The 112,092-nt window shown below is 70.7% G+C and carries 110 protein-coding genes and 3 tRNA genes (2 of these 113 cut by a window edge); 37 read left to right on the top strand and 76 right to left on the bottom strand.

Translation table 11 applies throughout. The features are described 5' to 3' along the window. Positions 1–671, top strand: partial view of a UDP-glucose 4-epimerase GalE gene (galE, locus tag ACFSDF_RS11785; RefSeq protein ID WP_377157614.1) — the 3' portion only. 313 nt of this gene lie to the left of the window's left edge; 671 of the gene's 984 nt are visible here — the last part of the coding sequence; the start codon falls outside the window, past its left edge; it ends in the stop codon at positions 669–671. Positions 672–678: 7 nt separating this feature from the next. Here galE and ACFSDF_RS11780 read toward each other — a convergent pair whose 3' ends face one another. From ACFSDF_RS11780 to ACFSDF_RS11765, 4 genes are all read right to left on the bottom strand, one after another. Further along, positions 679–1,350: a potassium channel family protein gene (locus ACFSDF_RS11780; protein WP_243843097.1), complete on the bottom strand. Its 672-nt coding sequence runs from the start codon at positions 1,348–1,350 to the stop codon at positions 679–681. Positions 1,351–1,412: 62 nt separating this feature from the next. Then, positions 1,413–2,783, bottom strand: a complete 1,371-nt coding sequence (locus ACFSDF_RS11775) for a TrkH family potassium uptake protein (RefSeq protein WP_243843096.1) — start codon at positions 2,781–2,783, stop codon at positions 1,413–1,415. 10 nt (positions 2,784–2,793) lie between these two features. Further along, a complete protein-coding gene (locus ACFSDF_RS11770) occupies positions 2,794–3,834 on the bottom strand; it encodes a LacI family DNA-binding transcriptional regulator (protein ID WP_208322500.1) in 1,041 nt (346 codons plus the stop codon). Positions 3,835–3,838: 4 nt separating this feature from the next. Next, a complete protein-coding gene (locus ACFSDF_RS11765; RefSeq protein ID WP_167007856.1) occupies positions 3,839–5,563 on the bottom strand; it encodes a glycoside hydrolase family 13 protein in 1,725 nt (574 codons plus the stop codon). A 364-nt stretch (positions 5,564–5,927) separates the two neighbouring features. On the opposite strand from ACFSDF_RS11765, the gene ACFSDF_RS11760 reads away from it, so the two are divergent. The 3 genes from ACFSDF_RS11760 (at position 5,928) to ACFSDF_RS11750 (ending at position 9,648) form a co-directional block, all read left to right on the top strand. After that, the gene (locus tag ACFSDF_RS11760; RefSeq protein ID WP_208322536.1) at positions 5,928–7,046 is read left to right on the top strand and encodes a sugar ABC transporter substrate-binding protein; all 1,119 of its coding nucleotides are present in this window, start codon (positions 5,928–5,930) and stop codon (positions 7,044–7,046) included. Between the two features lie 86 nt (positions 7,047–7,132). Beyond that, entirely contained in the window at positions 7,133–8,767 is a 1,635-nt protein-coding gene (locus ACFSDF_RS11755; RefSeq protein WP_167251958.1) for an ABC transporter permease subunit, read from the top strand. Beyond that, positions 8,767–9,648, top strand: coding sequence for a sugar ABC transporter permease (locus tag ACFSDF_RS11750; protein ID WP_167251959.1), 882 nt, complete (start codon positions 8,767–8,769; stop codon positions 9,646–9,648). The genes ACFSDF_RS11755 and ACFSDF_RS11750 overlap by 1 nt, the downstream gene beginning before the upstream one ends. On the opposite strand, the gene ACFSDF_RS11745 is transcribed toward ACFSDF_RS11750, so the two are convergent. Continuing rightward, the gene (locus tag ACFSDF_RS11745) at positions 9,617–10,825 is read right to left on the bottom strand and encodes a benzoate/H(+) symporter BenE family transporter (protein ID WP_377157610.1); all 1,209 of its coding nucleotides are present in this window, start codon (positions 10,823–10,825) and stop codon (positions 9,617–9,619) included. The genes ACFSDF_RS11750 and ACFSDF_RS11745 overlap by 32 nt on opposite strands. A gap of 70 nt (positions 10,826–10,895) precedes the next feature. Here ACFSDF_RS11745 and ACFSDF_RS11740 point away from each other — a divergent pair, with 70 nt between their 5' ends. The 7 genes from ACFSDF_RS11740 (at position 10,896) to ACFSDF_RS11710 (ending at position 18,534) form a co-directional block, all read left to right on the top strand. Next, a complete protein-coding gene (locus ACFSDF_RS11740; protein WP_167007844.1) occupies positions 10,896–11,459 on the top strand; it encodes a helix-turn-helix domain-containing protein in 564 nt (187 codons plus the stop codon). A 9-nt stretch (positions 11,460–11,468) separates the two neighbouring features. Further along, positions 11,469–13,439 (top strand): M13 family metallopeptidase, encoded by a 1,971-nt coding sequence (locus ACFSDF_RS11735; protein ID WP_377157608.1) that lies wholly within the window; start codon positions 11,469–11,471, stop codon positions 13,437–13,439. Beyond that, positions 13,436–14,707 carry an MFS transporter gene (locus tag ACFSDF_RS11730; RefSeq protein WP_377157606.1) on the top strand — a complete coding sequence of 424 codons (1,272 nt, stop codon included), beginning with the start codon at positions 13,436–13,438 and terminating at the stop codon, positions 14,705–14,707. Before ACFSDF_RS11735 ends, ACFSDF_RS11730 begins: the two co-directional genes overlap by 4 nt. 71 nt (positions 14,708–14,778) lie before the next feature. After that, positions 14,779–15,726 (top strand): glutathione S-transferase family protein, encoded by a 948-nt coding sequence (locus ACFSDF_RS11725; protein ID WP_208322534.1) that lies wholly within the window; start codon positions 14,779–14,781, stop codon positions 15,724–15,726. Positions 15,727–15,839: 113 nt separating this feature from the next. Then, positions 15,840–16,427: a hypothetical protein gene (locus ACFSDF_RS11720; protein WP_167007837.1), complete on the top strand. Its 588-nt coding sequence runs from the start codon at positions 15,840–15,842 to the stop codon at positions 16,425–16,427. Between the two features lie 5 nt (positions 16,428–16,432). After that, a complete protein-coding gene (locus ACFSDF_RS11715; protein WP_167007835.1) occupies positions 16,433–17,266 on the top strand; it encodes a CDP-alcohol phosphatidyltransferase family protein in 834 nt (277 codons plus the stop codon). A gap of 56 nt (positions 17,267–17,322) precedes the next feature. Beyond that, on the top strand, positions 17,323–18,534 hold the full coding sequence (locus ACFSDF_RS11710) for a CDP-glycerol glycerophosphotransferase family protein (RefSeq protein WP_377157604.1): 1,212 nt from the start codon (positions 17,323–17,325) through the stop codon (positions 18,532–18,534). Here the strand turns inward: ACFSDF_RS11710 and ACFSDF_RS11705 are convergent. The 4 genes from ACFSDF_RS11705 to ACFSDF_RS11690 are packed head-to-tail and all read right to left on the bottom strand — an operon-like array spanning position 18,473 to position 25,649. Then, positions 18,473–19,732, bottom strand: a complete 1,260-nt coding sequence (locus ACFSDF_RS11705; protein WP_377157602.1) for a polysaccharide pyruvyl transferase family protein — start codon at positions 19,730–19,732, stop codon at positions 18,473–18,475. The genes ACFSDF_RS11710 and ACFSDF_RS11705 overlap by 62 nt on opposite strands. 22 nt (positions 19,733–19,754) lie before the next feature. Beyond that, positions 19,755–20,765: a glycosyltransferase family 2 protein gene (locus tag ACFSDF_RS11700; RefSeq protein WP_243843094.1), complete on the bottom strand. Its 1,011-nt coding sequence runs from the start codon at positions 20,763–20,765 to the stop codon at positions 19,755–19,757. Beyond that, positions 20,765–24,259 carry a CDP-glycerol glycerophosphotransferase family protein gene (locus tag ACFSDF_RS11695; protein WP_167007826.1) on the bottom strand — a complete coding sequence of 1,165 codons (3,495 nt, stop codon included), beginning with the start codon at positions 24,257–24,259 and terminating at the stop codon, positions 20,765–20,767. Before ACFSDF_RS11695 ends, ACFSDF_RS11700 begins: the two co-directional genes overlap by 1 nt. Continuing rightward, positions 24,252–25,649, bottom strand: coding sequence for a bifunctional cytidylyltransferase/SDR family oxidoreductase (locus ACFSDF_RS11690; protein WP_167009231.1), 1,398 nt, complete (start codon positions 25,647–25,649; stop codon positions 24,252–24,254). Before ACFSDF_RS11690 ends, ACFSDF_RS11695 begins: the two co-directional genes overlap by 8 nt. Positions 25,650–25,792: 143 nt before the next feature. Between ACFSDF_RS11690 and ACFSDF_RS11685 the strand changes: the two genes are divergently transcribed. Continuing rightward, on the top strand, positions 25,793–26,605 hold the full coding sequence (locus ACFSDF_RS11685; protein WP_167007823.1) for an ABC transporter permease: 813 nt from the start codon (positions 25,793–25,795) through the stop codon (positions 26,603–26,605). Between the two features lie 3 nt (positions 26,606–26,608). After that, a complete protein-coding gene (locus ACFSDF_RS11680; protein ID WP_167007820.1) occupies positions 26,609–27,463 on the top strand; it encodes an ABC transporter ATP-binding protein in 855 nt (284 codons plus the stop codon). Positions 27,464–27,633: 170 nt separating this feature from the next. Here ACFSDF_RS11680 and ACFSDF_RS11675 read toward each other — a convergent pair whose 3' ends face one another. Genes ACFSDF_RS11675 through ACFSDF_RS11660 form a run of 4 tightly spaced genes read right to left on the bottom strand, consistent with a single transcriptional unit; the run spans position 27,634 to position 30,747 of the window. Continuing rightward, positions 27,634–28,518 carry a glycosyltransferase family 2 protein gene (locus ACFSDF_RS11675; RefSeq protein ID WP_167007817.1) on the bottom strand — a complete coding sequence of 295 codons (885 nt, stop codon included), beginning with the start codon at positions 28,516–28,518 and terminating at the stop codon, positions 27,634–27,636. 44 nt (positions 28,519–28,562) lie between these two features. Next, the gene (locus ACFSDF_RS11670; protein ID WP_167007814.1) at positions 28,563–28,982 is read right to left on the bottom strand and encodes a hypothetical protein; all 420 of its coding nucleotides are present in this window, start codon (positions 28,980–28,982) and stop codon (positions 28,563–28,565) included. Between the two features lie 50 nt (positions 28,983–29,032). After that, a complete protein-coding gene (locus tag ACFSDF_RS11665; RefSeq protein WP_377157598.1) occupies positions 29,033–29,650 on the bottom strand; it encodes an FMN reductase in 618 nt (205 codons plus the stop codon). After that, positions 29,647–30,747 (bottom strand): LLM class flavin-dependent oxidoreductase, encoded by a 1,101-nt coding sequence (locus ACFSDF_RS11660; protein ID WP_167251965.1) that lies wholly within the window; start codon positions 30,745–30,747, stop codon positions 29,647–29,649. The genes ACFSDF_RS11665 and ACFSDF_RS11660 overlap by 4 nt, the downstream gene beginning before the upstream one ends. A gap of 144 nt (positions 30,748–30,891) precedes the next feature. Between ACFSDF_RS11660 and ACFSDF_RS11655 the strand changes: the two genes are divergently transcribed. Beyond that, a complete protein-coding gene (locus ACFSDF_RS11655) occupies positions 30,892–31,431 on the top strand; it encodes a mycothiol transferase (RefSeq protein ID WP_167007805.1) in 540 nt (179 codons plus the stop codon). Positions 31,432–31,440: 9 nt separating this feature from the next. Here ACFSDF_RS11655 and ACFSDF_RS11650 read toward each other — a convergent pair whose 3' ends face one another. Then, positions 31,441–32,166, bottom strand: coding sequence for an anti-sigma factor (locus tag ACFSDF_RS11650; RefSeq protein ID WP_167009228.1), 726 nt, complete (start codon positions 32,164–32,166; stop codon positions 31,441–31,443). Further along, on the bottom strand, positions 32,163–32,762 hold the full coding sequence (gene sigK, locus ACFSDF_RS11645; protein ID WP_167007802.1) for an ECF RNA polymerase sigma factor SigK: 600 nt from the start codon (positions 32,760–32,762) through the stop codon (positions 32,163–32,165). The genes ACFSDF_RS11650 and sigK overlap by 4 nt, the downstream gene beginning before the upstream one ends. Positions 32,763–32,893: 131 nt before the next feature. On the opposite strand from sigK, the gene ACFSDF_RS11640 reads away from it, so the two are divergent. Together ACFSDF_RS11640 and ACFSDF_RS11635 are read left to right on the top strand one after the other, a co-directional pair. Further along, positions 32,894–34,456, top strand: coding sequence for a molybdopterin-dependent oxidoreductase (locus ACFSDF_RS11640; protein ID WP_167007799.1), 1,563 nt, complete (start codon positions 32,894–32,896; stop codon positions 34,454–34,456). 25 nt (positions 34,457–34,481) lie between these two features. Continuing rightward, the gene (locus tag ACFSDF_RS11635; RefSeq protein ID WP_167007796.1) at positions 34,482–35,171 is read left to right on the top strand and encodes a fasciclin domain-containing protein; all 690 of its coding nucleotides are present in this window, start codon (positions 34,482–34,484) and stop codon (positions 35,169–35,171) included. A 67-nt stretch (positions 35,172–35,238) separates the two neighbouring features. Here ACFSDF_RS11635 and ACFSDF_RS11630 read toward each other — a convergent pair whose 3' ends face one another. Further along, positions 35,239–35,832, bottom strand: coding sequence for an HhH-GPD-type base excision DNA repair protein (locus tag ACFSDF_RS11630; protein WP_167007793.1), 594 nt, complete (start codon positions 35,830–35,832; stop codon positions 35,239–35,241). A 60-nt stretch (positions 35,833–35,892) separates the two neighbouring features. On the opposite strand from ACFSDF_RS11630, the gene ACFSDF_RS11625 reads away from it, so the two are divergent. The 4 genes from ACFSDF_RS11625 (at position 35,893) to ACFSDF_RS11610 (ending at position 39,824) form a co-directional block, all read left to right on the top strand. Then, positions 35,893–36,432, top strand: coding sequence for a class I SAM-dependent methyltransferase (locus tag ACFSDF_RS11625; protein ID WP_167007791.1), 540 nt, complete (start codon positions 35,893–35,895; stop codon positions 36,430–36,432). Positions 36,433–36,731: 299 nt separating this feature from the next. Beyond that, complete coding sequence (locus tag ACFSDF_RS11620; protein WP_167007788.1) at positions 36,732–37,988, top strand: quaternary amine ABC transporter ATP-binding protein; 1,257 nt, start codon at positions 36,732–36,734, stop codon at positions 37,986–37,988. Further along, entirely contained in the window at positions 37,981–38,850 is an 870-nt protein-coding gene (locus ACFSDF_RS11615; protein ID WP_167007786.1) for an ABC transporter permease, read from the top strand. The genes ACFSDF_RS11620 and ACFSDF_RS11615 overlap by 8 nt, the downstream gene beginning before the upstream one ends. A gap of 56 nt (positions 38,851–38,906) precedes the next feature. Next, complete coding sequence (locus ACFSDF_RS11610) at positions 38,907–39,824, top strand: glycine betaine ABC transporter substrate-binding protein (RefSeq protein WP_167007783.1); 918 nt, start codon at positions 38,907–38,909, stop codon at positions 39,822–39,824. A gap of 212 nt (positions 39,825–40,036) precedes the next feature. On the opposite strand, the gene ACFSDF_RS11605 is transcribed toward ACFSDF_RS11610, so the two are convergent. After that, complete coding sequence (locus ACFSDF_RS11605) at positions 40,037–40,564, bottom strand: Dps family protein (RefSeq protein WP_167007780.1); 528 nt, start codon at positions 40,562–40,564, stop codon at positions 40,037–40,039. A 51-nt stretch (positions 40,565–40,615) separates the two neighbouring features. Further along, positions 40,616–42,835: an LLM class flavin-dependent oxidoreductase gene (locus tag ACFSDF_RS11600; protein ID WP_167007777.1), complete on the bottom strand. Its 2,220-nt coding sequence runs from the start codon at positions 42,833–42,835 to the stop codon at positions 40,616–40,618. A gap of 78 nt (positions 42,836–42,913) precedes the next feature. Between ACFSDF_RS11600 and ACFSDF_RS11595 the strand changes: the two genes are divergently transcribed. After that, the gene (locus ACFSDF_RS11595) at positions 42,914–43,414 is read left to right on the top strand and encodes a MarR family winged helix-turn-helix transcriptional regulator (protein ID WP_167007774.1); all 501 of its coding nucleotides are present in this window, start codon (positions 42,914–42,916) and stop codon (positions 43,412–43,414) included. Positions 43,415–43,595: 181 nt separating this feature from the next. On the opposite strand, the gene ACFSDF_RS11590 is transcribed toward ACFSDF_RS11595, so the two are convergent. Together ACFSDF_RS11590 and ACFSDF_RS11585 are read right to left on the bottom strand one after the other, a co-directional pair. Beyond that, the gene (locus ACFSDF_RS11590) at positions 43,596–45,242 is read right to left on the bottom strand and encodes an FAD-dependent oxidoreductase (protein ID WP_377157590.1); all 1,647 of its coding nucleotides are present in this window, start codon (positions 45,240–45,242) and stop codon (positions 43,596–43,598) included. A 5-nt stretch (positions 45,243–45,247) separates the two neighbouring features. Beyond that, positions 45,248–45,418 (bottom strand): hypothetical protein, encoded by a 171-nt coding sequence (locus ACFSDF_RS11585; RefSeq protein ID WP_167007771.1) that lies wholly within the window; start codon positions 45,416–45,418, stop codon positions 45,248–45,250. Positions 45,419–45,495: 77 nt separating this feature from the next. On the opposite strand from ACFSDF_RS11585, the gene ACFSDF_RS11580 reads away from it, so the two are divergent. Then, positions 45,496–45,750 (top strand): metal-sensitive transcriptional regulator, encoded by a 255-nt coding sequence (locus ACFSDF_RS11580; protein ID WP_167007768.1) that lies wholly within the window; start codon positions 45,496–45,498, stop codon positions 45,748–45,750. 12 nt (positions 45,751–45,762) lie between these two features. Here ACFSDF_RS11580 and ACFSDF_RS11575 read toward each other — a convergent pair whose 3' ends face one another. Together ACFSDF_RS11575 and ACFSDF_RS11570 are read right to left on the bottom strand one after the other, a co-directional pair. Then, positions 45,763–47,400 (bottom strand): serine/threonine-protein kinase, encoded by a 1,638-nt coding sequence (locus ACFSDF_RS11575; protein ID WP_167007765.1) that lies wholly within the window; start codon positions 47,398–47,400, stop codon positions 45,763–45,765. 78 nt (positions 47,401–47,478) lie between these two features. Then, a complete protein-coding gene (locus tag ACFSDF_RS11570; RefSeq protein WP_167007762.1) occupies positions 47,479–48,099 on the bottom strand; it encodes a LysE/ArgO family amino acid transporter in 621 nt (206 codons plus the stop codon). Positions 48,100–48,169: 70 nt separating this feature from the next. Between ACFSDF_RS11570 and ACFSDF_RS11565 the strand changes: the two genes are divergently transcribed. Continuing rightward, the gene (locus tag ACFSDF_RS11565) at positions 48,170–49,048 is read left to right on the top strand and encodes a LysR family transcriptional regulator ArgP (protein WP_167007759.1); all 879 of its coding nucleotides are present in this window, start codon (positions 48,170–48,172) and stop codon (positions 49,046–49,048) included. Positions 49,049–49,055: 7 nt separating this feature from the next. Here ACFSDF_RS11565 and ACFSDF_RS11560 read toward each other — a convergent pair whose 3' ends face one another. Together ACFSDF_RS11560 and ACFSDF_RS11555 are read right to left on the bottom strand one after the other, a co-directional pair. Continuing rightward, complete coding sequence (locus ACFSDF_RS11560) at positions 49,056–49,592, bottom strand: DUF3060 domain-containing protein (RefSeq protein WP_167007756.1); 537 nt, start codon at positions 49,590–49,592, stop codon at positions 49,056–49,058. A gap of 93 nt (positions 49,593–49,685) precedes the next feature. Continuing rightward, a complete protein-coding gene (locus tag ACFSDF_RS11555) occupies positions 49,686–50,066 on the bottom strand; it encodes a nitroreductase family deazaflavin-dependent oxidoreductase (protein WP_167007753.1) in 381 nt (126 codons plus the stop codon). 45 nt (positions 50,067–50,111) lie between these two features. Between ACFSDF_RS11555 and ACFSDF_RS11550 the strand changes: the two genes are divergently transcribed. Beyond that, positions 50,112–50,300 (top strand): hypothetical protein, encoded by a 189-nt coding sequence (locus ACFSDF_RS11550; protein ID WP_167007750.1) that lies wholly within the window; start codon positions 50,112–50,114, stop codon positions 50,298–50,300. Positions 50,301–50,339: 39 nt separating this feature from the next. Beyond that, positions 50,340–50,648 carry a TFIIB-type zinc ribbon-containing protein gene (locus ACFSDF_RS11545; RefSeq protein WP_167007748.1) on the top strand — a complete coding sequence of 103 codons (309 nt, stop codon included), beginning with the start codon at positions 50,340–50,342 and terminating at the stop codon, positions 50,646–50,648. Between the two features lie 42 nt (positions 50,649–50,690). On the opposite strand, the gene ACFSDF_RS11540 is transcribed toward ACFSDF_RS11545, so the two are convergent. Both ACFSDF_RS11540 and ACFSDF_RS11535 read right to left on the bottom strand, forming a co-directional pair. Next, positions 50,691–51,014 (bottom strand): ArsR/SmtB family transcription factor, encoded by a 324-nt coding sequence (locus ACFSDF_RS11540; protein WP_167007746.1) that lies wholly within the window; start codon positions 51,012–51,014, stop codon positions 50,691–50,693. Further along, positions 51,011–51,472: an SRPBCC family protein gene (locus ACFSDF_RS11535; protein ID WP_167007744.1), complete on the bottom strand. Its 462-nt coding sequence runs from the start codon at positions 51,470–51,472 to the stop codon at positions 51,011–51,013. Before ACFSDF_RS11535 ends, ACFSDF_RS11540 begins: the two co-directional genes overlap by 4 nt. A gap of 114 nt (positions 51,473–51,586) precedes the next feature. On the opposite strand from ACFSDF_RS11535, the gene ACFSDF_RS11530 reads away from it, so the two are divergent. Further along, positions 51,587–52,945: a TrpB-like pyridoxal phosphate-dependent enzyme gene (locus tag ACFSDF_RS11530; protein ID WP_377157583.1), complete on the top strand. Its 1,359-nt coding sequence runs from the start codon at positions 51,587–51,589 to the stop codon at positions 52,943–52,945. Then, entirely contained in the window at positions 52,942–53,712 is a 771-nt protein-coding gene (locus ACFSDF_RS11525; RefSeq protein ID WP_167007739.1) for an MBL fold metallo-hydrolase, read from the top strand. The genes ACFSDF_RS11530 and ACFSDF_RS11525 overlap by 4 nt, the downstream gene beginning before the upstream one ends. A gap of 11 nt (positions 53,713–53,723) precedes the next feature. On the opposite strand, the gene ACFSDF_RS11520 is transcribed toward ACFSDF_RS11525, so the two are convergent. The 21 genes from ACFSDF_RS11520 to ACFSDF_RS11420 form a co-directional block, all read right to left on the bottom strand. Then, positions 53,724–55,061 (bottom strand): NAD(P)/FAD-dependent oxidoreductase, encoded by a 1,338-nt coding sequence (locus tag ACFSDF_RS11520; protein WP_377157581.1) that lies wholly within the window; start codon positions 55,059–55,061, stop codon positions 53,724–53,726. Positions 55,062–55,108: 47 nt separating this feature from the next. Then, positions 55,109–57,175, bottom strand: coding sequence for an ATP-binding protein (locus ACFSDF_RS11515; RefSeq protein ID WP_377157579.1), 2,067 nt, complete (start codon positions 57,173–57,175; stop codon positions 55,109–55,111). A gap of 46 nt (positions 57,176–57,221) precedes the next feature. After that, on the bottom strand, positions 57,222–57,983 hold the full coding sequence (locus ACFSDF_RS11510; RefSeq protein ID WP_377157577.1) for an MBL fold metallo-hydrolase: 762 nt from the start codon (positions 57,981–57,983) through the stop codon (positions 57,222–57,224). 209 nt (positions 57,984–58,192) lie between these two features. Continuing rightward, positions 58,193–58,265: transfer RNA gene (locus ACFSDF_RS11505), tRNA-Ala, on the bottom strand. A gap of 38 nt (positions 58,266–58,303) precedes the next feature. Then, positions 58,304–59,005 carry a histidine phosphatase family protein gene (locus ACFSDF_RS11500; RefSeq protein ID WP_167007727.1) on the bottom strand — a complete coding sequence of 234 codons (702 nt, stop codon included), beginning with the start codon at positions 59,003–59,005 and terminating at the stop codon, positions 58,304–58,306. After that, complete coding sequence (gene rsfS / locus ACFSDF_RS11495) at positions 59,002–59,463, bottom strand: ribosome silencing factor (protein ID WP_167251976.1); 462 nt, start codon at positions 59,461–59,463, stop codon at positions 59,002–59,004. Before rsfS ends, ACFSDF_RS11500 begins: the two co-directional genes overlap by 4 nt. Beyond that, positions 59,460–60,134: a nicotinate-nucleotide adenylyltransferase gene (gene nadD / locus ACFSDF_RS11490; RefSeq protein ID WP_167007721.1), complete on the bottom strand. Its 675-nt coding sequence runs from the start codon at positions 60,132–60,134 to the stop codon at positions 59,460–59,462. The genes rsfS and nadD overlap by 4 nt, the downstream gene beginning before the upstream one ends. Continuing rightward, entirely contained in the window at positions 60,134–60,292 is a 159-nt protein-coding gene (locus tag ACFSDF_RS11485; protein WP_167007260.1) for a hypothetical protein, read from the bottom strand. Before ACFSDF_RS11485 ends, nadD begins: the two co-directional genes overlap by 1 nt. Before the next feature lie 50 nt (positions 60,293–60,342). Continuing rightward, complete coding sequence (locus tag ACFSDF_RS11480) at positions 60,343–61,602, bottom strand: glutamate-5-semialdehyde dehydrogenase (protein ID WP_182397152.1); 1,260 nt, start codon at positions 61,600–61,602, stop codon at positions 60,343–60,345. Positions 61,603–61,619: 17 nt separating this feature from the next. Next, positions 61,620–61,982, bottom strand: coding sequence for a hypothetical protein (locus ACFSDF_RS11475; RefSeq protein WP_208322497.1), 363 nt, complete (start codon positions 61,980–61,982; stop codon positions 61,620–61,622). An 81-nt stretch (positions 61,983–62,063) separates the two neighbouring features. Continuing rightward, complete coding sequence (gene proB, locus ACFSDF_RS11470; protein WP_167007716.1) at positions 62,064–63,149, bottom strand: glutamate 5-kinase; 1,086 nt, start codon at positions 63,147–63,149, stop codon at positions 62,064–62,066. A 24-nt stretch (positions 63,150–63,173) separates the two neighbouring features. After that, on the bottom strand, positions 63,174–64,667 hold the full coding sequence (gene obgE / locus ACFSDF_RS11465; protein ID WP_167007713.1) for a GTPase ObgE: 1,494 nt from the start codon (positions 64,665–64,667) through the stop codon (positions 63,174–63,176). A 137-nt stretch (positions 64,668–64,804) separates the two neighbouring features. Next, on the bottom strand, positions 64,805–65,059 hold the full coding sequence (gene rpmA, locus ACFSDF_RS11460) for a 50S ribosomal protein L27 (RefSeq protein ID WP_139085531.1): 255 nt from the start codon (positions 65,057–65,059) through the stop codon (positions 64,805–64,807). A gap of 21 nt (positions 65,060–65,080) precedes the next feature. Then, positions 65,081–65,389 (bottom strand): 50S ribosomal protein L21, encoded by a 309-nt coding sequence (rplU, locus tag ACFSDF_RS11455; protein WP_167007710.1) that lies wholly within the window; start codon positions 65,387–65,389, stop codon positions 65,081–65,083. Positions 65,390–65,543: 154 nt separating this feature from the next. Continuing rightward, the gene (locus ACFSDF_RS11450) at positions 65,544–68,420 is read right to left on the bottom strand and encodes an Rne/Rng family ribonuclease (protein WP_377157572.1); all 2,877 of its coding nucleotides are present in this window, start codon (positions 68,418–68,420) and stop codon (positions 65,544–65,546) included. A gap of 197 nt (positions 68,421–68,617) precedes the next feature. Next, positions 68,618–69,391 carry a TIGR03936 family radical SAM-associated protein gene (locus ACFSDF_RS11445; protein ID WP_167251979.1) on the bottom strand — a complete coding sequence of 258 codons (774 nt, stop codon included), beginning with the start codon at positions 69,389–69,391 and terminating at the stop codon, positions 68,618–68,620. A gap of 34 nt (positions 69,392–69,425) precedes the next feature. Then, positions 69,426–70,367, bottom strand: coding sequence for an oligopeptide/dipeptide ABC transporter ATP-binding protein (locus ACFSDF_RS11440; RefSeq protein WP_167251980.1), 942 nt, complete (start codon positions 70,365–70,367; stop codon positions 69,426–69,428). Beyond that, positions 70,364–71,368 carry an ABC transporter ATP-binding protein gene (locus tag ACFSDF_RS11435; RefSeq protein ID WP_167007697.1) on the bottom strand — a complete coding sequence of 335 codons (1,005 nt, stop codon included), beginning with the start codon at positions 71,366–71,368 and terminating at the stop codon, positions 70,364–70,366. The genes ACFSDF_RS11440 and ACFSDF_RS11435 overlap by 4 nt, the downstream gene beginning before the upstream one ends. Next, complete coding sequence (locus ACFSDF_RS11430) at positions 71,365–72,240, bottom strand: ABC transporter permease (RefSeq protein WP_167007694.1); 876 nt, start codon at positions 72,238–72,240, stop codon at positions 71,365–71,367. Before ACFSDF_RS11430 ends, ACFSDF_RS11435 begins: the two co-directional genes overlap by 4 nt. Continuing rightward, positions 72,237–73,229 carry an ABC transporter permease gene (locus ACFSDF_RS11425; RefSeq protein WP_167007691.1) on the bottom strand — a complete coding sequence of 331 codons (993 nt, stop codon included), beginning with the start codon at positions 73,227–73,229 and terminating at the stop codon, positions 72,237–72,239. Before ACFSDF_RS11425 ends, ACFSDF_RS11430 begins: the two co-directional genes overlap by 4 nt. Before the next feature lie 2 nt (positions 73,230–73,231). Further along, positions 73,232–74,773, bottom strand: a complete 1,542-nt coding sequence (locus tag ACFSDF_RS11420) for an ABC transporter substrate-binding protein (RefSeq protein WP_167007688.1) — start codon at positions 74,771–74,773, stop codon at positions 73,232–73,234. Positions 74,774–74,949: 176 nt separating this feature from the next. On the opposite strand from ACFSDF_RS11420, the gene ACFSDF_RS11415 reads away from it, so the two are divergent. Continuing rightward, complete coding sequence (locus ACFSDF_RS11415; protein WP_167007685.1) at positions 74,950–76,173, top strand: MFS transporter; 1,224 nt, start codon at positions 74,950–74,952, stop codon at positions 76,171–76,173. On the opposite strand, the gene ACFSDF_RS11410 is transcribed toward ACFSDF_RS11415, so the two are convergent. The 7 genes from ACFSDF_RS11410 to mreB form a co-directional block, all read right to left on the bottom strand. Then, positions 76,118–76,582, bottom strand: coding sequence for a GNAT family N-acetyltransferase (locus ACFSDF_RS11410; protein WP_377157568.1), 465 nt, complete (start codon positions 76,580–76,582; stop codon positions 76,118–76,120). The genes ACFSDF_RS11415 and ACFSDF_RS11410 overlap by 56 nt on opposite strands. Further along, entirely contained in the window at positions 76,579–78,531 is a 1,953-nt protein-coding gene (locus ACFSDF_RS11405; RefSeq protein ID WP_167251984.1) for a TIGR03960 family B12-binding radical SAM protein, read from the bottom strand. The genes ACFSDF_RS11410 and ACFSDF_RS11405 overlap by 4 nt, the downstream gene beginning before the upstream one ends. Before the next feature lie 63 nt (positions 78,532–78,594). Continuing rightward, positions 78,595–79,803: a rod shape-determining protein RodA gene (gene rodA, locus ACFSDF_RS11400; RefSeq protein ID WP_167007676.1), complete on the bottom strand. Its 1,209-nt coding sequence runs from the start codon at positions 79,801–79,803 to the stop codon at positions 78,595–78,597. Continuing rightward, a complete protein-coding gene (gene mrdA, locus ACFSDF_RS11395) occupies positions 79,800–81,917 on the bottom strand; it encodes a penicillin-binding protein 2 (protein WP_377157565.1) in 2,118 nt (705 codons plus the stop codon). The genes rodA and mrdA overlap by 4 nt, the downstream gene beginning before the upstream one ends. Position 81,918: 1 nt before the next feature. Then, on the bottom strand, positions 81,919–82,434 hold the full coding sequence (mreD, locus tag ACFSDF_RS11390) for a rod shape-determining protein MreD (protein ID WP_167007671.1): 516 nt from the start codon (positions 82,432–82,434) through the stop codon (positions 81,919–81,921). A gap of 1 nt (position 82,435) precedes the next feature. After that, positions 82,436–83,287 carry a rod shape-determining protein MreC gene (mreC, locus tag ACFSDF_RS11385; RefSeq protein ID WP_377157563.1) on the bottom strand — a complete coding sequence of 284 codons (852 nt, stop codon included), beginning with the start codon at positions 83,285–83,287 and terminating at the stop codon, positions 82,436–82,438. A 4-nt stretch (positions 83,288–83,291) separates the two neighbouring features. Continuing rightward, the gene (gene mreB, locus ACFSDF_RS11380) at positions 83,292–84,326 is read right to left on the bottom strand and encodes a rod shape-determining protein (RefSeq protein ID WP_167007665.1); all 1,035 of its coding nucleotides are present in this window, start codon (positions 84,324–84,326) and stop codon (positions 83,292–83,294) included. 107 nt (positions 84,327–84,433) lie between these two features. Between mreB and ACFSDF_RS11375 the strand changes: the two genes are divergently transcribed. Continuing rightward, the gene (locus ACFSDF_RS11375) at positions 84,434–85,123 is read left to right on the top strand and encodes an NIPSNAP family protein (RefSeq protein ID WP_208322496.1); all 690 of its coding nucleotides are present in this window, start codon (positions 84,434–84,436) and stop codon (positions 85,121–85,123) included. A gap of 24 nt (positions 85,124–85,147) precedes the next feature. Here ACFSDF_RS11375 and ACFSDF_RS11370 read toward each other — a convergent pair whose 3' ends face one another. Genes ACFSDF_RS11370 through ACFSDF_RS11350 form a run of 5 tightly spaced genes read right to left on the bottom strand, consistent with a single transcriptional unit; the run spans position 85,148 to position 87,893 of the window. Continuing rightward, positions 85,148–85,624, bottom strand: coding sequence for a hypothetical protein (locus tag ACFSDF_RS11370; RefSeq protein ID WP_208322495.1), 477 nt, complete (start codon positions 85,622–85,624; stop codon positions 85,148–85,150). An 8-nt stretch (positions 85,625–85,632) separates the two neighbouring features. After that, positions 85,633–85,755 (bottom strand): hypothetical protein, encoded by a 123-nt coding sequence (locus ACFSDF_RS11365; protein WP_255490700.1) that lies wholly within the window; start codon positions 85,753–85,755, stop codon positions 85,633–85,635. Positions 85,756–85,764: 9 nt separating this feature from the next. Next, complete coding sequence (gene ndk, locus ACFSDF_RS11360; protein ID WP_167007662.1) at positions 85,765–86,175, bottom strand: nucleoside-diphosphate kinase; 411 nt, start codon at positions 86,173–86,175, stop codon at positions 85,765–85,767. Positions 86,176–86,211: 36 nt separating this feature from the next. Then, entirely contained in the window at positions 86,212–86,550 is a 339-nt protein-coding gene (locus ACFSDF_RS11355) for a DUF4233 domain-containing protein (protein ID WP_243843092.1), read from the bottom strand. Next, entirely contained in the window at positions 86,550–87,893 is a 1,344-nt protein-coding gene (locus tag ACFSDF_RS11350) for a bifunctional folylpolyglutamate synthase/dihydrofolate synthase (protein ID WP_377157559.1), read from the bottom strand. The genes ACFSDF_RS11355 and ACFSDF_RS11350 overlap by 1 nt, the downstream gene beginning before the upstream one ends. An 87-nt stretch (positions 87,894–87,980) precedes the next feature. Here ACFSDF_RS11350 and ACFSDF_RS11345 point away from each other — a divergent pair, with 87 nt between their 5' ends. From ACFSDF_RS11345 to ACFSDF_RS11335, 3 genes are read left to right on the top strand one after another with little or no spacing between them, the layout of a single operon-like run. Continuing rightward, positions 87,981–90,122, top strand: a complete 2,142-nt coding sequence (locus tag ACFSDF_RS11345) for an MMPL family transporter (RefSeq protein ID WP_167007657.1) — start codon at positions 87,981–87,983, stop codon at positions 90,120–90,122. Between the two features lie 54 nt (positions 90,123–90,176). Beyond that, entirely contained in the window at positions 90,177–92,822 is a 2,646-nt protein-coding gene (gene valS / locus ACFSDF_RS11340; protein WP_167007654.1) for a valine--tRNA ligase, read from the top strand. Then, a complete protein-coding gene (locus ACFSDF_RS11335; RefSeq protein WP_243843091.1) occupies positions 92,819–93,271 on the top strand; it encodes a GNAT family N-acetyltransferase in 453 nt (150 codons plus the stop codon). The genes valS and ACFSDF_RS11335 overlap by 4 nt, the downstream gene beginning before the upstream one ends. Before the next feature lie 88 nt (positions 93,272–93,359). Here the strand turns inward: ACFSDF_RS11335 and ACFSDF_RS11330 are convergent, their stop codons facing one another. Both ACFSDF_RS11330 and ACFSDF_RS11325 read right to left on the bottom strand, forming a co-directional pair. Then, positions 93,360–94,499: a saccharopine dehydrogenase family protein gene (locus tag ACFSDF_RS11330; protein WP_377157556.1), complete on the bottom strand. Its 1,140-nt coding sequence runs from the start codon at positions 94,497–94,499 to the stop codon at positions 93,360–93,362. A gap of 51 nt (positions 94,500–94,550) precedes the next feature. Continuing rightward, positions 94,551–95,447, bottom strand: coding sequence for a LysR family transcriptional regulator (locus tag ACFSDF_RS11325; protein WP_377157554.1), 897 nt, complete (start codon positions 95,445–95,447; stop codon positions 94,551–94,553). A 70-nt stretch (positions 95,448–95,517) separates the two neighbouring features. Between ACFSDF_RS11325 and ACFSDF_RS11320 the strand changes: the two genes are divergently transcribed. Then, positions 95,518–96,513: a YeiH family protein gene (locus tag ACFSDF_RS11320; RefSeq protein WP_377157552.1), complete on the top strand. Its 996-nt coding sequence runs from the start codon at positions 95,518–95,520 to the stop codon at positions 96,511–96,513. Between the two features lie 34 nt (positions 96,514–96,547). Here ACFSDF_RS11320 and clpX read toward each other — a convergent pair whose 3' ends face one another. The 7 genes from clpX to ACFSDF_RS11285 all read right to left on the bottom strand — a co-directional run bounded on the left by clpX (position 96,548) and on the right by ACFSDF_RS11285 (position 102,648). Next, on the bottom strand, positions 96,548–97,822 hold the full coding sequence (gene clpX, locus ACFSDF_RS11315) for an ATP-dependent Clp protease ATP-binding subunit ClpX (RefSeq protein WP_167007643.1): 1,275 nt from the start codon (positions 97,820–97,822) through the stop codon (positions 96,548–96,550). Between the two features lie 113 nt (positions 97,823–97,935). After that, a complete protein-coding gene (locus ACFSDF_RS11310) occupies positions 97,936–98,571 on the bottom strand; it encodes an ATP-dependent Clp protease proteolytic subunit (RefSeq protein ID WP_255490699.1) in 636 nt (211 codons plus the stop codon). Between the two features lie 44 nt (positions 98,572–98,615). Then, positions 98,616–99,221 (bottom strand): ATP-dependent Clp protease proteolytic subunit, encoded by a 606-nt coding sequence (locus tag ACFSDF_RS11305; protein WP_167009215.1) that lies wholly within the window; start codon positions 99,219–99,221, stop codon positions 98,616–98,618. A gap of 108 nt (positions 99,222–99,329) precedes the next feature. Further along, positions 99,330–99,806, bottom strand: a complete 477-nt coding sequence (locus ACFSDF_RS11300) for an SRPBCC family protein (RefSeq protein WP_377157549.1) — start codon at positions 99,804–99,806, stop codon at positions 99,330–99,332. Continuing rightward, entirely contained in the window at positions 99,803–101,038 is a 1,236-nt protein-coding gene (locus tag ACFSDF_RS11295; protein ID WP_377157547.1) for a lipase family alpha/beta hydrolase, read from the bottom strand. The genes ACFSDF_RS11300 and ACFSDF_RS11295 overlap by 4 nt, the downstream gene beginning before the upstream one ends. Positions 101,039–101,150: 112 nt before the next feature. Next, the gene (gene tig / locus ACFSDF_RS11290) at positions 101,151–102,512 is read right to left on the bottom strand and encodes a trigger factor (RefSeq protein WP_167007637.1); all 1,362 of its coding nucleotides are present in this window, start codon (positions 102,510–102,512) and stop codon (positions 101,151–101,153) included. 62 nt (positions 102,513–102,574) lie between these two features. Continuing rightward, a tRNA-Pro gene (locus ACFSDF_RS11285) sits at positions 102,575–102,648 on the bottom strand. A 181-nt stretch (positions 102,649–102,829) separates the two neighbouring features. Here ACFSDF_RS11285 and ACFSDF_RS11280 point away from each other — a divergent pair. Further along, positions 102,830–102,903: transfer RNA gene (locus ACFSDF_RS11280), tRNA-Gly, on the top strand. A gap of 52 nt (positions 102,904–102,955) precedes the next feature. Here ACFSDF_RS11280 and ACFSDF_RS11275 read toward each other — a convergent pair. Then, a complete protein-coding gene (locus ACFSDF_RS11275; protein ID WP_167007635.1) occupies positions 102,956–103,447 on the bottom strand; it encodes a hypothetical protein in 492 nt (163 codons plus the stop codon). 302 nt (positions 103,448–103,749) lie between these two features. On the opposite strand from ACFSDF_RS11275, the gene ACFSDF_RS11270 reads away from it, so the two are divergent. Then, complete coding sequence (locus tag ACFSDF_RS11270) at positions 103,750–103,926, top strand: hypothetical protein (protein ID WP_167007633.1); 177 nt, start codon at positions 103,750–103,752, stop codon at positions 103,924–103,926. 110 nt (positions 103,927–104,036) lie between these two features. On the opposite strand, the gene ACFSDF_RS11265 is transcribed toward ACFSDF_RS11270, so the two are convergent. From ACFSDF_RS11265 to ACFSDF_RS11235, 7 genes are all read right to left on the bottom strand, one after another. Next, complete coding sequence (locus tag ACFSDF_RS11265; RefSeq protein ID WP_167251993.1) at positions 104,037–104,906, bottom strand: Fpg/Nei family DNA glycosylase; 870 nt, start codon at positions 104,904–104,906, stop codon at positions 104,037–104,039. Between the two features lie 3 nt (positions 104,907–104,909). After that, a complete protein-coding gene (locus ACFSDF_RS11260) occupies positions 104,910–105,392 on the bottom strand; it encodes a ribose-5-phosphate isomerase (RefSeq protein WP_167007629.1) in 483 nt (160 codons plus the stop codon). A 4-nt stretch (positions 105,393–105,396) separates the two neighbouring features. After that, positions 105,397–106,245 carry an alpha/beta hydrolase gene (locus ACFSDF_RS11255; protein WP_167007626.1) on the bottom strand — a complete coding sequence of 283 codons (849 nt, stop codon included), beginning with the start codon at positions 106,243–106,245 and terminating at the stop codon, positions 105,397–105,399. Between the two features lie 136 nt (positions 106,246–106,381). Further along, positions 106,382–106,987 carry a DsbA family protein gene (locus ACFSDF_RS11250; protein WP_167007623.1) on the bottom strand — a complete coding sequence of 202 codons (606 nt, stop codon included), beginning with the start codon at positions 106,985–106,987 and terminating at the stop codon, positions 106,382–106,384. A gap of 56 nt (positions 106,988–107,043) precedes the next feature. Beyond that, positions 107,044–108,183, bottom strand: a complete 1,140-nt coding sequence (locus tag ACFSDF_RS11245) for a glutamate--cysteine ligase (protein WP_167007620.1) — start codon at positions 108,181–108,183, stop codon at positions 107,044–107,046. A gap of 39 nt (positions 108,184–108,222) precedes the next feature. Next, the gene (locus ACFSDF_RS11240; RefSeq protein ID WP_167007617.1) at positions 108,223–108,672 is read right to left on the bottom strand and encodes a hypothetical protein; all 450 of its coding nucleotides are present in this window, start codon (positions 108,670–108,672) and stop codon (positions 108,223–108,225) included. A 30-nt stretch (positions 108,673–108,702) separates the two neighbouring features. Continuing rightward, positions 108,703–109,140: a DUF3224 domain-containing protein gene (locus ACFSDF_RS11235; protein WP_167007614.1), complete on the bottom strand. Its 438-nt coding sequence runs from the start codon at positions 109,138–109,140 to the stop codon at positions 108,703–108,705. A gap of 67 nt (positions 109,141–109,207) precedes the next feature. Here ACFSDF_RS11235 and ACFSDF_RS11230 point away from each other — a divergent pair, with 67 nt between their 5' ends. Then, positions 109,208–109,999 carry a helix-turn-helix domain-containing protein gene (locus tag ACFSDF_RS11230; protein WP_167007611.1) on the top strand — a complete coding sequence of 264 codons (792 nt, stop codon included), beginning with the start codon at positions 109,208–109,210 and terminating at the stop codon, positions 109,997–109,999. Positions 110,000–110,055: 56 nt separating this feature from the next. Next, positions 110,056–112,092, top strand: the 5' portion of a protein-coding gene (gene pepN, locus ACFSDF_RS11225; RefSeq protein WP_377157540.1) for an aminopeptidase N. The gene runs 510 nt beyond the window's last position; the window shows 2,037 of its 2,547 coding nt (coding positions 1–2,037); the start codon lies at positions 110,056–110,058; its stop codon lies off the right edge, out of view.

The following is a 112,092-nucleotide window of genomic DNA, read 5'->3' as shown; positions in this document are numbered from 1 at the left end:
CCGAGGAGGGTGTCGAGTCGATCGTGTTCTCGTCGTCAGCCGCCGTGTACGGCACGCCTGACACCGAGATCGTCACCGAGACGACGCCGACGTCGCCAGAGTCCCCGTACGGGGAGAGCAAGCTCGTCGACGAGTGGGTGCTGCGCGCGCAGGCGGTCGCGACCGGGCTGCGGCAGACGTCGCTCCGATACTTCAACGTCGTCGGGTCGGGGTATGAGGATCTGTACGACGCGAGCCCGCACAACCTCTTCCCCAAGGTGTTCAAGACGCTGACAGACGGCGGGGTGCCGATGATCAACGGCGACGACTACGCGACGCCCGACGGCACGTGCGTCCGCGACTACGTCTCTGTCACCGACCTCGCGCACAGCCACGTCGTCGCGGCGCGGGCGCTGGCCAACGAGGCGGCGCTCGAGCCCGTCTACAACCTGGGGAGCGGTGAGGGCGTCTCCGTACGCCAGATCGTGGACACGATCGCGTCGGTGACGGGGATCGACTTCGTTCCGACCATCGGGCCGCGCCGTCCGGGCGACCCCGCGCGGATCGTCGCGTCGGGCGAGCTGGCTGCGCGCGACCTGGAGTGGGCGATGCGGCACGACCTCACGGACATGGTCCGCTCGGCATGGGGCGCCTGGATGCACGTCGTCGGTCGGAGCAGCCTCCCGGAGTGACTCGCGGTCAGGAGAGGCCGGCGAAGCGCTCGACCTTCTTCGTCGCGCCGGACACGATGAGCTCGTCGAACTCGCCGACGAACGTCTCCGGTCGGGCGTACGTGAAGTCGGCGCCGGGCCGCTTCACCCCGACGACCGTGATGCCGTACTGGCTGCGCAGGGCCGACTCCGCGAGCGTCCGGCCGACCGCTCCGGCAGGTGCCGCCGTACGGGCGATCGCGAACCCGTCGTCGAACTCGATGAAGTCGATCATCGTGCCGGTGACCATGTGCGCGACGCGCTCGCCCATCGCTGACTCCGGATAGACGACGTGACGCGCACCGACGCGCTCGAGGATCTTGCCGTGCTTCTTGTTGATGGCCTTCGCCCAGACCTCGCGCACCCCGAGCTCGTTGAGGGTGAGCACGGTCAGCACGCTCGCCTCGATGTCGGTGCCGATACCGACGACGGCGCGGTCGAACTGGTCAGCGCCGATCTGCCGGAGGGCCTCCTCGTCGGTCGAGTCCGCCTGGACGACGTGCGTGAACTCGGTCGCCCACTTCTGCACGAGATCCATGCTCTCGTCGATCCCCAGCACCTCGTGCCCGAGGCGGGTCAGCGACGACGCGACCGCCGTGCCGAAGCGCCCGAGACCGATCACGAGGACCGGTGCATCCGCCGGGACGTCCTGCTTAGCCACTGCTCGTCTCCTCGTCGTAGGTCAATCCGTGCCGTGCGTCGGGTCGTCCGACCCTGCGCCGCTCATCCGATGATGGGGCGCTCCTCGGGGAGGTGGAAGCGACGTGGCCGGGCGCGCAGCGCGAGCGCGGATGCCGTCGCGACCGTACCGACACGTCCGATCAGCATCAAGGCCATCAGCACCACCTGTGCGCCGCCGGGAAGCGTACCGGTGATCCCCATCGAGAGGCCGGTGGTGCCGAAGGCGGACGTCGCCTCGAACAAGGCTTCCTCGAGGCTGACGTCGGCCAGCGCCAGCAGCGCCAACGTCCCCACGACCACCAGCATCACGGCGATCAGCGCGACCGTGAGCGCCTGACGCAGGGTGCTGGCGCCGATGCGTCGCGAGCCGATGGTCACGTCGGGGTCGCCGCGGACCTCGGCCAGGATGACGTACCCGAGAAGGAAGAAGGTCGTGATCTTGATGCCGCCGGCGGTGCTCGCCGAGCCGCCGCCGATGAACATCATGATCGTGGCGATGAGCGTCGTCTCCGGGTGGGCGTCGGAGTAGTCGACCGAGTTGAAGCCGCCCGAGCGTGGCATGACGCCACCCTCGAAGGACGTCACGAGCTTCTCCCCGAGCGGCATCGAGCCGATGGTCGCCGGGTTGGCCCACTCGACGGCCGCGAACAGCAGCGTGCCCACGCCGAGCAGGAGAAACGAGCCCCAGACCGTGAGGCGCGTGTGGATCGACCAGCGCTCGGGGCGGCGCCAGCGCTTCGAGAGCTCGGCGAGCACGGGGAAGCCCATCGCCCCGACGAAGACCGCCACCGAGATCGGCAGGATCAGCGCGGCGTCGCCGGCGTAGCCGACGAGGCTGTCGGGTGCCAGCGCGAACCCGGCGTTGTTGAACGCCATCACGGAGTAGAAGATGCCGTGCCAGAGGGCCTCTCCCCACCCCTCGCCGTGGCGCGACTCGAAGCCCACCGTCAGGACGACCGCGACCACCGCCTCGAAGGCGAGCATCGTGAACAGGATCCGCTTGACCAGCGGGATGACCTCGCCGAGGTTCACGAGGTGCAGGTCGACCTGTGCGGCCAGCCGCGAGCGCAGTCCGATCCGGCCCCCGACGACGACACCGAGGATCGTCGCCAGCGTGACGAACCCGAAACCGCCGATCTGGACGAGCACGAGGACGACCACCTGCCCGAGCGGCGTCCAGTACGACGAGACGTCGACGGTGCTCAGCCCGGTCACGGTCACGGCGGAGACGGACGTGAACGAGGCCTGGAGCAGTCCGTTGCCGCTCTGACCCTCCGTCCGCATGCCCGGCAGCATCAGGATCAGCGTGCCCACGATGCTGCCGGCGACGAATGTCACCGGCAGGATGCGGACGGGGTGCGCCAGCGCCGTCGCCATGTTGGACCAGCGCGACCGCCGTGAGGAGAGGGCCACCTGCCAGACGCTACCGGCTCGGAGGTCTGTCGGGGTTCGGCACCATCGTGCTGGCCCGGACCACCAGGTCGACCTCGAGCTCGGAGTGGACCGGCTCGCGGTCGCCGGGCTCGGCGTCGAGAAGACCGAGCAGCAGCCCCGCCGCCTGCGTCGCCTGGGCGCGCACGTGCTGGTCGACGGTCGTCAGCCCGAAGACCGGGCCGAGGTCGTGTCCGTCGATGCCGACGACGGACACGTCACGCGGGACGTCGAGCCCGAGGTCGCGTGCCGCCGTGATCGCGCCGATCGCCATCTCGTCGGAGGCGGCAAAGATCGCCGTGGGGCGCAGCCGGGGATCGCACAGCAGCCGTTTGGCGGCGGCGTACCCCTCGGCCATCGTGAAGTCACCGAGGACGAGCAGCTCCGGGGCAGGCGGGATCCCTGCCTCGCTCAACGCGTGCGCGTACCCGCCCTGCCGCGTGGTTGCGAGGTCGAAGTCGCCCGGCCCCTCCCAGCCGAGGTGGGCGATCCGTTCGTGCCCGAGCGCGATCAGGTGCTCGGTCGCGAGCCGGGCGGACGCGAAGTCGTCGATGCTCACGGTCGAGACGCCGGGCATCACGCCGCCGATGCACACGACGGGCGTGCCGACCCGCAGCAGGTCCGCACGCTCGGCGTCGTCGAGCTCGAGCGAGACCGCGAGGAGGCCGTCGACGCGTTTGCGCAGCAGGAAGTCGCTGAACACCAGGTCGCGCTCACGCTTGCCGCCGCCGAGGTAGTAGAGCGTGAGGTCGTACCCCTCGGCGGCGAGCACGGTCGACGCCGTCTCGATGACGGTGCTGAAGAACCACCGGTTGACCCAGGGCACGACCAGGCCGACGTTCTTGCTGCGCCCGGACGCGAGACTGGCGGCGTTGTACGAGGCGACGTAGCCGAGCTCGCGGGCGGCCTGCGCGCTGAGGGTGCGTGCGGTCTCGGAGACATGCCCGCGCCCGCTGAGGGCCCGAGAGACGGTAGCGACCGAGAGGCCTGCCCGCTCGGCGACCTCCTTGATCGTCACCGCCTTGCTCGACACCGCCTCACGCCCCCTCAGGGGTGGGCTCGCCCGCAGGACGCAGACGAAGCCACACGGTCGCGTCGGACGTGAGGTGTCCGTCGACCACGGCGTCGGGGGTGCTGGCGAGGAGGACCTCGTGACCGTCGACCGGGACCGGGTCGGAGGAGAGGTTTGCCAGCACGAGCACCTCCCCGTTCACGAGTCCGAGCACCGCGTCATCGGTGCGGGACCACGCTAGCGAACCCGATCCGAGCCCGAGGGACTTTCTCAGGTCGAGCGCGGCCGTGTAGAGCGACAGCGTCGAGGCCGGGTCACGTCGCTGCACGTCCCGGGCGTACGAGGCCCACTGCGCCGGCTGCGGGAGCCAGCTCTCGCCGGTCGCGTTGAACCCGTACGCCGGCGCGTCGGCCTCCCACGGGATGGGGACACGGCAGCCGTCGCGGCCGGTCACCGCGCCGCCGCTGCGGAGGAAGTACGGGTCGCGGCGCTGCGCGGCGGGGATGTCGAGCACCTCGGGCAGCCCGAGCTCTTCCCCCTGATAGAGGTACACCGCGCCCGGCAGGGAGAGCATCAGGAGCGCGGCCGCGCGCGCACGACGCTCACCTCGTACGGGGTCGAGGCCGGTGGCCTCCGTGATGCCGTGCCCCGTCTCGACCGACCCGGCCGGCAGCGCGAAGCGTGTCGCGTGCCGGACGACGTCGTGGTTGGAGAGCACCCACGTGCTCGGCGCTCCCACTCCCCCGAACGCCGCCAGCGACTCGTCGATGACCGCACGCAGCGCACGGGCGTCCCACGGCGTGTGGAGGTAGGCGAAGTTGAAGGCCTGGTGCATCTCGCGCGGGCGCACCCACTTTGCGGCCCGGGTCAGCGGTGTGACGTTCGCCTCGGCGCACAGGATGCGGTCGGAGCCCCACGTCTCCAGGCGAGCACGCCAGCGCTCGTAGATCCGGTGGACGCCGGGCTGGTCGAACATCGGCGCGTCCTCGCCCGGGAAGCCCGGGCTGCTCGCGCCATCGGCCCTGCCACCCCAGTTCGGAAGTCCTGGCGCCTTCACGAGCGCGTGCGCCACGTCCACCCGGAAGCCGTCGACACTGCGCGCGAGCCAGAAGTCGAGCACGTCGTCGAAGAACGCGAGGACCTCGTCGTTCTCCCAGTCGAAGTCGGGCTGGGTGGGGTCGAACAGGTGGAGGTACCACTGGCCGGGGAGGCCGTCCGCCTCCGTCACCCGCGTCCACGCCGGGCCGCCGAAGTGCGAGCGCCAGTCGTTGGGAGGCAGCTCGCCGGACTCTCCCGCGCCGTCGCGGAAGACGAAGCGGGCACGCTCGCGGCTGCCCGGTGCCGCGGCGAGCGCGGCGGCAAACAGCGGGTGGTCGCTCGAGGCGTGGTTGGGGACGAGGTCGATGATCACCCTCAGCCCGAGGGCGCGCGCCTCACCCACCAGCAGGTCGAAGTCGTCGAGCGAGCCGAACATCGGGTCGACGTCGCAGTAGTCGCTCACGTCGTACCCGCCGTCACGCTGCGGCGAGGGGTAGAAGGGCGAGAGCCAGACCGCGTCGACGCCGAGCTCGGCGAGCGACGAGAGGTGTCGCGTGATCCCGCGAAGGTCACCCGTGCCATCGCCGTCGCCGTCGGCGAACGACCGCGGATAGACCTGGTAGACGACGGCATCACGCCACCATCCACCCCGCTCCGTACGATCCTCCGTGGCCGCCGGCCCGTCGATCCGAGGCGCAACCTCGACCGCCATGCTCTCTCCTCCGTCGTGTCGAACGTCACTGAATTGGAAGCGATTACAACACATCTCCGCGACGCTCTCCAGCACGAGCCTCCGAAGCTGGTGGCGCCCTCCCCTGAAAAACCAGGGCACTGACCAGCCCGTTATCGAAATGTTGCGAGCATGTTTCGCCGCGCCTCTTGCCGAGCACGGCGTATCTGACCTAGAAATGGAAGCGATTCCACACCTTGAAGGGAGCACCATGCTGGTGAACTCGAGGGGCGCACTCACCGCAGGCGTCCTCGCCGCGGCATCCGCCCTCCTGCTGAGCGCGTGCGGCGGCTCGGCAGAAGACGACAAGAAGGACGGCGACAGCGGCGCCACCTCGACCCTGTCCATGTGGGTCGACGCCGAGCGTGCGCCCGCCCTCAAGGACGCCGTCGCGTCCTTCAAGGAGGACAAGGGCGTCGAGGTCAAGCTCGTCATCAAGGACTTCCAGGCCGCTCGCGACGACTTCATCACCCAGGTCTCCGCCGGCAAGGGCCCGGACCTGATCGTCGGCCCGCACGACTGGGTCGGCAAATTCGTCCAGAACGGCGTCGTCGCGCCGCTCGAGCTCGGCGACAAGGCCTCGCAGTTCGAGGACGCGGCCGTCCAGGCCATGACGTTCGAGGGCAAGACCTACGGCCTGCCGTATGCGATCGAGAACGTCGCCCTGGTCCGCAACACCGCGCTGCTCCCCGAGCCGACGGCGACGATGGACGACGTCGTCGCGGCCGGCAAGAAGGTCGTCGACTCCGGCAAGGCGAAGTATCCGTTCCTCGTCGGGCTCGACCCCAAGCAGGGCGATCCCTACCACCTCTACGGCATCCAGACCTCGTACGGCGCTCCCGTCTTCGAGCGCAACGCCGAGGGCGACTACGACCCGACCAAGCTCGGTCTGGGCAACCCCGGCGGCGTCGAGTTCGCCAAGGACCTGGCCGCGTGGTCGAAGGCCGGCGCGTTCAACGCCAACATCACCGGCGACATCGCCAAGGATGCCTTCAACAAGGGCGAGTCCCCGTACTTCCTCACCGGCCCGTGGAACATCCCGGACATGCAGAAGGCCGGGATCGAGATCGCGATCGACCCGATCCCGACCGGTGGCTCCGAGGCAGCCACCCCGTTCATCGGCGTCAACGGCTTCTTCATCAGCGCCAAGGCGAAGAACGCGCTCGCGGCGAGCGAGTTCGCGCTCAACTACCTCAGCACCGAGGACGCCCAGGACGCGCTGTTCGCCCAGGGCGGGCGTCCGCCGGCCCTGAAGGCGTCGTTCGAGAAGGCGGCGTCCGACCCGATCGTCGCGGCGTTCGGCGAGATCGGCAAGACCGGCGCTCCGATGCCCGCCATCGCGCAGATGGACGCGGTCTGGGCCGACTGGGGCGCGACCGAGCTCGACATCATCAAGGGCAAGGCCAACCCGGCGCAGGCCTGGCCGAAGATGGTCACCAGCGTCCAGGCGAAGGTCGCCGGCTGACCTCGTCCTGACGGCCGGGGAGCGGGTCCTCCGCTCCCCGGCCGCCCTGACTTCCCCCGTACGTTCCCCAGGAGGGGCCTCACCTCATGACGCTCACCGACGAACCCCGCACCGAGGGCTCGGGATCTCCGGACCAGCGACCGGGCCGTCGTGGCCCGTGGGCGTGGTTGAGCCGTCCGGGCGAGACCGACGGGCTCGTCGGCATCCTCGTCAAGATCGTGCTGCTCGCGGTCGTCGACGCCTTCGCGCTGTACGCGGTGTTCCTGCTCGCCGCGCAGGACGAGTGGCTCGTCCTCGCGATCGGCGTGGTGCTCACCGTCGCGGTCAACGTCGTCTACTTGCGCCGAGACGGCCTCCCCGCGAAGTACCTCGCTCCCGGCATCGTGCTCCTGCTGGTCTTCCAGGTGTTCGTGATGGTCTACACCGGCTTCATCGCGTTCACGAATGCCGGCGACGGCCACCTCGGGAGCAAGGACGACGCGGTCGCAGCGATCTCGACGAAGGGCCAGGAACGGGTTCCCGACTCCCCCCAGTACCAGCTCTCCGTGCTCGAACGCCGCGGTGAGCTCGCCTTCCTCCTGACCGCTCCCGACGGAGCGGTCACGGTCGGTTCGTCCGACGAGCCGCAGGAGCCCACCGACGACGCCGAGACCGATGGTTCGGGCAAGGCGGTCGGCCTCGACGGCTACACGTCGCTCTCGTTCGAGGAGCTGCTCCAGCGCCAGGACGAGATCCTCGAGGTGGCGGTCCCGGTCTCCGACGACCCGGCCGACGGCAGCCTCCGTACGGCCGACGGCAGCAGCGCGTACGAGTACCGCTCCCACCTCCGCTACGACGCCGCGACCGACAGCGTCACGGACACCACGACCGGGGTCGTCTACCGCGACGAGGGGGACGGCGCCTTCGTCTCCGCCGACGGCGACGAGCTGGTGCCCGGATGGCAGATCAACGTCGGCTTCGACAACTTCCGCCGGGCGGCCGAGACCCCGCAGCTGCGCGACTCGCTCGTGTCGGTGATCGCGTGGACGTTCGTCTTCGCGACGCTGTCGGTGGTGCTCTGCTTCGGCCTCGGACTGTTCCTCGCGACCGTCTTCAACGTCGCGCGGATGCGGGGCAAGAAGTTCTACCGGGTGATGCTGATCCTCCCGTACGCGTTCCCCGCGTTCCTGTCCGGTCTCGTCTGGTCGGGGATGCTCAACGCGGAGTTCGGCTTCATCAACCAGGTGCTGCTCGGCGGCGCCGATATCGAGTGGCTCACCGACCCGTGGCTCGCGCGCTTCAGCGTGCTCTTCGTGAACCTCTGGCTGGGCTTCCCCTACATGTTCCTCGTGTGCACCGGCGCGCTCCAGTCGATCCCCGACGAGATGAGCGAGGCGGCACGCATGGACGGCGCGAGCCCCTGGAAGGCGTTCCGCGCGGTCAAGCTGCCGCTCCTGCTCGTGTCGGTGGCACCGCTGCTCATCACGACGTTCGCCTACAACTTCAACAACTTCAACGTGATCTACATGCTCACCCGCGGCGGCCCTCGCTTCGAGGACACCGCCAACGACGTCGGCGCGACCGACCTGCTGATCACGATGGTCTACAAGGTTGCGTTCGGAACGGGCACGGGCCGCGACTACGGGCTCGCGAGCGCGCTGGCGATCATCATCTTCGTCGTCATCGGTGTGATCTCCGCGCTGCTGTTCCGCCGTACGAAGGCACTGGAGGACATCCACTGATGAGCACCGTCCCCGCACCACGCCGCCGTACCTTCCGTCGGTGGTTCGCCACGCTCGGCTGGCGACACGTCATCGGCATCGTCGTCACCGCGTACGCCGCGTTCCCGCTGCTGTACGTCCTGTCGGCCTCGCTCGACCCGTCCGGCACGCTGGCCGGCAGCAGCCGTTTGTTCGCCACGATCGACCTCAGCAACTACCGCGAGCTGTTCACCGACCCGTCCCGGCCGTACGGCAAGTGGTTCGTCAACACCCTGGTCGTCGGCGGCATCACAGCCATCGGCACCGTCTTCCTCGGCGCACTCGCGGCGTACGCGTTCTCACGGATGCGGTTCACCGGCCGCCGCTTCGGGCTGATGTCGCTGATGCTGATCCAGATGTTCCCGCAGATGCTCGCCGTCGTCGCGATCTTCATCCTCATGTCGACGATCGGTGACGTCTTCCCCTCGCTCGGGATCGGCACACACGCCGGCCTGATCCTCGTCTACCTCGGCGGCGCGCTCGGTGTGAACACGTACCTCATGTACGGCTTCTTCAACACCGTGCCCGTCTCGATCGACGAGGCCGCGAGGCTGGACGGGGCGAGCCACGCGCAGATCTTCTTCGGGATCATCCTGCGGCTTGTGACGCCGATCCTCGCGGTCGTCGGGCTGCTCGCGTTCATCACGGCGACGAGCGAGTTCGTGATCGCGAGCGTGTTCCTGACCGACCCGGACCAGCAGACGCTCTCGGTCGGGCTCTTCGGCTACGTCTCGGAGCAGACGTCGACCAACTGGACGATCTTCGCCGCCGGCGCCGTGCTCGCGGCGATCCCGGTCATGGTGGTCTTCCTCGCCCTGCAGCGCTACATCGTCAACGGGCTGGTGTCCGGCTCGGTGAAGTAGCCGGTCCGGGTCTGGGAAACCGCAGGACGAGGTGTGCGGCGACGCCGGCGACCAGCGCCCAGAACGCCGCGCCGATCCCCGCGACGGTCACGCCGCTGGCCGCCACGACGAAGGTGATGACGGCGGGCTCGCGGCGTACGGTCGCCGACATCGCGGCGTGCAGCGAGGCCCCGAGCGTGCCGACGAGCGCGAGCCCGGCCGCGGCCTCGACCACTCCCCGCGGGGCTGCGGCGACGACTGTGGCGAGCGCGGTCGAGAGCAGCGCGATGACGAGGTACGCCCAGCCGGCCGTGTGCGCGGCGAGCCACCGTCGTCTCGGGTCGGGCCCTGCCTCGGGTCCCGCCGCCAGCGCCGCGGTGATGGCGGCGAGGTTGATCGCATGACCTCCGGCGGACGCCCCGAGGAGGGTGCCGACTCCGGTCGTCGCCATCGTCGCGCGCCACGGGACGGTGAACCCGTACGACGCCATCACGGCGACGCCGGGGACGTTCTGCGCGGCCATCGTCACGACGTACAGCGGCAGCGCGATCCCGACGACGGCCTGCCACTCCAGCGACGGAGCCGTCCACACGAGGTGAGGCAGGAGCGGCCCGTCGAGGCTGTCGCCGTTTTGCGCGAGCCAGAGCGCGACGACCGCCATCGTCACGGCGAACGCCGCCGGCACGGCCCAGCGCGGCGCGAGGCGCAGCAGCACGAGCCACGTGACCACGATCGGCGCGACCATCCACGGGCTGGCCGCGAGGCCCCGGACAGGTTCGAGGCACAGCGGGAGGAGCACCCCGGCGAGCATCGCGTGCGCGACCGGGGCCGGGATGCGTGCGACGATCCCCCCGAGCGCGGGCCATGCCGCCGTGGCCACGATCAGCAGCCCGGTCACCGCGAACGCGCCGACCGCGGCAGGCCAGCCCCCGTCGGTCGCGGCGGCCCCCGCGAGCATCGCCGCGCCCGGCGTGGACCACGCCAGCGTCAACGGCATCCGATAGCGCCACGACAGCACGATCATGCCGACCGCTTGCGCGACGCACAGGACCAGCAGGCCCGACGCCGCTTCCGGCCCGGACGCCCCGACGGCGCGCAGCCCCGCGAGGACGACGGCGAACGAGCTCGTGAACCCGACGAGCGCCGCCACCACGCCCGCGACGTACGGCTGCCGTCCGGGCACATCCGACCTCGTCATCGCCGTCTCCTCGCGCGTTCTGCATACGGAACGTTCTGTATACGGAACTGTACGGGCTAGGGTGGCCCCCATGTCCAGTCCTCCCGATCCCGCCGCGCGGATCGGCGCGCGCGTGCGCGACCTACGGGTGCAGCGCGGGCTCAGCCAGTCGGCGCTCTCTCGGGCGGCGCAGATCGGCAAGGGCTCGCTCTCGGAGCTCGAGGCAGGCCTGCGCAATCCGACCATCGCCACGCTGTACGCCCTCGCGGGCCCGCTCCACGTCCCGCTCGCGGCACTGCTCGACGACGCCGTCGGTGCCGAGGTCTCCGGCGACGGGCTCACCGCGCACCTTCTCGACGTCCGGGTGCGCGACGGCGCGACGGTCGAGACGTACGCGATGCGTTTCGAGCCCGGCACGATCCGGCGCTCCCCCGCGCACGGCGACGGCGTCGTCGAGCACCTCGTGGTGACCTGCGGGCGCCTGCGCCTAGGCCCCGACGATGCACTGCAGGATGTGGCGACCGGCGAGCACGCGAGGTTCGTCGCCGACCGTCCCCACGCGTACGAGGTGGTGGGCGACGACCAGGCCGAGGCGGTCCTGGTGATCCTCACCCCGCCCCGAACTCCATCGCGTGAGACGGCCTCCTCTCCCTAGACTGACCGGATGAGATCAGGCATCGACAGCAGCGGGATCGACAACGACGTCCGGGTGCAGGACGACCTGTTCCGACACGTGAACGGGAGCTGGCTCGCCACCGCCGAGATCCCGGCCGATCGCGCGGTCGCCGGATCGTTCATCACCCTCGTCGACGAGGCCGAGGCCGACGTCCGCGCGATCGTCGAGGAGTGCCAGCAGGCTCCCGGCAACCCGGCTGGGTCGACCGTCGATGACGAGGCGGCCAAGATCGGTGCGCTCTTCACCAGCTTCATGGACACCGAGCGGGTCGAGGCGCTCGGTGCGACGCCGCTGGCCGACGACCTCGCCCGCGTCGACACGATCAGCGACCTCCATGACGTGGTCGAGGCGATCGGCCGCCTCGAGCGCCTGGCGGCGTCGAGCGTGTTTGGCATGTACGTCGGACCCGACAGCGGCAACCCCGACCGCTACATCGTCACGATGCTCCAGGGCGGCCTCGGCCTTCCTGACGAGGCGTACTACCGCGAGGAGCAGTTCGCGGCGATCCGCGAGGCTTACAAGGGGCACCTCGCGACGATGCTCACCCTCGCCGGGCTCGACGACGGCCAGGGCCGCGCCGCTCGCATCTACGCGCTCGAGGCCCGGCTCGCCGCCGGCCACTGGGACCGCGTCGCCAGCCGTGACGCCGTCAAGACGTACAACCTCACGGCGCTCGACGAGCTCCAGCTGCTGACCCCCGCTCTGGACTGGCGTGCCTGGGCTGCGGCCGCACGGTTCGACGTGGCCGTGCTGGCCGAGGTCGTCGTCGCGCAGCCCTCGTACTTCGAGGCGCTGTCCGAGACTCTGCGCGGTGAGGACGTCGAGGCGTGGAAGGACTGGCTGCGCTTCCGCCTCGTCAGCGCCGCCGCGCCCTACCTGTCGAGCGCGTTCGTCGACGAGAACTTCGACTTCTACGGCCGCACGCTCTCGGGCACCGACGAGCTGCGCGCCCGCTGGAAGCGCGGCGTCGCGTTCGTCGAGGGTGCGATCGGTGAGGGCGTCGGCCGCCTCTACGTCGAGCGCCACTTCCCGCCCACCGCAGCCGCGCGCATGGACGAGCTCGTCGCCCACCTCGTGGCCGCGTACGAGCAGAGCATCCGCGACCTGTCGTGGATGAGCGACGTGACCAAGGAGCGCGCGCTCGAGAAGCTCGCGTCGTTCACCCCGAAGGTCGGCTTCCCCAAGACGTGGCGCGACTACGACGCACTCGTCGCCGACCCGTACGACCTCCTCGGCAACGTCCGCCGCGCCTCCGACGTCGCCACCGACCGCGAGCTGGCCAAGATCGGGAAGCCGATCGACCGCGACGAGTGGCTGATGACCCCGCAGACGGTCAACGCCTACTACAACCCCACGATGAACGAGATCGTCTTCCCGGCCGCGATCCTCCAGCCTCCGTTCTTCGACGCCGAGGCCGACGACGCCGTCAACTACGGCGGCATCGGCGGCGTGATCGGCCATGAGATCGGGCACGGGTTCGACGACCAGGGCTCCCAGTACGACGGCACCGGCGCGCTGCGCAACTGGTGGACCGACGACGACCGTGCCGCGTTCGACAAGCTCACCGGCTCGCTGATCGCGCAGTACGACGCGCTCTCGCCCGACGGCGCGGACGGCCAGACCGTCAACGGCGCGCTCACGATCGGCGAGAACATCGGCGACCTCGGTGGCCTCGGCATCGCGCTGAAGGCGTACCACCTCTCGCTCGGCGGACAGGAGCCCCCGGTCCTCGACGGCCTCACGGGCGTGCAGCGGTTCTTCGTGTCGTGGGCGCAGGTCTGGCGGGGCAAGGCGCGTCCGACCGAGGTCGTGCGCCGCCTGACGATCGACCCGCACGCGCCGCCGGAGTTCCGGTGCAACCAGGTCGTCCGCAACGTCGACGCCTTCTACGACGCCTTCGGGCTCACCGATGACGACGCCCTGTGGCTGGACGTCGATCAGCGCGTGACGATCTGGTGAGCACGCCCGCACACTCGCCCGAGCGGGTCGCGAGCATCCAGCGCCGTACGGTCGGCGTGCTGTCCGGCGCGCAGGTCGTCGGTGGCCTGGGAGCAGGGGCCGCGCTGTCGGTCGGGGCGCTTCTCGTCAGGGACGTGTCGGGGTCGTCGGCATGGGCGGGGCTTGCGACGACGATGCTCACCCTCGGCTCTGCCCTGCTCGCGTTGCCGCTCGCCGCGCTGGCCTCGGCCCGCGGCCGCCGTCCGGCGCTTGCGACCGGCTGGCTGCTCGCGGCCGCAGGCGCACTGGTCGTGGTCGCGGGCGCCCAGCTCGACGCGACGTGGCTGATCCTCGCCGGTCTCTTCGTGGTCGGCGCCAACACCGCCACCAACCTCCAGTCGCGCTACGCCGCCACCGACCTCGCCCAGCCCCTCCACGTCGGGCGGGCGCTGTCGCTCGTGGTGTGGGCGACGACGATCGGCTCCGTCATCGGGCCCAACCTCACAGAGGTCGGCGCACGCACCGCGGACATGCTCGGCATCCCCGACCTCGCGGGCCCGTTCGCGATCGCGGCCGTCGGGTTCGCCGCCACCGCGGTCCTGACCGGGTTGGCGCTCGTCCCCGACCCCCTGCGCGTCGCCAAGTCCCTGCGGCCCGATGTGGTCGACGGGGTCTCGACGCGGCCGCGCATGCGCGACGCCTGGCCCGTCCTGCGTGCCAACGCCGCCGCGCGGACCGGCGTCGTCTCCGTCGCCGGGGCACATGCGCTCATGGTGGCGGTGATGGCGATGACGCCCGTCCACATGGCCGACCACGGATCCAGCCTCACGATCATCGGCCTGACGATCAGCCTCCACATCGCGGGGATGTTCGCACTCTCGCCCGTGATGGGCATCCTCGCCGACCGCTGGGGACGCGGACGCACGATCGTGCTCGGCCAGGCGCTGCTGCTCCTTGCCACCCTCGTCGCCGGGACCGCGGGTGAGTCCGAGACACGGATGATCGTCGGACTGACGCTGCTCGGACTGGGATGGTCCGCCTCGACGATCGCTGGCTCCTCGCTGATCGCCCAGGCGGTTCCCACCGAGATGCGGCCGCCCGTGCAGGGTGCCTCCGACTTCGTGATGAGCCTCGGCGGGGCGCTCGGCGGGCTTCTCGCCGGCGTCATCATCGCCATGTGGGGGTTCGGACCGCTCAACCTCGTCGCGGCCTTCCTCACCGTCCCTGCGATCCGGATGGTGAGGGCAGGACGGCACCACGTGGCCCGTCCCGGCAGACTGGTCCCGTGACCTCGACGACCGACGACGCGCACTCCACCAAGGGCGCCTACGTGCACAGCGGTGAGGACTACAGCCGCGACATGCGCTACCTCACCACCCGCATCACCCGAGACGGCCGCGACGGCTATCGGGTCGAGCCCGGCCGCTACCGGCTCGTCGCGGCGCGCGCGTGCCCCTGGGCAAACCGAGCAGTCATCGTCCGCCGGCTCCTCGGCCTCGAGGACGCGATCTCGATGGGGCTGTGCGGACCGGTCCACGACGCCCGCAGCTGGACTTTCGACCTCGACCCCGGCGGCGTCGACCCCGTGCTCGGGTACGAGCGGCTCCAGCAGGCCTACTTCGCCCGCGACCCTGACTATCCGCTCGGCATCACCGTTCCGGCGATGGTCGACGTCCCCACCAGGGCGGTCGCGACCAACGACTTCGACCAGATCACCCGTGACCTCTTCTTCGAGTGGGCCGACTTCCACCGCGAGGGGGCGCCCGACCTGTGGCCCGAGGACCTGCGCGACGAGATGGAACCCGTGATGAAGCGGGTCTTCACCGAGGTCAACAACGGGGTCTACCGCTGCGGCTTCGCAGGGTCGCAACATGCCTATGACGCCGCGTACGACCGGTTGTGGACCGCGCTCGACTGGCTCGAGGACCGCCTCGCGACCCGGCGCTACCTGATGGGTGACACGATCACCGAGGCCGACGTGCGGCTGTTCACGACACTGGCGCGCTTCGACGCCGTCTACCACGGGCACTTCAAGTGCAACCGTCAGAAGCTGGCCGAGATGCCGGTGCTGTGGGCGTACGCCCGCGACCTGTTCCAGACCGCCGGGTTCGGTGACACGATCGACTTCGACCAGATCAAGGCGCACTACTACGTCGTCCACGCCGACATCAACCCGACGCAGATCGTGCCGAAGGGCCCGGACCTGTCCGGCTGGCACACCGCGCACGGACGCGAGGAGCTCGGCGGCCGCCCGTTCGGCGACGGCACGCCGCCCGCGTCCCTAGCGGCGGGCACCCTGGCGGTCTGACGCAGCCCGCTCACGGTCTGCAACGTGCTCGCAACCCTTGTCACAGCCACCCTGGCGCGCCTACGGTCGTGTCTCAGGCCGCTGGGGGGCGGCCGTGACGCGGGGGAGCGCGTATGAAGCACGACATGCCGTGGGGGCCATCGCCCGCCTTGGGCCACTTCACGTACTGGCCACGTACGGACACCTGGGTCTTCTCCGAGGAGCTCTGCGCGATCTTCGGCTTCGCGCCGTCGATGCAGATCACCTCCGAGGTCGTCCTCGACCACCAGCATCCCGACGACGTCGCACGCACTCGTGCGCTGATCGCGACGCGGGGGCTCGGCGACGAGACCGGTTTCAGCTACCAGCACCGGATCGTCGACTCCTGTGGCTTCGTCCACGAGGTCGTGGTGGTCGGCAGCGACCGCGAGGATCCGGACGGGCACGACCCGATCACGGAGGGGTTCATGGTGGACCTCAGCCAGGCCGGCGGCCACCCGCAGCGCAGCACGCCGATGGTCTCCGTCGAGTTCGACCCGGTCGATCTCGTGATCACGCAGTGCCCGCACTGCCCGAAGTGGTGGGCCGAGGTGACCGCGAGCGACGACGGCACCGTCGTACGGGAGTGGCACGAGCCGTTCTGCCCGGAGGTCCTGCGCTGGACGGCGCCCGACCCGGCGCTGCTCACCGCCAAAAGCACAGGGGTCCGGCTGCTACGGTAGCCGCCGTGCCCGACTCCGCTGCCCCACGTCCTCGCCACCCGACCCTCGCGGAGTACCGGGCGATCGCCCAGCCGCCCGAGGTCCGGGCGCGGCGCAGCGCGGAGCACTGGGTCGCCGACCTCTATCTCCGCGACATCTCGCCGTACGTGAGCCGACCGCTGGTCAGGCTCGGGCTCAGCGCGAACGCGGTGACGGGCCTGATGATCCTCAGCGGCTGGCTCGCTGCCGGATCGCTGCTCGTGCCCGGCCTCGTCGGGGTCGTCCTGGCCGTGTTCTTCGGCCAGCTCCAGATGCTCCTCGACTGCGCGGACGGTGAGGTCGCGCGATGGCGCGGCACCCTCTCCCCCGCCGGCACGTTCCTGGACAAGATCGGCCACTACACCACCGAGTCGCTGATCCCGATCGCGCTCGGCGTACGGGCGGCCGGCGGGCTGCCGGACATGTCCGACCACTACGGCTGGACGACGCTCGGCGCACTCCTGGCGGTCGTCATCCTGCTCAACAAGTCCCTCAACGACTTCGTCCACGTCTCGCGCGCCTTCTCCGGGCTCCCCCGGGTCGCCGACAGCGCCGAGGCCGCCGCCCCGCGCCCCGGACTCGTCGCCACGCTGCGTCGGTGGGCACGCTTCGTGCCGTTCCACCGGCTCTACCACTCGGTCGAGCTCACGTTGTTCGCTCTCGCCGCTGCCGTCGTCGACCTCCTCGCCGGCGACGCATGGGGAGGTCTCGCGGGGACACGCACCCTGGTCGTCGTGCTGCTGCCGCTGGCCCTGCTCGCCGTGGTGGGGCACTTCGTGGCCATCATGGCGTCGTCACGGCTTCGAGCGCCGACACCCTGAGCCGACTCCCTGAGGAGTGCGGAGACGGCACCTGCCACGACGGTAGGCTGTCCGGCGTGCACCGGATCCGTCGCCTTGGCCAGGTCGCGCGCCGAGGGGGTGCGCTTCTCCGCAACCGGCTCGACCGCCGGTCGTTCACCGCACGCTGCAACGACGACCCGGCGGCCCTGGACGCACCGGTCGCGCTCTACTTCGCCGACGGCCCCGAGAACCTCTACCAGCTCCACCAGTGGGACCGTGTCCTCGCCGCGCTTCCCTGGCCCGTGGTCGTGATCGCGGCGCGCCCTGACACTGGGCGTCGCGTCCTGGACGAGACCTCGCTGCCCGTGTTCTTCGCGCCGGGCTCGTCGTACCTCGAGGCCCTCGTCGCCCGCGGAAGGCTGCAGGTCGTCGCCTACGTCAACCACCTCCCCCTCAACTTCCGCATGCTGCGCTTCGCGAGCCCCGTCCACGTACACCTGGGCCACGGTGAGAGCGACAAGGACTCCAGCGTCACCAACCAGAACAAGGCGTACGACCGGGTGCTCGTCGCCGGCGCGGCCGCCCGTGCGCGGATCGCCGGCGCCCTTCGGGAGTTCGACGCCGCCGCGCACGTCCGCGAGGTCGGGCGGCCGCAGCTCGATCTTGACTATCCCGGCGCGCCGGGCTGGCCCGACGACGGCCGCACGAGGGTGCTCTACGCACCGACGTGGGAGGGCGACCGGGCCAGCATGGCGTACGGTTCGGTGGCGTCGCACGGCGTCGCCCTCGTCCGCTCCCTGGTGGACGACCCGCGCTATCGCGTGATCTACCGGCCGCACCCCCGTACGGGCGTCCAGGACCCCTCGTACGCGGCTGCCGACCGCCGCATCCGCGCCCTGCTCGCAGAGCGAGGTTCTGACCACCTCGTCGACACGGGCCCGTACGGGTGGCAATGGGCCTTCGCGGACGTGTGCGTCACCGATCTCTCCTCGGTCGCCTACGACTGGCTGGCGACGGGCAAGCCGATGCTCGTGACCGTCCCGACCGAGGCTCGCACCACGCTGCCGCCCTCGCTCTTCCTCGACGAGGTGCCGCGACTGGAGGCGGCGGACGCGCCGCACGCGGCCGCGATCCTCGACCGGCCGTGGCCGCGCGAGCGGATGCGCGAGCTGTCGGAGGCCTACTTCGGCGACACCGCGCCGGGGGCGAGCACCGCCCGTTTCGTGGCGGCGCTCGACGAGGCGATCAGGCTCGCATCCGTACCGGTCGGACCAACCTCCGCAGCCGGCCCCGCAGACGAGGACTGAGAATCCGGCCCCGGACCGAGGAGACCGACGGCTCGCCGACCACCGGCGGGAACGACTTGCGGGCGATGCGCCGGTCGAAGTCGTCAGCCGACTCACCCGGGTCGAACACGTGGCGCAGCCCGTGTCGGTGCAGGAAGTCCGAGTAGCGCCCGAACCGCTCCGCGTGCCCATCGACCAGCGGCTGCCAGTCCGCCTCGGCGTGCAGGGCGACCGCGTCCACCCCGTTCACGTCGACATCGATGCGCCGGTGCGGGATCTCGTGGTAGCGGGCGAGCTCGAGCGTGCGCGCGTCGTGGGTCAGGACGTACGCCGGGGTCCCGGCGAGCAGCGCGGCGATGTTGCCGTGGATGCGGGTGCCGTAGGAGAAAGGGAAGCGGGCGAGCGCCTCCATCCACGTCGTCGAGTCGAGAGGGAATCGCGCGCGCCCCTCGGCGATCAGCGGGTGGTCGGGGTGGACGGGAAGCCGGAGATCGGCGCCGGGACGGTCGACCTGGCCCTCGAGCAGGAGCGCGAGCGTCCGGATGTCCTGGGCGAAGTAGACCAGGCCGGGATAGCGCGCGACCTGGTCCTCGACCACCGGGGCCATCTGCTTGAGGTACGGCGACAGGTTGAAGGCGATCGGGCCTGCGGGATCGAGGTGGCGCCCGGGGTCGCGGAGCGGAAGCGTGTCGCCGTGGAGGAACATCGACGGGCAGCCGATCACGTCGACGTGGTCGCCGCCGAAGCCGAGCCCCGCGAGGTATTCGGCGGTCCACTCGCCCCGGACCCCGATCGAGGGAGAGTGGTCGAGCACGGCGCGCATGAAGCGCGTCACGGCGTCGCCGACCTGGCGCGGCGCGCGTACGCCCTCGCCCACAGCAGACTGCACTCCGACGCCGACCACGGTGACGGGGATCGAGAGCTTCTCGATCGTCTCGGTGATCGCGTCGAGGTTGGGGAGGAACCGCTTGCGGAAGGCGTTGGCGAGCGGGATGACGACGTGGTCGAACCGCTCGTCGATCTCCTCAGGGCCTAGCGTCCGGGCGTGGTTGAGGCGAGCGATCTGGATCGTCGCCTCTGATGTGGACAGCGTCCGCTGGACGGCATAGCTGAACAACAGGTTGCCGACGTTGTCGCCGACGAGGTTGCGCGCGAGGACCCGGTCCGCCGCCGGCGTCGTGAACGGGTTGCGGTGGGCCCGCAGAAGCACCTGGGTCACAAAAGTCTCCTAAAGTGATCTACTAACTCACGAGGAAGCCTAGCCCCCAGGCCCCGTGCATCGTGACCATGGCGACCGGCAGACGGACTCGGGCCGCGGCGTCGAGGTCACGGCCCTCCCACAACGACGCGGCCGTCACACCCGCCAGGTAGACACCAGGTGCCGCGAAACCGAGCAGCAGCCACGGCGTCGTGAAGATCCCCGCGAGGCCGAGCGCGAGCCCGAGGACGGACATGACGACGACCGCGGGCGGAGCCAGGTAGCGCACCGACGCGGTGTCGGGGTGCTCTTTGATGACCCGTCGACGCCAGCCGCCGGTACGGTACTGCTGCTGGGCGAACGACTTCCACGTCTCGCGCGGGTGGTAGGTGACCGCAAGGTCCGGCAGGAACCACACCGTCTCCCCCGACTCGCGGAGGCGGTGGTTCAGCTCCCAGTCCTGGGCCCGGACGAAGTGCTCGTCGTACCCGCCGACCTTCTCGAGCGCACTGCGGCGGAACGCCCCGAGATAGACCGTCAGCTGCGGTCCTGGGGCACCGCCGGTGTGGAAGGCCGCGCCGCCGATGCCGAAGCGCGATGACATCGTCCGCGCGACGGCTCGCCCGAAAGCCGTCGTCCCGCGCGGCGCCATGCGGCCACCCACGTTCGCGGCACCGGTGTCCCTCAACGCCGTGACCACCCGCGTCAGGTAGTCGGACGGGAAGAGCGCGTGCCCGTCGGCACGGACCAGGTAGTCGTGACGCGCGGCACCGATCGCGGCGTTGAGCCCTTGCGGCGTGAGCCCGGTCGGGTTGTCCACGATCGTGACCGAGGGATGCTCCGCGGCGAGCGCGTCGGCGATCTCGCGCGTGCGGTCCGCGGACGGCCCCACCGCGACGACGACCTCCAGCTCGCCGGCATAGTCCTGGAGGAGGATGCGCTCGACACACTCGGCGAGGTCACGCTCCTCGTTGCGCACGGTCATGAAGACCGATACGGGCGGCATGACCGACGCCGGCACCATGGCCTCGTCACTCATCGGCGCAGTGCTCATCAGCGCAGCCCTTCATCGAGCGGACCGGCGTCGATCAGGCGACGTCCGGCAGTCAGGAACCCGTCGGCATAGGTGCCGGCAGGGAAGTCACCCAGGTAGTAGACGCGCGTTTGCTCGCGCACCTCGACCAGCGGGTCCTCACCGAGCATCGCGTCGAGCGCGGGCTCGAGATCGGAGATCGCACCGTCGACGACGTAGGCCGCACGTGCCGCGGGGGCCTCCTCTCGGAGCACCTCCGACGAGCGGCCGACGGCGATCATCGCGAACGGCTTCTGCGACTGGAGGTAGTCGGAGACAACGGCCGAGACGTCGGAGACCATCGCATCCGAGGCGTTGAAGCAGTCGACCACCGACATGTGCAGCTCGGCTGCATCTCCCCAGACGTGCTGACGCCCGGTACGGGCGCGGTCCGCGTCGAGCAGCGCACCGATCTTGGCGATCGTCCGCGTCGCGTCCGGGAAGCGGTAGTTGAACGGGTGCGACCGGAAGATCACCCGGACGCCGCGCTTGAGCAGCGCCCGTACGATCTCCTCGCCCCGAGGCAACGAGTAGACCTCGGAGTCGGCGTACGGACCACGCCACGTCGGGGCGTACAGGACCGTACGGTCGGTCAGGTCACCGATCGCTCCGCGTGCCGGCCTGATGTCCTCCACCTGCGGACGCCCGACGATCTCGAACTTCTCCCGCGGGATCTCGACACCGTGACGCGCATAGCGGTCGATGCCCGCCTGGCCCGCGGCAAAGATCCGGTCGTAGATCGCGTGCACGGGATTGTAGCAGGCGGGCTTCTCGGAGTCACCGTGGTTGAGCCAGACGTGGACCATCTGGCGACGCTCGATGAAGTGCGTGTTGTTGGGGGCGTTGTTCACGTAGAAGGCCGCCCGCATGCTCGGGACGATCACCTCTTGAAGGCTGCGGATCGACGGGCGGTGGATCACCGGCGCGGACGTGAGGCCTTCCAAGGCCCGGAACATCGTCAGGTTGCGCGTCACCACGACGAACGGGCGACCGAGTCGTTCGAAGTACGGGATCCACATGCCGACCTGGTAGCGCGCCCCGACGTTCGAGCCGAAGTAGACGGTGAACTCGGGCGCCTGCTCCTCGAGCGTCGCGTACAGGCGGTCCTCCGCGTCGACGCACCGGTGCACCCTCCGCAGGCCGCTGGCGAGTGCGAGCACCACCGCGACGAGGCACGCAGCCGCGACCAGCACGAGGACCGGCGTCAGGCCCGCCGCCGCGGCGAGCCATGCGACGACGACGGCTGCCGCGCCGACGACGCCGACGACGCCGCGCGGCACCACCTCACGGACATCGACGTTCAACGAAGGCAGGTTGCGCGCCTCCAGCCCGACCCGCTCCCAGCTGTCGAAGACGGTCGTCTCCACGGACGTCGAGGCGGCCAGCACCGCGAGCGAGACCGCAACCATCCACGAGCTGCCGTGCCAGTCGAACCACGCCACCACCAGCGCCAGGACAAGCAGCAGGCGGGACATCTGGAGAGTCCCGGCGATCTGCTGGAACTTTCGGTTGCCGGGGCGTGCACGCCGGTGCAGGACCACGAACAGCGCCATCGTCACCAGCGCGCCGCCGAGCGACAGCCCCCGAGGCGCGCCGAGCAGCGCGGCGACGAAGGTGAGCAGGGCGAGGCCGCCGGTCGTGACGTCGCGTGCAGCGACGGCTAGCTGGCGGCGTACGGCACCGAGGGTGAGCTTGACTCCGGCGTCGTCGGTCTCGCCTACCGCCGTGTCCTCGACCAGGGTGCCCGTACGGCGGTGGTCGATGACGTCGCGGGCGCGGTCGACGAACACGTCGGCATAACCCTCGGCCGGGAAGTCGCCGAGGTAGTCGTTGCGGACCGCGCGCCTCTCCAGAGCGAGCGGGTCGCTGCCGAGCATCGAGTCGAGCGCGGACGAGACGTTGGACGCGTCCCCCTCGATCACGTACGAGGCCGCGGCGATCGGGTAGTGGCCGACGAAGTCGCGACCGTGCTCCGTCATCGCTGTCATCGCGAACGGCTTGCCGGAGAAGAGCCAGTCGACGACCACGCTCGACACGTCAGAGACCATCGCGTCGGCGGCATTGATGCAGTCGAAGATCGACATCGTGCGCTCGGCACGCTCACCGAAGACGTGCGCGCGTCCGGTGCGTTCGGCGTCCTCGCGGAGCATCTGATGGATCGTACGGATGGTGTCCGTGTCGGTCTCGAACCGGTAGCTGAACGGGTGCGGCCGGAAGATCACCGTCGCGCCCCGCTCCAGCAGGGCGCCGACGATGGCGGTGCCGATCGGCAGCGAGTGGTAGGCCGTCTCGTCCACGTGCCCGCGCCAGGTCGGCGCATAGAGGACTGTCGGCTGTGCCGGAACCGGCCCGTCCACACGCGTGACGCCTTCGACCTGCGGACGGCCGACGACGTCGAACGTGTCGCGAGGGATCGACACCCCATGGGCGGCGTAGCGACGCACCGCCGCCTCACCCGCGGCGAAGATCCGGTCGTACATCGCGTGCGTCGGGTTGTAGGACGACGGCTTGTCCGAGTCGCCGTGGCCGAGGAACACATGGGTCAGCCGGTGGTGCCGGACGAAGATGCTGTTGCCCGAGGAGGCGTTGACATAGAACGCGGTCGTCAACGACGGGGTGACCACGTCGTCGAGGTCGCGTGAGCCGTGCCGCATCACGATCGGCAGGTCGGTGTGCTCGGCGAGCAGCTCGGCCGGGTAGTTGTGACGCGTCACGATGAGGAACTTGCGCCCGGTGCGTCGCAGGTAGGGCAGCCACATCGTCACCTGGTGCGAGCCGTCCTCCGGCCACGCCGTGTAGACGACCGCGTCGGGCGCGTACGCGGTCAGCGCGCCCGCGAGATCGGCCTCGATCCGTCGTCCCGCGCGCATACGGACGACGGCGTTGAGTCCCATGACGATGTCGGGGCCGGCAGCGACCAGCGTCACCGCGGCCCACCACCACGGAGAAAGCCCGATCCCGGCGGTGACCGCGCCGAACGCGAGCGCGCCCAGGTGAGCGCCGGTCGCCGCGGACTCGAGGTCGATCTGCTTCGGCGCCGGTGTCAGACCGGGAACGTTCGAGACGAAGGTGACGCGGTACTGGCGTGCTTGGCCCAGCACCGGCTCCAGCACGACGACGCCGATGCTCATCATGGCCGCGAGCGCAGCGACCCACGCCGAGGCGTCGCTCCACGCCACGAAGCACACGGTGACCGCCGCGCCCACCATGCCGCGCAGCGCGCCGCCGTGGCCGAGCAGGACTCGCTCGACGTTGGGTGAGAGGTCGTCGCGGTGCACGAAGCGCCAGCCGTCGTACGCCAGCGCGGCGATCACGACAAGGAGGACCGTGACGACGACGGGTTCGACGACGCCGGCCAGCGCGGCAGCCGCCGCCAGGACGACCGCCGCGGCGGTGGTGAGCTCGGTGGCAGCGTCGCCCGCGCGGGCCGCCATGACGCGTGCGGCCTCGGGGGGCGCCAGACCTGGGTCAGCCATTCGTGATCGCAGCCGGGCCATTCTCGCGGCGGATGTCGATGACGTGGCCCGTCTGCGACGAGAGGAGCACGTCGAGCGACTGGCGCGCGACCTCCTCCGAGGACAGCAGCGTGCCCGCGGGCTCCTCGCCGAACGCCTTCGTGCGCATCGGGGTGCCCGTGCGCTCGGGGTTCACGCAGTTCACGCGCACGTCGCCGGCCCACTCGTCGGCCAGCGCCTGGGTGAGGTTCACCACGGCTGCCTTCGCCGAGGAGTACAGCGAGTAGCCCGAGCGGCCACGGGTGTACGAGGAGGAGGTGAAGAGAAGCAGCGAGCCCGACGATGCCGCGAGGTGGGGGTAGAACTCCTGGGCGATGAAAATCGGACCGAGGTAGTTCACCTCGGTCGCGTTGTAGATCGTCTCCTCGCTCGTCTCCGCCAGCGGTGCGATCGGGAGGACGCCCGCGGTGTTGACGACGTAGTCGACCCGTCCGGTCTTGGCGAGGACGGTCTCGGCAGCGGCGCGGACGTCGGCGCGTCGCTCGACGTGGGTGTCGGTGCTCGAGCGCGCGAACGTGAAGACGGTCGCGCCTGCGCGCTCCGCGAGGGCGGCGATGTCGCCACCGATGCCGTACGAGCCGCCGAAGACGACGACAGTCTTGCCCTCGAGCGCGGCGGCCTGTTGGACGTCGGTGAGGGCCTCCGGACGCTCGGCGGACGCCAGTTGGAACAGCTTGTCGGCGATGTAGACGTCGATCGGCTCGGTGACCTTCATGTTGCGCTCGTGACCGTCGACGACCGTGATCGGGACATCGGGCGTGTAGCGCAGGACGACGGTGCAGTCGTCGGTCGCGACGAAGTCGGGGTCTTGCGTCGCCTTCGCATAGGCGGCACGGATCACCGAGAGACGGAACGCTTGCGGGGTCTGCCCGCGCCGCAGGAGGTGGCGCGGGAGCACGTCGGCGATGGTGTCGGAGTCCTCGTGGACCGCGACGATCGTGTCGGCCGACGGGATGACGGTGTCGACAGCCTCGTACTCGCCGAGCGCGGCGACGACGTCCTCGATGATCGTCTGCGACACCAGCGGGCGCACGGCGTCGTGGAGGAGGACGTTGCACTCCTCGTCACCGAGGGCGTCCAGCGCGCGCTGGGTCGTGGCGTTGCGGGTGTCGGCGCCCTCCAAGATCTGGGTCACCTTGTCGTACCCGCCGTTGCGGACGATGCTCCGCACCGGGTCCAGGTGGCCCGGCGTCATCAGCACCACGATCTCGTCGATCAGAGGGGATGCCTGCATGACCGCGATCGTGTGCTCGATGATCGGCTTGCCCGCGATCTTGATCAACTGTTTCGGGATCGACAGGCCGACCCGGGTGCCGGTGCCGCCGGCCAGCACCACGGCCACGTTTCGCATCGTAGTCACGACCTAGAGAGTAACTTGTGGCACGAACCCGGAGCCGGAGGGTATGCGTGGGTTCCAGGACCCTCACACGTAGAGTGGGCCTGCTATGCCGGGGCCGTCCCCGAATGGGACGCGACACCTGACGAGAGGGATCGATGGTCGACTCGAGCTATACCCGATCGCCCTGGGCGCGGGTCCGCGCAATCTGGGGCGTACGGAAGATCTTCCTCCTCCTGGTCCGCCGTGACCTGAAGGTGCGCTACGCGAATTCCGTCCTCGGATACGTGTGGACGGTCCTCGACCCGCTCCTGATGAGCCTCGTCTACTGGGCGATCTTCTCCATGCTGTTCGCACGTGACGTCCCGGGCGACGAGCCGTACATCGTCTTCCTGCTCGCGGGCATGCTGCCGTGGCAGTGGTTCAACTCGACCGTCTCACAGAGCTCCAAGGCGCTGCGTAGCTCGTCTCGGTTGATCCGATCAACCAACCTGCCTCGCGAGATCTGGGTGCTGCGTGTCGTCGCGTCCAACGCGGTCGAGTACGTCTTCGCGCTGCCGGTGCTCGCCGGTTTCCTGATCGCCTTCCAGGTGCCGCTCCACTGGAACATGCTGATCACGCTGCCGCTGGCGATGCTGCTGATGGCCACCTTGCTGTGCGGCATCGGGTTCGCCTTGAGCGTCCTCACCGTCCTGGTGCCCGACCTCAACCGTGTGGTCCAGATCTTCCTTCGTCTGTTCTTCTACGCGTCACCGGTGCTCTATACGACGACACGGCTGCCCGAGGACATCCGCTGGGTGTACGTGGCCAACCCTGTCGCCGACATCCTCCAGCTCTTCCGGTCCGGGATCTTCCCGCACTACCTCAACTGGCTCCACGTCGGATATGCGGCGGCCGTCTCCGTCGCGATTCTCGCGTTCGGCTGGTGGATCTTCGCCCGCCTCGAGCGCACGGTCCTCAAGGAGCTCTGAGTCATGACCGAACCCATCATCTCGGTCCAGGACGTCTCGGTCCGGTTCCACCGGTCACGGCGCCACCGCAGCATCCGCGACCTCGTCTTCAAGGGCCAGTCCGGAGTGCGCGCCGGCGAGTTCTGGGGGTTGCGCAACATCTCGTTCGACGTGCAGCCCGGTGAGGCGATCGGCGTCGTCGGTCGCAACGGTCAGGGCAAGTCGACGCTTCTCAAGACGATCGCCGGCGTTCTCATCCCCGACGAAGGGCGCGCCGTCGTCAACGGCGGTGTGGCCCCGCTGATCGAGATCACCGGCGGCTTCGTCGGAGACCTGACGGTGCGCGACAACATCTTCCTCGCCGCCGGTCTGCACGGCACGAGCAAGAAGCAGATCGCGGCGTCGTTCGACGAGATCGTCGAGTTCGCCGAGATCGAGGACTTCGTCGACACTCCCTACAAGCACCTCTCCTCCGGGATGAAGGTCCGGGTGGCGTTCAGTGTGGTCTCGCGCCTCGACGAGCCGATCATGCTCGTCGACGAGGTGCTGGCGGTCGGCGACCGCGCCTTCCGCGAGAAGTGCTTCGAGCGGATCGACGAGATGCTGAGCGAGGGCCGGACGCTGTTCATGGTGTCGCACAGCGAGGCGAACCTCACCCGCTTCTGCAGCCGCGGCCTCTATCTGCGCGAGGGCCAGCTCGTCCACGACGGCCCGATCGGTGAGGTCGTCGAGAAGTACTTCAGCGAGTCCGGCAACGAGGCTGCACTGCGTCGCCGCCACGAGCGTCGGATGCGTCGCATGCGCCAGCGCGGGCTCCTCGGAGACGACTCCGACGAGGATGACGAAGGCGACGAGGACGGGCTCCGTACGGTCGTCTGACCCGCACGGCCTCCGTAAACGGGCCGCCGCGGGCTGAGCGTCGTCGGTGGGCTGGCGTCCACGGACCCGACAGGCCTGGACGCTACGCCACCAACTGCCCTCGTTCGCGGCGGACAGTGACCCACGAACGCCAGAGAGTGACCCGCGAACTCGGCACAGTGACCCGCGGGTCAGACGACGGGCGGGCGTCCGCGCAGCGTCATCGCGAGCACGGTGCGCCACTTGAGCGGACGGCGCTCCCCCGGGTCCGTACGCCATCCCTCACGCCAGCCCGCCAACCACGGACGCAGCGAGCGCCGACCGATCGACGACCGCACCGCCCGCAGGAGCGCGACCAGCGTCCAGCTCGCGACGTACGCCCACGAGAACGGCCACCGCAGGTTGCGGCGGGCCAGCCAGACGCGGTTGCGGGCGTTGAGTCGGTAGTAGAAGTCGTGCCGTGCCGGGTCGATCGCGGGGTGGAGGCACGCGAGATCGCCGCGGTACCAGACCTCGTACCCCGCGTCCCACACCCGCCATGCCAGCTCGATGCCCTCGTGGGCGTAGAAGAACTCGTCTCCCCAACCGCCGGCGGCGTCGAACGCGGCGCGGCGCACGACCAGCACGCCCTCCCACAGCGAGAACGCCGTCGACGAGCGCCGTGGGTCGCCCTTGCGCATGCGCGGGATCCACCGCGTCGGGGCGGTCTCCCCCGGGCTCTCCACCCGAGGCTGGACGACTCCGAGGCGGCGGTCGGCCGCGAACAGCGCCGCCGCACGCGCAAGGAAGTCGTCGCCGTCCAGACGGGCGTCGTCGTCGACGAACAGCAGCAGGTCGCCGGTCACGTGGGGGACGCCGGCGTTGCGTCCGGCCGGGATGCCGAGGTTCTCGGGGAGCGCGAGGGCACGAACGCCCTCCGGCAGCCCGGACGGCGCCCACCCGTTGCCGACGCACACGATGTCCACATCCACATCGCCCTGCGCGAGGACGGAACGGAGCGCAGCGTCGAGGTCCTCGGGGCGCTTGCCCTGGGTGAGGACGACGACACCGATCTGGGGGCGTACGGGTGCGGTCACACGGGCCACCGTACCGGCGCGGGTCCGTGCACTCGGTGCCCCGGTCAGGAGGCGAGGGCGTGGGACGCGGCGGCCTCGAGGGTGTGGATCGGAGAGACGTCGATGACGAGCTCGCCGGAGCGGACGGAGACACGTCCAGCGGTGTGCAGGAGGCGGTAGCCGAAACGTCCGCGTACGAGTTCGACGACCTCGGGGCGCCGCGAGGTCGCACGTGGCAGGCGTGCGCGCAGCCTCGTCCGCAGGGTCCGCAACCGCGCGCCGTCGAAGGTGAGGACCACCCTGACCGGCATGCCGTCGAGGGGCGAGCCGTCATCGTCGAGAGAGAGGACGACGACGAACCGTGGCCTGTCCTCGTACCGGGCGATCATCTGCTCCACCGTCGCGCCGGGCAGGCTGGCGAGGAGGTCACCGGGCCACAGCCCGTACCCCCTCGCCCGCTCCGTCAGCGTCACTCCCCTGCTCATCACCGCATCACAGCACACTCACGTGGGCCAACACGGCAGCCACGCGGAGCTCAGGACCCTGAGAGAAGATCCTCGAACGAGGTCGTCATCGCGAACGGGTCGACCGGCGCGCTGCTCGCTCGGGCGGCGACCAGCGTCGAGAGCTCGCCGGCGGCCCTCTCGACACGGGACTGCAGGGCACCGTTCACACCGTCGACACCGCCCCAGTCCTCCGACGCCGCGAAGACAGCGGTCGGCACGACGACAGCGCGCAGATAGGCGAACATCGGCCGCAGCGCGTGCTCGAGAGCCAGCGAGTGGCGTGCCGTGCCCGCCGTGGCGGCGATCAGCACCGGCTTGCCGGCCAGGGAGTCCTTCTCGAGCACGTCGAAGAAGGACTTGAAGAGCCCCGAGTAGGACGCGGTGAAGATCGGCGTCACGACGACCAGCCCGTCCGCGGCCACGACGTCGTCGAGGACCGCCTGGAGTCCGGCCGGGGCGAAGCCGGTGAGCATCGCGTTGGTGATGTCGTGCGCGTGCTCACGCAGCTCGTGCACGGTCACCTCGGCCTCGACCCCGCTGGTGAGCAGGTCGTCGCGGACCGCCTGGGCAAGCCGGTCGGCGAGCAGGCGCGTCGAGGACGGCTGGCTCAGGCCGGCGCTGACGACGGTGATCTTGCGGGTGGTCATGCAGTCACCTCCTCAGTGGTCGCGGCCTGCGCGACGGCGACGAGCGATGCGTGAGTCGGGGCCTCGGGAACATGGGCGGGCTTCAGCGCGGCGAACTCCTTGCGCAGCACCGGGACGACCTCCTCGCCGAGGAGGTCGAGCTGCTCGAGCACGGTCTTGAGCGGCAGACCTGCGTGGTCCATGAGCCACAGCTGGCGCTGGTAGTCGCCGACGTACTCCCGGAACCCCAGAGTCCGCTCGATGACCTGCTGCGGGCTACCGACGGTGAGCGGCGTCTCGCGGGTGAAGTCCTCGAGGCTCGGCCCGTGCCCATAGACGGGCGCGTTGTCGAAGTACGGCCGGAACTCGTCCACCGCGTCCTGGCTGTTCTTGCGCATGAACACCTGCCCGCCGAGGCCGACGATGGCCTGGTCGGCGCTGCCGTGGCCGTAGTGCTCGAAGCGCTGACGGTAGAACGCGACCATGCGCTGGGTGTGGCTGGCAGGCCAGAAGATGTGGTTCGAGAAGAACCCGTCGCCGTAGTAGGCGGCCTGCTCGGCGATCTCCGGGCTGCGGATCGAGCCGTGCCAGACGAACGGCGCGACTCCGTCGAGCGGGCGCGGGGTCGCGGTGAAGCCCTGCAGCGGCGTACGGAACTTGCCCTCCCAGTCGACGACGTCCTCGGTCCAGAGGCGGCGCAGCAGGTGATAGTTCTCGATCGCGAGCTCGATGCCCTGCCGGATGTCCTTGCCGAACCACGGATAGACCGGACCGGTGTTGCCGCGACCCAGCATCAGGTCGTTGCGGCCGTCCGACAGGTGCTGCAGGGTCGCGTAGTCCTCGGCGATGCGCACCGGGTCGGTCGTGGTGATCAGCGTCGTGGAGGTCGAGAGAATGAGCCGCTCGGTCTGCGCGGCGATGTAGGCCAGCGTGGTCGTCGGGGCGGACGGGATGAAGGGCGGGTTGTGGTGCTCTCCCGTCGCGAAGACGTCGAGCCCGACCTCCTCGGCCTTCTTGGCGATCTCGATGGTCGCCTTAATCCGCTCGTGCTCGGACGGCGTCCGGCCCGTCGTCGGGTCGGTCGTGACGTCGCCGACGGTGAAGATCCCGAACTGCATCTGCTCGTCCCCTTGTCTGATCGCTCCCGCGATCGCTCTGGAACCAATCTAGTACAGCCTTCAACTATCTGACCAGTCGGCCTATTCCCCCGCCGCCGGCCGCTCGAGCGGGCGTTGTCAGCCGAAACCCCTAACGTGGCCCCTATGAGCAATGATTCCGCCGCACTCGACACCTTGCGCGCGATCCTGCTCGACCAGGTCGACCGGATCGATGACCTCGTCGACGACCTCACTCGCGACCTTCCCCTCCCGATCGGCACGTACCGCCCGGACGGCGAGTCCAACACGGTCTGCTGGCTCGTCTGGCACCAGGCGCGCGTGCTCGACGACCACGGGGCTGACCTCATGGGCACCCTTCAGGCGTGGACGGCCGACGGCTGGTACGACGAGCTCGGGCTCCCGTTCGCCAAGTCCGCCACCGGCTACGGGCAGTCGCCTGACGAGGTCGCCGCCGTCGTGGTCAGCGGCGAGAAGCTCGCCGGCTACCACCACGACGTCACCGGGCGGCTCCGGTCCTTCCTGCACGGCGTCGACGTCGCAGGGCTGCGACGCATCGTCGACGACCGGTGGGATCCCCCGGTGACGGCGGCCGTCCGGCTCGTCAGCATGTTCGACGACAGCGTCCAGCACCTCGGTCAGGCCTCGTACGTCCGCGGGCTCGCCGAGCGGGCCGACCTGGGGTGAGACCGGACGTCAGGACGTCACGACCGTGACGATCGGGGCGCTCGTCGGCTCCTTCGACCCACCCGCGGGCTCCACGCTGATCGCGACCGCCGTCACACCGGTGACGTCGTCCATGAGGTGCGCTCCCCGCGCCCCCTGCTCGTCGCGTGGCAGGACGCCTGCGCTGTGCATGGCGCCGTCCGACTCCGTCCACATCTGGTAGTCCAGGTCGTCGCCGAGCCGGGGCAGGTCCGCGACGACCATCACGGCCTTGCCGAGGTCGGCAGACTGCACGACGCGCACCGTCCCGCCACCGTCGACCGGGGCCGTCACCATCTCGACGTCCGGGGCGGAGAGCACCTCCGTCATCGCGGCCTGGCGGGCCTCCATCCGGTCGACCTGGTCGCGCTGGGACAGGCCGAAGCCGACTGCGCCGACGACCAGCGCGAGGGCCGCCGCAGCGAGCATGATCCGTGCCGGCCACCCGCGGCGCCACGACCGCGCGCTGGAGAGGTCGGTGACGACAGGCCGCTCCTGCGGGGTGCGGGAGACCGCGTCGAGGACGGCGCGGCGCAGGTGCGCCGGAGGTGCCGCCTCCTGCGCGGCACCGAGCCGCGCGGCCGTCTCCTGGAAGCCGAGGACCTCCTCTTCGCAGTCCGCGCACTCGGCGAGGTGGGACTCGTACGAGGCGCGCTCCTCGGCGTCGAGCGCATCGAGGGCGAACGCGCCCGCGAGCGTGTGCGGATCGCTGGTCATGCCGTCACCCCCAGGCAGTCGCGCAGGCGGATCAATCCATCGCGCAGGCGGGTCTTCACCGTCGCCGGGTTGGCCTCAAGGATCACCGCGACCTCCGCGTAGGTGTGGCCCTGGTAGTAGGCGAGGCCGACCGCTTCACGCTGCAGGTCGGTCAGCGTGCCCAGGCATCGGCGTACCTGCTCGTGCTCGAGCCGTACGGTCACCTCGTCGGTGACCTGGTCGTACGCGGGCCCGCCGGACCAGTCGTACCGTGCGTCGCGGTCGGCCGCGGCCTGGTCGTGCCGTACAGCATCGACGGCACGGCGATGGGCCAGCGTCAGCACCCACGTCTTTGCACGCCCCCGCCGCGCGTCGAAACGCGGCGCGATCTGCCACACCTGCAAGAACACCTCCTGCGTCACCTCCTCCGAGCGCACCGGGTCACGCAGAATCCTCCGTACGAGGCCGAAGACGGCACCCGCCAGCGCGTCGTACACCGCGGCGAAGGCCTGCTCGTCCCCTCTGGCCACGCGTCCCATCAGGGACTCGACCGCGTCACCCGTGTCGGGCGTGCTCGCGTCGGGGGCTGCGCGCCGGCCACGCTCTGGGTCTGCCATCGGCACTCCTGGTTGGAGGGACTGTCATCGGTGATTCGAGGCAGTGCGCCCCGGGGATGGGTCCGATCGTCCGCGTTCACATTGTCACTCGCCGGACCCATCCGTGTCGCCGGTCGCCGCGAAGCAAGGGCATGACCAGGACCCGGGTTCGCCTCCTCGCTGCCGGCAGCGGTGTGCTGGCCGCACTGGCCGGCGTGGCGGTGGGGACGGCGGTGGCGGCCGTCACCGGAGGGCCGTCGCCCGTCGTTGCGGTCGGCAACGCGGTGATCGCGCTGACGCCAGGGTTCGTGAAGGACTTCGCCGTACGGGCGTTCGGCGAGAGCGACAAGGCCGTGCTGCTGAGCGGGATGGCGTTGGTGCTCCTCGTGCTGGCCGCGGCGGCGGGAGTGCTCGGGGCTTCCCGCCGCCGGCTCGCGGTCGTCCTCGTGGCGGCCGTGGGCGCGGTCGCGGTGGTGGCGACGGCGGTCGACAGGACGACCTCGGCGTGGCCCGCGGTCGCCCTCCTCGCGCCCGTCGCGACCGGCATCGTCGCGGCAGCGACGCTCCTCGTCCTGCTGCGGGCGCTTCCTGCCTCTAACCAGAGCCAGGGCGCAACTCCCTCACGCCGACCCGGCGACGACCTGCCGTCAGGGTTCGACCGCCGACGGTTCCTCGTCGCCGTCCTCGGCACGGCCGCCGTCGCGGCGACCGGCGGTGCGGTGACCCGGATCGCGGGCGGGTCGGATGCGGCGGTGTCGCGGTCGCGCATCCGCGTCCCGGTCCCGCGCAGCCCCGCGCCCCCGCTGCCGGACGGGCTCGACCCGCTGTCAGGCGTGACCCCGTACGTGACGCCGAACCGCGACTTCTACCGCGTCGACACCGCGCTGATCGTTCCCGACGTCCCCGCCGACACCTGGCGCCTGCGGATCCACGGCGACGTGGACGAGGAGCTCGAGCTGAGCTTCGCCGACCTCCTCGACATGCCGCTGATCGAGCGCCGCATCACGCTCACCTGCGTCTCCAACGAGGTCGGAGGCCCGTACGCCGGCAACGCCACGTGGATCGGCGTCCCCCTGGCCGACCTCTTGCGGCGCGCGGGGGTGCGCGACGGCGCCGACGCGCTCAAGTCCACGAGCGCGGACGGGATGGTGATCGGTACGCCGCTGGACGCGGTCCTCGACGGGCGCGACGCGCTGGTCGCGCTCGCGATGAACGGTGAGCCACTGCCGCTGGACCACGGCTTCCCCGCACGGATGGTCGTGCCCGGGCTGTACGGCTACGTGTCGGCGACGAAGTGGCTCGTCGACCTGGAGGTCACGCGGTTCGCAGACTTCGAGGCGTACTGGACCGAGCGCGACTGGGCCGAGCAGGCCCCGATCAAGCTCGCGTCGCGCATCGACGTCCCGCGCTCGTTCCAGTCGTTCGACCGCGACTCCGTCCGAGTCGGCGGCGTCGCCTGGGCGCAGCACGTCGGCGTACGGGCCGTGGAGATGCGGGTCGACGACGGCTCGTGGGAGTCGGCGCAGCTCGCCCCGCAGGACGGCATCGACACGTGGCGCCAATGGACGTGGCACTGGCGCGACGCGACCCGCGGCGACCACACGCTCACCGTGCGCGCGACCGACGCGGACGGGACCACACAGACCTCCGACCGGGCCGAACCACGCCCGGACGGTGCCACCGGCTGGCACAGCGTCAGCTTCTCGGTGGAGTGACCGATCACGACAGGAAGGCACAACCATGAGTAGGACCACGCACAAGACCCGCTTCGCGGCGGTGGCCATGCTGGCGTCCCTGGCCCTCTTCACCGCAGGCTGCGGCAGCGACGACTCCGACTCGGGCTCAGGCTCGGGCGACTCCACGCCGAGCGCTTCGGAGTCGGCAACCTCCGAGATGACCGACGATGCTGCCATGTCTGACGCCTCGTCCGAGCTCGTCGGTCCCGGCTGCGCCTCGTACGCCGAACAGGTGCCCGACGGTGCCGGCTCGGTCGACGGGATGGCCCAGGACCCGGTCGCGACCGCGGCGAGCAACAACCCGCTCCTCAAGACGCTCACCGCGGCCGTGAGCGGGCAGCTCAACCCGGACGTGAATCTCGTCGACACCCTCAACGGCGACGAGTTCACGGTGTTCGCGCCGGTCGACGCGGCGTTCGCGAAGCTGCCGAAGGAGACCGTCGCCGAGCTGGCGAAGCCGGCCGGAGCGGAGACCCTGACGTCGGTGCTGACGTACCACGTCGTGCCGGGGCAGCTCAGCCCCGACGAGGTCGTGGGGACGCACACGACGGCGAACGGTGCTGAGCTGGAGGTGAAGGGCTCGGCCGACGAGCTCACCGTCGGTGCCGAGGACGCAGCGGTGGTCTGCGGCGGGGTGAAGACCGCGAACGCGACCGTCTATCTCATCGACTCGGTCCTGATGCCGCCGATGTGAGCGATCCGTCCTGCTCGGCCAGCGGACTCGCTGGTCGAGCAGGGGCGGAGCGCCAGCGGAGCCCGGATTAAGACCCCTCAGACACCTTGCCCTTGGCTGCCTTCGCTGCCGCCTTCTGCTCCTTCTTGAACGTCCGCACCTCCTGGAGCGTCTCGGCGTCGACGACATCGGCGATCGAGCGGCGCGAGCCCTCGTCGCCGTACGCGCCCGCAGCCTGACGCCACCCGGCCGGCTCGACCCCACGCTGCTTGCCCAGCATCGCGAGGAAGATCCGCGCCTTCTGGTCGCCGTACCCCGGCAACGCCTTGAGGCGCTTGAGCACGGTCTTGCCGTCGGGGTCGCCCTCGGTCCAGAGGCGTGCGGGTTCGCCGTCGTACTCGCTCATCAGGTACGCGGCGAGCTCCTGGATGCGCTTGGCCATCGAGCCCGGATAGCGGTGGACCGCCGGTGGCGTGGAGCAGAGCGCGGCGAACGCCTCGGGGTCGTACTCCGCGATCGTCTGCACGTCGATGCTGCCGACCCGCTGCACGATCTTGAGCGGGCCCGCGAACGCCGCCTCCATCGGATACTGCTGATCGAGAAGCATGCCGACGAGCAGCGCGAACGGGTCGGAGTCGAGCAGCTGGTCCGCTTCGGCGTCACCGGTGAGGTTGAGGCTCATGCCCCGATCATCCCAAAACGAGCCCACGTTCGACGAACGGCGGACGTCATACGGTGGGGCATGGCTGTCCCCGCACGCCTCACCCACGCCGTCGCCTCGCTCCCGCTCACGCGCTCGAGCGCCGTCCTGGAGATCGGCGGCGGACCGGGCGTCGCCGCGCAGCTGGTCCTCGAACGCCTCGGACCTGACGGCTCGTACCTCGGTGTCGACCGCTCGGAGGTCGCCGAGCGCCGTACGAGGCAGCGCTGCGCCGACGCCGGGTCACCGGCCCGGTGGGACGTACGACGAGGCGCCATCGAGGACGTCGCGGCGATGCTGCCGGGCGCCGCGTACGACCTCGCGTTCGCGGTGAACGTCAACGTCTTCTGGACCAGCGACGCCTCGAGGCTGGCCGCCGAGCTCCATCGTGTCCTGCACCCAGAGGGCAGTCTTTGGCTGTTCTACGAAACGCCGACCAGCACCGTCGGCGCGAGGGTCTCCGACGGGGTGACCCGATCGCTGACCGGCGGCGGTTTCGACGCCGTGACGGCCGTCGCGGCGTCACCCCGACTGGGTGCCTTCACCGCCTCGCGCCGCCCCCGAGGGATCACGAACCGATAACGAAGCTGGAGCCCACAGCCCCTGCCACCACAGGCGTCACCTGCCGCCCGTAACACACCGCACGTAAGGCCCTGCAGCGCCCCCTGTCGTTACCGTTAGTGACCTTGACCAGGCAGGATGCAAGGAGCGCGACGTTCGTCCGTACGGCGCGCCCGCCTCCAGCGGGACCCCGGTCACGGGCACCCACGATGGTGCCTACGTCGCCAGCAGACAGCGAGGCTGCGCCTGACGCCTCTCGCGTCGACCCCCGACGCGGCGGGTGCAGCCGAACGTCCGAAAGGTGGCGAAGAAGTCCCGTGATGACCGCCAGCGTGGGTCAAGAACTCTCACCGCTCCTGGAATCCTCGACCGACGCCCCGGTCGCCCTGCGCATCGAGAACGTCTCGAAGGTCTTCGGCCGACGCCCCGCCGAGGCCGTGCGACGCCTCGAGGCCGGCGCGAGCCGCGATGAGGTCAAGCCGTACGGCACCGCCGCCGTCATCGACGCGAGCCTCGAGATCCGTGTCGGCGAGATCTTCGTCGTGATGGGGTTGTCGGGGTCGGGCAAGTCGACGCTCATCCGGATGCTCAACGGCCTGTGGCGCCCGAGCGCCGGGCGGGTGCTGATCGGCGACGACGACCTCGCGACGGTCGACGCGAAGTCCCTGCGCGCCCTGCGCCGCGCCCGCGTCAGCATGGTCTTCCAGCACTTCGCCTTGCTTCCCCACCGCACGGTGCTCGACAACGCCGCGTACCCCCTCGAGATCCAGGGAGTCCGCAAGAAGGAGCGCCGCGCCAAGGCCGCCGAGGCGCTCGCGCTCGTCGGCCTCGACGGGTGGGAAAGCTCGTTGCCCTCGCAGCTGTCCGGCGGTATGCGCCAGCGGGTCGGGCTCGCCCGCGCGCTGGCGGCCGACACCGACATCCTCCTCATGGATGAGGCGTTCTCAGCGCTCGACCCGCTGATCCGCCGCGAGATGCAGGAGCAGCTGCTCGATCTGCAGCGCCGCCTCGGCAAGACCATCGTCTTCATCACGCACGACCTCAATGAGGCCATGCACATCGGCGACCGGATCGCCGTCATGCGTGACGGCCGGATCGCTCAGGTCGGCACCACCGAGCAGATCCTGTCCGACCCGGCGAACGACTACGTCGCGCAGTTCGTCGCCGACGTCGACCGCAGCCGCGTGCTGACGGCCTCGTCGGTGATGGTCCGCCCCACCGCGGTCGTCCCCCTGGCCGGGGGCCCTCGTCAGGCCAGCCGCACGATGCGCGAGGCGCAGGTGCCGGCTGCGTACGTCGTCGACCGCCAGCGCGTCCTGCGCGGCGTCGTCCACGACGTCGACGCGGTCGCCGCACTCCGCGAGGGCAAGGACACCATCGCCAGCGCGGTGCGCGAGGACGTCGCGTCCGTGCGGACGACGACGCTGCTGGCCGATGTCTTCGCCCCTGCCGCGGAGGGCACGCTGCCCGTACCGGTGACCGATGACGACGGAAGGCTCGTCGGCGTCGTGCCGCGAGTGACGCTGCTGTCCGCGATGGCCCCTGCCGAGCCGACCACGGGAGGCGACGATGACTGACAGCCCCATCCCTCGCATGCCCCTCGGCGAATGGGTCGAGACCGGTGTCGACTGGGTGACCGACACGTTCCGCCCGTTCTTCGGGTTCGTGAAGGAGGTTCTTTCCGGGGCGTACGACGGCCTCAGCGAGCTCCTCCTGGCCCCGCCGTTCTGGGTGCTCGCGGTGCTGCTGGCGCTGGTCGCCCTTGTCGCGAAGGGCTGGCGGCTCGCCCTCGTCGCCGTTGTCGGCTTCACGCTCATCGCGAGCGTCGACCAGTGGGACAACGCGATGAAGACGCTCGCGCTCGTGCTGCTCGCCTCCGTCATCGCCCTGGCGATCGCCGTCCCGGTCGGCATCTGGGCGGCGCGCAACGACACGGTCTCCGCCGTGGTCAAGCCGGTGCTGGACTTCATGCAGACGATGCCGGCGTTCGTCTATCTCATCCCGACGGTCGTCATCTTCCTCACCGGCGTCGTCCCGGGCATCGTCGCGACGGTGATCTTCGCCCTCGCGCCGGGCGTCCGCTTCACCGAGCTCGGCATCCGGCAGGTCGACGGCGAGGTCGTGGAGGCGGGACAGGCGTTCGGTGCCACCCCAGGCCGCATCCTGCGGCAGGTCCAGCTCCCGCTGGCGATGCCGACAATCATGGCCGGCGTCAACCAGGTCATCATGCTCGCGCTCTCGATGGTCGTGATCTCGGGCATGGTCGGCGCCGAGGGCCTCGGCCGCGACGTCGTGTCAGCCCTCAGCAGCGTGGAGGTCGGCATGGGCTTCGAAGCTGGCATCTCCGTCGTGATCCTCGCGATCTTCCTCGATCGCGTCACCGCGGGCCTTTCCGCCCGCACCCCTGTCGCCAAGGCGCTGGCCACGAGCCGCTCCTGAGCGACGACACCCCCAACCCAGGCGGCGCCCACCGGCGCAGCCGAAGGAAGGAACACATGTCACGCGTACGCACATCCCGACTCCTGCGGGGCGTCACCGCCACCGCGTCCGCGCTCGTCCTGAGCGTCGGCCTCGCCGCCTGCGGAGGCTCTGAGTCGGCCAGCGGCGACGACGAGAAGTCGATCTCGATCGGCATCCCCTCCGGATGGGACGAAGGCATCGCCGTCTCCCACCTGTGGAAGGCGATCCTCGAGGACGAGGGGTACGAGGTCGAGACCGAGACCGCGGACGTCGGGGTCGTCTTCACCGGCCTGGCCGGCGGGGACTTCGACGTCACCTTCGACACGTGGCTCCCGCTCACCCACGCCTCGTATCTGAAGAAGTTCGGCGACGACATCACCGATCTCGGCACCTGGTACGACAACGCCAAGCTGACGATCGCCGTCAACGAGAGCTCGCCGGCCAAGTCGCTGGAGGACCTGGCGGGCATGGCCGACGAGTACGGCAACCGCCTGGTCGGTATCGAGGCGGGTGCCGGCCTCACGAAGGTCACGCAGGAGGAGGTCGTGCCCACGTACGGCCTGGACAAGATGGACTACGTCATCTCGTCGACCCCGGCGATGCTGGCCGAGCTGAAGAGCGCGACGAAGTCCGGTGACAACATTGCCGTGACGCTGTGGCGCCCGCACTGGGCGTACGACGAGTTCCCCATGCGTGACCTCGAGGATCCCAAGGGCACGCTCGGCGAGGCCGAGGAGATCCACGCCTACGGGTCGAAGGACTTCGGTGAGCGCTTCGGCGACGTCGAGGAGATGATCGGCGCGTTCACACTGAACGACGAGCAGCTCTTCTCGCTGGAGAACCTCATGTTCAACTCCGGCGACGACGTCGCTGAGGAGGACGCGGTGAAGCAGTGGCTCGAGGACAACCCCACGTTCGTCGACGACCTCAAGAAGAAGGCCGGCGTGAGCTGACCTTCGCGCACGACGATGGCCGGTCCCCGTCGGGACCGGCCATCGTCGCGCCCGCCCGGGGTTTGCCACGCCAGCCTGGGCAACGCCGGTTGGGCATCGGAGTCGGCCACCGCCTCCGTACGGCCGTGGTGAGCCACGTCGACCATCAGTGAGCCACGCCGAAAAGGCGCGCCCACCCGTGGCGGACGTCGCTCACCGCGGCAGCGTCCGCGCTACTCGTGGATCGGTCGCGGGATGCTGCGGTTGGCGATGCGGTTCTCCGCTCCGACCATCCAGGCGAGCTGCTCGACCCGCTCGAGGATCGCGTGCAGTAAGTCCGCCGTCGTCGGGTCCTCCTCGTCGACGTCGTCGTGGATCCGCCGTGCGGTCGCCGCCACGGCGTGCAGCGCACTGGTCACGAGATCGACGGTCTCGGCCGTGTCGACCTCGTCGGACGGGTAGTCCGGCAGGCTGCTGCGCTCGGCGACCGTCGCGGCACGTCCGTCCGGCGTGATGGAGATGGCGCGCATCCGCTCGGCGACGTCGTCGCTGAATCCCCGCGCTGCGTCGACGATCTCGTCGAGCTGGAGATGGAGGTCGCGGAAGTTCTTGCCGACGACGTTCCAGTGCGCCTGCTTGCCGATCAGGTGGAGATCGATCAGCTCGACGTGGATCTGCTGGAGGTGGTCGGCCATCTGCTTCGAAGCCCGGTAGGGCGCCTCGACCGTAGGGTGCTTGTCGCTCTTCATCGTCTTGCTCATGGAGCTCCTCCTTCTTTCGACTCACCTGGACGGTGCCCAGGGCGCCCCCGCTCAATCACCGAGCGATGTGCGACCGAGCACACCGTCCGGGTCGTAGTTCGCCTTGACCTCGCGCAGGCGTGCCAGCGTCGCCGGGGGGAAGGTCTTCGCGGTCGTCTCGGGTGTGAGGACGGTTTCGAAGTTGCCGTAGAGCGCGTCGACGACCCCGTCCCACTCCGCGTCGACGGAGTCGTCGCCCGCGGCGACCACCAGCACGCTGTACGCCCGGTCGCGGTGCGCGAACGCGGTCGCCTCGGCGGTGACGTCACCGGCCGCGCCGGGGAAGGCACGCACCTGCATCATCTGCAAGCGACCGTCGTCCATCATCCGCCCCGCCTTTTGGACGACCTCGTCGTCGAGGTGCGCCACGAGCGCCGACCGGGTCGGCGGCTGCACGTGGCCCGCCGTCGGGTCGCCGGTCGAGCCGATGATGCCCTTGTACGGCGCGACCTGCGCCTGCTGCTGCACGACCGGCGCGAGGTGGAGGAACGGCTCGATCGATCCGACTGCCGTCTCGGTGTCGTCGCCGGCCCACACCAGCATGATCCGCGCGTACGTCTGGCTGTCACCGGCCGGGAACACGGTCGTGAACGGGGTGAGCAGGCGGGACGTCGACTCGGTCAGCGAGCCCAGCCGGGCGAGGTAGTCGGCCGTGTCGTCCACCTCATGCACGATCACCGCGAGCACGACGTCGGAGAGCTCCATGGCCTCGATGTCGAGACTGGTCACGACCCCGACGTACTCGCCACCGCCGCGCACGGCCCACAGCAGGTCCGGGTGGTGGTCGGCGTCGGCGCGGACGACCGTGCCGTCTGCGAGCACGACGTCAGCGCTGACGACGTGATCGACGGTGAGCCCGTACGAGCGCGCGAGCAGCCCGATGCCCCCGGACGTCGCGAGGCCGCCGACACCGACGTCGCCGGAGTCGCCCGAGCTGATCGCGAGCCCATACGGCGCGAGCTCTCGGGCGACCTCGCGCCATCGCAGGCCGACGCCGAGCCGGACGATCCGGCGCGCGCGGTCGAGAACCTCCACGGTCTTCAGCCGTCCGAGATCCACCACGATCCCGCCGTCGTTGGTCGACGACCCGCCAATGCCGTGGCCGCCGCTGCGGGCGACGAAAGGCACCTGCTGGCGCCGGGCGTACGCGACAGCCTCGGCGACCTGCGCGGTGTCGGCCGGCCGGAGCACGAGCCCCGGACTGCCCCGGTGGACGTAGCTGTGGCGCACACGCCCGTACGTCGGGTCGGCGGGCTCGACCGCGTCGGCAGCCAGCGACGGCGGGATCGCGTCGTAGTCGATCCCCGGAGCGCGGCGAGACAGGGCGCGCGCACTCCGCCCGCCCATGGCGGTCCCCGGCGCGTCCACCCGTTCGGCAGCGACCTCCTCGCGCAGCGCGGGGATCACCTCCTCAGCGAACTCCTGCATCCTGCGTGGGTCATCGGTGCCGAGGATGAAGGTGCTGATGCCGTCCTCGAGCGCCAGCGGGAGCAGCTGGTCGAGCCACTCCTCCGGGCGCCGAATCTCCTGCCCACCGAGGACGTTGAGCAGCCGCCGGACGTCTCGGGGCTCGCGTCCCGCGGCGAGGGCCGCCTCGTCGATCACCGCGTTGCCTCGCGCGAGGTCGCCAGGCTGCAGATAGCTCAGGCTCGGCAGCCACCCGTCGGCCTTCTCGCCGATCAGCCGCAGCATCCGCGGCTTGTAGGCGCCGAGCCAGATCGGCACGTCGTGAGCAGGTGCCGGGCCACGCTTGGCGCCGGTCGCGGAGTGGAACTCACCTGGGACGAACAGGCCGCCGCGCTGGTCGACGGCCCAGATCCCGCGGATCACGTCGAGCGCCTCGGCGAGCGCCGCCACGCTCTGCCCGGGCGTCAGCTTCGGACCGCCCATCGCCTCGATGGCCTCCCAGAACGCTCCGGCGCCGAGACCGAGGTCGATCCTGCCGCCGGACAAGAGGTCGAGGCTCGCGACGGAACGGGCGATCACCGCAGGGTTGCGGAGCGGAAGGTTGAGGACGTTCGGCGCCAGGTGCACGCGGGTGGTTCGCGCGGCGACATAGCTGAGGAGCGTCCACGTGTCGAGGAACGCGGGCTGGTACGGGTGGTCCTGGAAGGTCACGAGGTCGTACCCGAGCTCCTCGCTGAGCTGCGCCAGTGCGACGACCTGGTCGGGCGCGGCGTTCTGGGGCGTGAGGAACGTGCCGAATCTCAGGTCGTGGCCGTAGTCGGGCATGAAGGTCCTCCGTCTAGGTTGATGGATCAACCTTACTCGGCTGTGGATGATACATCAACCAACGGCTAGGCTGGACGCGTGACCGCCACGAGCACGACCTCGACGAGCCTGGACGCCTGGCGCGCGTACGCGTCGACGCACGAGCGTCTCGTACGCCACCTCGCCCGCGAGATCACCCGCGAGACGGGACTGTCCGATGCGGACTACATCGTTCTCGAGGCGCTCGTCGAGGCGCCGGACGGCCGGATGCGCTCACGCGACCTACGACTCGCGCTCGAGTGGGAGAAGAGCCGGTTGTCCCACCAGGCGCGCCGCATGGAGCAGCGGGGCCTGCTCGCCCGAGAGACCTGTGCCGCCGACGGCCGCAGCGCCGACGTCGTGATCACGCAGGCGGGCCGCCAGGCCGCGGCCCGCGCCCGCGCCATACGGGAGGAGTCGCTGCGCACCCTGGTCCTCGACACGCTCGGCACCGACCGTGTCGACGTGCTCGCGCAGACCGCTGAGCTTCTCGCCGCTCGTCTCGCGCGCGCCACCGAGGAGGACCCACACTGCCGGGCTGCCCTCGCCGAGGACGACTGAGGACCTCCGCCGACCTCAGCGCTCACGCGTGAAGTGCAGCACCGGAGAGGCCGGATCTGTAGAGCGCCATCCGGAGTCGATCCACGCGATGTCCCAGGCCCGTCCGGAATCTCACGGACCTCGGGGGCGGCGCTGGCGCGCGTGCTCCCTCCCGTCCGGTCGACATCGCCCGCCCATGCGCTCAGACGCCGACCGCCTGCTTCCACGTCCGGTAGCCGCCGTCGAGGTTGGCGACGTCCTCGCGCCCGAGCTGGCGCAACAGCCGCGTCGCGGTGTGCCCGCGCTGCCCAACCGCGCACGTGACGACGAGACGCCCCTCAGGCAGCTCCTGGTGCCGGTGACGCAGCTCGTCCAAGGGAACGTTGACGGCATCGGGCAGCGTCCCGGACGCGTACTCCTCCGGCGTCCGCACGTCGATGACCGTCGCGCCGGAGCGCGCCACCTCGTCGACCTCGTGCCACTGCACCGTGTCGGTGAAGCCCGCCGCGAGGTTGTCGGCGACCATGCCGAGCATGTTGACCGGGTCCTTCGCGGATCCGTACTGCGGCGCGTACGCGAGCTCGAGGTCGGCGAGGTCACTCGCACGCAGACCACCGCGCATCGCCGTCGCGATGACGTCGATGCGCTTGTCGACGCCCGCCTCCCCCACGCCCTGCGCGCCGAGGATCGCGTCCGTACGGGGATCGACGAGGAGCTTGAGCGCGATCGCACGCGCCCCCGGGTAGTAGCCGGCGTGGTCGCTCGGATGGGTGTGGATCACGCGGACTGGACGCCCCGCTGCGCGTACGCGCTTCTCGCTCCACCCGACCGTCGCCGCGGTCATGCCAAAGGCACCGACGACGGCGGTCCCGAGCACGGGTGGCGCGACGACGTCGCGTCCCGCGATGACGTCGGCGACCAGGCGCCCCTGACGGTTGGCGGTCTGCGCGAGCGGGACGAGGGTCGCCTGGCCGTTCAGAGCATCGCGCTTCACGGCGACGTCGCCGACGGCGAAGATCGCGGGGTCGCTGGTCCGCTGCTGCGGGTCCACCTCGACGCCCCCACCCTCACCGACAGCGAGGCCGGCACGCTCGGCCAGGCCGGACTCGGGCACCACTCCGACGGCGGTCACCACGAGGTCGGCCGCCAGCCGCGTCCCGTCGTCGAGCACAACCTCGTCGGCGTCGATGCGGGCCACGCCGGCGCTGGTCCGCACGTCGACCCCGTGCGCCCGCAGTCGCGCGTCGACAAGTCCTGCCATCTCGACGTCGAGCGGCGGGAGCACCTGGGCCTCGCGCTCGACGAGGGCGACGCCGAGCCCGCGACGGGTGAGGTTCTCGGCGAGCTCGATCCCGATGAACCCGGCACCCACGACGACCACGGAGCGGGCCACGGCCACCGACGACCCATCGAGCACGGCGAGGATCGCGTCCATGTCGTCGAGGTCGCGCAGCGTGTGGGCGCGCTCGGCACCGGGGATCGGCGGCCGTACGGCACGGGCCCCCGTGGCGAGGACGAGCTCGTCGTACGACTCCTCGTACTCGCGGTCCTCGTCGAACGCGCGGACGACGACCGTGCGGCGATCGCGGTCGATCGTGACGACCTCGTGCCGGGTCCGCACGTCGAGACCGAAGCGTGCCGCCAGCGACGTGGGGGTCTGGAGCAGCAGGTCGTCGCGCTTCTCGATCACGCCACCCACGTGGTAGGGAAGCCCACAGTTGGCGAAAGACACGTGGGCACCTCGTTCGAGCACCACGACGCGGCGGTGCTCGTCGTTCCGGCGCAGGCGCGTCGCGGCGGACATCCCCGCGGCGACGCCACCGACGACGATCGTGCAACGCGGCTCCACAGCGCTCACCGCCGCCCGAACGGGAGCCAGCTCGCCAGCGAGCGTGGCTTGGCGGCCGCCCGGTCGCAGGTGCACCGATCAGCCTTCGGGACGGGCCCCATCACCGTCGCGACGTGCTGGCCGCACCCGGCCCACGTCGTCTTGCCACACGTACGGCACGTGACTGCTCGGCACATCTGATCCTCCTCGGATACCCAGGGGGGTATCGGTCGACTGCGTGCGAGCCTACACCCCGGGGGGTATCGTTCAAGGCATGCAGCTCTCCACCGAAGCCACCCAGCCCGTCGTCAACCGCCTGCGGCGCGCGCAGGGGCAGCTGGCCGGCGTCCTGCGCATGCTCGAGGAGGAGCGTGACTGCGAGGACGTCGTGACGCAGCTCGCCGCGGTGAGCAAGGCTCTCGACCGGGCGGGGTTCGCCCTGGTCGCCTCAGGCCTCAAGGAGTGCCTCGCCGCCGGCGAAGAGGCCGACGCCGAGAAGCTCGAGCGAGTGTTCTTGTCCCTGGCCTGACGCCGGGCGAGGTCAGGACAAGAAGCCGAGGACGGTGAGCACCATCGCGACGGCGACCACGGCGTACGCCGCGGCGAGCAGCGACGGGCCGATCCGGATGCTCTGCGGCGCCCCTTGGCCCCGCGCGAGCCGCGCCTCACCCGACCACTTCACGCCCGCGAAGAGCAGTGCCCCCACCGCGATCAGCACCAGGAGGAGATCCCAGGCGAGCCCGCGCCCGTCACGCACGGCGACGAACGGCAAGATCGAGTCGAGCCACGCGAACGGAGCCCTCGCCCCGGAGCCGTCCGTGCTCGCACCGGCGGCGACCACGAGCAGGATGCCGAGCATCGCCGTGAAACCGGCGGCCTTGTCCAGCCACCAGCCGCGCCGGATGAGCGCACGCTCCTTGGCCCATCCCTCGTCGGTGTCGACGAAGCGACGTCGCGCCGCGTGCTGGTCGTCGTACCAGCCGTGCGCGCGCCACACTGTCGCCTTCACGCGCGCCGGGTCGAGCGCCTTCACCGCGCGCCGGTGGGAACGCCGCTGGGCACGCGCGACGATCGCGACCGCCGCGCGGTCGTAGCCTCGCTCGTGCGCCACCCGCAGAGAAGCCGCGAGACTCGAGTTGCCCGCCAGCCGCTGGAGGGCCTCCTCGGCACCTGTGGGAACGGGCTGCGGCCGAGGAGCGGGTGCGGCCTTGGTCGGTGTGGTGTCCGCGGTGGCCGGTGGCGGGGTGGGAACGGGCGCAGGGGTGGGGACCGGTGCAGGTGCGGGGACGGGCGCAGGCGCAGGTCGACGTGGCGCCTCGCTGCGCGGCGCCTGGTCGGACCTCGGCTCGTCACGCGCGAGGTCGGCGAGCGAGGCTGCTGCCTGCGGCATGGTCGGACGGTCGGCAGGCTCGCGCGCCGTCATCCGCACGACCAGGTCGCGCAAGGCATCGGGTACCCCAGCGAGGTCGAGTCGGCCGTCGACGACCGCCGCGACCGTCCGGGCGTCGTCGCCGCTCGGGAACGGACGTCGCCCCGCCGAGGCGTAGGCGACCAACAGCCCGAGCCCGTACACGTCGCTTGCCGGCGTGGCGCGATCACCGAGCAGGCGCTCGGGAGCGGCCCACGCGGCGGAGCCGATCATCTCGCCGGTCGTGGTGAGATCGAGCCCGTGCTCCCCCTTAGCGATGCCCACGTCGATGAGGGTCGCGCGGCGGCCCGCGAGGACGGCGTTGGCGGGCTTGATGTCGCGGTGCACGAAGCCGAGGCCGTGCAGCCGGTGGAGCGAGCGCCCGAGGTCGAGCGCGACCGCGGCGACCGTAGGGACCGCCATCGGCCCCGCATGGCGGACAGCCTCGTCGATCGTGATGCCCTCGAGCAGCTCCATCGCGAACCACGGCCGGGCAGGGGTGAGATCGCCCGTGACGTACGCGGGGAACCCGCGCCCACCGAGCTCGTGGAGCAGCCGCGCCTCTTCCGCGAAGCGCTCGCGTGCCCCGCGTCCCTCGAAGGTGAGCACCTTCACCGCGACCCGCGGGCCGCCCTGGGTGCTCGCGACGTAGACCGCTCCGAAGCCGCCCGAACCCAGCAGGGTGTGGAGCGTGTACGGCCCCGCCTGGGGGACTTCTGGGCGCGCCAGAGGGAGCGCACGAGTCGGCGATGCGCCGTCTGATGCCGACACGGAGGCCCCTTCCGCTACGACTGGTCGTCTCGGAAGCCTAACAACGAGTCCGGTTCGACACCCGCGGCATGCCCGCCGTCACCCGCCAAACGTGAGCCGCGCCGCAATCGCGAGCATCACGACCGCCACCGCGGCGTCGAGCACCCGCCACGCTGCAGGCCGGGCGAACACCGGCCTCAACACCCGTGCTCCGTACCCCAGGCCGGCGAACCACGCCATGCTCGCCACCACCGCGCCGCCCGCGAAAGCCCACCGCGCGTCGCCGTACGAACCCGCGACGGAGCCGAGGAGGAGCACGGTGTCGAGGTAGACGTGCGGGTTGAGCCACGTCAGCGCGAGTGCCGTCGCGACCACCGGCCAGAGGGACCTCCGTGTGCCTCGGTCGTCGACGGCCAGCCGCCCGCCGACGACGGCCCGTCGCGCCGCCATCAGCCCGTACGCGACCAGGAACGCCGCGCCGGCCCAGCGCGCCACCTCGACCAGCCCCGGCGCCCGCTCGAGCAGCGCGCCGACCCCGGCGACACCGGCGAGGATCAGTACGACGTCCGACGCGGCACAGACCAGCACGACCGCGCCGACGCCTTCCTGGCGCAGCCCCTGACGCAGGACGAACGCGTTCTGCGCCCCGATCGCCACGATCAGGGACAGGCCCGTGGCAAGGCCGGCGAGCAGCGCGGCAAGCGTGTCGGTGTCGTTCACAGACACGACGCTAGGCGCCTCCACGTGCTGATTCCAGCTAATCTTTCTTCATCCGATGAAGGAGAGCTTTATGAGAGGCGATCTGGCCCTGGACCAGCTCCGTACCCTCGCTGCGGTCGTCTCCGAGGGCAGCTTCGAGGCCGCCGCGTCCCACCTGCGGATCACACCGTCTGCGGTGAGCCAGCGGATGAAGGCGCTCGAGGCCGCCACCGGCCGGGTCCTCGTACGCCGGACGCGACCTGTGACCGTCACCGAGCAGGGGGCAGAGGTCCTTCGCCTCGCCCGGCAGGTCGACCTGCTCATCCGCGAGCTCACCCCCGTCAGCGGCGACGGCGTCCCCGTCGCTGTGCCGGTGGTCGTGAACGCCGACTCGCTGGCGACCTGGTTCCTCCCCTCCGTCGCGGGCGTCGCCGACCGGGTGCTCCTCGACGTGCAGCGCGAGGACGAACGCTACGCCCTTGCCCGGATGCGGGACGGCTCGGCGATGGCAGCCGTCAGCGCCGTGGGCGACCGGGTCCCCGGCTGCTCGGTGAGCGTGCTCGGGACGATGCGCTACCGGGCAATGGCGGCTCCGTCGTTCGCCGCCCGCTGGTTCCCCGACGGCCTGACACCGGACGCGCTCGCGCGGGCACCCGTGGTCGAGTTCGACAGGGACGACGAGCTGCAGCAGCGACTCGTCCGCCGCGTCACGCGCCGCCGCGTGGACCCGCCCCGCCACTACGTCCCCGGGTCCGAGGCGTTCCGTGAGTCGATCGCCCTCGGGATCGGCTGGGGCATGCTCCCCGACCTCCAGTCCGGCCCGCTCGAGGAGTCGGACGCGGTGCGCGAGATCGGTGAGCGCGGGAGGATCGACGTACGGCTCCACTGGCATCAGTACCAGCTCGACTCCCCCGCGCTGACCCTTCTGTCCGATGCGGTGCGCGAGGGTGCGCGACAGCACCTGCGCTGACGCCGGCTCAGCCCTCGCCGATGGTGTTGCCCTGCCCCTCGTCGTCGACTCGCGGGGTCAGCGCGGACCCGTGCAGGATCGTGTTGTTAGAGCCTTCGACGTCGACGGCCCGCAGCTGCTTGATCATGATCTCGTTGCGGCTGCCACCGACGTCGAGCTCGAGGGTCCGCACCCCGGTGATCGTGTTGTCGGAGCCGTCGACCCCAAGGTCGCGGACCGTCTCGAACGTGACAGTAGCGCCGTCGGTGTCGACGTCGATCTCGCCGCACGGGCCGGTGGCGGTGACCGTGGCAGCAGCGAGCACCTTCACCTCGCCGCCGCCGTCACACGCCACGAGCGCCGGTTCGGCGGTCGTGATCCGGTGCTCCTGCCCCTTGCCCACCGTCACCCTGCGGGGCGTCGCAGTGGACGTGCCGTCCGTCGGCGTGGCTGATCCCTCGGTGGTCGGCGACATCTCGGCCGGGGTCGACACGGTCGGATCCGGGTCGTCGTCGGCCGCCTCGCCGCACGCGCCGAGGACAGCCGCGCACGCGAACAGCACCACCACCGAGGTTCTACGACGTCTCGTTGAGCGATGCATGTAGACCCCCTGCGCTCGGCGCCACCCCCGTGGCCGGTCTCCCCTGCACGCTAACCGTCATCCCGCGGCGTCGCAGACGAGGAAGTCCTCAACCCCGAGCGCGGCGAGGGCGAGCCGCACCGGTGCGGGGGCACGAGTCCGGTCCGGGTCGTGGACCAGCCGAGGGTGGGTGAAACGGAGATCCCGACCCCGTGTCCGTACGGTCGCCCCGCCGGCCGCGCGCACGTTGCGCACCCAGTCGGTCTCAGCTCCGTACACGAGCGCGAACGCGATCTCGTCGCCACGTCGGAAGACCGCGACGGGCGTGCGGAACGTCCGTCCCGACCGGCGGCCGCGGTGGCTCACGACGCCGAACCCAGGCATCCACGGCGCGACGTGAACGATGAGCCGGTTGGGGCCCGCCCGGTTGAGGCGTCCCGCGCTCTTGGGGATCGGCATCCTCGTACGGTGCCATGCGCCACGCTCACGCGCCATGATGGGGAGATGTCCGACGATCTCGAGGTGCTGGAGCGCTGGGTGCGTGCCGGCGGGACGTGGAGCGTGGTCAGTCGGACAGCGAGGCGCGCCACCGTTGCGCTGTGCCGCTGCGACGGCGGCGAGGAGGTCGACAGGCTGACGTCCGACGACCCGGCGTTCCTTGCGCACGTCGCGAGGGGTTGGACAGAAGGCTGAGGGCTTGGCTGCGGACCTCGGACCCCGCAGGATTGACCCATGAGATGCCCCAACGACGACACCACCCTCGTGATGAGCGAGCGCAGCGGGATCGAGATCGACTACTGCCCCGAGTGCCGCGGCGTCTGGCTGGACCGCGGTGAGCTCGACAAGATCATCGACCGCGCCGGGACGCAGGCAGCGCCCGCACCTGCAGCAGCGCCGGCGCCCGCCCCGACCTACCAGGAGCGGCCGCAGCAGTCATACCAGCAGCCGCGGTACGAGGAGCGCCGCGACGACCGCCGTTACGACGACCGCTCGTACAAGAAGAAGAAGAAGGAGAACTGGCTCTCCGACCTCTTCGACTGAGGTCCGATGTGGGGTGGGACGAGTCGGCGTACGGTCACTCGGTCACTCGTCCCGCTCGGCCTTCTCCGCGAGCGTCGCGAGCCGCCGGTCCCATGCCGCTGCTTGGCGCTGGAGGTCCCGTCCGAGCGCGCTGAGGGGGCCGCCGAGCGGACGGAAGACCACCTCGCGTCCGCGTCGCTCGGAGGTCACGAGCCCCACTGCGCGCAGGACCTCGAGGTGCTTCACGACGGCCTGGCGTGAGATCGGGAGCTCGGCCGCGAGCGCCGACGCCGAGGCGCCCCGCTGCCCGAGCCGTACGAGGATCCGCCAGCGCGTCGCGTCGCCGAGCGCGGCGAATACCGGTGCGGGTGATGTCGGTGCGCTCACGCGTCGCCGGTGACAGCGCTGACGGTGAGGTGGTCCCGTGCGACGACGAGCTCAATCTCCCAGCCCTCTGCGTTCTCGGCCAGCTTGGCCCGCCGCTCGTCCTCCGAGCCGCTGAGCGAGGCGAATCCGCTCTCGGCCACTCGCAGCGTCACTCCGCCGGGGCGCTCGTCGATCCAGAACTCGACCAGGGTCGACTCGTCGTCGGGCTCGGCCGCAGTGTGGTCGGCGATCCAACGGAACGCCGCGTACCGAGGCGGTTCCAGCGCGACCGTACGGAACGCGAAGACTCCATGCTGCGGGTCGCGGACGAGCGCCACGTCGCCCTCGTACTCGATCTCGTGCTCGACGTATGCCGTGCCGTCGTTGATGTACCAGCCGGGGATCGAGACCAGGTCCCACACCTCCTGGGCCGATGCGTCGATCTCCCGCCGCTTGTCGATCCTGTCGTGCGCGTCCATCTGCTGCCGCCCTTCGCGTCATCTGCCAACATGCAACCCTAGAGTTGCATCTCATCCCACGCCGACGCAAGTACCGCTCGCTACGCTGGCGCGACACCCGACGCAGGAGGAACGATGACCGACGACCGCATCCGCTTCACGCTCGACGAGTCGGAGATGCCGACCCACTGGTACAACATCGTCGCCGACCTCCCCACGCCGCCGCCCCCGCCGCTCCACCCGGCCACGCACGAGCCCGTCGGGCCCGACGACCTGGCTCCGCTCTTCCCGCCCGAGCTGATCGCTCAGGAGGTCACCACCGAGCGCTACGTCGAGATCCCCGAGGCCGTCCGCGACATCTACCGCCAGTACCGCCCGTCGCCCCTGGTCCGCGCCCGCCGCTGGGAGCAGAAGCTCGGCACGTCCGCGCGGATCTACTACAAGTACGAGGGTGTCTCGCCGGCCGGCTCCCACAAGACGAACACGTCCGTCCCGCAGGTCTACTACAACGCCCAGAACGGCATCACCCGGCTCACCACCGAGACCGGCGCCGGGCAGTGGGGCACGGCGCTGTCGTACGCGTGCGCGCTGTTCGGGCTCGAGTGCGAGGTGTGGCAGGTCGGCGCCTCGTACGACACCAAGCCGCAGCGCCGCACGCTCATCGAGGTCTTCGGCGGCAAGGTGCACCGGTCGCCGAGCACGCTGACCGAGTTTGGCAAGGGCTTCCCCACCGACCACCCCGGCTCGCTCGGCATCGCGATCACCGAGGCCGTCGAGCTCGCGGCGCAGGACGACGGCACCAAGTACGCCCTCGGCTCGGTCCTCAACCACGTCCTCCTGCACCAGACGGTGATCGGGGAAGAGGCGGTGCTCCAGCTCGCGAAGGCTGGCGAGTCCGGGGCCGATCTCGTCATCGGCTGCGCGGGCGGCGGCTCCAACTTCGCCGGGCTCGCCTTCCCGTTCCTGCGCGAGAAGCTCGCCGGACGCCAGCAGCCGCGTATCGTCGCCGTCGAGCCGTCCTCGTGCCCGACGCTCACGCGCGGCGAGTACCGGTACGACTTCGGTGACACCGGCGGCATGACGCCGCTGATGAAGATGTACACGCTCGGCCACGACTTCGTGCCGTCCACCATCCACGCCGGCGGGCTGCGCTACCACGCGATGGCTCCGCTGGTCTCGCACGTCGCGCACGAGGGGCTGATCGAGGCGGTCGCGCTCCACCAGAGCGAGTGCTTCGAGACCGCGATCGAGTTCGCCCGTACGGAGGGCATCGTCGCGGCGCCTGAGTCCTCGCACGCGCTCGCGCAGGCCCGTCGCGCGGCGCTCGCCGCGGCTGAGTCGGGCGAGGAGCCGGTCATCGTCATCGGCCTGTCGGGCCACGGGCTGCTCGAGCTCGGCGCGTACGACTCCTACCTCCACGGGCGGCTCGAGGACGACCCGCTGAGCGACGAGGCGCTCGCCGCGTCCCTGGCGGCCGTCCCCTCCGTCGGATGATCGAGGTCGCTCCCGGCGTCCTCGTCGCGACCCACCCGTTCTGCACCACGACCACCACCGTGGTCGTCGGGGCCGACGGGAGGGAGTGCCTTGTCGTCGACCCGGCGGTCACGGCGTCCGAGATCGACGCCCTGGCCGCGGAGCTCGCGTCACGCGAGCTCACGGTCACCGGGGCGTTCTCCACCCACCCGCACTGGGACCACCTCCTGTGGCGACCCGCGCTCGGCGACGCCCCACGGTGGGCGACGGCGCGCGGGGCGCAGCGGGCCCGCGCGGTCGAGGGCGACAACGCCGGCAAGGCGCGAGAAGCGCTCGCGGGTGTCGACCCGAGCGGCCTGAGCCGCGTGACCGCGCTCGCGCCTGGCGCGACCACGCTCCCCTGGACGGGGCGCCGGTGCCGGGTGCTGGAGCACCGCGCGCACGCCGTCGGGCACGCAGCGCTGCTCGTCGAGGACGTCGGCGTCCTGCTGGCGGGTGACATGCTGTCGGACGTCGAGCCGCCGCTGCTCGACCTCGAGGCGGCCGACCCGTGGGACGACTACGCGGCGGCGCTGGCGATGTTCGAGACGACAGCGCCCGACGTCTCGATCGTCGTGCCCGGGCACGGCACCGTCGGCGACCACGACGCGCTCGTACGACGGATCACCGCCGACCGCGCCTACCTTGCAGACCTCCGTTCTGGCGCGTCGACGGACCCCCGACTCGCCGGCGCCGCGGACTGGCTTCGCGACGAGCACGACGAGGCCGTACGACGGTTCGGCCGCTGAGCGACGGGCCGTCAGCGCGCGCCGCGCGACGCGAGCACCCGCGCGGCGACGTGGGGTGCCAGCAGGCTCTCCGGTCGAGCGACGAGCGCCGTCACCCGCAGGAGGGCGGCCGCGACGACCGGATCGCGGCGGGCCACCCGCTGCAGCCGGCGGACGTACCGCCCGATCAGCACGTCCGCACGCGTTTGTGTCCCCACGACTCCCGGCAGCTGCAGATCGGCTCCCCTGACGATCGTCCACGCGCCGTCGACGATCCGTGCCGCCTCCCGGGGGTATCGGGCGCGCACCTCGTCGAGGCCACCCGAGCCGACCGCGCGACCGAGCGCGACGGCCTGCATCGCGGCGAGGCTCATCCCGTGCCCGAAGGTCGGGTCGAGGCTGCAGATCGCGTCGCCCACCGCGGCGTACCCGAAGGGCAGGTCGCGAAGGCGCTCGAAGGCACGCCGTCGGCAGTCGGGGAACCGATAGGCGAAGGCGTCGTGCAGGGGTTCGCGGTCGTCGAGCAGGGTGGCGACCTCCGCCGCGACCACGTTCTCGGCGGCGCGCCGGAGCCCGTCGGCGTCGAGCGGCACAGGCTCGTCGCCGTACGCGAACAGCGTCAGCGTCCACGTGGCGTCCTCCTGCCGGATCGCGACCGCGCCCCGAGGCACCTCGGGCGTGGCGGCGGAGATCACGAACCTGCGGTCTGCGACGTCGCGGTCGAGCACCTTCACGTGGGTCGTCACGTACCGGATGCCGATCTCGATCCGTTCCTCGTCCGGAGGCGTGGCGCCGATCGCGGGCAACCACCGGTGCGCCCGTCCCGCGCGGCCGGTCGCGTCGACGACCAGATCCGACTCGATCACCCGCTCCGCGGGGTCAGCGTCGCGGTCGCGTGCGACGACACCGGTGACCCGGCCGTCGTGCGCCGTCAGCCGTGCGACATCCGTGGCGGTGCGGATCTCGATGGTCGGGAGCGCGGCGACACGGGAACGGAGGGTGTGCTCGAGGAGGAGCCGGGAGACGGCGACGCCGCCGGCCCCGGTCTCGCACTCGGCGACGAGCCCGCCTCCGACCCACCAGCGCCCCACGATGCCGACGTCCCCGTCGGCATGTGCACCAGCCTCGACCAGCGCGTCCGTGAAGCCCGGGAGCAGCGCGTCCATCGCGAACCGCCCGGAAGGGAGGAGTCCGTGCGTGTGGATCGCCTGTGGGGTGCCGGGCCGCGGCGCGGGTGTGTCAGGGAGGACGTCGCGCTCGAGGACGACGACGCGGTCGGCGTGCCGAGAGACGGCCGCCGCCGCGAGCAGTCCCGCGATGCTCCCGCCGATGACGACCACGGTGCCGAGACGTGCTGGGGTGGTGGACATGGGAACCTCCTGGATCCGGACCTCCTCAGCCTCGGGCCGTCAGGTGCTCACTCTCCAGACCGTTCTCTGTCCAGCTCCTGCCCGCTCGGCGGTCCGTGCAGCTCCCAGTCCCACAGGATCTCGTCGAGGCGGTCGATGCCGGCGGCGAGGTGCCGGCGGTAGGTGCTGAACGGCAGGCCCAGCACCTCGGCCGCCCTCTCCTGGGACCCGGCGGGCCGCAGGAAGGTGCGGTCCAGCGCCCGTACGGCGACCTCCGAGCGTGGACGCCGGGCGAGCACCGCGACGGCGTCACGGACCCGCGCGACGAGCGTCGCCGTCGGATCCTCACCCGACGTGACCAGGCGCGAGCCCACGAGCGGGTTGGTTCGGAGCCGAGGGGCGTCCGTGAGGTCCTTGAGGAGTGCCCGCACCGCGTGGCGGAAGTCGGCACGCGAGAGTGCCACCGCGGGGGCGACAGGGGGCGGGATGGCGCCGGTGTCGTCGAGTTCGCGAGCGCCCAGCCCTTCCAGCCAGTCCTCGTACGGGCTGCGGGCGAAGTCACGCGCCCACACGCCCACCTCGCGACCGTCGACCTCGCACGCACCGAACCGTTCGAAGCCGATGTACGTCCACACCGGCGCCCAGGCCGACTCGTGGGCGCTCGACACGACGACCCAACCGAGGTCCCTGAGACGCCATCCTCGCAGCGACTGCGCCGCCACCTGGTCGGACACGGGCCCGATGCGCCCGGGGGCCGTGGCGTCGAGCCCGATCTGATGGATCACCGCCTCCCCCGGCTCGGGCGGACGACGCTGGGCGAGCGCGGCGAGCGCCCAGCCCGTGACGACGTCGTGGTCCGCGACGTCGGGAGCAGCCCGGTCGAGGCGTACGGCCAGGCAGACGCCGCTGCGCCGGCCAGTGGCGTCCTCGAACACCGTCCACGCCTCGGGCTGCTCGCGCAGCCAGTACGCCGCCACGCTCGCGCGTGCCTCAGCGGCGAACGCGTCCACGACCCACTCGAGATCGCCCGACGCGAGCGGACGCGCCATCAGTGCGCCCAGGTCGTCGAACGCGTACAGGTCCTGCGCCTCAGGGTTCCCGCGGTGAAGGTGCAGGAGATCGGCGGCGAGGCGGTCCTGGTCCGCGCCCTCCGGCCGGCTCATCCGCTCCACGATGACAGCGCGGATCCGGCGGTGGAGGTCCACGAACGCGTCTCGGTCACGCCACCGGAGGTCCCTGTCGAGCGCGTCGCGCACGACCTCGTGGAGGGTCAGACCGTCGGGGTGCGACTCCGCGTACGGGCGTTCCCGAAGCCACTCCAGCAACCCGTCCGCGTCGCCGTCGTCCTGCGCGAGGACCTCGCGCAGCATGCCTCGGTCCACCCGTCGAGCGTGGCCGCAGACGTGCAGCGCGGCCCGCTGGAGCGGGGTGACGCCCTCGTCGAGGAACCGGCCGAGGAGCGCTGCGGTCACGTCCGGGTCGGAGCGCAGCGGGCTCGTGCCGGCCGCGCTGCTCGCGCCCGTGCGCGCGTCGGTCGCGACGACGATCGCCAGCGGATGGCCCCGGCTGTCACGGACCACTCCCGCGGCGGTCTCCTCGTCGCTCACGCCTCGTGACCGCACCAGTGCCGCGGCCGCCTCGGGGTCGAGGTTCCGGACCGGGACGACTAGGCCGTACGCGGCGAAGGCAGGGTCCGTACGCCACGAGGCCGGAGGAGGTCGCCGCCCCGCGAGGAGGACGTGCGCACCCGCGGGAAGAGCGGGGACGAAGGAGCGCCAGAACCAGCCCGCCGTCTGCTCGGCGAGCTCGAAGCGATCGATCGCGAGGACGGACTCGGGGTCGCCCGCGGAGCCGTCCGTCAACCCGCACGTCTCGCTCAGCCGCTCCCTGAACCCGACAGATCCCGGGTCCAGGTCAGCGCAGTCGAGGCTGACGACCGTTCGCCCGGCGGTGATCGCGTCCGTGACGACCGCATCGAGCAGCACGGACTTGCCCACCCCGCCGGGTCCGTGCAGGTACGCCAGCATCCGGCTGTCGTCGTCCAGGAAGGCGCGCAGGGCCGCCAGCTCGTCGTCACGACCGACCAGTGCGTGCCGACGAGCGCGGTCGAACAGGTCGCGTGCCGTACCGGTCACGACGTCATCGTCGCACGGGCGAGCCGCGTTCTCCGCCCATCAGCGGTCAGCGGTCGAGCGCGATCCGGCGGCCGTGCTCGGCGAGCACGCCGCGCACCTCGTCCTCGTCGACGGCATCGAGGAACCGCTCGCCCGGTGTCTCGAAGAGCTGCCGGCGGACACCTGGCGCGACCCGTCCCATCCCGAGTGGCCAGAACGTCCCCCAGTGCACGGGGACCGCCCACCGCGCGCCGACGCGTCGTACGAGGTCTGCTGCGTCGGCGGGGCCGACGTGATCGTCGCCGAGCGTCGGCCCCCACCCGCCCACCGGGACGAGCGCGAGATCGACCGGCCTCACGTCGGAGACGTCCGTGGCCGGGCCCGTGTCGCCGGGAAACCACAGCGACCGCCCCGCGCCCTCGACCCGGAACCCGACGGGCTGCGCGGCCTTGCGCGACCATCGATGGCGAGTCGCGGGGTGGTCGGCCGCCGACACCTCGACACGCACGCCGGCGACGGTGAGCCGGTCCCCCGGGCTCGCCTCAAGGACGTCGAGCCCGGTACGGGCGAGGAGATCGCGACTGCCGGCGGGGACGACGACCGGCGTGCCCGCGGCGAGCCGGCGCAGCGACGGCAGGTGGAAGTGGTCCATGTGGAGGTGCGAGACCAGCACGAGGTCAGCGGCCGTCGCCTCGTCCGTCGGCGAGGTCGCGTGGCGACGCAGATGGACGAAGCGGTCCACAAAGACAGGATCGGTGAGCACTCGGGTCGCCCCCAGCTCGACCGTCGTGGTCGAGTGCCCCCACCAGGTCACCGCGAGCCCGCTCACCTGCGCACTCTACGACTCAGCCGCTCTTCGCGAAGGGTGACGGAGGCAGGTCCGCCACTGCGGCCACGTCGTCGCCGTGGGGCTGGACATCAAGGCGCCGCCGATCACCTCGCCCGCGAGGGTGCACTTTGTTCGGCTCGGAGGGAGGATCGAGGCAGAAACGACAAGACCCTGTCCGCCGGTGTCTGGCGGACAGGGTCTGTGATCGGTGGAGCTACGGGGATTCGAACCCCGGACCTCTTCCATGCCATGGAAGCGCGCTACCAACTGCGCCATAGCCCCGCGCTGAGCAGTTTTTCACTCAGCGAGCAGACTCGATCTTAGCGGGTCGCTCCACGGGAACCGAAATCGGGGTCCCCCTCCCGGGTACGAGCCCCGTCGTCCGAGGCATCGGCGTCGTCGCTCATCTCCGGGACCGGGAGGTTGCCGGCGTTCCACTCGGTGACCTGCCACCGCCCGAAGCCCTCCTGGAGCACCGCCCAGCAGCCGTTGCTGAAGCCGCCGAACGAGCGCCAGTGCTCCTGCGGGAGGCCCACGAAGGCGCACACGCCGACCCGGATGACGGCGCCGTGGGCGACGACGACCACCGTCTCGTCCTTGTCCATGACGGCGATCAGCTCGCGCAGCGCTGCGCCGAACCGCTCGGCCGCGTCGGCGTGCGACTCGCCACCGGGCGACACGATCTCCTCGCCGCGTCGGAAACGCGCCTCGAGGTCGGGGTAGCGCGCGTGGATCTCGTGGCGCGTCAGCCCCTCACGTTCGCCGAAGGCGACCTCGCGGAGCCGGACGTCGGTCTCCACAGGCACGTCGACGATCCTCGAGAGCGCCGCGGCGGTCGCGCTCGCCCGCTGCAGGTCCGAGCTGACGATGCGCGTCGGGTTGAGCACGGCAAGCCGCGACGCCATCTCTGCGGCCTGCGCGCGCCCGGTCGCGTTGAGCATCGTGTCCGTCTGGCCCTGCAGGCGACCTGCGAGGTTCCAGTCGGTCTGACCGTGGCGCCAGACGATGACCCGCCGACTCATGCGTCGGCGACCGGCGGCTCGCCGGCCAACGGCACGCCGTCGGTGTCCTCGCCCTCTCGTACGGCCTGCGACGTCGCAGGTGCCTTGCCGGCGGCATCGCCGAGGCCGGACAGCGGGATCGCCGGGCAGTCGCCCCATAGCCGCTCGAGCGCGTAGAACGAGCGGTCTTCGTCGTGCTGGACGTGCACCACGATGTCGGCGTAGTCGAGCAGGACCCAGCGCCCCTCACGCTCGCCCTCACGACGGACGACCTTCGCGCCGTGCTCGAGCAGCTTCTCCTGCACGGCGTCGACCACCGCACGCACCTGGCGGTCGTTGGACGCCGACGCGATCACGAACACGTCGGTGATGACGAGGTGCTCAGAAACGTCGAAGGCGATGATCTCGTGCGCGAGCTTGTCGGCGGCGGCAGCTGCCGCCACCTGCGTCAGCTCCAGCGCACGCGGCGATGCGGTCACGGCTGTCTCCCGTTCGGGTGGTGAGATTTGCGAGGAGTGGTCGCCCCGGTGGCGTCCACGTAGAGGCGGTGCTTAGCGATGTACTGGACGACGCCGTCAGGGACCAGATACCAGACGGGCTCGCCCCCACCGACCCGCTCCCGGCAGTCGGTCGAGGAGATCGCCAGAGCGGGGATCTCGACGATGGTGACCCGGTCCTTGGGCAGGGCGTCGAGCGTCTTCATGTCGATGACGTGCCCAGGACGGGTGCACCCCACGAAGTGCGCGAGGTCAAACATCTCCTCGGTGTCGCGCCAGGTGAGGATCTGCGCGAGGGCGTCGGCGCCGGTGATGAAGTAGAGGTCGACCTCGCCGCCGTAGTGGGCGCGGAGGTCGCGCAGGGTGTCGATCGTGTACGTCGGCCCCGAGCGGTCGATGTCGACACGACTCACCCAGAACTTCGGGTTGGAGGCGGTGGCGATGACCGTCATCAAGTAGCGGTCCTCGCCGGGCGAGACCTTGCGGTCGGCCTTCTGCCACGGCTCACCCGTCGGGACGAACACGACCTCGTCGAGTCCGAACCACGACTGGACCTCCGATCCCGCCACGAGGTGACCGTGATGGATGGGGTCGAACGTCCCACCCATCACCCCCACGCGGGGGCGCCGGCCGGCCTCGAGCGGCAGGCTCATCAGGAGTGCTCGCGCCCCTTGCCGAAGGCGAAGAGCCCGACGAGGAGGAGGACGAAGAGAAGGAGCACCGCACCGCTGACGACGTACGGCGACAGGGCTTCCTCCTGCTCGGCGCTCTGCGCCAGGAGGTCGGTGAAGACGGATCCGGTGAACGACATGAGCGCCAATCTACCGTCCGAGCCTGCTGCGCGTACGAACGACCCCGGGCTCAGCGCACGTGGCCGTCACCTGTGACGACGAAGGTGGTCGTGGTCATCTCGGGCAGACCCATCGGGCCCCGCGCGTGGAGCTTCTGGGTGGAGATGCCGATCTCGGCACCCATGCCCAGCTCACCGCCGTCCGTGAAGCGCGTGGACGCGTTGATCATGATCGCGGCGGCGTCCACCGCCGCGGTGAACCGCTGGGCCGTCGCCAGCGAGCGCGTGACGATCGCCTCGGTGTGGCCCGACGAGTACGTCCGGATGTGGGCGACCGCATCCTCGAACGAGTCGACGACGCGGGCCGCGATGTCGAGCGAGAGGTATTCGGTCGCGTAGTCGTCGTCCGTCGCCGTCACGACCGCCTCGTCGGCCGCGAGGAACGCGGCATCGCCGTGGATGGTGACCTCCCGCTCCAGAAGGGCGGCGACGACCCTCGGCAAGAACTCGTCGGCGACCGCCTTGTGCACCAGGAGCGACTCCGCCGCGTTGCAGACGCTCGTGCGCTGCGTCTTGGCGTTGACGACGATCTCGAGCGCCATGTCGAGGTCGGCCTCGGCATCGACGTAGACGTGGACGTTGCCGGTCCCCGTCTCGATCACCGGCACCAGGGACTCCCGGACGACCGTCTGGATCAGGCCCGCTCCCCCTCGCGGGATCACGAGGTCGACGAGTCCACGTGCCCGAAGGAGCGCCGTCGAGCTCGAGCGGTCGGACGGGTCGATCGCCGAAATCGCATCAGCCGGCAGCCCCGCGGAGGCGACCGCGTCACGGAGGATCGCCGTGATCGCAGCGTTCGAGGCCGCTGCCGAGCCGGAGCCGCGCAGCAGCACCGCATTGCCCGCCTTCAGGCAGATCGCGGCCGCGTCAGCGGTCACGTTCGGGCGACCCTCGTAGATCATCCCGATGACACCGATCGGCACCCGTACCTGGCGAAGCTGGAGCCCGTTGGCCAGCGTCGATCCCCGGACGACCTCACCGACCGGGTCGGGAAGTGCCGCGATGTCGCGGGTGCCCTGTGCCATCGCGGCGACACGATCGGCATCGAGACGCAACCGGTCGATGAGGTGCTCGCCGAGCCCAGAGGCGCGCCCCTTCTCCACGTCCGTCGCGTTGGCAGCGAGGATCTCGTCGGTGTGCGCGACGAGCGCGTCGGCCATCGCGTGGAGGGCCGCGTCCTTGGCCGCGCGTGGGACCGCACGCAGATCGAGGGCTGCTGCGCGGGCCGACCGGGCGGCGGCGTGGACGTGGGATTCGAGGTCGTGGCTCACGACTTCAGGATAGTGACTCAGAAGTGGACCGGAGTCGGGGCGACCATCCCCGCGCCGGGGTCGTCGAACGTCTCGCCCATGGGCGTCCGTAGGTGGTACGTCGGCTGGTCGAGCACCTCGAGCCCGACCACGTCCCACCGCGGCAGCCCGGCGGAGCCACGGTGCTCCCCCCACACGCGCATCGCCATGGCCGCGACGTCGAGCATCTCGCTCGCCTGCTCCCAGTAGCAGATCTCGGCTCGGTCGACGTCGTAGCGCAGCGAGTGGAGGAAAGCGTGCTCGTCACGCAGGCGCAGCATCGCCGTCCGTACGGCGTCGTCGTCGTGCGGTGCCCCCGCCACTGTCAGTGCGACGTGCCACAGCTTGTGCTGGCCGACCACGAGCCCTCCCTCGGCTTTGGATGTCCGCGGAACACCCTATCCGGCAGGTGTTCGGCACGTGATGAAGTTACGAGGATTGGCTCAGAGCACGACGAGGTCGTCGCGGTGCACCAGTTCGCGCTCGTACTCGGCACCCAGCTCGGCGGCCAGGTCGTGAGTCGAGCGACCGATCATCCGCGGCAGCTCCGAGGCGTCGTAGTTCACCAAACCTCTGGCGACAACCGTGCCGTCCTCGGCCGCGAGGTCGACCGGGTCACCGGAGTCGAAGGCACCCTGGACCCCGACCACACCGGCGGGCAAGAGCGATGCCCGGCGCTCGACCAGCGCGCGCACGGCACCCGCGTCGAGCACCAGAGTGCCCTTGCCCGTGGTCGCATGGGCGAGCCAGAGCAGGCGGGTGGGCCGCCGGCGACCGGTCGGGTGGAAGGTCGTGCCGACCGGCTTGCCCTCGAGCGCCTCTCCCACCTGCGCCGCACTCGTGAGCACCACGGGGATGCCGGCTCCCGTGGCGATGCGGGCGGCCTCGACCTTGGTCACCATCCCGCCCGTACCGACCTTGGACTGGCTCGGCTTGGCGAGGTCGAGGCCCTCCAGGTCACCGTCGCTGCGGACATCGGGGATCAAGGACGTCCCCGGAAGCGTCGGGTTGCCGTCGTACAGTCCGTCGACGTCCGAGAGCAGCACGAGCCGGTCGGCGTGGACGAGGTGGGCGACGAGCGCCGCCAGCCGGTCGTTGTCGCCGAAGCGGATCTCACCTGTGGCGACCGTGTCGTTCTCGTTGACGACGGGCACGACGCCGAGGTCCAGCAGGCGGGCCAGTGTCCGGTAGGCGTTGCGGTAGTGGGTGCGGCGGACGACGTCGTCCACGGTCAGCAGCACCTGGCCGACGACGAGGTCGTGGCGCGCGAACCGTTCGGTGTAGCGCGCCACCAGCAGCCCCTGCCCCACGCTCGCCGCCGCCTGCTGGGTCGCGAGGTCGCGTGGGCGCGCGGGAAGGCCGAGAGGCCTCAGCCCTGACGCGATAGCGCCGGAGCTCACGAGCACGACCTCGTCGCCCCGCTCGCGGGCGGCAGCGAGCGCGTCGACGAGCGTGTGCAAGCGTGACAGGTCGAGCCCCCCGTCCGCCGAGCTGAGCGACGACGAGCCGACCTTGACGACGATCCTCACGACGTCACCCCCACAATGCCTGCCTCACTCCTCGTCGTCCTCCGACCACAGGTTGTCGGGGACGACCCTGTCCCCCTCGCGGACCTCGCGCGCCGTCTGCTCGAACTCGCGCTTGCGGGCGAGGTCGTCGCGGCGCTGCTTGTTGGTACGGCGATGGTTCTCGATGAGTCGGTCGTCCTCGCCGCGACGCGAGCCGAGCAGCTCGGCCCCGGCACTGATCTGCGGGTCGAAGTCGAACACCACGGCATCGTCGACGCTGCCGATGACGACATCGTCGCCGGCCTCGGCTCCCATCGCGAGCAGCCGCGTCTCGACACCGAGCCGGTTCAGGCGGTCGGCGAGGAATCCGACGGCCTCGTCGTTGGTGAAGTCGGTCTGGCGCACCCACCGCTCGGGCTTCTCGCCGCGGACGATCCACTGACCGCCCACATGAGTGATGGTGAAGTCGTCGCCGCCGTCGGCCGAGCGAGGCTGCAGGATCGTCCGTGTGGCCGGAGCGGGCGTGGTGGCCTTGCGGGACGACGCGACGACCTCTGCCATCGCGTACGACAGCGCCTTGAGGCCCTCGTGGCTCGCCGCGGAGATCTCGAAGACCTCCAGGCCACGCTCCTCCAGCTCGCCCCGGACGAACTCGGCGATCGTCTTGGCGTCGGGGACGTCGACCTTGTTGAGGGCGACCAGTCGCGGCCGGTCGTCGAGGCCGCCGTACGCGCTGAGCTCGCCCTCGATGACGTCGAGGTCGGTCAGCGGATCGCGACCGGGCTCGATGGTCGCACAGTCGATGACGTGCACGAGCGCCGCGCACCGCTCCACGTGCCGCAGGAAGTCGTGGCCCAGGCCGCGGCCGTCGGCCGCGCCCTCGATGAGGCCGGGGACGTCGGCGACCGTGTACGTGGTGTCACCCGCCACGACCACCCCGAGGTTCGGGACGAGCGTCGTGAACGGATAGTCGGCGATCTTGGGACGGGCGCGCGACAGCGCCGCGATCAGGCTGGACTTGCCCGCGCTGGGGAATCCGACGAGGCCGATGTCGGCGACGACCTTGAGCTCGAGGGTGATCGAGCGCTCGTCTCCCGGCTCGCCCTTGAGCGCGAACCCCGGAGCCTTGCGCTTGCTCGAGGCGAGCGCCGCGTTGCCGAGGCCGCCCCGTCCGCCCTGCGCGACGACGAGCTCGGTGCCCTGGCCGACGAGGTCGGCGAGGAGCTCGCCATCGGCGCCTCGAACGACGGTGCCCTCCGGCACCGGGAGCACCAGGTCGTCGCCCTGCCCGCCGTTGCGGTTGCCGCCGCTGCCGTGGGTTCCCTTGCCGCCTCGGCGGTGGGGCTCGTGGTAGTAGTCGACCAGCGTGGTCACGTCAGGAGAGACCCGCAGGACGACGTCGCCGCCGTGGCCTCCGTTGCCTCCGTCGGGGCCGCCGAGCGGCTTGAACTTCTCGCGGTGCACCGAGGCGATGCCGTTGCCGCCGTCACCGCCCTTGACGTGCAGGGTCACCTTGTCGACGAACGTCGGGACTGCCATCCGTGCCACCTCCTCAGGATTGTCTCTCGTACGGGTGTGCTCGCGCCGATCCGGTCGGCAGAATCCCGACGAGACGGGACGAGGGGCGAGCCCGCGTGCTGCGGACCCGCCCCTCGTCTACGTCGAAGTCCGTCAGATCACTCCGACGGGACGATGTTGATCACGCGACGACCACGACGCGTGCCGAACTCGACCGCACCAGCGGCGAGTGCGAACAGCGTGTCGTCGCCACCACGGCCGACGTTGGTGCCGGGGTGGAAGTGGGTGCCACGCTGGCGGACGATGATCTCGCCGGCGCTCACCTGCTGACCACCGAAGCGCTTCACACCGAGGCGCTGCGAGTTGGAGTCACGGCCGTTCTTGGTAGAAGCGGCGCCCTTCTTGTGTGCCATGTGCTCGAGCCTACTTTCGCGTCACTTCGAGATGCCGGTGATCTTGACCTGGGTGTAGTGCTGGCGGTGCCCCTGGCGCTTCTTGTAACCGGTCTTGTTCTTGTACTTCTGGATGATGATCTTGGGGCCCTTGGTCGCGCCGATGACCTCGGCGGTCACGGAGACCTTGGCGAGCGAGTCAGCGTCCGAGGTCACCGCGTCGCCGTCGACGAGGAGCACGGCGGGGAGCTCGACCGACTCACCGACCGTGGTCTTGACCTTGTCGATCTCGATGACGTCGCCGACCGCGACCTTCTGCTGCTGGCCGCCACTGCGCACGATCGCGTACACCGCCGACTCACATCCTCACTCGTTGCTGCTCCACTGTCGGAGCTGGGCTGTCCAAAACTTAGGGGTGGTGCCACCGCCAGGCGCTGAGCAACAATGCTGGGCACTCGGCTGGGCACACAGACCGGCACGCACACAGGCGTGCCGATCATCTAGTCTACGGAGTCTCCCCGTCGCCGGTCAAAACGGGGTCGGGTACTCCGCCGTCCAGCGTACCGGGCGATTCCACACCACCCTGCGAGGCGGCCTCCGCAGACTGCTCTGACGGCTGCTCCGCAGACTGGTCAGCGGACCTGTCGGTCCCGCCTGAGCGACGACGACGGCGCTTGCGGGGAGCCGGAGTCTCGCCGTCGGCCGACGACGCCTCCGTCGCGGGGACGTCAGCAACAGGTGCGCTCTCATCGGGCTTCGCCTCGTCGACGGGCGCGTCCTCGGTCGTGGACTCGTCCTTCGACGCGTCCTCGTCCTGAGGCTTGCGGCCCGACCTGCTCTTCGGCTCGCCACCCTTCGCCTGCTTCGGCTGATCGCCGTCGTTGCGCTTGCCACGTCCGCCGCGAGAACGCCTGCTCTCGTCGGCCGACTTCTTGGGCTCGTCCGGGTGGTCGTGGACGATGAGGCCGCGGCCGGCGCAGTGCTCGCAGGGCTCGCTGAACGCCTCGAGGAGCCCCGTACCGATCCGCTTGCGGGTCATCTGAACGAGCCCCAGTGAAGTCACCTCGGCGACCTGGTGGCGCGTACGGTCACGGCCCAGGCACTCGACGAGGCGGCGCAGCACGAGGTCGCGGTTGCTCTCGAGCACCATGTCGATGAAGTCGATGACGATGATGCCGCCGATGTCGCGCAGCCGGAGCTGGCGCACGATCTCCTCGGCCGCCTCCAGGTTGTTCTTGGTGACGGTCTCCTCGAGGTTGCCGCCCGACCCGGTGAACTTGCCGGTGTTGACGTCGACGACGGTCATCGCCTCGGTCCGGTCGATGATGAGCGAGCCGCCTGACGGCAGCCAGACCTTGCGGTCGAGGGCTTTGGCGATCTGCTCGTCGATCCGGTACGCCGAGAAGGCGTCGCCCGACTCCGAGCCCTTCCACGTCTCGACCCGGTCCTTGAGGTCGGGCGCCACGTGGCTGACGTAGCCCTCGATGATCTCCGAGGCGTCGGCCCCGTCGACAACGAGCCGAGCGAAGTCCTCGTTGAAAAGGTCACGGACCACCTTGATGGTGAGGTCCGGCTCTCCGTAGAGCAGCTGCGGAGCGGATCCGGAGCCCGCCTTCTTCTCGATGTCCTTCCAGCGGGCGTCGAGCGCCTCGACGTCACGCGTGAGCTGGTCCTCGGTCGCGCCCTCGGCCGCGGTGCGGATGATCACACCGGCGTCCTCGGGGAGGATGCCCTTGAGCAGCGACTTGAGGCGGTTGCGCTCGGTGTCCGGCAGCTTGCGGGAGATGCCGCTGCTCTGGCCCCCCGGGACGTACACGAGGAAACGGCCCGGCAGGCTGATCTGGCTGGTCAGGCGCGAACCCTTGTGGCCGACCGGGTCCTTCGTCACCTGGACGAGCACGGTCTGCCCGGACTTGAGGACCTCTTCGATCTTGCGGGGCTTGCCGTCACCGAGCTTGCTCCAGTCGACCTCGCCGGCATACAAGACGGCGTTGCGCCCCTTGCCGATGTCGACGAACGCGGCCTCCATCGACGGCAGCACGTTCTGGACGCGCCCGATGTAGACGTTGCCGATCATCGAGTTCTGAGACTCGCGCGACACGTAGTGCTCGACGAGCACGTCGTCCTCGAGGACCGCGATCTGGGTCAGCTCGTCGCGCTGGCGGATCACCATCTCCCGCTTGACCGACTCGCGGCGGGCCAGGAACTCGGCCTCGGACACGATCGGCGTACGGCGGCGGCCGGCCTCGCGGCCCTCGCGGCGGCGCTGCTTCTTGGCCTCGAGCCGCGTCGAACCGGCGACGCTGGTGATCTCGTCCTCGGGGCTGCGGCGCTCGCGGACCCGGACGACGGTGTTCTCGGGGTCGTCGGTGGTGGTGGCGGCGTCGCTGTCCTCCCCGCGACGACGGCGACGGCGACGGCGACGGCTCGACCCGCTGGACGAGTCCGCATCCTCGCCCGCGTCGGCGCCCTCGGTGTCGGCGTCGTCGTCGTCGTCGGAGGGCTCGGCAGACGCCTCGGCGGCATCCTGCTCGCCGTCCTGGGAGTCGTCCTCGTCGTCGGTGTCGACGTCCTCGTCGGTGGTCGGCTTGCGGCGGCGGCGGCCGCCGCGACGACGGCGGCGGCGGGCCGGCGTGGTGCCGTCTCCCTCGTCGCTGTCCTCGTCGCCATCCTCGGCGTCGTCGTCGCTCACGTCAGCGTCGTCACGATCGTCGCGTTCGCTCCGGGTGCGGCGGTCGTCGGGACGCTCGGCGACAACACCCTCGTGGTCGTCGTCCTCGGCCTCGACAGGCTCGGTGCGGCGCTTGCGACGGGGAGGCGTCGTGGGCTCCGGCGCCTGGAACAGTGGCGCGACGAACGCAGCGCGCCGGGTCGGGGCGGAGGCCTCGGCCTCGGGCTCGGCCTCGGGCTCGGCCTCGGCGGTCTCGAGGACCTCGACGACGTCGGCCGGGGTCTCAGCCTCGGCGTCCTCAGCCGCAGGTGCCTGCGCGACAGCCTCCACGTCCGCGGCCTCGGCCGGGATGTGCGTGTCGGTCGTCTCCGCGACGGGGGTGGCGGGGCCCGCGGAGCGGGAGGCCGCCTTCTTGCGCGTCCGGGTGGTCTTGGTGACCGTGGGAGCGGCAGGGGTGGAATCGGCGGTGTCGGCCTGCTCGGTCGGCTCGTCGGCCTTCGTGACCTTCGCGGCCGCCTTGCGCGTGCGGGTGGCGCGCGCCGGCTTGGCTGGCTCGCGGGCCTCGGAGAAGACTGCGGCCGTCGGTGGGCCGGCTGGGCGTGAGGCCGCGCGACGGCGGCGGGTCGTGACCGTCGCGCCCGAGTCAGAGGCGTTGTCGGGGTGGGACTCGGCGTCCGCGGAGGGTGCCGAGGGATTCTGCTCGTCGAGCATGGTTCGCTCCTTCGGCCTCGCGGCCGCCGAAGCAGGTCGCGAGGCGATGTCGTCGCCGCGTGCAACCGGTGGTCGCACAGCGGACGCAAGCCTGCGGTCGGCCCGGGTGACCGGGCTTCGACGACGCCCTCCGTTGTTGTCGGCCTGTCACTGGCGCCCCGTCCGCCGCCGCGGTCGCCGCCGCAGGCGTCGTGCGCCTACGACGCGTCGCGGTCGGGCGCGAACGGATCGCCGACCGTGCCGGCCTGCGCATCAAGAGGACCTTGCACCAGCCGGGTGGCCACAGGGGCTGCCGACAGCGCAAGACCCGCGATGGCGCGGAGCCCGGCGAGAACATCGTCGGGTCGTACGGACGGGGTGCCGTGACGTACGACCAGGTCCAGTATCGCACACGGCGCCTGAACGTCGGGTGACATCCGGCACTCCAGGCGAACGACGGCGCTCCGGCTGTCGAAGGTGCGCAGCCCCTTCTTGGTCATCCGCTCGACCGGGACCTCGTCGGCCGCGAGGAACGCGGCCACGGCGCGCTGCGCCTCGTCAGGCGCCACACCGGGCAGCTCGAGGCGCCACTGGCTGGCCTCGAGCCGGTCCGCGAACGACCCGGTCCCCTCCTTGACGGCGACCACCTCGAGGATGTCGAGACCGGGCGGAAGAGCGGTGTCGAGCACCCCGGCGACCTTTTCGGGGTCGAGCGGGCGGATCACGCCGATCTCGAGGTACTCGGCCTCGCTGGCGGCCCCTGTCGGGGACGCGCCGGCGTACGAGATCTTGGGGTGCGGGGTGAATCCGGACGAGTGTGCGATCGGGACCCCCGCACGGCGTACGGCCCGCTCGAAGGCCCGGCCGAAGTCCCGGTGGCTGGTGAAGCGCAGCCGCCCCCGCTTCGCGTACCGGATCCGCAGCTTCTGAACGGTCGGGAGCTGCGGGTTGGGCGCCTCGGGGTTGGCCGGGGTGCGGTCGGGACTCGTCACGGTGCGAGCGTAACCGAGGCCCCCTGTCCGCCGGTCAGGTGCCGGACGCGTGGTGGCACCGTACGAGGACACCCTCGAGGTCACGCGGCGCGGGAGCCTCCTCGTGGCACACCGACGTCGCCGACACGCAGCGGGCAGCGAAGGCACACCCCGTACGACGGGCAGTCGGGCTCGGCGGGTCGCCGAGGATCGGGGGCCGCGAGACCCGCTCCCCCGGCGTGAAGGCGGGCACGGAGGTGATCAGCATCTGGGTGTACGGATGCCGAGGCTGTGTGACGAGCTCGTCAGCGGGGCCCTCCTCGACGATCTGGCCGAGGTACATGACCCCGATACGGTCCGCCACGCTGCTCACCACGGCGAGGTCGTGCGCGATCAGCAGGTAGGCGAGCCCGTTCGAGGCCTGCAGATCGGCCAAGAGGTTGAGGACCTGGGCCTGGACGGAGACGTCGAGCGACGCGACCGGCTCGTCGAGCACGAGAAGGCGTGGGTCGAGCGCGAGCGCCCGCGCGATCACGACCCGCTGGCGCTGGCCGCCGCTGAGCTCGCGGGGGTAGCGGCCGCCCATCGACCGGTCGAGGCCGACGGAGTCGAGCAGCTCGGCGACCGAGCGCGAGCCGGTACGGCCACGGATCCGCAGCGGCTCCTCGATCGCCTCGGCCACACGCAGACGCGGCGACAGCGCCGCAGCGGGATCCTGGAACACGACCTGTGTGTGGTCGCGGACGCTCCGCAGGGCGCGGCGGCTCATCCCCGACACCGGCTGCCCCGACCAGAACACCTCACCGGAGTCACGTGCGGTGAGCATGGCGGCCATCCGGGCGAGCGTCGACTTGCCGCACCCGCTCTCGCCCACGAGGGCGTACGTCTCCCCGGCGCCGATGCTGAGGCTCACCCCGTCGACCGCGGTCAGACGAGCACCGCCACCCGGGACGTCGTACCCCTTGGCGAGGGTGGAGAGCTCAAGGACGGGACTCATACGGCGCTCTCCTGGGTCTCAGCGGAGCCATCGGGGGCTCCGTCGCTCGGGAGCCGCCAGCAGCGCGCCCAGCCGTCGTTGCCGCGGTGGACCGGGGGCTCCTCGCCGCACGCGTCGTCGGCGCTCGGGCACCGCGCCTCGAACGCGCATCCGAGCGGCCACGCACCCGGGAGCGGCGGCCGCCCGGGCATGGCGCTGAGCCTGCGACGGCCGGGTGCGACGACGGGGCGACTGGCGAGCAGACCGCGGGTATAGGGGTGCTGGGGCGCTGCGAACACCGACGCGACCGGGCCCTCCTCGACGATCTGCCCGGCATACATCACCGCCACACGGTCGGCGGCCTCCGCGACGACGCCCAGGTCGTGAGTCACCAGGAGCGTGGCGCGGCCCTCGTCGCGCGTCGCTGCTCGGATCACGTCGAGCACCTGCGCCTGGACGGTCACGTCGAGCGCGGTCGTCGGCTCGTCGGCGACGAGCACCGCCGGGTCGTTGGCGAGCGCCATCGCGATCGCGACGCGTTGGCGCAGGCCGCCCGACAGCTCGTGGGGGTAGGCCCTGGCGCGCTGCTCGGGAGCCGGGACGCCGACGTGAGCGAGGAGCGAGACCACCCGCTCGCGGTGCGCGCGACGCCTGCCTCCGCGGTGGAGCACGAGCGCCTCCGCGATCTGGTCGCCGATGCGCTGGAGCGGGTTGAGCGAGCTCAGCGGGTCCTGGAAGACGGTGCCGACCACGCCGCCTCGGACGCGGCGCATCGTGGCCTCGTCTGCGCCAACCAGCTCCGTGCCCTGCGCACGGACGGACCCGCGGGTGATCCGGACACCACGGCCGGCGAGCCCCAGCGCGGACATGCATGTGACGGTCTTGCCCGAGCCCGACTCGCCGACCAGGCCCACGACCGTCCCCGGCTCGACAGCCAGGTCGACGCCTCTGACCAGGACGAGCGGATCGTCTGCGGGGCCGGCCTCGACCCACAGGTCCTCGATCTCCAGCGCCGGCGTCATGGGGCCACCCTCGTGTCGAGCGAAGCGGACGGGTCGAGGACGCCGGCACCGGCCTGCCAGCGCCTGCGCAGGCCCGTGCCGAGCGCGTTGGCGCACATGACCGTAACCACGATCATCAGGGCAGGCCAGGCGACGATCCACCACGCCGTCTCGAGGTAGGGGGTGCCGTCGGAGACGATGTTGCCCCAGGACGGGGTCGGCGGCTTCACACCGAGCCCCAAGAACGACAGCGCGCCTTCGATGACGACCAGCGCGCCAACCGTGAAGGACCAGACGACGAGATTGGCGGGGAGCACCTGCGGCAGGATGTGGCGCCGTACGAGATAGAGGTCGCTCGCGCCCGCACCTGCCGCGGCGACGACGTAGTCCTCGCCGCGGACCCGCTGGACGATCGTCCGAGTCACCCGGGTGGGGAGCACCCAGCCGCCGAGCGTCAGCAGCGCGACGAGGACGGGGATGTCCGAGCCCACGACGGCGACGGCGGCCAGGGCGATCACGAGGAACGGGAAGGCGAGCCAGACGTCGGCGACCGTCATGATCGCCCGGTCCCACCAGCCGCCCCAGTAGCCCGCCACGAGCCCGAGCAGCAGGCCGATGACGACCGCCCCGGTCGCGGCGCCGAACCCGACCTGGAGCGACACACGTCCGCCCTCCAGGGTGCGGGTGAGCATGTCGCGGCCGAAGGCGTCCGTGCCGAGCGGCTTGCCGTCGACGGCCCCGGAGAGCCAGGCGGGTGGCGCGAGCCGCTCACCGAGCGCCTGCTGGGCACCGTCGGGTCCGAGCAGCGTCGGGCCCGCGAAGCACGCGAGCACGATGAGGGCGAGGACCACCAGCGGGGCCCACACGCGAAGGTCGGGACGGCGGCGTCTCATGTGCGGGCCCTCGCGGTGCGCGGGTCGAGCATCGTGAGCAGCGCGTCGCCGAGGATGTTGACGGTCACGACGAACACTCCGATCACGAAGACGGTGGCTTGGACGAGCGGGTAGTCGCGGGCGAAGATCGCGTCCACGAGCTCCTTGCCGATGCCGTCGTAGGCGAACAGGACCTCCACGACGACGGCTCCGGAGATCAGGTAGGACATCTCGACGACGAGCGCCGCGGCGACCGCAGGGAACGCGTTGGGCAGGGCGTGCCGCCAGAGGACCCGGCGCGACGACGCGCCCTTGGCCGAGGCGGTACGGAGGAAGTCCTGGTCTTCCACCTGCTCCAGCTCCGCGGCCACCATGCGGGCTGTCCGCGCGACGGCGAACGCGGCGAGCGCGAGCGTCGGCATCACCAGCGTGGCAGGCGTGCCGCTGCCGAACGCGGGGAGCCACCCGAGCCGGACCGCCAGCAGGTAGATGAGCAGGACACCGAGGACGAAGGTCGGGACCGCCTGCGCCAGCGTCATCCACGATCCGATCACCGCACGCGTCGCACGGCCCCCGCGGTCGAGGAGCACGCCACAGGGGATGCCGATGACGACCGACGTGACCATCGTCGTCACGAGCAGGAGGAGCGTCGCAGGAAGGGCGTCCAGCGCCGTGCCGAGCGCGGACTCTCCCGTGAACACCGAGGTGCCGAAGTCGAGCCGGACCGCGTCGCCGAGGAACGCCACGTACTGGGCCGGGAGAGGGCGATCGAGCCCCAGACCCGCCCGTACGGCCTCCAGCTGCTCGGGCGTCGCGGACGGCCCGGCGAGCACTCCGGCAGGGTCGCCACTGAGCCGTACGAGGAAGAAGAGCAGCGTCAGCAGGCCGAGGAGCGTGAGGACGAGCCGGGCGGCGGCGCCACCCGCACGCCGTACGTGGCGCCGGCGACGGGTGCCAGGCGCCCGGGGCGGGGCGACGACGACCGCAGTCGCCGCCCCGTCGCCGGTCACGCTCACTCGGTGACGACGATCGCCTCGGCGCGGATCAGGCTGTCGCCGGACAGCGGGAGGTCCGAGATCCGCGGGGCCGTCGTGTAGACGTTGTCGGTCCAGGCGAGGAAGAGGACACCGGCTTCCTCGTTGAGGATCTTCGCCATCTCCTTGATGTCGGCCTCGCGTGCCTTCTCGTCGAGCTGGCCCGCCTGCTGGACGAACAGCTTCTGGTAGTCGTTCACCGGGATGTGGGCCTGCTGCCCCGGCGCCGTGGGTCCGAAGCGGCTCACCGACGAGATGTCGCGCAGGTCGTAGTAGTCGGTCTGCCAGTAGAGCAGCGGGTACTCGCTCTTCTGGAGGAGCGTCGGGATGAACGCCGAGAGGTCCTGGATCACGACCTCGCTCTTGAACCCGGCCGCGTTGAGGTAGCCAGCGACGGCCTCGGCCTGCGCCTTGAACATCGCGGTCGTCGCGATCGGCAGCTCCAGGCCCTCAGCGCCGGCCTCGGAGAGCAGCGACTTCACCCGATCGAGGTCGAAGTCGTACGAGGGCAGCGACGGGTCGTACCCGAGGTAGCCCTCCTGCAGGAGCTGGCTGCCGTTCGGGGTGCCGAAGCCACCGAGCGCTGCCTCGACGAACTCCTCGCGGTTGACCGCCAGGTTGATGGCCTCGCGAACGCGCGGATCCTCGAGCGCCGGCTCGACGTCGGCGATGAGGCTGGTGATCGCCGAGGATCCTGCTGGCTCGTTGACGTTGGAGAAGCCGTTCGTCTCCAGCTGCTTGGCGACGTCGGCGGGCAGGCCGAACGCCACGTCCACGTCGCCGGTCCGCAGCGCGCTGGCGAGCGTGGTCGGGTTGGGGATCGCCTTGATCGTGACCTTCTCCACCGCCTCGCTCGCGCGCCAGGAGTCGGCGTTGCGGGTGAGCTCGATCGTTGTGCCCGCCTCGTAGTCCGAGACCTCGAACGGTCCCGTGCCCGCCGGGCGGTCATCGCCGAACGTCGCGGGGTCGACGATGTCGAGCAGCGTCATCCGGTTAAGGAGGATCGCGTCGGGAGCGGCGGTGACGACCCGTACGACGTCGGGAGAGACCGCCTTCGCCTCCTTCACCGTCGCGATGCGCCCGGCCACCGTCGCGTACGCAGGGTCGCCCGAGAGCACGCGCTCGACGTTCGCCGCGACGGCGGCCGCGTCGAGCGGGGCTCCGCTGCTGAAGGTCACCCCCTCGCGGAGGGTGAAGTCGATCGCGGTGTCGTCGACGCGCTTCCACTCGGTGGCGAGGCTCGGTTGGAGCGTGCCCTCCGCGTCGAACGTCACGAGCTGGTCGAAGACCTGCTTGGTGTACGTCCGCCCGACCGACGAGAGTGCGGCGGCAGGATCGAGGCTGTTGCTGATCGCCGAGCTTCCGAGGGTGACGTGGGCGTCGTCGACGGTGTCGCCGCTCGCTGATCCGCCTCCTCCCCCACCGCAGGCCGAGAGGGTGAGGGTCACGAAGGTCGCACCGAGCACCGCGGCGCGCACGCGCCTGCGGAGGTCGAGGTCGGCCCCGGGGAACACGCGCATGCAGGTACCACCGATCCGTCACGGAGCCGCCACGACCTGAAGGCGCGAGGCGGCTAATCTATACGATATCGGGACGCTAGCGAGCCGCCTCGGTTCCGGTCAAGGGGCCGGGTGGACCTGGAACCGTCACGGAACCCGCAGGGGGTCGACCGTCACGTGCGTGAAACATTGGCCGGGTGACGTCCCCCATCCTCGAGTCCGCCGGCAAGCGCGCGTTCGTCCTCGTCTGCCTCATCCTGCTCGCGCTGAACCTGCGCGCCTCCGTCGGAAGCGTCGGGGTCGTCCTGTCGCCCGTCCGCGAGGACCTCGGGATGTCCGCGACCGCGGCCGGGCTGCTCACGACGCTGCCGGTGCTGTGCTTCGCGGTGGTCGGGTCGCTCGCCAACACGATCGTGCGGGCGATCGGCCTGCACACCACGGCCGCCGCGTCGATGGCCGTCGTCGCCCTGGGGCTCGGGGTGCGCGCCTTCGTCGACGACGCCACGGTGTTCCTGGTCGCCTCGGCGGTTTCCCTCGCCGGGTGTGCGATCGGCAACGTCATCCTTCCGCCGCTGGTGAAGGTCCACTTCCCCGATCGGATCGCGCTCGTGTCGTCGATCGGCGGCGCCGCGATCGTCGGAGGCGCGACGCTCTCCGCTGCCCTCACGGTGCCGATCTCCGAGGCCGCCGGAGACTGGCGATGGGGCCTGTTCACGTGGTCGCTGCTCGCGGTCGTCACGCTGCTGCCGTGGCTGCGGCTGCTCGGGCACGACGTCCGTACGACCGGCGCCGCGACACCCATCGGGGTCAGCCGACTGGCCCGGGCGCCCCTCGCCTGGGTGATGGCCGTGTGCTTCGGCGCCCAGGCCGCGCAGGCGTACGCACAGTTCGGATGGTTCCCCGCGATCCTCGAGGACGCCGGCCTCAGCGACGGCTACGCCGGCAGCATGCTCGCGATCGTGACCGGCGTCGGGATCCCCGCCGCGCTCCTCCTGCCGCTGCTGATCGCCCGTACCGGCGACCGAGCCTGGCTGCCGTGGGGCTTCGCCGTGGTCACCGTGGCCGGATGGCTCGGGCTGCTGTGGTGGCCGACGCAGGCGCCGTGGCTGTGGGCGCTCCTGCTCGGCTTCGGCGGGGCGGCGTTCCCGTGGGTGCTGACGATGATCGCCAAGCGCTCACGCACCCACGAGGGCACGGTGGCGCTGTCCGGGTTCGTGCAGGGGCTCGGTTACCTGATCGCGGCGCTCGGCCCGTTCGGCACCGGCGTCCTGCACGACGCGACCGGCGGCTGGGGCGCGCCGATCGCGATGCTCGTCGTGCTCGCGACTCTCATCGGCGTGCTCGGCACATACCTCGTCCGCCCGATCATGCTCGAGGACCAGCTCCCCGAGGGCGGAGCAGCAGGTCGTGGCCCCCGGTGAAGCCGACCCGCTCGTAGAGCGACACCGACCGTGCGGTCGGACTGAGGACCAGGCGCACCAGGCCCGTCTCGTCCGCGTAGTCGGTCACCGCAGCCATCAGGTCTCCCCCGATGCCCGAGTCGCGGTGCTCCGGCACGACGTACACGTTGGCGACGTAGCCCCACCGGCTCACCGGCACACCCGGTCGCGGCATCCGCTCGAACAGCATCACGTTGAGCATCCCGACCGGCGCGTCGTCGATCTGCGCGAGCCACGCGACCCGCTGTGCCGACTCACGCGCGAACCAGGCGTCGAACCGCTCGACGAACGTCGGGTCGTCGACCGGGCCGCGCTGCTCCTGCGTCCACCGGACACGCAGGTCCGCGAGCGCTGAGGCGTCGGCGGCCGTCGCCTGACGGACCCGCGTCACACGACGCTGAGCGGCAGCAGCTGCCGACCCGTGGGGCCGATCTGGATCTCGGAATCCATCTGCGGGCAGACGCCGCAGTCGAAGCACGGCGTCCAGCGGCAGTCCTCGACCTCCAGCGCACCGTCGGGGTCGATCGCGTCCTGCCAGTCCTCCCAGAGCCAGTCGCGGTCGAGCCCGGAGTCGAGGTGGTCCCACGGGAGCACCTCGGCGTACTCGCGCTCGCGCGTCGTGTACCAGTCGAGGTCGACCGGCTCGCCGGCCAGCGCCTCGGCGGTGCAGCGCTCCCAGCGGTCGTACGAGAAGTGCTCGCTCCAGCCGTCGAAACGGCCGCCGTCGCGCCAGACCGCCTCGATGACGCGCCCCACGCGCCGGTCGCCGCGCGAGAGCAGGCCTTCGATCGTGCCGGGCTTGCCGTCGTGGTAGCGGAAACCGATCGCACGCCCGAAGCGCTTGTCGGACTGCACCGAGGAGCGCAGCTTGCGCAGGCGGTCGTCGGTGGTCTCGTGGTCGAGCTGCGCCGCCCACTGGAACGGCGTGTGCGGCTTGGGCACGAACCCGCCGATCGACACCGTGCACCGGATGTCCTTGCGGCCCGACACCTCACGCCCGGTCTCGATGACCTTCTTGGCGAGCTCGCCGATCTGCATGACGTCCTCGTCGGTCTCCGTCGGGAGCCCGCACATGAAGTAGAGCTTCACCTGACGCCAACCGTGGGAGTAGGCGGCGGCGACCGTACGGATCAGGTCCTCCTCGGTGACCATCTTGTTGATCACCTTGCGGAGACGCTCCGAGCCGCCCTCGGGCGCGAACGTCAGGCCCGAGCGGCGCCCGTTGCGGCTGAACTCGTTGGCGAGCGTGATGTTGAAGGCGTCGACACGGGTGCTCGGCAGCGACAGCGACGTGTTGGAGCCCTCGTACCGGTCGCCGAGCTGCTTGGCGACCTCGCCGATCTCGGTGTGGTCGGCGCTGGACAGCGAGAGCAGGCCGACCTCCTCGAAGCCTGACTTCTTCAGCCCGTTGTCGACCATCTCACCGATCGTCTGCAGGCTGCGCTCGCGCACCGGACGCGTGATCATGCCGGCCTGGCAGAACCGGCAGCCGCGGGTGCAGCCGCGGAAGATCTCGACGGAGTAGCGCTCGTGGACGGTCTCGGCGAGCGGGACCAGCGGGTTCTTGGGGTACGGCCACTGGTCGAGGTCCATCAGCGTGTGCTTGGTGACCCGCCACGGGACGCCCGGCCGGTTGGGCGCGACGCGCTGGATGCGGCCGTCGGGGAGGTAGGTGACGTCGTAGAACTTCGGCACGTAGACACTGCCGGAGCGGGCGAGGCGCATGAGGACCTCGTCGCGGCCGCCGGGCTTTCCCTCGGCCTTCCACTCGCGGACGACGTCGCTGATCTTGAGGACGATCTCCTCGCCGTCGCCGAGCACGGCGGCATCGACGAAGTCCGCGATCGGCTCCGGGTTGAACGCCGCGTGCCCGCCGGCGAGGACGATCGGGTCGTCGTCGGTGCGGTCGACGGCGCGCAGCGGGATGCCCGCAAGATCGAGGGCGGTGAGCATGTTGGTGTAGCCGAGCTCGGTCGAGAACGAGATGCCGAACAGGTCGAACGCGCGCACCGGGCGGTGGGTGTCGACCGTGAACTGCGGGATCGCGTGCTCGCGCATGAGGGCTTCCATGTCAGGGAAGACCGCGTACGTGCGCTCGGCCAGGAGCCAGTCACGCTCGTTGAGGACCTCGTACAGGATCTGGACACCCTGGTTGGGCAGGCCGACCTCGTAGGCGTCGGGGTACATCAGGGCCCAGCGCACGTCAACAGAGCTCCACTCCTTGATGACGGAGTTCAGCTCACCGCCGACGTACTGGATCGGCTTGCTGATCGTCGGGAGGAGCGGCTCGAGCCGGTCGAAGACCGACGCGACGCTGGTGTCGAGGTGCTGCACGGGCATGCTCCCCAGGGTAACGAGCGTGCCCCCAGGGACCGAATCCGTCGCCACCCCCGTGGCAAACCGTCAGCGGGAGCGGGCGGAGCGGGAGCGTACGACCACGGCTGGCGTCGCGCTGCGGCGACCGATCGCGACCAGCAGCCCGACCGCCATCGCGGAGGCGAACATCGCCGTCCCCCCGTACGAGACGAATGGCAGCGGCACCCCCGTCACCGGCATGATCCCGAGCGACATCCCGATGTTCTGGAACGCCTGGAACCCGAACCAGCACGCGATCCCGGCGGCGGCGAGCCGGTCGAACAGGTCGTCGGCGCGCTGAGCGATCCGCAGGCACCGCCAGACGAGCACGCCCAGGAGCACGACGACGAGTCCGGCGCCCAGCAGCCCGAGCTCCTCCCCCGCCACCGTGAACACGAAGTCGGTGTGCTGCTCGGGCACGAAGCCCGCCTGCGTCTGGGTGCCGTCGAAGAGCCCCTGACCCCAGATGCCGCCGTTGCCAATCGCGATCCGCGCCTGGACGGTGTTGTATCCGGCGCCGCGCGGATCGAGGTCGGGGTTGGTGAACGCCTCGAAACGCAGGACCTGGTAGTCCTCGATCAGCCCGGTCGCGACCGCCAGCACGATCGCGCCGATGCCGACGGCGACCAGCCCGACCAGCCACCCGAGCCGAACCCCCGCGACCGCCAGCACGCCCAGCACGATCGCGACCATCACCATCAACGTCCCGAGGTCGGGCTGCGCAAGGATCAGCACGGCGGGCACCGCGGCGCAGACGAGCGCGAGCAGGACATCGGACGAGCGGACGACGCGGCGCATCGCCCCTTCTGTCCGCTCGGCGAACAGCAGCGCCATCACGAGCACCACGCCGAGCTTCGCGAGCTCGGCCGGCTGCAACGACAGCCCCCCGACCTGGAGCCACGAGCGCGACCCGTTGACGACCGCACCTACCCCCGGGACGAACACCAGCACCAACCCGAGGACCGCTGCTCCGTACACGACCGGCGCCCACAGTCGGATCCAGCGCCGGTCAGTCGCCGCCATCACGGCACCGAGCCCCAGGGCGATGAGGACGTTGGTGCCCTGCTTGACGAGGTACGCCGTCGGGTCGCCGCCGGTGAGATCGTCGCGCGACGCGGTCGCCGACCACACCAGCAGCATCCCGATCAGGCCGAGCGCGAGCGCCGAGCCGACCAGCGGCAGATCGACGTCTCCCCACCACCGCCGCGCCGGCGCACCCGGTGGACGTGCCGGACGTACGGTGCCTCGCGTGCTCATCGGCCGTCGCCCTTCGTGGCGGTACGGGGCGCGAGCACCCGGCCGTCAACAGCGACGCGCGGCAGACCCTTCGGCGGACGGGCCTTCGGCATCAGCGCCTCATCTCGGCGGACCTTGCCGTCCTTCACCCCGTACAGGCCCTCCCAGATCGCGCGCACCGCGTCGCCCGACGATCCGGAGCCGGTGCCGGCCTGCTCCATCATCATCACGACGACGTAGTTCTCGTCGTACGAGGCGACCCAGCCGGTCGTCTGGCGTCCGGTGACCTCGGCGGTGCCGGTCTTGGACCGGATCTTCACCTCGCCGAGCGGGAAGCCGCCCATCTTCCACGCCATCGTGCCGCTCTTGGCGGTGTCGAGGAGCGCGCGGTCGATGTAGCGCAGGTGGGACTTCGAGACGGGGACGCGCCCGGCCTTCTTCGGCGCGATCTCGCGCACCACGCGGCCGTCGGCGTCGAGGACGGCTTTGGCCGCGCGCGGCTCGTAGAGCGTCCCCCCGTTGGACAGCGCCCCGTACGCGACGGCGAGCTGGAGCGGAGTCACGAGCGTCTCGCCCTGCCCGATCGAGAAGTTGACCGCATCCCCGGCCCGGTAGACGTACCCGTCGGCGCAGAACTCGCGGGCGAACAGCCGAAGGTAGGCGCTGTCGACCTTCTCCGGCTTCTCGGCGATCTTGCAGTAGCGGTCCTTGTTGGCGTCCCAATAGTCCTGCCGCCACGGGCGGTCGCCGAGCCGCCCGGCTGCTTCGCCCGGCACGTCGAAGCCGGTGCGCGCACCGAACCCGAAGGCCCGCGCCATCTCGACCAGCGGGTCGTGCACGCCCTCGTCGGCGTCGGCCCCGCCCTGGTCCATCCAGGCGGCGTACGCGATCCGGTAGAAGAAGGTGTCGCACGAGACCGAGAGCGCCTGGTCGAACCCGATCGAGCCGTACGAGGCCGACTCGTAGTTCTTGAACCACCGGGTGCCGACCTGCAGCCCTGACGAGCAGTCCAGGCGCGAGCCGGTGTCCCAACGGTCCTCCAGCGCGCCCGCGGCGACAAAGGGCTTCCAGGTCGAGCCCGGGGCGAGCTGCGCCTGGGTCGCCCGCGAGAGGAGCGGGGTGCCGGAGCCGTCGTCGTACAGCTCCTTGAGCTTGCGGTCGGAGATCCCGTCGACCCACACCTCGGGGTCGTACGTGGGGTTGCTGGCCGCGGCGATCACGCGTCCGTCGTTCGGGTCGAGCACGACGACGGCACCCGCCGTGGCCTCGTAGTCGCGACCGGTCACGTCGTCGTGAGTCGTGCGGGCCTTCTTGATCGCCTTCTCGAGCTGGGACTCGGCCAACGCCTGCACCCGCGCGTCGATGCTCGTCACGAGCGTCTTGCCGGCCTCGGGGTCGATAGCCGCGCCCTCGGCGATCACGCGCCCACGGGAGTCGACCGCCTTGCCGGTAGTGCCCGGCACGCCGCGCAGGTCCGCGTCGTACCCCCGCTCGATCCCGGCACGGCCGACCATCGAGGCGGCGCTGCGCGTGTCGTCGTCGGACTCGCGCGCCGCGGCGTACTCGTCGGCGGTGATCGGGCTGACGTACCCGAGGAGCTGGGCGGCGTTGACGCCCTCCGGCGACGGGTAGGCACGGACGTAGCGCTGCTGCGCCGCCACCGCGGGGAACTCCTCCGCCCGCTCCGAGAGCGTCAGGGCGACGTCGCGCGGCACGTCCTGGGCGACCGGCACGGGCTCGTACGGGGAGCCGTTCCAGCAGGCGGGCGGCTCGGGAGCACCCTCCTCGCCGCACAGCTTGATGCGGTCGAGCAGCGCGTCGTACTTCAGGTCGACGAGGCTCGCGAGGCGCCCGAGCACATCGGCCTGCTCGTCGGCGTCGAGGCGGGTCAGGCGCGAGCGGTCGACGGTGACGACCCACGTGGAGCGGTTGGTGACCAGCGGCCGCCCCATTGCATCGACGACGAGCCCGCGCTGGGGCTGGACCACGACCTGGCGGGTGGCGTTGCTCGCCGCGCGCGCCTGGTACTCCTCGCCGTCGACCACCTGGACGTACCAGAGCCGTGCGACGAGCGTCGCGAACAGCGCCACGACGAGCACCTGCACGACGACGAGCCGGGCATGACCGCGCCTCACGTCACCACCCCACCCGGGGCGCCGGCTCCAGCCGGACGAGCAGGGCGCGGACCCCGGGCACCGCTGCGAGGCCGAGGACGACGTCGTACGCGGTCGCCAGCGCGACCACGGGGAGCACCCCGGAGACCGTGACACCAGGCTGGTCGAGCAGCAGCCCGGACAGCGCGAACAGCGACGTGCCGACGAACGCGCCGGCGGCGACAGTCGCGGCATCGCTCACCCACGACGGCCGGCTGCCGCGGTCGACGGTCCCGGCGAGGTAGCCGACGACCGTCAACGCCAGCGCCCACTGCCCGAGGACGTGGTCGGCCGGTGGCGCGGCATCGAGCAGGAGCCCCCCGACGAAACCCGTCACGGCACCATCGGCCGCCCCCGTGCACAGACCGACGGCGACGACGACCACGAGCACGAGGTCGGGCGCGACACCGGTCGGGACGAGGGGTGCAAGCAGGCTCACCTGCAGGACGACGGCGGCGAGGAGCAGCACGAGCACGGTGCCCGCGCGCCGGACGCTCACGTCACGACCCCATCCGGGCGCCGACCACGACCGACACGGCGTCGAGCGCGGAGAAGTCGACGAACGGAGCGACCGTGACCTCGGCCGTCTCGTCGCGCGGCGACTCCACGACCTTCTCGACCCGTCCGATCGGGACGCCCGCGATGTACGGGACGCCGTCGCGCGAGCCCCACGCGACGATCGTGTCGCCCTCCTTGGGCACCACCTGGCGGTCGAGCACGTCCAGGGTCAGGCGGCCCGACCCCGACACGCTCCCGTCGCCGCGGACCATCCCGAGCTCGTGGTCCCCTCCCACCCGTGCACCGACGACGGAGTCGGCGTCGACGAGCAGGAGCACCACGGCGTTGGTCCGCGTCGCGCTGACGACGCGGCCGACGAGGCCGTCCGGGCCGAGCACGGTCATGTCCTTGCGCACTCCCCGCGCCGTGCCCGCGTCGAGCGTGACCGTACGGCGGAACGACTGGGCCGAGCCAAGGCCGACGACGTGTGCCGTGACGGTCTCGAGCCCGGCCGCGTCCGCGTACCGCGCGAGGCGGTCGTACTCGGCGAGCCGCGTCCGGTCGACTCCGCTGGACGCGACGAGGCCGCGCAGACGGGCGTTCTCCTCCTCGAGAGCGGCGTTCTCGTCGCGCAGCGCGTCACGGGTCGCGAAGCTGTCGATGCCGAACGGGCTCAGCAGCCGGTGCGCCCCGGACTCCAGCGGCCCGAGGAGCGTGGACGCGACGGTACGAGCGGGCGAGCCCGCGCCGGAGAGGTCGACACTGATGAGCGCCACGGCGGCGAGCAGGAGCACGAACAGGACCGTGCGGGGGCGGCGCGGCTCGGGGTCGGGACGGGTACGGGTCCGGGCCACGCGATCACCTCCGGGGCTCGGAGGTCAGCACCTGTCGGAGTGCGTCGAACTCCTCGACGCACTTGCCCGCACCGAGGGCGACCGAGTGGAGCGGGTCCTCGACGACGTGGACGGGGATCTGGGTCTCATGACGGATGCGGTCGTCGAGCCCCCGCAGCAGCGCTCCGCCGCCGGTCAGCACGATGCCGCGGTCCATGATGTCGCCGGCGAGCTCCGGCGGGGTCAGGTCGAGGGTGCTGCGGACGGCGTCGACGATGGCCGCAACCGGTTCCTCGAGGGCGCGGCGGACTTCCGCGGCGGTGACCTCGACCGTACGAGGGAGGCCGCCGACCATGTCGCGTCCGCGGACGTGGACGGTGCGCTCATCCGGCATCGGGAACGCCGACCCGGCTTCGGCCTTGAGGTCCTCGGCCGTACGGTCGCCGAGCAGGAGCGCGTATTCCTTCTTGAACCACGCGACGATCGCCTCGTCCATGTCGTCGCCGGCCGTACGGATCGAACGGCTGGCGACGATGCCACCGAGTGCGATCACCGCGACCTCGGTCGTCCCGCCTCCGACGTCCACGATCATGTTGCCGGTCGGTTCGTGGACCGGAAGCCCGGCGCCGAGCGCGGCGGCCATCGGCTCCTCGACGATGAAGACCTGGCGTGCCCCGGCCTGGTAGCCCGCCTCGCGGACCGCACGCTGCTCGACGGACGTGATCGCGCTGGGGACGCAGACGACGAGGCGCGGCTTGGTGAAGTAGCGACGCCGGTGCACCTGCTGGATGAACAGCCGGAGCATGTGCTCGCAGGCCTCGAAGTCGGCGATCACGCCGTCCTTCATCGGCCGGATCACCGAGATCGCGTCGGGAGTCCTCCCGTGCATGCGCTTGGCCTCCGTACCCACGGCAAGGATCTCGTGGGTCTGCGCGGCCAGGGCCACGACCGACGGCTCGTCGAGCAACACACCCTTGCCTCGTACGTAGACGAGGGTGTTGGCTGTGCCCAGGTCGACCGCCATGTCGCGCCCGAGCAGGCTGCGCAAGGGGAAGGACATGGGCTCAGGCTAGGTCTGGTGGGCGTCGGTCCCCGGTCAGACACGCCAGAGCGCCCGCTCAGTCTTGGAGCCGCGTCCGTGTCGGACCTGCCTGCAAGGGTGGCGGCATGCCGCGCACCGCGCTCCTCGAGCTTCGCCGCTACGCCCTGCACCCCGGACAGCGGGAGACGCTGATCTCCTTGTTCGACTCCGAGTTCCTCGCACCGCAAGAGGATGCCGGGATGTCGGTCCTCGGCCAGTTCCGCGACCTCGACGACCCCGACCAGTTCGTGTGGATGCGCGGGTTCGACGACGCGGTGAGCCGCGGGAAGTCGCTCCAGGCGTTCTACGGGGGTCCGGTCTGGGCTCGCAACCGCGACGCCGCCAACGCGACGATGATCTCGTCCGACGATGTCCTGCTGCTTCGCCCGGTCTCCGGCGGCGCCCTCACGCTGTCCTCGGCTCAGGAGCCGTCCCCTCCTGACCTGGTGGTCACGACCGTCTATCAGCCGGACGACCTGGACGGATTCGTCGCGCTGATGGAGGCGGCCGGCGAGGACCGCCTGACCGCGCTCGGGTCGGCCCGCGTCGCGGCGTACGTGTCGGCCGACGTCGCCAACACGTTCCCCGCCCTGCCGGTCCGCGCGGACGCCCGCGCGTACGTCCGCGTCGCGCGCTTCGCCACGGAGGCCGAGCACGCCGCCCACGTACGCCGCGTGACGGCCGCGGCTGCCTCCGAGAGTGTGCTGCAGGTCGTGCAGTCGAGCATCGGTGAGGAGCTCAGGCTCACACCGACCGACCGCTCCGTGCTGCGCTGAGCCGTCAGGCCGTGACGGCGCCGGTCAGCGTGGCGCGATGCTCGGCGAGCCACTCCCGGCGGCGACGGATCGTGTCCCCCACACCCTCAGCCCACATCCGGGCCCATCCGCCGCCCAGCCGCGCGGCTCTGTCTCCCGCATGAGGAACCACGCCCGCGCCGCCGTGTTCTCTGCGACGGCGACCACCTCCGAACGGGCATCGGAACCGAGGCCGTAGGCGTCGACCATGAGGCGCGCGCGGGCGAACGGGTCGACCCCGGCCATAGCCTCCGGGCGGTCTCGGGGGGCCATCAGCGGTGCCCACCACAGCAGGAGGTTGTGCACCTCCTCCGTACGGGTCGCGGGCCGCGCCATGTCGAAGTCGATGAGCGCGTGCGCCTCGCGGGACGTACGAGACGCGACCTCTCCCGGGACGTACGAGAGGACCTGCCGGCCGGCGTGGTCGGTCCCGAGACAGCGCGGAGCCCCATCGAACCCGGCGGCCTCGACGAACCGCAGCACCTCGGCCGTCAGGGCAGCGTGCCGGCTGGGGGACGGCGCGCCGTGTCACCGATCCGGACGAGCCCTTCGGTCACGTACCCGCCGGCCAACGGCACCTCGGGAAGCGACGGATCGGGCTCGACGTACCTCACGACGAGCAGTTAGCCCAGCTCGGGGAACCAGAGCGCCGTCTCGCGGGCGGCCGACTCGGGCGAGTCCGAGCCGTGGACGAGGTTCTCACGGTTCGACAGCGAAAGGTCGCCGCGGATCGTGCCAGGGGCGGCGACGCGGCCGTCGGTGGCGCCGTTGAGCAGCCGCACGACCTCGATCGCCTGGTCGCCCTCGAGCACGAGCGCCATCATCGGGCCGGAGGTCACGAACGTCCGCAGCGGCGGGTAGAAGTCGCGCTCGACGTGCTCGGCGTAGTGTGCGTCCGCCTGGGCGGCGTCGATCGTGCCGAACCACGTGGCGACGATCGAGAGTCCCTTCGCCTCGTAGCGACCGAGGATCTCGCCGACCAGTCCACGGCGGACGGCGTCGGGCTTGAGCAGGATCAGAGTGCGTTCGGACATGCGTCGAAGCCTAGCGAGGGGCCTGCGGCCCTCTGTTCAGCGGGCGTAGAACTCCGGGTTCGCCGCGCGGTCGGCCTCGATCTTGCGTCCGAGGAACCACGCCGCGGCCCACAGCGCCGCGAACATACCGCCCACGAAGAATGCGATCGGCAGCAGGAACCCGAGCGCCACCGCGCCGACCTGCACGAGCCACCCGATCGTGTACGCCCACGAGTGCCGCAGCAGACCCGACGTGACGACGGCGACGACGGCCAGGCCGAGCCCGCAGAACAGCGCGAGCCCCGGCGACACGTCCTCGACCTGGATCATCACCGGCGTCGCCAGCCCGAGGACGATCGCCTCCAGGAACAGCACCCCGGCACACATGCCACGCATCAGTCCACCGACTCCTCACGCGCGAGCAGCACCCGCGCCTCACCTGCCGTCACGACGGAACCGGTGACGAGCACACCGCCGCTGCCGACGCCTTCTCCGTACCGCTCGCTCTCCGACAGCGCGACGCCCTTCTCGAGGGCGTCGGGCAGTCGGCGCGCCACGTGCACCCGGTCGGACCCGAAGATCCCTTCTGCGATGTCGGCCAGCTCGGCGGCGGGCATCGCACGGTCGGTGGCGTTCTGGGTGCAGACGATCTCGGCCATCACCGGCTCGAACGCCAGCAGGATCTCGTCGACGTCCTTGTCCGCCATCACGCCCACGACGCCGATCAGCGGCGTGAACGCGAACGCTTCCTGCAAGGCCTCCGCCGTCGCACGCGCCCCTGCGGGGTTGTGCGCCGCGTCGAGCACGACGGTCGGGCTGCGGCGTACGACCTCGAGGCGCCCGGGCGACGTCACCGTCGCGAACGCCGCACGCACGATCTCGGCATCGAGCTCGCGCCCGCCGGTGAACGCCTCGAAAGCGGCCAGCGCGTACGCGGCGTTGTGCGCCTGGTGCGCCCCGAACAGCGGGAGGAACACCTCGGCGTACGTCGCGCCGAGCCCCTGGAGCGCGAGCAACTGCCCTCCCATCGCAGGCGTCCGACCAACGACACCGAAGTCGATGCCCTCGCGGTGCAGCGTCGCGCCCACTTCGGACACCCTGGCGGCGATCGCGGCGGCGGCGTCGTCGGGCTGTACGGCAGTGACGACCTGCGCGCCGGCCTTGATGATGCCGGCCTTCTCGATCGCGATGTCGCCCGGCGTCTCCCCGAGATAGCGCGTGTGGTCGACGTCGATCGGGGTGAGGACCGCGACCGCGGCATCCACCACGTTGGTCGCGTCCCAGGCGCCGCCCATGCCGACCTCGACGACGGCCACGTCGACCGGGGCGTCGGCGAAGGCGGCGTACGCGAGGCCGACCATCATCTCGAAGTACGACAGCGGGATCGGCTGACTGTCGTCGACGACCTGGGCGTAGGCGGCGACGTCGGCATAGGCCTCGACGAACAGCTCCTCGCTCAGCGGCTTGCCGTCGATGCTCACCCGCTCGGTCATCGACACCAGGTGGGGACTCGTGAACCGTCCGGTCCGTACGGCGAGCTCACGCAGGAGAGCGTCGATCATCCGCGCGGTCGAGGTCTTGCCGTTGGTCCCGGTCAGCTGGATCACCGGGTAGGCGTTCTGGGGGTCGCCCATCAGCCGGCACAGCGCACGGATGCGCTCCAGCGAGGGCTCGAGCTTGGTCTCGGGCCAGCGCGCCAGCAGGGCCCGCTCGACCTCGACGTACGTGGGATTCGTCATCGCTGTCCAGTATTCCAGGGATGCAAGCGATGACTTCGCGACGCCCGGCCGGTCGTACGGTCGAAGGACGCTCGCAGGGGGACTGACATGCACCGATCGATCGCCAGCTGGATCAACCACCGCTTCACGCCCGCACTGACCATCGTCTTCTGGGTGATCATCGTCGGGGTGCTGGGCTCGACGGCCGGGCAGCTGATGGACGTCCAGGAGAACGAGGCCGAGAACTGGCTCCCTAGCAGCGCCGAGTCCACCAAGGCGCTCGAGGCCGCCGAGACCTTCTCGTCGCCCAACATGATTCCCGCCGTGATCGTGTACGAACGCGACGGAGGCCTGCAGCCAGAGGACATGACTGCGGCCCAGGAGGACGCGGCGACGTTCGGGCAGCGCGACGACATCGACGGCGAGGTCGTCGGCCCGATCCCGTCCGAGGACGGCGAGGCGCTGGAGATCATCGTGCCGCTCAACCTCGGCGAGGACGGCTGGAACAAGGCGCCCGACATCGTCGACGAGCTGGAGGACACCGCCGGCGACGGGCCCGACGGCCTGGAGACGTTCGTGACGGGTCCGGCAGGGCAGGCCGCGGACTCGGCGGCGGTGTTCGAGGGGATCGACAGCACCCTGCTGTTCGCCGCAGCGGGCGTGGTGACGGTGCTGCTGCTCTTCACCTACCGGAGCCCCGTGCTCTGGCTGCTCCCGGTGATCTCGGCCGGCGTCGCGCTCACGGTCGCGCAGGCGGTCGTCGTCCTGCTCGCCAAGCACGCCAACCTCACGGTCGACGGCCAGAGCGCGAGCATCCTCACGGTGCTCGTCTTCGGCGCCGGCACGGACTACGCGCTGCTGCTGGTCGCCCGCTATCGCGAGGAGCTGCGACGGCACGAGAACCGACGCGAGGCGATGGTGGTCGCCCTGCACCGGGCGGGCCCGGCGATCATCGCCAGCGGCGCGACCGTCGCGATCGGCATGCTCTGCCTGCTGCTCGCCCAGATGACCTCGACCCGCGGTCTCGGCCCCGTCGCGGCGATCGGCATCGTGTGCGGGCTCGCGGTGATGCTGACGATGCTGCCCGCGCTCCTGGTCGTCCTCGGGCGCTGGATCTTCTGGCCTCGCATCCCCCACTTCGGCGACGAAGACCCGGCCGCGCACGGGCTGTGGGCCGGCGTCGGTCGCCGCATCGCCCGCGCTCCGCGCCGCGTGTGGGTGACGACCTCCGTGATCCTCGCCATCGCCAGCATCGGCATCCTCCAGCTCAACGCGACCGGGCTCAGCACCGAGGAGGCGTTCCTCGGCACGCCCGACTCGGTCAAGGGCGAGAAGGTCTTGTCGGAGCACTTCCCCGGCGGGGCGGGCGCTCCGGTGGTCGTCGTCGCGAGCCCCGACGCCGCCGATGCGGTCCGTACGACCTTCCAGGCCGATGACGGGATCGCGGCGGGCAGCGTCACCGAGCCGCGTGTCGAGGGCGACTGGGCGTACATGGAGGGGACGCTCGAGGCGGAGCCCGACAGCGACGCGGCGTACGACGCCATCGAGTCGCTGCGCAGCGAGCTCGACTCCGCCGACCCCGACGCGCTCGTCGGCGGGATGACGGCCGTGACGCTCGACATCCAGACCGCCTCGGCACGAGACAACCGGGTGATCATCCCGGCCGTCCTCGTGGTGGTGCTGCTGATCCTCATGCTCCTGCTGCGGGCGGTCGTGGCACCGCTGATCCTGCTCGGCACGGTCGTGCTGTCGTTCGGGGCGGCGCTCGGCGTGAGCGCACTGGTCTTCAGGTACGTGTTCGACTTCGCAGGGACGGACACCTCGTTCCCGCTGTTCGTGTTCGTGTTCCTGGTCGCGCTCGGGATCGACTACAACATCTTCCTCATGACCCGTGTGCGCGAGGAGGCGCTGCAGTACGGCACACGCCGCGGTGCGCTCATCGGGCTTGCCGCGACCGGTGGCGTGATCACGTCGGCGGGCCTGGTCCTGGCCGGCACGTTCGCCGTGCTCGGCACGCTCCCGCTGGTGTTCTTCGCCGAGATCGGCTTCGCCGTCGCGTTCGGCGTGCTGCTCGACACCCTGGTCGTACGGTCGGTGCTGGTCACGGCGCTGAACCTCGATGTCGGACGCCACATGTGGTGGCCGAGCGCGCTCGGCCACAAGGAGGACGTCGCCGTCGGCGCCGGCCCGCGCGACCCGTACGAGGAGGCCGTCACGGCCGGCGCGAAGGCTGGCCCGCCTTCCCCGTGAGGACAGGCGAGAACCGGGTCACGGCGCGGCGCCGCTCCCTCCTAGACTGGAGGCATGAGCAACGTGCCGGAGAAGCCTGCCCTGGAGGGGCTCGAGCAGAAGTGGTCCGCGCTGTGGCAGGAGCGGGGCACCTACGCGTTCGACCGCTCCAAGACGCGCGACCAGGTGTACTCGATCGACACCCCTCCCCCGACCGTCTCCGGCTCGCTCCACGTCGGTCACGTCTTCTCGTACACCCACGCCGACCTCGTCGCCCGCTTCCAGCGGATGCGCGGCAAGGAGGTCTTCTACCCGATGGGCTGGGACGACAACGGTCTGCCCACCGAGCGCCGCGTCCAGAACTACTTCGGCGTCCGTTGCGACCCGTCGCTGCCGTACGACGAGGACTTCACGCCGCCCGAGCCTTCGACGGGCTCAGGGAGCGGCAAGGGGTCGCAGCAGATCCCGATCAGCCGGCGCAACTTCATCGAGCTGTGCGAGCGGCTCGTGGCGATCGACGAGAAGGCGTTCGAGGACCTCTGGCGCACCCTCGGCCTGTCCGTCGACTGGGAGCAGACCTACACCACGATCGGTGAGGTCTCCCGTACGGCGTCGCAGCGCGCCTTCCTCCGCAACCTCGCACGCGGCGAGGCCTACACGTCCGATGCGCCGACCCTGTGGGACGTCACGTTCCAGACGGCGGTCGCGCAGGCCGAGCTCGAGGCGCGCGACTACCCCGGCCACTACTACCGGGTCGCGTACACCCTGCCGGACGGCACCAAGGTGCACGTGGAGACGACGCGTCCCGAGCTGACGCCGTCGGCCGTGGCGCTGATCGCGCACCCCGAGGACGAGCGCTACAAGCACCTGTTCGGCACGACGGCCAGGTCTCCCCTCTTCGACGTCGAGCTGCCGATCCTCGCCGACCCCGCCGCCGACCCCGAGAAGGGTTCCGGCATCGTCCACTGCTGCACCTTCGGCGACCTGACCGACGTCCAGTGGTGGCGCGAGTACGACCTGCCGACGCGTACGGTCGTCGGCCGCGACGGACGCATCATCCGCGAGACCCCGGGCTGGATCTCCTCGCACGAGGGCCGCAGGGCGTACGAGGAGCTGGCCGGCAAGACCGTCTTCTCCGCGCGCGAGACGATCGTGGCCGCGCTGAAGGAGTCCGGCGACCTCGACGGCGAGCCCAAGCCGACGACCCGCATGGCGAACTTCTTCGAGAAGGGCGACAAGCCGCTCGAGATCGTCTCGACGCGTCAGTGGTACCTCACGAACGGCGGCAAGGAGCCCGAGCTGCGTGGCCAGCTCGTCGCCCGCGGCCACGAGATCTCCTGGTATCCGCCCTACATGCAGTCGCGCTACACCAACTGGATCGACGGCCTCAACAGCGACTGGCTCGTCAGCCGCCAGCGCTTCTTCGGCGTGCCGATCCCCGTGTGGTTCCGCCTCGACGGCGAGGGCGAGCCCGACTACGACAACCCGATCGTGCCGGACGAGTCCGAGCTCCCGATCGACCCGCAGTCGCAGGCTCCCAAGGGTTTCGAGGAGCACCAGCGCGGCAAGCCCGGCGGCTTCATGGGCGACCCCGACATCTTCGACACCTGGGCCACGTCGTCGCTGACCCCGGAGATCGTCTGCGGCTGGGAGCGCGACCCGGAGCTGTTCGAGAAGACCTTCCCGATGGATCTGCGTCCGCAGGCCCACGACATCATCCGCACCTGGCTCTTCTCGAGCGTCGTGCGCGCCCACCTCGAGAACCACTCCGCTCCGTGGTCGCACGCGCTGATCTCGGGCTTCGTGGTCGACCCCGACCGCAAGAAGATGTCGAAGTCCAAGGGCAACGTCGTCGTCCCGACCGAGATCCTCGACAAGTTCGGCGCGGACGCGGTGCGCTGGCGTGCCGCGGGGGCACGGCCGGGTGCCGACTCGCCGTTCGACGAGACGCAGATGAAGGTCGGGCGCCGGCTCGCCATGAAGGTGCTCAACGCATCGAAGTTCGTGCTCGCCGCCCCCGAGGCGTACGGGCTCGGGGTCGACGCCTCGTACGTCGAGCCGCGCCGCGTCACCGAGCCCCTCGACCTCTCGATGCTGCGCCGTCTCCGTCAGGTGACGAAGGAGGCCACCGAGGCGTTCGAGGCGTACGACTACACCACCGCCCTCGAGGTCACCGAGCGGTTCTTCTGGGGCTTCTGCGACGACTACCTCGAGCTGGTCAAGGAGCGTGCCCGCGGCGAGGACGAAGGTGCGCAGTCGGCCAAGGCGGCCTTCGCGATCGCCCTGTCGGTGCAGTTGCGGCTGCTCGCGCCGTTCCTCCCCTACGTCACCGAAGAGGTCTGGTCCTGGTGGCAGGAGGGCTCGATCCACCGTGCGGCGTGGCCGAGTGCCGAGATCGAGATCACGACGACGCCGCAGGACCCTGCACTGCTCGTCGCGGCCGGTCAGATGCTCGCCGGTGTGCGCGGTGCGAAGTCGACGGCCAAGGTGAGTCAGCGCACGGCGGTGACCAAGCTCGTCGTCCGCGGCTCGGAGCAGCGGCTCGGGATCGTGAAGCGTGCGCTGAGCGACGTCCGTGCGGCAGGCAACATCACGGGCGAGGTCGAGTTCGTGGTCGATCCTTCGCAGCAGGGTGGCGACCTCGCGGTCGAGGCACAGCTCGCCGAGCCGGAGCCGAAGAAGCCGGCGGAGCCGAAGCCGGCGGAGACCGTCTCCGAGTGAGCGCCCTGCACGTTCGGGACGTCACTGCGGACGACGTGCCTGCGATCGTCGCGATGCTCGTCGACGACCCGCTCGGAGTCACACGCGAGTCCCCCGACGACCTCACTCCGTACCTCGACGCCGTCGCGGCCATCTCGGCCGACCCGCACAATCGCGTGCTCGTGGCCGAGCGCGACGGCGAGGTGATCGCGACGATGCAGCTCACGTACATCCGCGGACTGGGTCGTCGCGGAGCCTCGCGAGCGCAGATCGAGGCCGTCCGCGTGCGGTCCGACCTGCGCGGCGACGGGCTCGGCTCGCAGCTGATCGGCTGGGCGGTCGACGAGGCGCGGCGCCAGGGCTGCTCCCTGGTCCAGCTCACGTCCGACGCGAGCCGCGAGGGCGCGCACCGCTTCTACGAGCGGCTCGGGTTCACCGCGAGCCACATCGGCTTCAAGCGCACGCTCTGACCCGTCCGCTCTCCCCGGACGTCATACCGAATGTGGCCGAGAGACCTCGACACGTATGACGTCCCGGGGCGAGGGTGCGGGCCTGCCGTCAGAGGGTGCGGAAGTACGGGAGGCGGGCCAGCAGCGCGTCGCCGAGCGCGGTCGCCGTCGTGAGCTGGCCTGCGAGGTCGGGCAGGTCGTCGTACGCGAGCGCGAGCGTCGACTCGCCGAGCATCCGCGCCGTCTCCGTATAGCCCGGATCGCCTCCGGCCGCCTCGGTGACGAGTCGTGCCCCGCCCGCCTCCGCCGCGAAGCGCACCTGGAACCACGACCGTGCCCGCTTCGCCTCGCTCGGCCCCTCCCCTGCGGTCTTGGCGCGCAGCAGCGCCTTGCGCACGGGCGGTATCTGCGCACCCACCACCAGGGCCCCGACACCGACGGCGGCGCCGACGGCCATCGGCAGCCGCCGGAACTGTGCGTAGTGACCGTAAGAGAAGTCGGGCCCGTACGACGGCAGCGCTCGCGCCGACCGGAGCACGACCTGCGGGTCGATGGTCGGCAATGGCAGGGCCCAGCCGGACCCCGACTCGCCCCGCCCCGGCCGCTCCGGGAGGCCACGGATGCGACGTCCTTCGGGACGACCCTCGAGGCGACGGCGCTCCTTCGCGGTCGCCTGCGACGACCGGAACCCGGCGAACGCGCCGAGGGCCGAGTGAGAGGTGCCAGCGGAGACGTCCGCGCTCGCGCGCACGTACCCGCGGATCGTGATCGGTACGTCGGACGGCAGCTGTCTCACGGTGTGCAGGACGCCGATGTCGTGCGGGATCGAGTCGAAGCCGCACGAGTGCACGAGCCGCGCCCCCGTACGCTCGGCCGTCGCGTGGTGCTCGAGCCACATCCGGTCGACGAACTCCGGCTCGCCGGTGAGGTCGCAGTACGCCGTGCCCGCCTCGGCGCACGCGGAGACGACGGGCCCGCCATGCAGGGCGTACGGGCCGACCGTGGAGGCGAGCACGCGGGTCGACTCCGCGAGGCGACGCAGCGAGACGGCGTCGGTGACGTCAGCCACCTCGATCGCGGGGACGACTCCGCCGGCCTCCGCGATCCGCGCGGCCACGGTCTCCAGCGCGGCCCGATCTCGTCCGGCGATCGCCCAGGTCGCGCCGTCCGGAGCGTGAATGGCGAGGTAGTCCGCCGTCAGGCCGCCGGTGAATCCCGTGGCGCCGAGCAGCGCGAAATCGTAGGTCACGCGAGGAGTCTAGGGGGTGTGTCACGGCTCAGTGAGGCACATCGCGCCAGGTCACCCGCTCACGCGCGAGGCCTCCGTGGCGATGAGGACGAGGTCGGAAGCGGCGTCGGAGAGGCGGCGGCGTCTCGCCCAGATCGCGGTCAGCGGTCGCCGCATGTCGAGCTCCACCGGGACGACCACGAGGCGCCCTTGCTCCACCTCGGCTGCCACCGCGCGCCGCGACACGACTGCCGGACCTACCCCCGCGGCGGCGGCACCGAGCAGCGCGCTCGTCGAGCTCGCCTCCAGCACCACGTGCGGCTCCTGCCGCAGTGCCCTCTCGAACGTGCTGCGCGTGCCACTGCCCGGCTCCCGCAGGACGTACGCCCCTGCCTGGAGCTCCTCGCGCGTCAACGGTGTGCGCCGCCGTGCCCACGGGTGGGCCGGGGCAACGACCACGGCCAGGCTGTCGTGCCCGACCACCTGGCGCGCAAGGTCGCCTGGGACGTCGGTGGTCTCGACGAATCCGAGGTCGACCTCGCCGCCCCGTACCATCGCCGCCACGGTGTCGCTGTTCACGACGTGCAGCCGCGGGCTCACCTGCGGGCGGCGGGCGCGCAGCTCGGCCAGCCACCGGGGCAGGATCAGTTCGGCGATCGTGAGGCTGGCCGCCACCGCCACTCCCGACCGCCGTTCCTCGCCGAGCGCCAGCAGGCTCGACCGCACGGTGTCGAGCTCGTGGAGCAACGTCCGCGCCCACGACACCACCGCCTCCCCGTCCTCGGTGAGTCGGGACCCGCCAGGCGACCGGTCGAGCACGGAGATCCGCCAGCGCGCCTCGAACTCCCGCAGCCGAGCGCTCGCGGCGGGTTGGGTCATGTCGTGCTCCCGGGCGGCCGCGCCGATGCTGCCGTGCTCCGCGACCCCCACGAGGAGGCGGAGGGTCTGCACGTCGACATCTGGGGTCATCACCTCACCTTATGACCTGGGAGGAAATCGCCCTCTACCGGACAGGTCGTCCCCGCTGGACTCTGGAGACGTGCCTCCCCCGCTCTCCCGTACGGTCCTGGTCACGACGCCCCTGTTCGCGGCCTTCGTGGCGATCCTGCTGAGTGACCTGGTCCCCCTCCTCGGTCCGCTCATGCTCGCGCTCGCGCTGGGAGCGGTCGTCGCCAACGCACCGGCGCTGAGTGAGGCGACGACGCACGCCCTCGCCGACGTCTCCCGTACCTGCCTGCGGCTCGGGATCGTCGTGCTCGGGCTGCGGCTGTCGGTGAGCGACCTGCTCTCCGTCGGCTGGGGCGCCGCGCTCGTGGTGATCGCCACCGTCGCCGTGACGTACGCGGCCACGTGCCGGCTCGGGGATGCGCTCGGCCTCGACCGTGGGCTCGTGACCCTCATCGCGGCGGGATTCTCGGTGTGCGGCGCGGCAGCGATCGCCGCGGTGCGGGACGGCGTCCGCACCCGCCAGCGCAACGTCGCGCTCGCGGTCGCGCTCGTGACGGTCTATGGGACTGCCATGATCGTGCTCCTCCCCCCGGCCGCCCGCCTCCTCGGCTTGTCGACCGAGCAGGCAGCCGTCTGGGCGGGGGCGAGCATCCACGAGGTCGCCCAGGTCGTCGCTACGGGGTCCCTCATCGGCGGCACGCTTGCGGTCGCGCTGGCGACCACGGTCAAGCTCGGACGGGTGGTGACGCTCGCCGGTGTGTACGTGGTGGCAGCGCGGCGTGACGCCGCTGACGGCGCCGGCGAGGCGGGGCCATCGAAGGCGCCGCTGGTGCCGTGGTTCGTCACGGGCTTCGTGCTGGCTGTGCTTCTACGGTCGACCGGCGTGCTCGGCGAGAGCATCCTCGACGTCGGCGACCACCTCGCCACGTTGCTCCTCGGAGCAGGGATGTTCGGCCTCGGGCTGGGCCTGCGGCTGCGTGAGCTCTGGCCGGTCCCGGCACGCGCGCTCGTCCTCGCGACGGCGTCGACCCTCGTGGCGGCCACGACGTCGCTCGTCCTCGTCGTCACCACCTCGCTGGTCGCGTAGGCGGACCCGCTAGCGAGTCTCGGCCGACGACGCGTCAGGAGGCTTTGTCGCGGCGCTCTTCGTCGCGGTGCGGCACGAGCGTCGGGTTGACGTTGTCGAGGACCGTCTCCTTGGTGACGACGACCTTCGCGACGTCGTCGCGGCTCGGCACCTCGTACATGACGTTGAGCAGGACCTCTTCGATGATCGCGCGCAGACCGCGAGCACCGGTGCCACGAAGCAGCGCGAGGTCGGCCATCGCCTCGATCGCATCCTCGGTGAACTCCAGCTCGACGTGATCGATCTCGAAGAGCTTGGCGTACTGCTTGGTGAGCGCGTTCTTGGGCTGCGTGAGGATCTCGACGAGCGCCTCTTTGTCGAGGTTCTCGACGGTCGCGATCACGGGCAGGCGGCCGATGAACTCGGGGATGAGGCCGAACTTGAGCAGGTCCTCGGGCATCAGCTGTGTGAAGACGTGACCGGTGGTCCGCTCCTCACTGCGCTCCTCGCGCTGCGTGTTGAAGCCGAGCGACATCTTGCCGTTGCGGCTCTCGATGATCTGCTCGATGCCGGCGAACGCCCCACCCACGATGAACAGGATGTTGGTCGTGTCGATCTGGATGAACTCCTGGTGCGGGTGCTTGCGCCCGCCCTGCGGAGGCACCGACGCGGTCGTGCCCTCGAGGATCTTGAGCAGCGCCTGCTGCACACCCTCGCCGGAGACGTCACGGGTGATCGACGGGTTCTCGCTCTTGCGGGCGATCTTGTCGACCTCGTCGATGTAGATGATGCCCGTCTCGGCCTTCTTGACGTCGTAGTCGGCGGCCTGGATGAGCTTGAGGAGGATGTTCTCGACGTCCTCGCCGACATAGCCGGCCTCGGTCAGGGCCGTCGCGTCGGCGATCGCGAAGGGGACGTTGAGCATCCGGGCGAGCGTCTGAGCGAGGTAGGTCTTGCCGCAGCCCGTCGGGCCGACGAGGAGGATGTTGGATTTCGCCAGCTCCACCAGGTCGTCTTTGTGGCGACCGGCCGCCGCGCCTGCCTGCACGCGCTTGTAGTGGTTGTAGACGGCCACGGCGAGCGACTTCTTGGCCGCGTCCTGGCCGATCACGTACTGGTTGAGGAACTCGTAGATCTCGCGGGGCTTCGGAAGCTCCTCGAGCGAGACCTCGGACGTCTCCTGCAGCTCGTCCTCGATGATCTCGTTGCAGAGCTCGATGCACTCGTCACAGATGTAGACACCTGGACCCGCGATCAGCTTCTTAACCTGCTTCTGGCTCTTTCCGCAGAACGAGCACTTGAGCAGGTCGCCGCCGTCGATGCGTGCCACCGGTTCCTCACCCTTCGCCGTAGCGGGGCTTCCCCCGCTCGATGTTTCCCTCGACCGTACCCTGTGCCGGGCCGGCATGCGGCCGACCCGGCGTCGGGCGTGTCAGTGGATGGTCAGACCGCCGGGGTCTTCAGGGTCTCCAGGACCTGGTCGACCAGACCGTACTCGACGGCCTGCTGGGCGGTGAGGATCTTGTCGCGCTCGACGTCGCGGCTCACCTCTTCCTTGGGCTTGCCCGACGCCTCGGAGATCATCGTCTCCAGGAGGTCGCGCATGCGCAGGATCTCGTTGGCCGTGATCTCGAGGTCGGAGCTCTGTCCGTACGTGCCCTCGGTGTACGGCTGGTGGATCAGGATGCGGCTGTTGGGCAACGCGAGCCGCTTGCCCGGGGTGCCTGCGGCCAGCAGCACGGCCGCTGCCGAGGCCGCCTGGCCCAGGCACACGGTCTGCACGTCCGGCTTGAGGTAGCGCATCGTGTCGTAGATCGCCGTGAGCGCGGTGAACGAGCCGCCGGGCGAGTTGATGTAGAGCGAGATGTCGCGGTCGGGGTCCATCGACTGCAGGCACAGCAGCTGGGCCATGACCGCGTTGGCGACGTCGTCCGAGATCGGCGTCCCGAGGAAGATGATGCGGTCCTCGAAGAGCTTCGCGTACGGGTCGATGCGGCGGAAGCCGTACGACGTCCGCTCCTCCCACTGAGGGATGTAGTAGTTCATCGACGGGGCGAACTGCTGGTGGGGCATGGTCATGCCGGCTCCTGGGGTCGGGCCGCCGAGGGGCAGCGCGGACGCGGTCACGACGCCTCGCCTCGCGTGACGTCGTTCTCGCGGGCGATCACGTGGTCGATGAAGCCGTAGTCCTTGGCCTGCTCGGCGGTGAACCAGCGGTCACGGTCGGAGTCGCGCTCGATCGCGTCGAGCGTCTGACCGGTGTGCTGGGCCTGGAGCTCGTTGAGCTGCTGCTTGAGGAGCAGGCTCTGCTCGGCCTGGATGCGGATATCGGAGGCGGAGCCGCCGAGGCCGCCGGACGGCTGGTGCATCATGATGCGCGCGTGCGGGAGGGCGTATCGCTTGCCCGGCTCGCCCGCGGCGAGCAGGAACTGCCCCATGGAGGCGGCGAGCCCCATGCCCACGGTGACAACGTCGTTCGAGATGAACTGCATGGTGTCGTAGATCGCCATGCCGGAGTCCACCGAACCGCCGGGAGAGTTGATGTAGAGCCGGATGTCGGCCTTCGGATCCTCGGCGTTGAGCAGCAGCATCTGCGCGCAGATCGCGTTGGCGTTCTGGTCACGCACCTCCGACCCGAGGAAGACGATGCGCTCGCGGAGGAGCCGCTGGTAGATGTGGCCGTCGAGATCGTTCGGGCCGACCTCGCCGCCGGCCATACGAGGAGTCATCTCTGTGTTCACGTCCTCGACCCTAGCGGGGCAGACGGACGAACCCGAGGGGAACCGTCCGATTTCGCTACGGGCGCACAAGCCTGCGCAGGTCAGCGCGAGGCGGCGTCACGCGTCCTGCTCGACGAGGGACTTCATGCGCGCCAGCGTGGCGGCCATGTCGCGCTCGATCTGCTCGGAGAACTCCTCGATCCCGCCGAGGAACCGCATGACGAGCATCCGAGACATAGGTGTCGACCCGCGCGGCGCCTCACGCCGCTCGACCAGGCGCGTACGCCCGTCGCCCAGGTCGTCGAGCTCGTACGTCCACACCATCCCGTTCTCGGGGACGCGGAACGCGATCGCCCGCTGAGGCTCGTACCGCACGACGACCGACGTCGTCGGCCACACCTTCCAGCCGTACTTGTTGACGTTGAGCGAGCGGGTGCCCACGCCGATCGGGCCGCGGATCAGCATCTTGCGGGTCTGCGGGCTCCACTCCGGCATCCTGCGCAGGTCGGAGACGAGCTCCCAGACGTCGCGGGGCGAGGCGTCGAGCTCGGTGCTGACCTCGAGGAGGTAAGAATCGGTGGAGGCGTGCGTCATGGGTGTCCCTTCGGGGAGGTGGGGGCGGGAGAGGCTGCGGCCGGCGACGGGAGCGCCGAGGGCCGGCCGTTGACCCAGGCGACGAGCAGCTCGCCGACCTGAGGGTGGTTGAGGAGTCCCAGGTGGCCGCCGGCGACACGTGCCGGGTGGGCGTGAGCGATGACCGGATCCCCGGCACCCGGTCGACCGGTGGCGGAGCGCCCGGTGACGACGAGGTCGGTGGTCGCGGCGACGAAGTGGTATGCCGCGTGCGGGAGCGGGGCCGCCGCGATGCGGCCGTCCCCCCAGTGCGCGGTCAGGTCACGGCCGTACCACTCGTCAGGCGAGACGTAGCCGTGGCGCAGGTCGACGATGCCGACCGACCGTATGCCCAGCACCGTCGCGAACGGGAGCGTCTCGGGCACGAGTGCAAGCACGCGTGAGCCGACCTGGACAGCACGCTCGAGCGGGGCACCTAGGTGGGGCGTGCCGAGGCAGACCACGGTCGCCACCCGCGACGTCCACGGGGCACGACGTGCCACCCCGTACGACGTCGCCGCCCGGATCACGAGCCCGCCCATCGAATGCCCCACGAGATGGAGGCGCGCGACCGGGACGGGCCATCCGTCGACGAGCTTGGTCAGGAGGTCGGACAGCTCGGCGCCGTTGTCGGAGACGTGCCGCCCGGTGTTGTAGCGAAGCCGGACCGTCGTGGCGCAGGTGCGCGCGTGAAGCGCCGCCTCGTACGTCGTGCCGCGTCGCTGCGCGCCGAGGTCCCACGAGTCGTCGTTCTCGCCGAGGCCGTGCACGAGGACAACGAGCTCGCTGGTCGCGGCGGGGTACGCCAGGGCGAAGCCGTGCCGCTCGGGCGTCACGTCAACACCGCTGCTCCGTACGGACATGGCGAGCGCGTACAGGTCGTGGCGTGCCTCGAGACGGTCGCCGACGAGACCGTTGACCGCCGAGCGCAGCAAGCGGGTGCGCGGTGTGCGCTCGACCGGCGTACCGAGCCCGCGATCGGCGAGGTGGCGCAGTCCCGCGCTCGCTCCACGGAGGCCTTGGGAGACGCCGGTGTAGGCGAGCGCGGCCACCGCGTCGTGGACCAGCCGAGGGCCACGTCCGCCGGCCACCGCTCCGAACGCCCGGCGCGCCACCGCACGGTGCACCTCGCGGACGCACGGCACGACGACCTCGTCGGCGTACGACAGCGCGAGCGCAGCGGTGTGCCCGGTGCGGGGCGGCGCCATCGTCATGACCACATACTGACGGTATCCGGACCTTCGCCGCTACCCGCCTCGCACGCGGGACGACGAAGGCCCCGTCCCGCAGCGGCGGAAGGGGGCCTTCGTACGAACCTGGCGCAGATCAGGCGTCGGCGGACTCGGTCTCGTCGGCCTCGTCGATGCTGCCGTCGCCACGGAGATTCTTGAGATCGACGACGTTGCCCGACTCGTCCTTGACGGTCGCGTCCTCGACGAGCGTGGCCAGCGCCTTGCCGCGCACGATCTCGGCGACCAGCTCCGGGATGTGGTTGTGCTCGACCATGTGCTGCATGAACGACTGCGGGTCCTCGCCGGACTGCTGGGCGCGACGCAGCATGTGCTCGGTCAGCTCGTCCTGCTCGATCCCGACCTCCGAGTCGGTCGCGATCTGGTCGAGGAGGAACTGCGCGACGAGCGAGTCGCGCACACGCTTCTCAAGATCGGCCTCGAACTCGTCGATGGTCTGCTCCTCGGTGTCGAGGTAGGCCTCCATCGTCATGCCGGCGTACGCGAGCTGCTGCTCGATCTGCTGGCGACGGCTCGCGATCTCGGCCTCGACGACGGCCTCGGGCAGCGGGACGTCGATCTTCTCGACGGCTGCCTCGAGCACAGCGTCGCGTGCCTCGGCGGCCTGCTCGATGCGCTTGCCGCGGGTGAGCTTCTCAGCGATGTCCGTACGCAGCTCGTCGACGGTGTCGAACTCCGACGCGGTCTGAGCGAAGTCGTCGTCGAGCTCGGGGAGCTCCTGCTCCTTGACCGTGGTCAGGGTGACGTCGACGTCGACGTCCTCGCCCTTGAGGTCGCCACCGGCGAGCTGGGTCTGGAACGTCTTGGACTCCCCGGCGGACATGCCGGTCACGGCGTCGTCGAGCCCGTCGAGCATCGAGTCCTTGCCGACCTGGTAGACGATGCCGTTGGCCTGCGCGGCCTCGATCTTCTCGCCGTCCTTGCTGGCCGACAGGTCGATCGTGACGAAGTCGCCCTCGGCGGCCGGGCGGTCGACCTCGGTCAGGGTGGCGAAACGCTCGCGCAGCGCCTGGACCTGCTCGTCGACGTCGCTGTCCTCGACCTTGACGTCGGGAACGCTGACCTCGATGTCGCTCAGGTCAGGGGTCTCGAACTCCGGGCGGATGTCCACCTCGACGGTGAACTCGACGAGGTCGCCGTCCTCGAGGCGGGTCACATCGACCTCGGGCTGTCCGAGCGGCTGAAGCTCGGCCTCGGCGACGGCCTGCGAGTAGATGCCCGGGAGGGCGTCGTTGATGGCCTGGTCGAGGATCGTCCCGCGACCCACGCGCTGGTCGACGACCTTCGCAGGGACCTTGCCGCGGCGGAAGCCCGGCACAGAGATCTGCGACCCCACGGCCTTGTACGCCTTGTCGAGAGCCGGCTTCAGCTCATCGAAGGGCACCTCGATGGTCAGCTTGACCCGGGTGGGGCTCAGTGTCTCCTGGGCACTCTTCACGAGTACGTTCTCCTTGGTCGTCGTGCAAGATCGTCACCGCTGTGGTGACGTGTCATCGGCAGTCGGGATGACAGGATTTGAACCTGCGACCCTCCGCTCCCAAAGCGGATGCGCTACCAAGCTGCGCTACATCCCGGTACGCACCGTTTGGGCGGTGCGGGCGCCCGAACCACTGTAGTAGACGATGGCGGACGACCCCGAATCGCGGGCATCCTCACCGTCCGCTCCACCTGGTCGCCCCCGTCGCGGATCGGCAGGGCAAGTGTGGCATCATGGTCGCGGTTGACCGCAGGGCGTACGGCCATGCGGCACAGCGCGCGGACGTAGCTCAATGGTAGAGCCTCAGTCTTCCAAACTGATTACGCGGGTTCGATTCCCGTCGTCCGCTCCAGCACGCCCCCGAGCCACGCCGCCCGGCCCGAGCCGAGCAGCGTGGTCGCAGGTCAGAGCTTCGGCGTTCCGGCCAGGCCCCAGGTCTGGTTGCCCAGGCCGTCGTCGTTGACGTTGTACGTGACCGTGCCGTCGGCGGTGTTGCCCGAGATGCCGGTGTACGGTCCGAGCGAGCACGTGTACGAGCCCGTCGTGCTGTTGATGTTGGTGACCTCGCAGGTCTTGGACTTGATGATCGAGTCGTTCTGCTCGATCCGCACCTGCACGGCGAACTTCTCGAACTTGCCCGATCCCGACTCGCCCCAGCTGACCTTCGCGTAGGCGCTCTTGATCTCCGAGCTCCCGCCGGAGCCGCCCCAGTTCCTCATCAGGCACAGCTCGACCTTGACGTCGGCGTTGTACCCGTTGGTCGGGAACTCCTTCGCGCTGGTCTTGCACCGGTAGTCGGTGGCGTTCGCCGGGCTCGCGAACGCACCGACGCCACCCGCGGTGACGGCAGCGACGGCTGTCGCCGAGGCCAGCGTGCGTACCAAGGTCTTCCTCATGGACGGTCCCCTCCTATCGGAAGCCGGCCAGGACCGACCGGCCATCCCGACCCTAGGGACCCTCACGGAGGACCTCAATCGATTTCTCCGCGCCCAGTGAATTGGGGCCCGCTATGTCCGTCCTGGCAGCGTTAACGCACATGTCATGTCGGGCTAACCGCTCGGATTCCTCGACCGCCTAGCGTGGAACGTGTCGTTTCCGGTGATCACGCATCACCAACACGGCACTCACAACGCGGCGCCTGGCCCGCTCGACAGGGAAGGCGGACCAGGTGCCGCGTCGGGACGACCCAGGGGGATCGATGAGACCGCTCAGCTTCGCATGGCAGTTCGCCGCTTCAGGACTCGCTCGCCTCGCCTCGACGGACGTGTCGTGCGCCAACGCCCTCCACTCCGCCAACGAGCTCACCGCCGCACGCCGCGAACGCGAGGAGATCAGCGCGATGCTGGCCTCGCGAGCCCTCCCCGACCTGAGCTGACCGGCGTACGGCACCTTCCATCCGCCTGCCCCGGGACGTCATACGTTCCGCGGGTCGGGACCCACGATTTGTATGACGTCCCGGGGCGGGACGGGGCGGGCGGTGTCGCCTCAGGGGCTGACCGGAGTACGGCGGCGGCTTCGCGGCTGGCAACGAGGGCACCAGAACAGGTTGCGCCCGGCCAGCACCTCCGTACGCACCGGCGTCCCGCACACGAGACAGGGCATGTGCGTCCGCCGGTAGACATAGACCTCTCCCCCATGGTCGTCCTTGCGCGGCGCGCGCCCCATCGCCTCCGGCTCGTGCTCGGGCCGTACGGTATCGATGCGGTTGTGCGTGACCCCGTACGCCATGAGCCCGACGAGGTCGCCCCACATCGCGTCCCACTCGGCCCGCCGGAGGAACCGTCCCTCCATGAAGGGGTCGAGGCCGTGCCGGAACAGCACCTCCGCGCGATAGACGTTGCCGACGCCTGCCAGGACCGACTGGTCCATGAGCAGCGCCCCGATCGTGATCTTCGAGCGGTTGATCCGGCGCCAGGCACGCTCGGGATCGGCGTCGTCGCGCAGCGGGTCGGGGCCGAGTTTGGCGAGGTAGGCGGCCTTCTCGTCCGGCGTGATCAGCGTGCACACCGTCGCGCCCCGCAGGTCGGCCCACGCCCGTACGGACTCCAGACGCCAGCGCACCTGCCCCACCACCGGGCGGGCCGAGAGGTCACCGATCGCGCTCGGGTCGGGCAGCCCGGAATGGATCGCGAGGCCCCCGATCAGCCCGAGGTGGATGCGGACCTGCTCCTCGAGCCCGGCGAACCGGACGAAGAGCTGCTTGCCGTACGCCTCCGCGCCCTCCATGACCCGCGAGCCGATCCGCGCGGCGCCCTCGGCGAAGCGTCCCTGCGGGCTCGATGACCAGGTCCTGTCACCGCCGAAGGCCGCATCGAGGTCGAGCGCGAGCCGGTGGAGGGTGTGTCCCTCGGGCACGCCTCAGAAGTCCTCTCGCCGCTCGGCGACCTCGGTGCCGCGCGACTCCTCGTACGCAGCGAGCAGCGAGATCCGGCGAGCGTGGCGCTCGACTCCGCTGAACGGCGTCGCGAGGAACGCCTCGACGATCGTGGTCGCCTCCTCGGTGGAGTGCATGCGGGCGCCGATGCCGACGACGTTGGCGTTGTTGTGCTCGCGGGCGAGCTGCGCCGTCTCGAGCGACCACGCGAGCGCCGCACGCACGCCGTCGACCTTGTTCGCGGCGATCTGCTCGCCGTTGCCGGAACCACCGATCACGACGCCCAGGCTGCCCAGGTCGGCGACGACGGCCTCGCCGGCGGCGAAGCAGAACGGCGGGTAGTCGTCCTCGGCGTCGTACGTGGCGGGACCGTGGTCCACGACGTCGTGCCCCTGATCGCGCAGGTGGGTCAGGAGGTGGTTCTTGAGCTCGAAGCCGGCGTGGTCGCAACCGAGGTGAACGCGCATGACGTCATTGTCCCAGCGTCGCTGCCAGGTCGCGCAACGTGCCCGAGACGAGCCGCACGGCCGACCGCGACTCGGCGAACTCCCACGGCCGGCGCCAGAAGCCGTGGGCCATCCCGAGCGCCCGCCAGGCGACGGTCGGGACGCCGGCATCGGTCAACCGCGCTGCATACGCCTCGGCCTCGTCGCGCACCAGGTCGTGCTCGGCGGTGATCACGAGGGTGGGCGGCTGTCCGGCAAGGTCGGGGGCGAGGAGCGGCGAGGCCTCGGGGTTGCGCTTGGCCTCGTCGGTGGGGGCGTACTGGTCCCAATACCAGTCCATGTCCGACGTCACGAAGTCGTAAGCGCCGCTCCCCTCCTCGCGCCGCGACACCGTGTCAGCGAAGGCGTCGACCGGCGGGTAGACGAGCACCTGGTACGCCAGCGCCTCCGGATCGCGGACGGACAGCCCGGCGATCATGTTGGCTCCGGAGGAGTCGCCGATCCCCGCGATCAGGGAGGTGTCGAGCTCGTACTCGTCGCCGTGCGCGCGCAACCAGGCGAGGGCGGTCGCGACGTCGTCGAGCGGCGCGGGGTATGGGGCCTCGGGGGCGCGGCGGTAGTCCACGGACAGCAGCGCCCAGCCGGTCGCGTTCGCCAGGTAGCGACAGAACGCGTCGTGGGTCTCCAGGTCGTGGAACACCCAGCCGCCGCCGTGGACGTACAGGAGGACCGGGACGTCGTCCTCCGGCCGGTAGAGGCGCACCGGCACCCCGTCCGCGTCGAGGTCGGCGACGTGCGCGACGTCGATGCGGATCGAGTCCGCGAGGGCCTCGGCACGGTCGGCGGCACGCTCTGCGGCGATGTCGTGGTCCATGCCGAGGACCCTAGCGCCTGCACTTTCCGTTGGCCCCCACGGAAAGTGCAGGCCCCAACGGAAGGATCCGGTGAGGCCTGACCTCTTCGTTGGCCCCAACGGAAAGTGGACGGGGCGGAGCGGAGGCGGGTGGACCTCAGTCGAAGATCGGCTCGCGCGTCCGGGTGCGCTTGATCTCGAAGAAGCCGTCCGTCCCGGCGACGAGGAGGCAGCCGTCCCACAGCCGGCCCGCAGCCTCGCCCTTCGGCGCAGGCGACACGACCGGACCGAAGAACGCGATGCCGTTCACCGCGATGACGGGCGTGCCCACATCCGTACCGACGAGCTCCATCGCCCGCTCGTGAGAGGCCCGCAGGGCGTCGTCGTACGCGTCGGTGTCGGCGGCCTCGACCAGCTCGGGCTCCAGCCCGACCTCCTCCAGCGCCTCGGCGAGCACGGTCGCGTCGAGCGGACGACCGCCGGGGTGCACGCGGGTGCCGATCGCGGTGTAGAGGTCGCGCAGGACGTGCGCACCGTGCTTCTGGGCGGCCGCCGTCGCGACGCGCACCGGGCCCCACCCGCGGTCGAGCATCTCGCGGTAGCGCTCGGGGAGGTCCTCGGCGTTCTCGTTGAGGACCGACAGGCTCATGACGTGGAAGCGGACCTCCACGTCGCGGACCTGCTCGACCTCGAGCAGCCAGCGCGACGTCATCCAGGCCCAGGGGCACAGCGGATCGAACCACATGTCAACGGTGTCGGACATGCTCACCTCTCGTCGGGGGTGTCGGCGAAACGCCGACGGATCGGAAGTCTCGCAGATCACAACAACGGACGACCGGCGTGCATTTCCTCGACCAGCGAGAAGGCGACAGGTTGGAGGTCACCGCCGTGGCGGCGGGCGACCTCACGCTGTCGCTGGTACGAGGCTCCGCCCTCGAGGATCGTCTCGATGTCGGCCAGCTCCGCAGCGCATCCCAGGCGCTCCGCGACAGGCTCGAGGAGGCGCAGCAGCCGTCGTACGTCCGTCGTGACGAGGTCCTCGTCGCCCTTCGCGTCGAGGATGAGGATCGCATCCATCCCGTACCGGGCCGAGCGCCACTTGTTCTCCTGGAGGAACCACTGCGGCAGGTCGGGCAGATCGCGGCCAGCATCGAGCTCGGACGAGAAGTGCTCGACGAGGCACTGCGTGAGCGCCGCGATCGCGAGCAGTTCGGAGAGCGCCGGCGTGCCGTCGCAGATCCGGACCTCCAGCGTGCCGAAGCGCGGCGACGGCCGGATGTCCCATCGAACCTCGGAGAAGTCATCGATGACGCCGGTGTGGAGCATGTCGTCGGTGTAGCGCTCGAGGTCGGACCACTCCTCGAGCCGGAACGGCAGTCCGGCCGTCGGCAGCTGCTGGAACATCAGCGCGCGGTTGGACGCGTACCCGGTGTCCTTGCCGCCCCAGAACGGCGACGATGCCGACAGCGCCTGGAGGTGGCCGAAGTAGGCGAGGACGGCCCGCATGATCGGGAGCACCTTGGCGCGGTCCTCGATGCCGACGTGGACGTGGACGCCGTAGATGAGCATCTGGCGGCCCCACCACTGCGTACGGTCGATGAGCGTGTTGTAACGCTCCTTGTCGGTGACCTTCTGGTGGTCCCACTGTGCGAACGGGTGCGTGCCCGCACACATCAGCTCGACGCGCAGCGGGCCCGTGACGTCGCGCACCTCGTCGATGCTGCGGCGCAGGTCGCGGCCGGCATCAGCGATCCGCTCGTGGACGCCGGAGACGATCTCGACGGTGTTGAGCAGCAGCTCCTGGTGGACGTGCGGGTGCGGCGTCCCGTCAGGACCGGCCAGTGCGTCGAGCACCGTACGGGCGACCTGGCGGAGGTCGCCGGTGTCGGCGTCGACGAGCGCGAGCTCCCACTCGATGCCGACCGTGGAACGTCGCGACGTCGCGAAGGGCAGGGCCATGGCTCCATCCTGCCCGAGCCGGCCGTCAGGATCTCGTCGTCAGGACCGCTGTGACGGGTCCCACGGCGCGGGGCGTACGACGGCGACCCACACGGCGAACGCGAGAAGGGCGACGCCGACCAGGATGTCGACGACCACGTGGGTCTGGCGCCACCACACCATGTCGGTCGCCCCCTCGACCGTGTAGTGGCCGATGCCGATGAGGCCGCTGACCGAGTAGAACGCGAGTCCGACGACGCACGCGGCGCGCCGGTGGCGGAAGAACGCGATCACCCCGAGGACTCCGCACAGGGTGAAGACGAACCACGACGCCGCGATCACCTCCGCCGACGGCGCCGGCAGCCCGTCCGAGCCCGGTTGGGGGTATGAGGAGTAGTTCGCGACGTTGTCGATGTAGTGGATCACCGAGACCACGAACGCGGCACCGACGAGCCAGAGGAGGACCGTGGCGCCGCGAGGGCGGTTGCGCGTGGCGGTGTCGACGGACATGCGAGCGACGCTAGTGCGCCGCGGGGTCACTCACAGCGTGTAGTCGAGCACGAACCCGTACCCGTCGTCGCTGTGACCCCCGAGGGTGATCGTCGCCTCGCCACGCAGCGACTCGAGCGCCCCGGTCCCCATGCCCTCGACCACCTCGACGGCGTCGGCGACGTCCATCTCGTAGTGGGAACCACGGTGCAGGAGGACACACGTGCCTTCGGCGCCGCCGATCGAGCCGGTGAAGCGCTCGACGGCGAGGACGGGCGCATCGCCCTGCTTGTACGTCATCAGGTAGTGAACGACGCCTTCTCCCTCGATGTCGCCGGAGTAGGTGTAGCGGACGGTGGCGCGGGTGATGCCGCGGTCGGGGTAGTAGGTGCCGTTCCGCTCGGCCCCGGTCCCGTCGATGTCCTCGACGACCGACTCCTCCCAGCCCGCGACGGTGAACGTGGTCTCTGCCTTCTTGTCGTGTGTCATGCCTGCCATGCTCGTCGCGGAGCGCATGGCAGGTCTTGTACGAACGCGACATGCCTAGGCTGAGGGCATGCACGACCCCGGGGGGTATCCGCAGGCGATCGTCGGGCGTGCCGAGCCGATCGGCGTACGCCGGATCGAGTCGGCGTCGCCGGGTGTCGACTATCTCTGGCGTGTGCGCTGGGACATCGCCGAGCCGTACGAGCAGGCGGTCGTCCCGCAGCCGCGTGTACACCTCGCAGCCGAGGACGGGCGGCTGCTCGTGCACGGCGTCACCCGGCGGCCGTTCTCGCGACGGCTCGTCGGACGCGGGCACGTGCTCGGGGCGTCGTTCCTGCCCGGCGGGTTCCACGGCCGTCTGCGAGGGCCGGTAGGCGGGTTGTCAGACGTGGTCCGGCCCGCCGGCGAGGTGCTCGGTGTCGACGACCGCCCGTACGCCGCGCGCATCCTCACACCCGACGCGACGGACGAGGCGATGGTCGACGTGCTGACGGGCTATCTGGCCGAGGTCGGGTACGAAGCTGATCCTCGGGCGGAGGAGGTCGGGTCCCTCGTCACGGAGGCTGAGCGTGACCGGACGCTCGTGCGCGCTGACGCGTTGGCGGCACGAGGTGGCGTGAGCCTGCGGACGCTGCAGCGCGAGTTCGCGACGTACGTCGGCATCGGACCCAAGTGGGTGCTGCAGCGGTTCCGGCTGCTCGACGCCGCCGCGGCAGCGCGCTCGGGCGAGGCCGTGGACTGGGCCGCGCTCGCGGTCGCGCTCGGCTTCACCGACCAGGCCCACCTCGTACGGCGTTTCACCGAGGTCGTCGGCACGCCTCCCGCGACGTACGCCCGCGAGGTGGGCGACCCCGCCGGTTGAGCCTGTCGCCCCCCGCTCGTGGCCCCTGGGACCAGCCCAATGACAGGATGGACCCCATGCCAGGAACCAACCTCACGCGCAACGAAGCGCAGGAGCGGGCTGCGCTCCTCGACGTCCACCACTACGCCGTCGACCTCGATCTGACCGTCTCCGACACCGAGTTCGCGTCGACCACCGTCGTCCGGTTCTCGAGCAACCAGGCGGGCGCGTCGACGTTCGCGGACCTGGTCGAGGCACGCGAGCCCAAGATCTGGCTCAACGGCACCGAGATCGACGCGTCGGCGTACGAGGACCACCGCATCGCGCTCACCGCTCTCGTCGAGGGCGAGAACGAGCTGCGGGTCGAGACACGGCTCCCCTACTCCCGTACGGGCGAGGGCCTGCACCGCTTCGTCGACCCGGCCGACGACCGCGTCTATCTCTACACGCAGTTCGAGGTGCCCGACGCCCGCCGCGTGTACGCGACGTTCGAGCAGCCGGACCTCAAGGCAACCTTCACGTTCACGATCGACGCGCCGAGCGGCTGGACCGTCGTCTCGAACTCCCCCACCCCCGAGCCGACCTCGGTCCGCGACGGGGTCGACCGCTGGGCATTCGCCGAGACCAAGCGCATGTCGACCTACATCACCGCGCTGATCGCCGGCGAGTACGAGACGATCACCCACACCTACAAGGGTGAGTACGGCACGATCCCGCTGGGCATCCAGGTCCGCAAGAGCCTGCGCGAGCACGTCGACGCCGACGAGATCTTCGAGATCACCAAGCAGGGCTTCGGGTTCTTCGAGGGTGCCTTCGAGATGGGCTACCCGTTCGGCAAGTACGACCAGGCGTTCGTGCCGGAGTACAACATGGGCGCGATGGAGAACGCCGGCGCGGTGACGTACCGCGACGAGTACATCTTCCGCAGCCGCCAGACCCACGCCGCGTACGAGAGCCGCGCCAACACGATCCTCCACGAGATGGCGCACATGTGGTTCGGCGACCTCGTGACGATGAAGTGGTGGGACGACCTCTGGCTCAACGAGTCGTTCGCGGAGTTCGCCTCGCACCACGCCGAGGTCAACGCCACGAAGTACACCGGCGCCTGGACCGGCTTCACCAACCAGCGCAAGAACTGGGCATACCGCCAGGATCAGCTGCCCTCGACGCACCCGATCGCGGCCGACAACTACGACCTGCACGCGGTCGAGGCGAACTTCGACGGCATCACGTACGCCAAGGGGGCCTCGACGCTCAAGCAGCTCGTCGCGTGGGTCGGCGAGAAGGACTTCTTCGCCGGTCTTCGGGCGTACTTCGCCAAGCACGCCTACGGCAACACCGAGCTCAAGGACCTGCTGGCCGAGCTCGAGACGGCGTCCGGCCGCGAGCTGACCACGTGGGCGCAAGAGTGGCTGCAGACCTCCGGCGTCAACACGCTGCGTCCGCGCTTCGTCGTCGACGCGAGCGGCGGGTTCACGTCGTTCGCGGTTGAGCAGACAGCCATCGAGGCGTACCCCACGCTGCGCCGTCACCGCATCGCGATCGGCCTCTACGACTACACCGATGCCGGCCTCGTGCGCCGCACCCGTGTCGAGACCGACATCGAGGGAGCGCTCACCGAGGTCGACGCGTTGATCGGTCAGAAGCAGCCCGACCTGGTGCTGCTCAACGACGACGACCTGACGTACGCCAAGATCCGCCTCGACGAGCAGTCCCTGCAGACGCTCACGACCTCGATCGCCGACATCGACGACTCGCTGGCGCGCGCGCTGTGCTGGGGTGCCGCGTGGGACATGCTCCGCGACGCCGAGCTGCCCGCCCGCCAGTTCGTGCCGATCGTGCTCGCCGGCGTCGGCACCGAGTCCGACCTGACGGCGGTGCAGACGCTGCTGCGCCAGGGCGCCTCGGCCGTCTCGCTGTTCTCGGCGCCGGACAACCGCGACGCCCTCGCCGCACAGTGGGAGCAGGGTGTGCGTGCGCTGCTCGACGCCGCCGCGCCGGGGTCGGACCACCAGCTCGCCTTCGTCCGCGCGTACGCCGGCGCCGCCGAGTCCGACGACGCGATCGCGTACGTCAAGGGGCTGCTCGACGGCTCCGTGACGCCCGAGGGTCTC

The organism is Mumia zhuanghuii, from assembly GCF_042681565.1.
In the GTDB taxonomy this organism is placed as follows: domain Bacteria; phylum Actinomycetota; class Actinomycetes; order Propionibacteriales; family Nocardioidaceae; genus Mumia.
The sequence above is the reverse complement of the archived record's forward strand: the minus strand, read 5'-3'. Positions and strand labels throughout refer to the sequence as shown.

Bases quoted from the DNA above. Each gene is read 5' to 3' on its own strand.
- rpmA (WP_139085531.1), bottom strand. From the start codon at position 65,059: ATGGCACACAAGAAGGGCGCCGCTTCTACCAAGAACGGCCGTGACTCC.
- ACFSDF_RS11550 (WP_167007750.1), top strand. From the start codon at position 50,112: ATGTCCGACGATCTCGAGGTGCTGGAGCGCTGGGTGCGTGCCGGCGGG.
- nadD (WP_167007721.1), bottom strand. From the start codon at position 60,134: ATGAGCCTGCCGCTCGAGGCCGGCCGGCGCCCCCGCGTGGGGGTGATG.
- ACFSDF_RS11765 (WP_167007856.1), bottom strand. From the start codon at position 5,563: ATGGCGGTCGAGGTTGCGCCTCGGATCGACGGGCCGGCGGCCACGGAG.
- ACFSDF_RS11585 (WP_167007771.1), bottom strand. From the start codon at position 45,418: ATGTGCCGAGCAGTCACGTGCCGTACGTGTGGCAAGACGACGTGGGCC.
- ACFSDF_RS11520 (WP_377157581.1), bottom strand. From the start codon at position 55,061: ATGTCCACCACCCCAGCACGTCTCGGCACCGTGGTCGTCATCGGCGGG.
- ACFSDF_RS11600 (WP_167007777.1), bottom strand. From the start codon at position 42,835: ATGCCCGACTACGGCCACGACCTGAGATTCGGCACGTTCCTCACGCCC.
- ACFSDF_RS11230 (WP_167007611.1), top strand. From the start codon at position 109,208: ATGCACGACCCCGGGGGGTATCCGCAGGCGATCGTCGGGCGTGCCGAG.
- ACFSDF_RS11680 (WP_167007820.1), top strand. From the start codon at position 26,609: ATGACCGAACCCATCATCTCGGTCCAGGACGTCTCGGTCCGGTTCCAC.
- ACFSDF_RS11760 (WP_208322536.1), top strand. From the start codon at position 5,928: ATGTGGGTCGACGCCGAGCGTGCGCCCGCCCTCAAGGACGCCGTCGCG.
- ACFSDF_RS11250 (WP_167007623.1), bottom strand. From the start codon at position 106,987: ATGTCCGACACCGTTGACATGTGGTTCGATCCGCTGTGCCCCTGGGCC.
- ACFSDF_RS11665 (WP_377157598.1), bottom strand. From the start codon at position 29,650: ATGACCACCCGCAAGATCACCGTCGTCAGCGCCGGCCTGAGCCAGCCG.
- ACFSDF_RS11270 (WP_167007633.1), top strand. From the start codon at position 103,750: ATGAGACCGCTCAGCTTCGCATGGCAGTTCGCCGCTTCAGGACTCGCT.
- ACFSDF_RS11660 (WP_167251965.1), bottom strand. From the start codon at position 30,747: ATGCAGTTCGGGATCTTCACCGTCGGCGACGTCACGACCGACCCGACG.
- ACFSDF_RS11240 (WP_167007617.1), bottom strand. From the start codon at position 108,672: ATGTCCGTCGACACCGCCACGCGCAACCGCCCTCGCGGCGCCACGGTC.
- ACFSDF_RS11750 (WP_167251959.1), top strand. From the start codon at position 8,767: ATGAGCACCGTCCCCGCACCACGCCGCCGTACCTTCCGTCGGTGGTTC.
- ACFSDF_RS11355 (WP_243843092.1), bottom strand. From the start codon at position 86,550: ATGCGTGGCATGTGTGCCGGGGTGCTGTTCCTGGAGGCGATCGTCCTC.
- ACFSDF_RS11535 (WP_167007744.1), bottom strand. From the start codon at position 51,472: ATGGACGCGCACGACAGGATCGACAAGCGGCGGGAGATCGACGCATCG.
- ACFSDF_RS11295 (WP_377157547.1), bottom strand. From the start codon at position 101,038: ATGACGATGGCGCCGCCCCGCACCGGGCACACCGCTGCGCTCGCGCTG.
- ACFSDF_RS11310 (WP_255490699.1), bottom strand. From the start codon at position 98,571: ATGACCATGCCCCACCAGCAGTTCGCCCCGTCGATGAACTACTACATC.
- ACFSDF_RS11305 (WP_167009215.1), bottom strand. From the start codon at position 99,221: ATGACTCCTCGTATGGCCGGCGGCGAGGTCGGCCCGAACGATCTCGAC.
- ACFSDF_RS11625 (WP_167007791.1), top strand. From the start codon at position 35,893: ATGGCTGTCCCCGCACGCCTCACCCACGCCGTCGCCTCGCTCCCGCTC.
- ACFSDF_RS11500 (WP_167007727.1), bottom strand. From the start codon at position 59,005: ATGAGTCGGCGGGTCATCGTCTGGCGCCACGGTCAGACCGACTGGAAC.
- ACFSDF_RS11405 (WP_167251984.1), bottom strand. From the start codon at position 78,531: ATGCCCGTGCAGCACCTCGACACCAGCGTCGCGTCGGTCTTCGACCGG.
- valS (WP_167007654.1), top strand. From the start codon at position 90,177: ATGAGCAACGTGCCGGAGAAGCCTGCCCTGGAGGGGCTCGAGCAGAAG.
- ACFSDF_RS11435 (WP_167007697.1), bottom strand. From the start codon at position 71,368: ATGACGCCGGCGCTGGAGATCGAGGACCTGTGGGTCGAGGCCGGCCCC.
- ACFSDF_RS11300 (WP_377157549.1), bottom strand. From the start codon at position 99,806: ATGACGCACGCCTCCACCGATTCTTACCTCCTCGAGGTCAGCACCGAG.
- ACFSDF_RS11725 (WP_208322534.1), top strand. From the start codon at position 14,779: ATGCGCTACCTCACCACCCGCATCACCCGAGACGGCCGCGACGGCTAT.
- ACFSDF_RS11275 (WP_167007635.1), bottom strand. From the start codon at position 103,447: ATGAGGAAGACCTTGGTACGCACGCTGGCCTCGGCGACAGCCGTCGCT.
- ACFSDF_RS11700 (WP_243843094.1), bottom strand. From the start codon at position 20,765: ATGAGCACTGCGCCGATGAGTGACGAGGCCATGGTGCCGGCGTCGGTC.
- ACFSDF_RS11235 (WP_167007614.1), bottom strand. From the start codon at position 109,140: ATGACACACGACAAGAAGGCAGAGACCACGTTCACCGTCGCGGGCTGG.
- ACFSDF_RS11655 (WP_167007805.1), top strand. From the start codon at position 30,892: ATGAGCAATGATTCCGCCGCACTCGACACCTTGCGCGCGATCCTGCTC.
- ACFSDF_RS11440 (WP_167251980.1), bottom strand. From the start codon at position 70,367: ATGAGTCCCGTCCTTGAGCTCTCCACCCTCGCCAAGGGGTACGACGTC.
- ACFSDF_RS11695 (WP_167007826.1), bottom strand. From the start codon at position 24,259: ATGGCTGACCCAGGTCTGGCGCCCCCCGAGGCCGCACGCGTCATGGCG.
- ACFSDF_RS11630 (WP_167007793.1), bottom strand. From the start codon at position 35,832: ATGAGCCTCAACCTCACCGGTGACGCCGAAGCGGACCAGCTGCTCGAC.
- ACFSDF_RS11350 (WP_377157559.1), bottom strand. From the start codon at position 87,893: ATGACGAATCCCACGTACGTCGAGGTCGAGCGGGCCCTGCTGGCGCGC.
- ACFSDF_RS11430 (WP_167007694.1), bottom strand. From the start codon at position 72,240: ATGAGACGCCGCCGTCCCGACCTTCGCGTGTGGGCCCCGCTGGTGGTC.
- ACFSDF_RS11375 (WP_208322496.1), top strand. From the start codon at position 84,434: ATGCCGCGCACCGCGCTCCTCGAGCTTCGCCGCTACGCCCTGCACCCC.
- ACFSDF_RS11545 (WP_167007748.1), top strand. From the start codon at position 50,340: ATGAGATGCCCCAACGACGACACCACCCTCGTGATGAGCGAGCGCAGC.
- ACFSDF_RS11255 (WP_167007626.1), bottom strand. From the start codon at position 106,245: ATGGACCACGACATCGCCGCAGAGCGTGCCGCCGACCGTGCCGAGGCC.
- ACFSDF_RS11260 (WP_167007629.1), bottom strand. From the start codon at position 105,392: ATGCGCGTTCACCTCGGTTGCGACCACGCCGGCTTCGAGCTCAAGAAC.
- ACFSDF_RS11555 (WP_167007753.1), bottom strand. From the start codon at position 50,066: ATGCCGATCCCCAAGAGCGCGGGACGCCTCAACCGGGCGGGCCCCAAC.
- ACFSDF_RS11525 (WP_167007739.1), top strand. From the start codon at position 52,942: ATGATCGAGGTCGCTCCCGGCGTCCTCGTCGCGACCCACCCGTTCTGC.
- ACFSDF_RS11610 (WP_167007783.1), top strand. From the start codon at position 38,907: ATGTCACGCGTACGCACATCCCGACTCCTGCGGGGCGTCACCGCCACC.
- ACFSDF_RS11620 (WP_167007788.1), top strand. From the start codon at position 36,732: ATGACCGCCAGCGTGGGTCAAGAACTCTCACCGCTCCTGGAATCCTCG.
- ACFSDF_RS11745 (WP_377157610.1), bottom strand. From the start codon at position 10,825: ATGACGAGGTCGGATGTGCCCGGACGGCAGCCGTACGTCGCGGGCGTG.
- ACFSDF_RS11450 (WP_377157572.1), bottom strand. From the start codon at position 68,420: ATGCTCGACGAGCAGAATCCCTCGGCACCCTCCGCGGACGCCGAGTCC.
- ACFSDF_RS11670 (WP_167007814.1), bottom strand. From the start codon at position 28,982: ATGAGCAGGGGAGTGACGCTGACGGAGCGGGCGAGGGGGTACGGGCTG.
- ACFSDF_RS11580 (WP_167007768.1), top strand. From the start codon at position 45,496: ATGCAGCTCTCCACCGAAGCCACCCAGCCCGTCGTCAACCGCCTGCGG.
- ACFSDF_RS11755 (WP_167251958.1), top strand. From the start codon at position 7,133: ATGACGCTCACCGACGAACCCCGCACCGAGGGCTCGGGATCTCCGGAC.
- ACFSDF_RS11245 (WP_167007620.1), bottom strand. From the start codon at position 108,183: ATGGCCCTGCCCTTCGCGACGTCGCGACGTTCCACGGTCGGCATCGAG.
- obgE (WP_167007713.1), bottom strand. From the start codon at position 64,667: ATGGCAGTCCCGACGTTCGTCGACAAGGTGACCCTGCACGTCAAGGGC.
- ndk (WP_167007662.1), bottom strand. From the start codon at position 86,175: ATGTCCGAACGCACTCTGATCCTGCTCAAGCCCGACGCCGTCCGCCGT.
- ACFSDF_RS11420 (WP_167007688.1), bottom strand. From the start codon at position 74,773: ATGCGCGTGTTCCCCGGGGCCGACCTCGACCTCCGCAGGCGCGTGCGC.
- ACFSDF_RS11685 (WP_167007823.1), top strand. From the start codon at position 25,793: ATGGTCGACTCGAGCTATACCCGATCGCCCTGGGCGCGGGTCCGCGCA.
- ACFSDF_RS11650 (WP_167009228.1), bottom strand. From the start codon at position 32,166: ATGACCAGCGATCCGCACACGCTCGCGGGCGCGTTCGCCCTCGATGCG.
- ACFSDF_RS11345 (WP_167007657.1), top strand. From the start codon at position 87,981: ATGCACCGATCGATCGCCAGCTGGATCAACCACCGCTTCACGCCCGCA.
- ACFSDF_RS11735 (WP_377157608.1), top strand. From the start codon at position 11,469: ATGAGATCAGGCATCGACAGCAGCGGGATCGACAACGACGTCCGGGTG.
- ACFSDF_RS11720 (WP_167007837.1), top strand. From the start codon at position 15,840: ATGAAGCACGACATGCCGTGGGGGCCATCGCCCGCCTTGGGCCACTTC.
- ACFSDF_RS11640 (WP_167007799.1), top strand. From the start codon at position 32,894: ATGACCAGGACCCGGGTTCGCCTCCTCGCTGCCGGCAGCGGTGTGCTG.
- ACFSDF_RS11325 (WP_377157554.1), bottom strand. From the start codon at position 95,447: ATGACCCCAGATGTCGACGTGCAGACCCTCCGCCTCCTCGTGGGGGTC.
- ACFSDF_RS11530 (WP_377157583.1), top strand. From the start codon at position 51,587: ATGACCGACGACCGCATCCGCTTCACGCTCGACGAGTCGGAGATGCCG.
- ACFSDF_RS11740 (WP_167007844.1), top strand. From the start codon at position 10,896: ATGTCCAGTCCTCCCGATCCCGCCGCGCGGATCGGCGCGCGCGTGCGC.
- mreB (WP_167007665.1), bottom strand. From the start codon at position 84,326: ATGTCCTTCCCCTTGCGCAGCCTGCTCGGGCGCGACATGGCGGTCGAC.
- ACFSDF_RS11565 (WP_167007759.1), top strand. From the start codon at position 48,170: ATGAGAGGCGATCTGGCCCTGGACCAGCTCCGTACCCTCGCTGCGGTC.
- ACFSDF_RS11615 (WP_167007786.1), top strand. From the start codon at position 37,981: ATGACTGACAGCCCCATCCCTCGCATGCCCCTCGGCGAATGGGTCGAG.
- ACFSDF_RS11635 (WP_167007796.1), top strand. From the start codon at position 34,482: ATGAGTAGGACCACGCACAAGACCCGCTTCGCGGCGGTGGCCATGCTG.
- ACFSDF_RS11605 (WP_167007780.1), bottom strand. From the start codon at position 40,564: ATGAGCAAGACGATGAAGAGCGACAAGCACCCTACGGTCGAGGCGCCC.
- rodA (WP_167007676.1), bottom strand. From the start codon at position 79,803: ATGAGCACGCGAGGCACCGTACGTCCGGCACGTCCACCGGGTGCGCCG.
- ACFSDF_RS11485 (WP_167007260.1), bottom strand. From the start codon at position 60,292: ATGTCGTTCACCGGATCCGTCTTCACCGACCTCCTGGCGCAGAGCGCC.
- sigK (WP_167007802.1), bottom strand. From the start codon at position 32,762: ATGGCAGACCCAGAGCGTGGCCGGCGCGCAGCCCCCGACGCGAGCACG.
- ACFSDF_RS11690 (WP_167009231.1), bottom strand. From the start codon at position 25,649: ATGCGAAACGTGGCCGTGGTGCTGGCCGGCGGCACCGGCACCCGGGTC.